Origin of the sequence: Streptomyces sp. NPDC026206 (assembly GCF_040638465.1) — a bacterium.
Classification (GTDB): Bacteria; Actinomycetota; Actinomycetes; order Streptomycetales; family Streptomycetaceae; genus Streptomyces.
Map to the genome: position 1 here is coordinate 401763 of NZ_JBEZYL010000002.1, position 114967 is coordinate 516729.

Sequence of the window (114967 nt, forward strand, 5' to 3'; positions counted from 1 at the left end):
AGGGTGGCCTCGGCGACCTCGCCGGGCTGCTCGCCCCGGGAGACGAACAGCACCTTGGGAGCCGCCATCCGGGCCATGGCCGTACGTGCGGTAGCGACCACCTCCTCGTGCGGCAGGCCGCTCAGCCGCTCCGGCACCTCGGCGAGGACGACGACCTGCCGCGAACCGACCCGCAGCCCATGCTCCTGACACGCTGCCACAGCAAGCGGCGGCACCTGCTCAGGCAGCCGCTCGCGCAACGGCGCAGGGCCCTGTGGGACACGGGTGGCCACCAGCAACAGGTCCACATCGCCGTGCGAGGTCTCGACCACGGTGTGGCCCTGCTCCTCGAAGGCGGCAACGAGCTGTCGTACGAAGGCCGCCAGAGTCGGGGCGGCGTGCTCGGCGCCGACGACCTGCACCAGGCAGGGGCGCCACCAGGGCAGCCCGGTCAGGTCGGGGAGGGCGGAGGCAAGGGGTGCGACGGTCATCGGTCTCCTCGGATCAGGGGCAGCACCCGGCGGGCGAGGTCGTCGAGCGATCCCGCGGAGATCAGCTCCAGTACGGCAATGTCGCAGCCGAGCCGCTTGCGTACCATGACGGAAAGCTCGACGACCATGAGGGAGTCCAGGCCCAGCCCGTCGAGTCGGCAGGTGCGGTCGACGCGTTCGACCGACGTCTGCAGAACCTTCGCCACCAGTTCGGCCAGCAGCTCTGCGACCGCCTCGGCGCCCTCCTCCGGGGAGAGAGCCTCCAATCGGGTCTGCACCTGCTCCGCGCTTTCCGCACCGGAGCCCGCCTCGCTCTCGTCACCCGCCTCGAACAGGCCGGCATCGAGAGCCGGGAACAGCTGCCGGATGCGCTGCCAGTCGAGACGGCCGACGATCGCCGACTCACTTTGGCGAACGACGAGCTCATTGAGGACACGCCAGCCTTCCCCAGGGTCCAGAGCGCCCACGCCGCCGCGTTCCATCTTGTCCAGCAGGCCCGTCCGCTGAACGTACCCGGTACCCCGGATGTTGCCCCACTCAACGGAGAGGCCCGGCAGTGCGGCGCGTCGACGCTCGCGCACCACCGCTTCGCCAAAGGCGTTGGCGGCGCAGTAGGGCCCCTGATGACGGTTACCGACCAGCGCACTGACCGACGAGCACACGACGAAGAAGTCCAGCTCCTGGTCCCGGGTGGCGCGGTCGAGGGCCAGGGTGCCGGCGACCTTGGGGCGCAGGACCTCGGCGAACCGTTCCGCAGACAGCTCCGCCAGCGGGGCGTCGTCGATGTGCATGGCCGCATGGAGTACCCCGCGCACTGGGTGCCCGATGTTCTGCGCTTCCGCCAGGATGCGTGCCACGGTGCCCGGTTCGGCGATGTCGGCGGCGTGGGCGCGTACCTCGACGCCCCGCGCGGCGAGCCGCTCGAGGAGGCCGGCGCCCTCGGGTGTGGCGGCGCCGCGGCGGCCGACGAGCACCAGATGGCGGGCGCCCCCCTCGGCCAGGAACTCGGCGAAGGCGGCGCCCAGGCCGGAGAACCCACCAGTGACGAGGTAGGAGGCATCGGGGCGCAGGGACAGGACACCGCCGTCCTCAGCCGTGATCGGCGGAGCCTGGGCAAGGTCGACAACGACCTTGCCGATGTGCTTGGAGTGCAGCAGGCTCTGGAAAGCCTCCGTGACTCGGTCGGCCGCGTAGACCTGGTGCAGCAGTGGCTCGTACCGTCCGTCGGTGATACGCCGGGTCAGCTGCGCGAACTGGCCGGCGGCCGTCTCCGGTGACTGCGCGGCCAGACTTCCCACGTCAACGCCGAAGTAGGCGATGTTGTTGCGGAACGGTCCCAGCAGCAGCGGGGAGTTGGCGTACAGGTCACGCTTGCCCAGCTCGATGAACCGGCCGCCGGGGCGCAGGCACTCCAGCCCGCGGGCAATACTTTCCCCGGCCAGTGAGTTGAGGACGACATCCACGCCCCGGCCCTCGGTGGCCGCGCGCACTTCCTCGGCGAAAGCGAGGTCGCGGGAGTCGAAGACGTGGCGCACCCCGAGGCTGCGCAGTAGCCGGCGCTTGGCGGGCGTTCCGGCAGTGGCGATCACCTCGGCGCCCAGGCCCAGGGCGTACTGGATCGCCGCGAGCCCCACTCCGCCCGCGCCGCTGTGAACCAGGACCACCTCCCCGGAGCGCAGCCGGGCCATTTCCTCCAGTGCGTACTGCACGGTGAGGAACACGGCAGGCAGGGTGGCCGCCTCGGTGAATCGCATGCCCTCGGGCACAGGGCCGGCCTGGTCGGCGCGAACCACCACATGGGAGGCGAGGCAGCCGTAACCGGATGCGTAGACCCGGTCGCCGGCGGAAAAGCCGTGCACGCCCGCCCCGGCCTCGGTGACGACACCGGCGCACTCCAGGCCAAGACGTGGTCCGCCGTGGTCCGGGGCGTGCTCGTCAGGCACCAGTCCGGTGGCGACCATGACATCGCGGTAGTTGAGGGCGGCGGCCGCGACCTCGATCAGCAGTTCTCCCTCGCCCGGTCGTCGCACGGCCTCCTCGACCCAGCTCAGCCGATGCCCGAGTCCGGGGTCGTGCAGCTGCAAGCGGTAGCCGCCTCCCCCCGTGAGAGTGGGCGGCCTCTCGGTGATCAACGTGGGGCGGAAGCGGCCCTCGGCGGTCAGGACACGCTCCGAGCCGTCTTCGCCGGCGCGCAGTTCCTCGGCCAGACGGTCCGCGTCGCGGTCCGGGTCGCCGGTGGGTTCGAGGGAGATCCTGCGGACCCGTACGCCCGGGTACTCGTTCCCGAGCACCCGCCCGAGACCCCACACGGGGGCGTCTGCCGGGCTGAGGGGACGCTCAGGGGCCGGGAAGAGCCCTGTGGGCGGCGTCACGAGCCACAGCTCGGATTGCGCAGCGGCCAGTTCGCCGGTCAGGTCGCGCAGCGCTCGAGCGCGGGCGACGGTCAACCGGTCCACGTCCTCAGGGCCGCCGGAGACCCGGGGACCCCCGGCACCCAGGGTCTCCAGGAGGGATCTGGCGTCCAAGAGGACGACGGCGCGCAGTGGCGCCCCGGGCTCGCCCAAGGGAAGCTCCGACAGGCGCACCCCCTCGGGCAGCTCGGTCACCGGTGCGGCCAGCCGTGCGGCTACGGCTTGCCCGAGCGCGCGCGATGCGGGTTCCGTGATGACGGCCCAGGCTCCCTCGGCCGGATCAGGCGCCGAAGCGGGCGGCGGGGCATTCGTGCGGGGCGCGCGACGGGCGACCAGGACGGTGTTGTCCGCACGCTCCGGATCCGGTACCACGCCCGTGTACCCCACCTCTGCGAAGCCCGAACTCGTCAGGCACTCCGTCCAGAGGTCCCTGGACAGCAACGGAGAGCCACCTCGGCGTTCGTCGGTGCAGGCCCAGTACTCGTCGAGCAGCCCGAACAGCGAGCCGACCAAGTCGTCTTCGAGGCTTTCCAGGCCGATCAGCAGACCGCCGTCGGCCAGCAGACGCCCCACCCGCTCGGCGGCGTCCTGGACGTCGGCGGTGGCGTGCAGCACGTTGGCCGCGAGGACGAGGTCGAACCGGCCGTCGGCGAATCCCTGCTCCTCAAGGTCCTTGTCCAGGTCGAGGACGCGGTACGTCATGAAGTCGTAGTCGCGGAAACGCGTTTTGGCGCGGGCGAAGAACGCAGAGCTGACGTCGGTGAAGATGTAACACGTGCGGTCGGCCGGGAGCGCTGACAGGACAGCTCCCGTCAGGCCGCCCGTACCGGCGCCCAGTTCGAGCACTCGCAGGGGACGGCCCTGGGGCCAGTGGCGGACGATCTCGCGCACCAGGTCGCGGGCGTAGAGGTTGTGCAGCCTCATCTGCGGCGAGTCGCTGTACAGCTGGGTCATCAAATGCTGGTCGGCGCCTGCGAAGAACATCTCGCGCGGGTCGGCTCTACCGCGGAGGATGTCAGCCAGGTGTGGCCGGCCCATGTTGAAGCCGACGCTTGCCGCCGCCCAGTCGGGCAGCTCCCGCAGCTGTGCGTGGACCTGTGCGTCGGGGTCGGGCAGGGTCTCGGTGAATCGCCAGCGGGCGGGCGTCTGTGGCCCGCTGGGCGTGAGCGTGCCGCTGTCGCATGCAGCGCGGAGGAGCAGCTTCAGCAGGGGCATGTACGCGGCGCGCACCCCCGCCTCTCGAAGCTCGAGCGTGCCGAACTCACCTTCTGCGGGCAGGAGCTCAGCAAAGGCGCGGGCTGCGTAGTGGCCGAGCGCAAGCCAGTTGCATGCGGCGAAACGCGCATAGCGGTCGTCCGCGATCTCGGTGAGACGCCGCCGTTCCTCACGCGTGGCGGCCAGCAGGGCGTCAGGGGAAGGAAGGTGCACCGCGGCCGGCAAGGCGGTGGCCGGAGCTGCGCGTAGGGCGATCTCGTATCGTCCGAGAGGGATCCCGACCTGGTCGAAACGGCGCAGACGACAGCCTGTGAGTTCCATGCTCACCTCGCCGCTCGCATCCAGCACACGCAAGTCCCACACTGCGTGGCGGTCGCCGAGGGTGCGGGCAGTGACGTGGACGAAGCCGCTGTCCGCGGGACGGCGCCAGAACCGGACGCCGTCGATGCCCGCGGGCAGGAAGAGGTGCCCGTCAGCGAGGGCAGCCAGCAGCGGCGCGCCGGTCTGGAGGGCGCCGTCCAGCAGCGCCGGGTGGGCCAGATAGCCGGAGGTGTCGGCCTGGAGGCGGTAGGCGGAAAGGGCTTCGCCGTCCCCGGCCCGCAACTCGGTGAGAACCTGGAACGCGGGCCCGTGCACCACCCCGGCCTGGGACAGCGCCGCGTAGTGCTTGGCCACGGCTCCCGGCCGGGCCTCCAGGCGGGCCATGACGTCGGCGATGTCCGTGCGCTCCGGAGCCGCCCGGTGCAGCCGCCGCACTCGGCCACGGGCGTGCGGCCGCCACGTGCCGGTCCGCCCGGTGCGACTGGCGATCTCGACTGCCCCCGTCTGCGGATCGAGGGAGGTCTGCAGCAGCAGTTCGTCGGTGCTGTCCTCGCCCGGCAGCACACAGGCCGCCGTGAAGAGCAAGTCCGTCACCTCCAACGCGTGGGTGCCGAGGGCCTCGCAGCCCGCCTCCAGTGCCGCCTCCGCGTAGGCGGTGCCCGGCAGCACAGGGGTGGCGCCCACTCGGTGGTCGTCCAGCCACGGAGTGCGGGCCGAGGTCAGCGGTCCGTGCCAGGTCGGTGCGGCCACCGCGGCGCGCTGGCCCAGCAGGGGACGGGACACTGTGCCGTCGCTCGTGACCCGGCCCCACCAGTCCGGTGCGCCGTTCCAGTGCCGCTCGCGTTGCCAGGGGTAGGCAGGCAGGTCCACCACGCGGCCCGGGCGCGGCAGGAGGGCATCCAGGTCGACATCGGCGCCCGCCGCCAGGGCGTGGGCCACCGCCGTACGGACCGCTGCGGGCGCGTCCCCGCGCCGGGTGCAGGTGCGGATCACGGCCACGGAGCGGTCGCGGCGGCGGAGCCCGAGGCGCTTGAGGTACGGGCTGAGTACCGCGTGCGGGCCCACATCCATCAGGATATCGGCGCCCAGATCAAGCAGAGTGTCCACGGCCGGAGCGAAGAGCACTGGGCGTCGTACGTTGTGCCACCAGTACGCCGCATCCAGTTGTTCGTCCTCCGCCAGCAGCGCGCCGGTGACTGTCGACGTGAACGGCAGTCGGGTCGGCTGGGAACGCACTGCGGCCAGGGAGGCGCGCAGGGGCTCCTCGATGACGTCCATCTCGCGGCTGTGGAAGGCGTGGTCGAGGTCGAGGGGACGGAAGAAGATGCCGCGCATGCTGAGTTCCTCGCCGAACGCGGTGAGAGCCTCGCTGTCCCCGGCGACCGTGGTGTCACAATGGGTGTTGACCCCGGCCAGCTCGAGGCGGCTGCCGTAGCGGAAGAGCTCCTTGAGGACGTCTTCCTCGGAAAGACCCACCGCGGCCATGGTGCCCTTGCCCGCGGTGAGCGCCTGGGCGCGACTGCGGTAGGCGACCACCCGCGCGGCGTCCTCCAGCGACAGTGCCCCGGCAGTGTACGCGGCGGCAATCTCGCCGACACTGTGCCCGGTGACCGCCGCGGGGCGAATACCGCGGGCCGCGAGCAGCTCCACAAGACCGAGTTGGAAGGCGAACAGCAGAGGTTGGGCCACTCTCGTGTCGCGGATCCGGGAATGTTCCGCGTCAGCGGTCATTTCCTCGGCAACGGACCAGTCGAGATGGCGGCCGAGCTCGGCGTCCACCGCTTCGATCGTCTCTCGGAACACCGGCTCGTCTGCGAGCAGGTCGGCCCCCATACCCGACCACTGCGATCCATTGCCTGCGAAGGCGAAGACGATCCTCCCGTCGCCGACCGCCTGCGCGGAGGACAACCCGGGCGCCGGGCGTTCCGCGCGGGCCGCACCGCGTAGCGCCTGCGCCGCCTCCTCCGCAGTGGAGGCCAGCAGCGCTGTGCGGTATGGATGATGGGTGCGCCGGCGGGTAGCGGTGTGGGCGACATCGTAGAACTCCCCGGCACCACAGGTCTCCAGCCGCTCCGCCATTCGAGTGCAGGAGTCGGCGAGCGCTTCGGGCGTACGCGCTGAGACGACCAGGGGCAGCGGCTCGGTGAAGGCTGTGGTGCACGGTGATGCAGGCAAGGGAGGGGGCGCCAGTACTACATGGGCGTTGGCACCGCCGAAGCCGAAAGAGTTCACGCCGACGACGGACTGGGCAGTCACCTCGACGGGTTCCGCGGTCACCGTCGGCCGGAGCTGCAGCTCGTCGAAGTCGGTCGCAGGGTTGAGCCGCTCGGCGTGGAGGGTAGCCGGCGCCGTGCGGTGCCGGAGCACCAGCAGGGCTTTGAGGAGCCCCGCCATACCCGCACCGGCCTCCGAGTGGCCGATGTTGGACTTGACCGAGCCAATCGGCAGCGGCCCCACTGTGCGATGCTGCGCGAGGGCCTCGCCGATGGCGGTGCACTCGATGGGGTCGCCTACCGGGGTGCCTGTCCCATGGGCCTCCAGGTACACGAGCCGGTCGGGCGAGATCCCGGCGTCGCCGTACACCTGCTCCAGCAGAAGCCGTTGGGCCTTGCCGTTGGGCAGGGCAAGCCCCGCAGTGCGGCCGTCGTTGTTGGTGCCGCTGGCCACGATCACCGCGTGCACGCGGTCGCCGTCCGCAAGAGCCTCGGCCAATGGCTTGAGTAGCAGCAGTCCGCCACCCTCAGCCCGCACGTAACCGTCGGCGTCGGCGGAGAAAGCTCGGCATCGCCCCGTCGGCGAGAGCATCGACGCGTCGGAGAACCCGCTGTAGACATGTGGATCGAGCAGCACGTTGACGCCGCCGGCCAAGGCCAGGGCGGACTTGCCCGTGCGGAGGTGCTCGCAGGCCTGGTGGAGGGCGGTCAGGGCCGAAGAGCAGGCGGTGTCGACGGTCACGCTCTGGCCGTGCCAGTCAAGCAGATGGGAGATCCGGTTGGCGGTGTTGCCGCCGGCTGTCCCGGACATGGTGTAGGCGTTGCCCGAGTCGGGGCGTGTGGCCTGCAGGGCTCCGAAGTCCTTGCTGGAGCAGCCGATGAACACGGCACCGCTCGTGCCCGCGAGACGTTCGGTGTCCACGGCCGCGTCGTCCAGGGCCTCCACGGCGAGTTCCAGCAGCAGTCGCTGCTGCGGGTCCATCCGGGACGCCTCGCGGGGAGAGACCCAGGAGAAGTACCCGCAGTCAAAACCCGTAACGTCGTCGAGGAACCCGCCCGCCACGGTGTAGGTACGACCGGGCCTGCGACGGCCGCCGTCCAGGAACTCGGCGACGTCGAACCGGTCCGGTGGAACGCTGGAAACGGCATCCTGCCCTGACATGAGGAGCGATGCGAGATCGTCGAGGCGTTGAACGCGGCCTGGAAGCCGACACGCCACGCCCACGACCGCAATAGCCGACGACGGCGCAGCGGATTGGCCCTCCTGCATTCAGCTCTCCTCACTGGAAGGGATAGACGAGCAAGCCGCAGGCGCGACCCGGCCGGCCCAGACGGACCAAGCAGGAGCATATGGGGACCTACAGGCACAAATGGGCCGCTCTCACCCGTGTGGCGGCAGGGAGTTTGCGCCCGCCAAGTCACCCTTTCCGCCAGCCTCGGGAAGCAGTGCACTGGGCCAGGACGACGCGACGAGCGGCTGGTGTTGCAGGAGTGGGCCAAACGCCGGACGACCGCGCAGGGTCCGGCCAAGCGGGCCCGGATTGTGGTGCCGTGGCGGTATCAGGGCGGGATTCGGGATGCGCCCACGGCAGACGAGAAAGAGGTCGTCGCGTCCGGATCTACGACGCTCGTGCGTCGTGCCTCACGTACCTGGCCAACAACGGCGTGCCGGACCACATCCTTGCAGGCGCGCGCCCGGAGGACCCACTGTCGACACGGTCACGAGTACACGCCGGAGAACACGTACCTGGACCTCCGGGGGTTCCGGCAGTGCCGGACCTGTCGCAGCGAGAGGAACAAGAGCCGCTAGGTTCGACCCGGCCATGTGAGATCCCGGTGAGACATGAGAGGGTCGGGCGGGTGAGTGAGACACCGGCGAACACCCTGCAATACCGCTTTGACGGGCCAGAAGACGCCCCCGTCCTGGTCGTGGGTCCCGCGTTGGGTACCACATGGCACAGGTCGTATAGACCGTCCACGGGCGTCCAGTGGGTCCAGGGTGAGCGCGTAAGTCCAGGTCAGGGCCTTGTGACGTGAGAGCGTCTACGGGGTTGGTGACACGCGCGTGACATGTGAGGACCCCGTTGGCTTACTCCGACGAGGGTCCTGTGTAGACGGGGACCTGATACGACGACGCTCCGCCGGCTTGCTCCGGCGGGGCTCGTCATGAAATTGGTCAAGGCGGATTTGAGCTTGTGCTGAAGGCTCCGTTGCACTCCGGCTCGTCGCTCTCGAGTACGCGGAGGAGCGAGGCGGTGACGACGCGGGCGGTGAGGCCTATCGGCCGCACGCGGCAGGGGAATTCCCCGCGGCGAACAAGGTCGTAGCCCTTCGATCTCGACAAGCCGAACGCCGGGGCGGCGCCCTCGACGCTCGCGGTCCCGCTCCAGATGGTGCGGATGCGCTCGGGGCTGAACGGGCCGTGATGCGTTTCGCTGCTCTGGCTGAGCATTCCTGCCAACAGTGCCTTTCGGTTCGGTTGCTTCCGGGGCAGTGGGGAAGCAGGGAGCTGCGGTGGACTGCCGATAGTCCGAGAAATCACCGTTTCGGCAACCGGCCATTGATGGATACCCTGCTCCGCTCAGCGTTGGGAGTGAGTTGCAAAGCGCCCAATCAGCGCCAGCGTTGCTGGTTGGGTCGTCGGCATTGTCTCCACGTGTTTCCGATGACTCATCATGTGGAGTGCGTGGCGATCCTTAAGCCTGCCACGAAGGTCTACTGACCTGCGGTTTTGTGCGTGCGCATGATGTGCGGTGTGGGCGCCTGCACCTGCATGTGAACGCCCTCCGCTATCGGGTGGCAGGATCGAGCAACTGACGGGGCGCGACTTGTTGCAGCTGGAGGACAAGCTGGACTTTTTCCTGGCGTTGCGGATGAGCTGACGGGAACCGTTCCCGGGGCCTCGACGCACTGAGGGGCAGGAGCCGTTCGACGGCTCCTGCCCCTCGTTTTCACCGGAATGCAGCAGAGCTACAGACCGAGCTTCCTCCGTGTCTCATCGTCCACTTCGACGGAGTAGAACCGCACCATTTTCGCGGCCTCTCCCCTCGTTCGCTCCCCCATGAACGGGAGCGCTGTCTCCAGGAGGCCATCCGCATCGAGGAGCGGCTCCAAGCACTGGAAGTGCGCAGCCGATCGAATCCCGTCCTCCGGGCTCTCCATCAGTTTCTCGACGAAGGCGAAGCAGCGCGCGACGAGATCATGATCTGGATCTTCCGCACGCAGCTGAGGCATCAGAAGAGGGTAGGACAGAACATTTCCGAGGAGATTGAAGTAGCCGAGCGCGAAGTCTTCGTCACGCACCGCCTCGTGGATGGGCATATCGGCCTCCTCCTCGATCAGACTGGCGGCCTCGGGCACGAAATCGATCAGGAGCGCCGGGATTTGACTGTAGGAAGTGACGATCATGGGGTTACTTCTCCTTCTAGCACGGACAGCCGGAACCTGATGGCGTGTTGGCTCTCTTCGCTATCCCGAACGGATCGGTCAAGCCCTTGATCAGGTCCTTCGTCGCCTGCTTGAAACCGTGCCGCTGCACGTCTCGCGCATATCCGGGTACTTGAGCCACCCCGCCCACGACACCAAAGGTACGCGCGAACCCCCGCATCTTCGTGGCCTCCCCTACCGGCTCCGGGCGGCCATTGTACTTATTGCGCTCGAACCCCTGGCCCGTGACATCCTGCATGGCAGCCGATTTGACCACCTTGTCACGATTCCCCTTCATCTCCTTCTCCAGCTGGGGCTTGTTCTTTATGCCCTTCGCCACATTCCCCGTGACGTCCCTGGAATTCAGCGCTTCCCACAGCTCCTGCGCTTCTCGCTTCGCTATCGCCAAATCCTCGTCCGAGAGCCGGACCGCGTTCTTACCCTTCGCTCCTTCGCGAGCCGCACGATCCCCATCGATCAACTCGGAAAGACCGGAGAGGACGGCCCACCCCTTCTGTACGTGCCATTGATCTTTCTCCAGTCCATCGGCCATGAGCCTGTGGCCGTTCCGGAGCTCGTACTTGATGGCAGGGCCGGCCTTACCGTTTCCATAGACTTTTTTGGCATTGTCCCGCGCATAGATGTTGCCGAGGTAGTTGTTGAGCTTCTGATTGGATGCACGAGGCCGGACAGCCCGCGGAGCGTGGTACTCCTTGTAGATGGCGACAGCATTGTTGACGAAATCGTCGACCTCGCCGAAAAACCAGTTGACGAGTTCCGAGCCCCACCACTTCCCGTCCGGGTCGCTGTACAGCAACGGGTTGTTGTTGCCGTAGCTGTACCCGTGCAGCTGCTGCGGGTCGGTGACGTCCATCAGCGGGTCGACGCTGATGAACCGGGCTGTCGCCGGATCGTATTCGCGGGCCCCGAGGTGGGTGAGTCCTGTGGAGTTGTCCTTCGTGCCGCCGATGAACCCGCGGTCACCGGGCCATGCCGTGGCCGCCGCGCCGCGCTGGGCGCCGAAGACGGTCAGCTTGCGGCGGTTCACCGCCTGGGTGGCGGCGTCGACGGCGGTGGTGGCGGTGTCGTGGTGGTCCGAGAAGAGGTAGCTGAGCTTGCCTCCCGTCCGTACGGCGGTGGTCTCGCCGCTGTGGGTGTAGTAGCGCGTCCCGACCTTGGTGGTGCCGTCGGGCTTCAGCAGGAGCTCGTTGCCGCCGGGCAGGTAGAGGGTGCTGCCTTCGGCGTCCTTGCGGATGAGCCGGGCACCGCCCGCGTCGTAGACGTAGCTGGTGGTCCGTCCGCTCTCCGTGACCTTGGCGAGGTGGCCTTCGGTATCCCAGTCGAGGACCTGCTCCTTGCCGTCGGTCCGGCGCAGGACGGTGTTGCCCACGGCGTCGTAGACGAAGTCGTCCGAGCGCTCCGGCGTGGTCCGTTCCCCTCGTGACGTCGTCACGGAGGTCAGGGCCCGGCGCTGCCGCGCGTCCTTCGCCGGGTAGGTGTAGGCCCGCTGCACGTCCTTCGCGACGTCGCCGCCGGCGTCGTGCAGCGTTTCGGTCTGCCGGCTGCCCACCGCGTCGTAGGTGTAGGAGTGCCAGTACGGATCGGACCCGCCGACCTTCGGACGGTTGCCGCCTTCCGGCTTGGCCGCGCAGTCGTCGGTCGCGGTCCACGCGTGGGTGATCCGCCGCAGGGAGTCGGTGACGAAGCACTGCGTGTCGGTGACCGCGGCCTCTCCCTGGCCGGTGACGGTGGTCAGGCGGGTCATGTTGCCCGCCGCGTCGTAGGTGTACCGGACGTCGTCCAGGCGCCCCGGGCCCGAGGGGCCGGATTCCTGCTCCGTCGTAGTGTGCGTCAGGTCACCGGTGTGCTCGTCGTACTCCTTGGCGTCCCACAGCCGCTTGCCCTGCGCGCCCATCTCCCTGCGGAGCGGACGGCTGAAGGCGTCGTACTTGGTGTCGGCGACCAGCGTGGCACCGCTCACCGTCGTGCGCAGGGGCAGGTCGTACGGCTTGGACCCGTCGTAGTTGGTGGTGACGCGCTCGGCGGCGAGTCCCCCGATGGCAGGGTGGCGCACCCATTCGGGGAGTCCGTTGTTGGCGTTGTAGCCGCGGGTCCACTCGTAGGTGCCCGCGAGGCCTCCTTCGCTGTCGGGGATGGTGACCTTGTCGGCGGTCGGGTTGTACCAGTCGTCGAAGGCGGTCGTCTCGAAGGTGTACTTCTTGCCGCCGACGATCCGGCTGGCCGACGTCAGCTTGCCCTTGGCGACGGTGTCGTAGACCCACTCGCTCAGGACCGCGTCGTTCTGCTTGAGATGTGTCTTGCGGCCCAGCACGTCGTACGCCGTGGTGAGCGTGGCCTTCTTGGCGTCCGTCAGTGACACGGGCCGGTCCAGGGCGTCGTACGCGGTGGTGCTCAGGCCCTTGTCGGGGTCGTCGACCTCCACCTCCCGGCCACGGGCGTCGTAACGGTAGGTCCACGTGCTGCCCGCGGGGTCGGTGACCTTCTCCCGCTGCCCCTTGGCGTTGTACGAGTAGCGCGTGGACTGCGAGGCCGTACGCTCGTCGTCGGTGTACTGGATCAGTTCCGTCTGGCGGCCCAGGGCGTCGGCGACGGTCGTGGTGGCCGTACCACCCTTGGGCGGGATCACCGTGGTGCGGTCGCCCTCGTGGATCGTCCGGGTGCGCTTCGTCTCGTCCCCGAACTTCCGGGAGACCACGTCGGTGACGCGCCCCGCCCCGTCGTAGAGGTTCTCCGTGACGTTCGGCACCTTGGAGTCGTCACTGGTGACCAGGGTGCCGGAGGGGTCGCCGTTGGCGTAGTAGGAGCCGTACGTCTTCCACGTGAGACCGCGCGTGTCGTAGATCGTCTCCGAGATGACCCTGCCGGTGCCCGTCGCGGACGCCGTCTGGGTCTGGCGGGAGCGCAGGAGCCCGTCGTAGAGCGCGTAGTCGGTCCGGTAGGAGCCGTTGTGCTCCAGCGTCTTCGAGGTGACGACGGTGGGGCCGTCGCGGCGGATCTGGTAGTCGTACTCGAACGTGGGGCTCTTGGGAAAGGCCGACTTGGGGTGCCCGGGCTGCCATACCTTGGTCAGACGGGCGAGGCCGTCGTATTCGGCTTCGACCCTCTTGCCGTTGGCGTCGGTCTGGGCTGTGACCACGCCGTGTCCGAGGGCGAATTCCGTACTGGACACGTGCCCCAGCGCGTTGGTGATGGCGATTTTGGTGGGATCCGCTCCTGTTGCCGGGGTATACGCGGTGGTGGACTTGTTGTTGAGCGCGTCGGTCATCGTCAGGACCCGACCGTACTGGTCGTAGGTGGCCGTGCCGGTCGTGATGAACCCCGTGCCCTTGGCGTCCTGCTCGTCCATCCGGGTCACGAGTCCCCGGCCCGAATCCGGCAGCTCACCCAGCACGCCCGAGCCGTCGTAGTAGGAGCGCTTCTCCGATATGAGGTCGCCGGGGAGACTCGCCTCCTTGCCGCAGGGCACCGAAAGGACGCGCTGCGTGGCGACGGCGTTGAGGATGGGGTTCTTGCCGTTGCGCGTGTACGTCGTCGTCGCGCACGTCTCGTCGCCCGTCTTCGCCGTGTCGCCGAAGTCGGTCTCCGTCAGGGGCATGCCGTAGTCGTCGAAGGTCCGCTCGGTCCTCGTGCGCCGCCAGCCGTCACCGACGGCCGTCCGGCTGCTCTCGGCCTGGACACCGGACACCTGAGCGATGAGGTCGGGAAGACCCTCGCGGGCGTGGGTGGCGGTCGGCCCCTTGCGCCAGGGCTCGTACACCTTGGCGGACAGCAGCTTGCCGCCGTCGCCGTCGTACGCGGCCGACTCGCGGACCATTCCGGCGAACGCCGGGTGGTCGTCGGTCTTGTTGCCCTCGCCGTCGGCGACCTGGGCGCCGCTCACACCCCGGAAATAGCGGGACTCGGTGAGCGTGCGCCGGTCCGCGCCGGCACCGGCGCGGGTCTGCACCCGGCCGTAGCCCCGGAACTCGCTGTAGGCGCGGTGCTCGGGCTTCGTCAGCTCGTCCTGGCTCTTCTCCCAGGCCGGACCGTCGAGGTAGGTGTACTCGATCTGCTTGTCCGGGGCGCCGCCGGTGTTGTCCGACTCGCGGACCTGCGTGACCACGTAGGTGTGGAACCAGTCCTTGACCGGCTTGTAGTCCGCGGCAGGGGATTCCTGGGGCACCCAGTAGACGGGGTGGCAGCGGCGCGCGTTGTGCGCCTCGTCCGGCAGGTCGCCCGCCTTGCACTCCGGTTCCGAGTAGGTGACGCCGATGGTGCCGCCGGTCTCCGTCTGCACGGCGGAGACCCGGTACCGCACGAGCGGCGGCACTGCGTCGACGGCCTTCTCCACGCGGTTGGGCAGCTGGATTCCCTTGAAGGTCACGTCGGGCAGCGTCGTTTCCTTGCCGCCGACGTGACCGGTGTGGGAGATCGCCGACAGCCACAGGGCCGGGCTGCTGCCGTCGCCGCTGCTCGGGAACTGGTGCTTGAGCTCCCAGGCGTCAGCCTTCTTGTAGGAGCCGTCGATCAGCGACTCCGTGGTGATCTTCGCGAGGCGCTTACGGGTCCAGAAGCTCGGCGAGTACTGTTCCTTGCACTCGTCGCCGGACTTGCAGTACCGGTCGAAGGGTACGTCGGGCCAGTACTTGGCGTTGTCCTTGGTGAACTTGTCCTCGGCACAGGCGAAGCCCGAGTCGGGCAGGCAGCGTTCCGCCTCGGTGAAGGTCACCCGCGCGGCCGCGGCGTTGGTGCCGTAGATGTTGTCCGCACGCAGGCCGTAGTCGATGCGGTTCAGGTATCCGCCGCGGATGTACTCGGTGACGGTCCCCCTGCCCGTGGTCGAGCTGGCGTTGCGCGCGTAGCGGTTCGTCTCGGCCGTGTAGTAGTACGCCATGGCGTCCGAACCGGGAGTCACGACGTAGTCGAGGTTCCACCGCCAGGCCCGGCTGCAGGACGAGTCCCCGAAGGCGTCCTTGTGGCACGGCTCGCGAGAACTTCAGCGGTGCCCTGATCACCCACCGCGGCGACTGGACCGGTGACGGCTACGAGGACCTCATCTCCGCACGGCCCCAGGGCGACGGAACCAAGAAGCTGTTCGTCCATCCCAACAACGGCCTCGGCTACGCCTGTACGAAGACCGTCGAGGCCGTCGACGGACAGCCGCAGGGCTGTCCGATGGGGAGCCAGGAGCTCCGCGTGTACGACCCGGCCCACAACCACTGGAACAACGCCCAGCAGATCGTGGCCATCGGCGACGTCGACGGCCCCACCGACCTCGACAACGACGGCAGGCCCGACATCCCCTCCTTCCCCGACCTGCTGGTCAAGGAGGGCGACCACCTCTGGCTCTACTACGGCTCCAGCAGCTGGTACCTCGACGAGACGGACCCCGTCCTCATCGGTGACGGCGGCTGGACCGACTTCGACGTGATCGCCCCCGGAGACGTCACCGGTGACGGGCGCGTCGACCTGGTGTCCCGTCGGCGCAGCTCGGGTGAGATGTATGTGTACCCGGGAAGCGGACCGGCCGGTGAGGGTCTGGGGGACGGGAGCACGCGCCGGCAGTTCGGCCAGCACTGGACCGCGGCCTACCGCCCCCTGATCGCCTCCGGAGGCGACGCCGACAACGACGGTGTCCCGGACCTGTGGGCCACCACTACCGATAACAACGCCGGACTCCTCTTCTATCCGAAGATCACCACTCGCGATCACGGTGATCCGTTCCCTGTGGGAACAGGCGGCTGGGGCGATTTCACGGCCCTCAGCTGAGCACAGGCGTGCCGGGGTAGGGGGCACTTCTTCCGGGTGCCTCCTACCCCGGCGCGTCCGGCCCGTCCGCCCTGCGTGTCAGCGGCACGAGCCAGGCCAGCCCCAGCAACGCCACCACGACCAGGCCGCCGTCGGAGACGAGGGTGTAAAGATGTCGCTGCTCCCCCGTCGGTGGGGGATGTAGCCCTTCTCGAAGAGGGTGCGTTGCTGGGAGCTCGCGGTCAGGGCGTAGACGACCCAGACGGCGATGCCGTTGACGGAGTCCCAGAGGGCGTGGAGCAAGGAGACGTCCACTGGCACTCTCAGCCTTGTGTTCTCGGGAGGTCCTGGTAGGCAAGTTGCAGTCCTGCGGCGACGTCGCCGCTGCCTCGGTCGCGTGCCAACGCGACCGATTGGTCGCCGAGCGCGGCGCGTGCCTTGCCTTCCGCCTCCTCACGTACCGGGGCGAGTTGGGGGGCCGTGCTGCGGATGGCCCACCGTGCTTCAGAGGGCGCGCCCGGCGGGCTAGTCGGCGGCGGAGCCTCTGCCGACGAGCAACCCCGCCCTCTGAACGGGCGGCTTGTCTTCGTGCGCTGTTGTGGTCGGCTGCGATCAAGTTTTGGGTGTTGAGTGAGGGGGATTGAGCATGTTCTGCGGCCCCTGAGCGGAGGGTGGTAAAGGGGCGGGAGGATGGGTGGGTGCTGTCCCGGGTCCGGGGTCTGACTCATGATTTCTCTGACCGAGGTGTCCTGGTGTCACAGTGTCGGCCGTTGGCCGGGGATGGCGCGTTGTCGGTGCCGGGCTGGCGGGGTGTGTCCCGATAGGGGCCTGTCGATTGTTGTGGCGTCCTCACGATTCTGACCGTCTGACGCGGCCTGGTACCGGCGACGCGACATGTCGTCGGACCGGAAGGAGAGGAACGGGCATGTCCAGTTCGACCGTGCCCAGTACGTCGTCTGCTCCCAAGACCCGCCGTCGTCGCCCGGCGGGGGAGGTGGTTCTGGGAGTGGATACGCACCGGGATGCCCACGTAGCCTCGGTGCTCTCCGTGACGGGGGCGGTCCTTGCCACCGGCGAGTTCCCGGCCACCGCGGCGGGATACCGAGCTCTGCTGAAGTGGGCCAGGAAGTCGGGAGCCGTGCGGCGGGCCGGGGTGGAGGGGACTGGCTCTTTTGGGGCGTCCTTGTCGCGCTATCTGCTGGCTCAGGGCGTGGACGTGTTTGACGTGAATTGGATGGACCGGGCGGATCGTCGGCGGCGTGGTAAATCGGATCCGCTCGATGCCCAGAATGCGGCGCGAGCCGTGTTGAGTGGGCGGGCCCGCGACCGGGCCAAAACGGGCGACGGGCCGGTGCAGATCGCGAGAATGTACAAACTCACGAAGGCGTCGGCCGTCAAAGCGCGCACCCAGGCAATCAATCAGCTCAAGTCCGTGCTTATTACCGCTGATCCCGCTTTACGGGAAGAAATGGCGGGAATGGGCAATGCTGAACTCTTCCGTACTTGTGCGCGGTTCGCGGACGCGAGTAGTTGTGAGGAGATCGGCGAGGAGTCGGTGCTGGAGGCCACTCGGATCACGTTGGGTTGGCTGGCTCGCAGGGTTGGCCAGCTCTCCGAGCAGATCCGGGACGTGGAGACTCGTCTTGCCCGGCTCGTGGAACCGGTATGCCCCGCAGCTGCTCGACGTGGTGGGGATCGGCCCTGACACGGCCGTCGCTTTGCTGATCACGGTGGGGGACAACCCGGAACGGCTGGACAGCGAGGCGTCGTTCGCTGCGCTGTGCGGGGTCAGCCCTGTCGAGCGTTCCTCGGGACGCCGGCAATTCCGTCGCCTCAACCGCGGCGGCGACCGGCAGGCCAACGCCGCACTCCACCGCATCGTGTTCACCCGCCTTCGGGTCGACCCGCGCACCCAGGACTACTACGAGCGCCGCATCAAAGAGGGTAAGACCCGTCGCGAAATCGTCCGATGCCTCAAACGCTACGCGGCCCGAGAGGTCTTCCACCTGGTCAGACAGTTACAGTCAGGACCCCGCTCATAGGGGCTGTCGTGACAGATGAGAGGGTCTGGCGGGTGAGTGAGACACCGGCGAACACCCTGCAATACCGCTCTGACGGGCCAGAAGACGCTCCGGTCCTGGTCCTGGGGCCCGCGCTGGGTACTACATGGCACATGTGGGACCGGCAGGTACCGGAGCTGACCCGGCACTGGCGCGTCGTGCGCTTCGACCTGCCCGGCCATGGCGGCGCCCCCGCCCGGCCCGCCGCCACCGTCGGCGAACTCACCGACCGGCTGCTGGCCACCCTGGACCGGCTCGGCATCGAGCGCTTCGGGTTCGTCGGCTGCTGCGTCTCCGGCGCCATCGGCACCGACCTCGCCCTGCGCCACCCGCACCGCCTCGCCTCGCTGGCCGTGGTCGGCTCCGCCGCGCACTTCGGCACCTCCGACGGCTGGGGCCCGCGTGCGGCCGAGGTCCGCGCCGACGGGCTCGAGCCGGTGGCCCGGTCGGCGCCCGAGCGCTGGTTCACCCCCGCCTTCGCGGGCGGCCAGCCCGCGATCGTGGACTGGGCCGTCCAGATGGTCCGTACGACCGACCTCCACTCCTACGCCGCCTCCTGCGAGGCCCTCGCCGCCTTCGACGCACGGGCCGAGCTGAGCCGGATCGGGGCCCCCACGCTGGTCATCGTCGGTGCGGAGGACCAGGTCACCCCCGCAGCCGAGGCCCGCGTGCTGGTCGCGGGGATCCACGACGCGCGGCTGGCCGTGGTGCCCGCCGCCCGGCACCTGACGCCCGTGGAGCAGCCGGCTGCCGTGACCGACCTGCTGGTCCGCCACTTCTCGGCCCCCTGGCAGCCCGCCCCCGCCCCGGGCCAGAGCGCGCCGCCCGCCCCCGCGCAGGTGGCGCCCCAGCCGCCCACAGCGGGCGGGAACGTACCGGGCGGGAACGTACCGGGCGGGCCGTTCGCGGCGCCGGGCTCCGCCGTCCCGCAGCCCGCCGCCGAGCCGGCGCTCACGCCGCAGCCGGCCCCGGCTCCCACCCCGGCGGCCAACGCCGCGCCCGCGCATCCGGACCATGGCGGAAACCCCTTCGCCGAGGCGCCGCAGGAGCCGTACGCCCCGGTGGCCGTAGCCGCGCCCGCCGTAGCCGCGCCTGCCGTGCCCGCCGCAGCCGGCCCGCCGCCGGGAACGGCAGCCCCCGAGGCCGCACACCTGCCGGCCCCCGAGCCCGGCAACCCCTACGCCACCACCGCGAGCACCGCAGGCACCACGAGCCCCGAAAGCACCGAAAGCGCCAACTCCTACGCGGCCCCCGCCCCGGACACGTACGCGACGGGCGTGCGCATCCGCCGCGAGGTGCTCGGCGAGGAGAGCCGGAGCGCCCCGCAGGGATTCGGTGCCGCGTACGAGGACGCCGTCACCCGCGTCGCGTGGGGCGGGACGTGGGCGCGGCCCGGCCTCGACCGGCGCACTCGCTTCCTCGTCGCCCTGAGCGCCCTCACCATGGGCGGTCATCTGGACGAACTGGCCGCGCACGTCCGCGCCGCCCTGCGCGGCGGCGTCACGGCGGACGAGATAGAGGAAACGTTGCTGCACGCGGCCCTCTACTGCGGTCTGCCGGCGGCTGACGCCGCCTTCGCGGTGGCCGGCCGCGTCGTCGCGCAGGAGAACGGCGTCGCGCAGGAGAACGGCGACGCAGGGTAGCGGGCGGACGCGGCACGGTGGCGCGTAGCAAGATGGGGTCATGAAGCTGACCAAGCACAGTCACGCCTGTGTCCGTCTGCAGAAGGACGGCCGCACCCTCGTCATCGATCCCGGAGCGTTCAGCGAGGAGGACGCGGCCGTGGGAGCGGACGCCGTCCTCATCACGCACGAACACCTCGACCACTTCGACGAGAACCGGCTGCGGGCCGGTCTGGAGGCCAACCCGGCCGCCGAGCTGTGGACCCTGCGCAGCGTCGCGGAACGGATCTCGGCGGCCTTCCCGGGCCGGGTGCACACGGTCGGCGAGGGGGACGCCTTCACGGCTGCGGGCTTCGACGTCCAGGTGCACGGGCAGCTGCACGCCGTGATCCACCCGGACATCCCGCGGATCACCAACGTCGGCTACCTCGTGGACGGTTCGGTCTTCCACCCCGGCGACGCGCTGACCCTGCCGGGACAGCCGGTCGAGACCCTGATGGTCCCGGTCATGGCGCCCTGGAACAAGGTCGCCGAGGTCATCGACTATGTCCGCGAGGTCAAGCCCCGCCGTGCCATCGACATCCACGACGCCCTGCTCACCGACCTCGCCCGGCCCGTCTACGACCGGATGCTGGGCCCGGACGGCCCCGGCGCCGGGGGAGCGGACCACTGCCGGATGGCGGCCGGTCAGAGCATCGACCTGTGAGGCACCGGTGACTGTCACACCCGGCCGTTAGGGTGGCTCCATGCGCATCGCCACCTGGAACGTGAACTCGATCACCGCCCGTCTCCCCCGGCTGCTGGCCTGGCTGGAGAGCAGCGGCACGGACGTGCTGTGCATACAGGAGACCAAGTGCACGGCCGAGCAGTTCCCCGTCGAGGCGCTCCGTGAGCTCGGTTACGAGTCCGCGGTGAACGCCGACGGCCGGTGGAACGGCGTGGCCCTGCTCTCCCGCGTCGGCCTGGAGGACGTCGTCATGGGCCTGCCGGGAGGCCCCGGCTACGACGGCGTGCAGGAGCCCCGCGCGATCTCGGCGACGTGCGGGGGCGTCCGCGTCTGGTCGGTCTACGTGCCCAACGGCCGCGAGGTCGGTCACGACCACTACACGTACAAGCTCCACTGGCTGGAGGCGCTGCGGGACGCGGTCTCCGCGGACGCGGCAGGGGAGCGGCCGTTCGCGGTCCTGGGCGACTTCAACATCGCCCCGGCCGACGAGGACGTCTACGACGCGTCGGCCTTCGAGGGCGCCACGCACGTCACGCCCGCCGAGCGCGCCGCCCTCGCCGCCCTGCGCGACGCGGGCCTGTCCGACGTCATGCCGCGCCCCCTGAAGTACGACCACCCGTACACCTACTGGGACTACCGCCAGCTGTGCTTCCCCAAGAACCGGGGCATGCGCATCGACCTGGTCTACGGCAACGCCCCCTTCGCCGAGGCGGCCAAGGACGCCTACGTCGACCGCGAGGAGCGCAAGGGCAAGGGCGCCTCCGACCACGCCCCGGTCGTCGTCGACCTGGACGTCTGAGCCCCGGGCACCCCCACCCACCGGCCCCCCGGGCGGCCGCGGACGCTAGCCGAATGCCGGGATGACGTGCTTGCCGTACGCCTCGATGGTGGCCTCCTTCGCGTCGTGCATGGCGTAGACCGCGAACTGGTCCACGCCCAGGTCCCTGAGGTGTTCCAGCCGCTCCCGGTGCGCCTCGACGGGGCCCAGGAGGCAGAAGCGGTCCACGATCGTGTCGGGCACGAAGTCCGCGGAGACGTTTCCCGCGCGCCCGTGGTGGCTGTAGTCGTAGCCGTGGCGCTGCTCGATGTACGAGGTGAGCGCCTCGGGGACGAGGCCGGAGTGCGCCCCGTAGCGGGCGACCAGGTCGGCGACGTGGTTGCCGACCATGCCGCCGAACCAGCGGCACTGCTCGCGCGCGTGCGCCAGGTCGTCGCCGACGTAGGCGGGCGCGGCGACGCAGATGGTGACCGAGGCCGGGTCGCGGCCCGCCTCGGCGGCGGCCGTGCGCACCCCCTTGATCATCCATTCCGTCAGGTACGGGTCGGCGAGCTGCAGGATGAAGCCGTCGGCCTCCCGGCCGGCGAGCGCCAGGGCCTTCGGCCCGTAGGCCGCCATCCAGACGGGCAGCCTGCCTTCGCTCACCCAGGGCAGCCGCACCGTCGTGCCGTCCATGTCCGTCTCCCGGCCCTCCGCCAGGTCGCGGACGATGCGCATGGTGTCCCTGAGCGTGGCGAGGGTGTTGGGCTTGCGCCCGGCGACCCGCATCGCGGAGTCGCCGCGCCCGATGCCGCACACGGTGCGGTTGCCGTACATGTCGTTGAGGGTGGCGAAGGTGGAGGCGGTGACCTCCGGGCTGCGGGTGGAGGGATTGGTGACCATGGGGCCGACGACGAGCCGTTCGGTGTGTTCCAGGATGCGGCTGAGGATGACGAAGGGCTCCTGCCACAGCACGCAGGAGTCGAAGGTCCAGCCGTAGCGGAAGCCGGCCTCTTCGGCGCGGCGCATAAGGCCGACGACGGCGGTGGCGGGCGGGTCGGTCTGGAGGACGAGGCCGAAGTCCACGTGCGGGGTGCTCCTTACGCGAGTTACGCGAGTCACGCCAGGTACTGACAGGTGGAGCGGGGCAGGTAGCGCCCGTGTCCGGCCCGGCCGGTGAACCGCCGCCGGTCGATGACGGTCTCGCCGCGGGAGAGCACGGTCTCGACCTGTCCGGTGATCTGTTTGCCCTCGTAGGCCGAGTAGTCGACGTTCATGTGGTGGGTCGCGGCGGAGAGGATCTGCCGGGCGTGGGGGTCGTAGACGACGATGTCGGCGTCGCAGCCCGGCGCGATGGTGCCCTTGTGCGGAGCGAGTCCGAACATCCGGGCGGGAGCGGCGCAGGCGATCTCGATCCAGCGGCGGCGGGAGATGTGGCCGTCGACGACGGCCTGATGGAGGAGGTCCATGCGGTTCTCGACGCCCGGCAGGCCGTTGGGGATCTTCGAGAAGTCGCCCCGGCCCAGCTCCTTCTGGCCGGAGAAGCAGAACGGGCAGTGGTCGGTGGAGACGACCTGGAGGTCGTCGGTGCGCAGGCCGCGCCAGAGCGCGGCCTGGTGCTCGCGGGGGCGCAGCGGCGTCGAGCACACGTATTTGGCGCCCTCGAAGCCCGGTTCGGCGAGGTTGTCGGTGGACAGGAACAGGTACTGCGGGCAGGTCTCGCCGAAGACGGGCAGGCCCATGTCGCGGGCGCGCGCCAGCTCGGCGACGGCCTCCTCGGCCGAGACGTGCACGACGTAGAGGGGGCTGCCGGCGACGCGGGCGAGCTGGATGGCGCGGTGGGTGGCCTCGGCCTCCAGCAGGGTCCTGCGGACCTCGCCGTGGTAGCGGGGGTCGGTCTTCCCGGCGGCGAGGGCCTGTTCGACCAGGACGTCGATGGCGATGCCGTTCTCGGCGTGCATCATGATCAGCCCGCCGTTCCCGGCGGATCGCTGCATGGCCCGCAGGATCTGCCCGTCGTCGCTGTAGAGCACGCCGGGGTAGGCCATGAACAGCTTGAACGACGTGACGCCTTCCCCCACCAGGAGATCCATCTCCTTGAGGGAACTCTCGTTCACATCGGAGAGGATCATGTGGAAGGCGTAGTCGACGGCGCACTGCCCGTCGGCCTTGGCGTGCCAGGTGTCCAGCCCCTCGCGGAGGGCCTGCCCGCGCTGTTGCACCGCGAAGTCGACGACCGTCGTGGTGCCGCCCCAGGCGGCCGCCCGCGTACCGGTCCCGAAGGTGTCGCAGGAGGACGTGCCGCCGAAGGGGAAGTCGAAGTGGGTGTGGGCGTCGACGCCGCCCGGGACGACGTACTTGCCCGTCGCGTCGATCGTGTGGCCGGCGCCGCTCCAGGCCCGGGCGCAGGAGCTGCCGGGCGCGGCCAGGGCGGCGACCTTGCCGTCCTCGATGAGGACGTCCGCGTGGATCTCCTCGGCTGCGGTGATGACCAGGCCGCCGCTGATGACCGTCGTGGTCATGACCGCTCCTTCTCGCCGATGGTGCGCTGCACCTGGCGCAGCGCACCATCGAGCGCGGCGGCGCCCTCCTCGGCCTCCGCGACGGTGAGCGTCATGGGCGGGGCGATGCGCAGGGTGTTGCCCTCGCGGCCGCCCCTGCCGACCAGCAGCCCCTGTTCGCGGGCGTGTTCGAGGGCGAGCGCGGCGGCACGCGGCGAGGGCGAGCCGTCGTGTTCGACCAGCTCGATGCCGATCATCAGGCCGCGGCCGCGCACCTCCCGGACGACGGGCAGGCCGGCGGTGACGGCGCGGAGCCGCTCGATGAGGAGGCCGCCGACGCGGCGCGCGTTGCCCTGGAGGTCGTGCTCCAGCAGGTAGGTGAGGTTGGCGAGGGCCGCCGCCATGGTGACCGGGCTGCCGCCGAAGGTGGAGATGGAGTTGGCGTCGAGGCAGTTCATGACCTCGGCCCGGGCGACGACACCGCCGACGGACATGCCGTTGCCGATGCCCTTGGCGAAGGTGAGCAGGTCCGGCGGGCCGCTCGCGGCGTGTGCCTGCCAGCCCCAGAAGTGCTCGCCCGTGCGGCCCCAGCCGGTCTGCACCTCGTCGCTGATCCACAGGATGCCGTGCCGGGCCAGCACGCGGCGGAAGGCGGCGTAGAGCCCGTCGGGCGGTGCGGTGAACCCGCCGACGCCCTGCACCGGCTCGGCGATCAGCGCGGCGACGTTGCCGTGCGTCTGGCCGAGCATGTCCTCGAGGTCGGCGACGCACGCCTCGGTGAACTGCTCGTCGGACAGCCGGGCGTACGGGCCCGGGGCGCGGAAGCCGCCGTGTACGTACAGCGTCTGCAGCGGGGAGAGGCTGGTGGGCGACCAGCTGGAGTTGCCGGTGACGCCGACCGCGGAGAAGGAGCGGCCGTGGTAGCTGTTGCGCATCGCCAGGATCTGGTTCGAGCGCCGGAAGGACGTGGCCAGTAGCAGCGCGGCGTCGTTGGCCTCGGTGCCGGAGGTGGTGAAGAAGACCCGGGCGTCGGGGATGCCGGACAGGGACGCGATGCGCTCGGCCAGCTCCACCATGTGCCGGCTGAGATAGAGGGTGGAGGTGTGCAGGATGCGCCCGGCCTGCCGGGCGACGGCCTCGGTGACCTCGGGCAGGGCGTGGGCGGTCATGGTGGTGAGGACGCCGCCGAAGAAGTCGAGGTAGCGCCGGCCGTCGGCGTCCCAGACGTGGCGTCCCTCGCCGTGGGTGAGCTCCAGCGGCTCGCGGTAGTAGACGGTGAGCCAGTCGGGCATCACGGCCCGGTGCCGGGCGTGCAGCGAGAGCTGCCCGGCGGTCACGGCCGTACCAGCCCGTCGTACGCGTCGGGCCTGCGGTCCCGGTAGAACGCCCACTGCCGGCGCACCTCGTCGATGACCGCGTAGTCCAGGTCGCGGACGACCAGCTCCTCCTTGGTGTCGCTGGCCAGGTCCCCGACGAACTGGCCGCGCGGGTCGACGAAGTACGACATGCCGTAGAAGTCGTTGTCGCCGTACTCCTCCTGGCCGACGCGGTTGATCGCGGCGATGAAGTACTCGTTTGCGACGGCGGCCGCCGGCTGCTCCAGCCGCCACAGGTGGGCGGAGAGGCCGCGGGAGGTGGCGGAGGGGTTGTAGACGAGCTGGGCACCGGCCAGGCCCAGTGAGCGCCAGCCCTCGGGGAAGTGGCGGTCGTAGCAGATGTAGACGCCGACCTTGCCGACGGCCGTGTCGAACACGGGCCAGCCGAGGTTGCCGGGCTTGAAGTAGTACTTCTCCCAGAAGCCCTTGATCTGCGGGATGTGGTGCTTGCGGTACTTGCCCAGGTAGCTGCCGTCGGCGTCGATGACGGCGGCGGTGTTGTAGTAGAAGCCGGACTGCTCGACCTCGAAGACCGGTACGACGATCACCATGCCGGTCTCGCGGGCCAGCTCCCGCATCCGGCGGACGGTGGGGCCGTCGGGGACGGGCTCGGCCCAGCGGTAGTGCTCGCTCTCCTGCACCTGGCAGAAGTAGGGGGCGTTGAAGACTTCCTGGAAACCGATCACCTTGGCGCCCTGCGCGGCGGCCGCGCGGGCGTGTTCCTCATGCTTGGCGATCATCGACTCGGTGTCGCCGGTCCAGGTCGCCTGGACCAGTGCGGCGCGGACAACGTTGGCCATGAGCTGCTCCTATGCCAGGGGCTTCCACCAGGCTGACACGCGAAGATCCGTGTGTGCCTGCGACCGTAGGTGCCGTCACTCCCCGTGGCAAGACCATCGCGCGACCTGTGGACAACGGGTCGCCGGTGCGGCGCGGCTCAGGCCCCTGGAGACCTCCGGAGGGCCTGAGCCGCTCGGTGCGGGGGCGGGGCGGTACGCCCGTGCGGGGGACGCCCGGCTGTCAGTGCGCCGGCCGCACCACCATGGCCGAGCCGCCGCCGCGCCGTGACGTCTCGGCCGCCGCCAGCCACCGCCCGTCCGGCAGCCGCTGGACGCCGGTGGCCGCGCCGATCTCCGCATTGAGCTTGAAGACGTGGCCCTTGGCCTCCAGCTGCCGGCGCAGCGGGCTCTCCCACAGCCCCGGTTCCAGCTCGGTGGTCACCGCGTTGCGCTGGCTGGCGCGCGGCGCGGCGATCGCGTCGACGAGCGGCATCCCGCGGTCGACGTGGTTGAGCAGGGTCTGCAGCACCGTGGTGATGATCGTGGCGCCGCCGGGGGAGCCCAGCGCGAAGGCGGGCCTGCCGTGGTCCAGGACGATCGTCGGCGACACCGACGAGCGCGGGCGCTTGCCCGGGCCGGGCAGGTTCGGGTCGTGCACGCCGGGGCTGACCGGGACGAAGGAGAAGTCGGTCAGCTCGTTGTTGAGCAGGAACCCGCGCCCCGGCACCGTGATGCCGCTGCCGCCGGTCTGCTCGATGGTCAGGGTGTACGCGACGACGTTGCCCCACTTGTCGGCGACCGTCAGGTGGGTGGTGTGCTCGCCCTCGTACGGGGTGGGGGCGGCCGCGCCGCGCGTCGTACAGGATGCCGCGGGCCGGCGCGGGTCGCCGGGCGCCAGCGGGCTGACCAGCACGGCATCGTCCTTGACCAGGCAGGCGCGCGAGTCGGCGAAGCGCTGCGAGGTCAGGCCCTGGACGGGCACCTTCTCGAACGCGGGGTCGCCGACCCAGCGGTTGCGGTCCGCGAAGGCGATCCGGCTCGCCTCGATGTAGCGGTGCAGATACGTCTGCCGGTCCAGCTTCCCGAGGTCGCCGCGCTCCAGGATGTTCAGCGCCTCGGCGACCGTCGTGCCGCCCGACGAGGAGGGGGCGATGCCGTAGACGTCCAGGCCGCGGTACTGCGTCCGGGTGGGGGCCTGCTGCTTCGCGCTGTACGCGCGCAGGTCCTTCTCGGTCAGGTCACCGGGGCGGGCCACGCGGTGCGAGGCGGGGTCGACGGGTGGCTTGCGCACGGTCCGCACGATGTCGCGCCCCACCGCGCCACGGTAGACGGCGTCCACGCCCTGCTTCGCCAGCAGGTCGTAGGTGCGCGCGAGGTCGGGGTTCTTCAGCGTCGAGCCCACCGCCGGGGGCTTCCCGCCCGGCAGGAACAGCTTGGCGCTGGCCGGGAAGTCCTTGAAGCGCGCCTGATTGTCGGCGGTCTGGCGGCGGAAGGTCTCGTCGACGGTGAAGCCGTCGCGCGCCAGCCGCTGAGCGGGCGCCAGCACCTGGGCGAGCGAGCGGCTGCCCCAGGAGCGCAGGGCCGTGTCCCAGGTCGCGGGGGTGCCGGGGGTGCCGACGCTGAGGCCGCTGGTGACCGCGTCGGCGAAGGGGAGGGGCCTGCCCTTCTCCAGGAAGAGGTCCTTCGTCGCGCTGAGGGGGGCCCGCTCGCGGCCGTCCAGGGTGGAGACCTTGCGCGTCCTGGCGTCGTAGTGGACGAAGTAGCCGCCTCCGCCGACGCCGGCGGAGTAGGGCTCGGTGACGCCGAGGGCGGCGGCGGTGGCGACCGCCGCGTCCACAGCGTTGCCGCCCTTGCGCAGCACCTCTGTGCCGGCCGCCGACGCGTCGGCGTCGACGCTGGCCACCACGCCGCCGTGACCGACGGCGAGGGGCGACTTGTGCGGTGTACGGGCCGGGCCCGGCCCGGCGGCCGCGGCGGGCGCCGTCAGCGCGCCGGCGACGAGCGCGGCCACCACGGCGAGGACGGGCAGGCTTCGGTGAGGGGTCGGTCTCGGGAGGGCCATCTGTGCCTCCATTCGGGCGAACGGGCCCCGGAGCCTACCCGCGGAGCCCGCCCGCCGACAGGGCACGCTCAGCGCTTGCGCAGCTCCCCGAGCACGGAACGCGCCATGGCCTGCTCGCCCTTGGCGTTGGGGTGGAAGGGCGCGGCCGGGTTCCCGGGCCGCACGCCCTCGACCCACCGGTCCGCGGTGGGCCTGCACACATCGTGGCCCACGGTCGGGCCGTAGGTGTCGGCGAAGCGGACGTGCGCCTTGGCGGCCTGCGCCTTGAGCATCGCGTTGAGCCGCTTCTCGGTGTCGCGCAGGTAGGGGGTGTCGCCGGCGGCGATCGGTACGGCCGGGAAGCAGCCCCGGCCGCTGTCCGGCATGATCGTCGGGTAGCCGACCAGCACCACCTTGGCCTGCGGTGCGCGCTGGTGCACGGCCTTGAGGACACGGGCGATCTTCGGCGCCGCGCCGTTGATGCGCGCGGTGAGCCGGTCCGAGCCGTCCGCGGCCGTGAACTGCTTCTTGCACGGGGTACCGGCCCGGTCGCCGGCGGACAGCTGGGCACAGGTGCCGATGATGGGGCCGAAGCCGATGTCGTTGCCGCCGATGCCGACGGTGACGAACCTGGTCCCCTTGCCGAGGGCGTCCAGCTGGGGTGCGTTCGCCCCCTGCGCGCGCCACATGTCGTCCGTGGTCGCACTGCTGCAGCTGACGTCCTTGAACGACTTCTGCTTCAGCTGCACGGCGGCCAGCGCAGGGTAGTTCACGCTGGAGCGTGCGCAGTCGCCGCCGGTCTGCCGGGGAATGCCGGCGCCGGAGGTGTACGAGTCGCCGAGGGCGACGTAGCGGGCTCCGCCGGCCTGCCCGGTGGTGGCGGCCGGCGGGGTCGCCGCCCCGGTCGTCAGTGCCGTCAGTGCCGTCGCCGAGCCGAGCGCCACCAGCGCCTTCCCGTACCGCCCGCCGCGTTCGCGCGCCTGTGCCACTACTGCCTCCGTAGCCAAGAAGAGTCGTCCGGCCCATGATCAACCGATCATGGCCAGGACAGACTCGCCTTGTGCTGACCCCCTGTCAATTTCGACACGACCGTCCCATTCTGCCCACTAATTGGACTCTTATAGTCCAATTAGCTAGGTTGGTGGAGTGCGACTGACCAAGAGCACCGATATCGCCCTGCGCATCGCGATGCGCCTGGCCGTGACCGCGCAGGACGCGGCGGCGCCGACCACCCGCGAGGTGGCCGGCGCGATCGGCGTGCCGTACACCCACGCCGCCAAGGTGGTCAGCCGGCTGCAGCACCTGGGGGTCGTCGAGGCCCGCCGGGGCCGCGGCGGCGGCCTCTCGCTGACCGCGGCCGGGCGCCTGAGCTCGGTCGGCCGCCTGGTGCGCGAGCTGGAAGGCGCCGGTGACGTCGTCGGCTGCGAGGACGACCCGCCTTGCCCGCTGCGCGGCGCGTGCCTGCTGCGCGGCGCACTGCGCGACGCGCAGGAGGCGTTCTTCGCCGCGCTCGATCCCATCACCGTCCAGGATCTGACCGGCCCGCCGACCGGCCCCGTCCTGCTGAGCCTGGGCCCGCCCCCCGGAAGCTGACGAGACCACCGCCCACGAGGGCGGTCATTCACACCCTTAAATGCGAATCCTGGATGCAAGTTTGATCGGCTGATCGCTTGCTCCGGGACCCGACCGTGAGGAGCCGCCGATGCTGTCCCCGAAGTCCACCGAGATCGTCCGAGCCACCCTGCCCGCGGTCGGCGGTGCGATCGCAGAGATCACACCGCTCTTCTACGACAAGCTGTTCGCCGCCCACCCGCGGCTGCTGCGCGACCTGTTCAACCGCGGCAACCAGGCGAGCGGCGCCCAGCAGCAGGCCCTCGCGGGCGCCATCGCCGCCTTCGCCACCGCACTCGTCGAGCACCCGGACGTACGGCCCGACGCGATGCTCTCCCGTATCGCCCACAAGCACGCCTCGCTGGGCATCAGCCGCGAGCAGTACCCGGTCGTCCAGGAGCACCTCTTCGCCGCCATCGCCGAAGTGCTGGGGGAGGCCGTCACGCCCGAGGTCGCGGCGGCCTGGGACGAGGTCTACTGGCTGATGGCCAACGCCCTCATCGCCCTGGAGGCGCGGCTGTACGAGCAGGCGGGCGCCCTGCACGGCGCCACCTGGCGCTCCTGTCGCGTGGTCGCCCGCCACCAGGAGACCGCGCAGGTGGCCACCTTCCTCGTCCGCCCGCTCGACGGCCGCCCGGTGCCGGCCGCCCGGCCCGGCCAGTACGTCTCCGTACAGGTCACCCTGCCCGACGGCGCTCGGCAGATCCGCCAGTACAGCCTGTCCGGCCACCCCGAGGACGCCCTCCAGTTCTCCGTCAAGCGCGCGTCCGGCGACCCGGCCGGCGAGGTCTCCGGCCACCTCCACGACCACGTCGCGGTGGGGGACACCCTGCTCGTCAGCCACCCCTTCGGCGACGTCGTCCTCGACGACGGGGACGCGCCCCTCCTGCTCGTCTCCGCCGGCATCGGCTGCACCCCCATGACCGGGATGCTCTCCCACCTCGCCGCCACCGGCTCGGACCGGCGCGTCATCTGTGTGCACGCCGACCGCAGCGAGGCCACGCACGCCTTCCGCGCCGAGCTCCAGCAGCTGACCGCCAAGCTCCCGAACGCCACCGCGCACGTCTTCTACGAGCACCCGGAAGGCCCCTGGCCCGCCGGGCGCACCGGCCGCGCCGACCTCTCCCGCCTCGGTATCCCGGCCGGCGCCACCGCCTACCTCTGCGGACCGCTGCCCTTCCTCCGTGCCGCCCGCGCCCAGCTCCTGGACGCGGGCGTGGCGGCCGCCTCGATCCACTACGAGGTCTTCGGCCCCGACCTGTGGCTGGGCCAGGACTGCTGAGCGGACGTCAGCACCGAGGGGCCGGCGATCGATCGTTACTCACGCGTAACATGCCGGCATGTTACCCACGGTAAGGCCGCGAGGTTACTTTCGGGTCACTTTGTATCGGCAGTGCCGCCGCCCCCCACGGAAGCGGCGGCACCGAGGTCAAGGAGTGACCTGTGCGACGACACTCCCGTCAGGCTCTGCACACCACAGTCATCGGTGCCGCCTGCGCCGCGCTGCTCGCGGGCGGCACCCTGGGACTGGCACCCGCCGCACAGGCGGCGCCGCCGGCCGCGGCTGCGGCGGCGTTCCCGGACGTCAGATTCACCGACATCCCCGGCTCCGGCGGCATCACCCTCAAGGGCAACGTCTTCACCCCCGCCGGCGCCGACGGCTCGCGCCGCTACCCCGTCGTCGTGCTGCCCGCCAGCTGGGCCATGCCGCAGCTCGAATACATCGTCCAGGCCAAACAGCTCGCCGACTCCGGCTATGTGGTGGTCAGTTACGCCGCGCGCGGGTTCTGGCTCTCCGGCGGGAAGATCGAGACGGCCGGTCCGCCGGACATCGCCGACGTCTCCCGCGTCATCGACTGGGCGCTCGCCAACACCCCGGCCGACCCGGACAGGATCGGCATGGCCGGGATCTCCTACGGGGCGGGCATCAGCCTGCTGGCCTCCGGCTTCGACAAGCGGATCAAGGCCGTGGTGGCGATGAGCGGCTGGGCCGACCTCATCGAGGCCATCTACGGCGAGCGCACCCAGCACCGCCAGGCCGCCGAACTGCTGGGCGGCCTCGGTGCGCTGACCGGGCGGCCGGGCGAGGAGCTGCAGGGGGTCCTCAAGGACTTCCTCGGCTCCGACCTGTCCCGGGAGAAGCAGATGCTGGAGTGGGGCGCCAAGCGCTCCCCGGCCACCTACCTCGACGGCATCAACGCGGGCGGCGCGGCCATCATGCTGGGCAACGCCTGGGGCGACACGGTCTTCCCGCCCGACCAGTACGTGAAGTTCTACGAGCGGCTCACCGGCCCCAAGCGCCTGGAGCTGCGGCCCGGCGACCACGCCACCGCCGAGGGCACCGGACTGCTCGGCCTGCCCAACGACGTCTGGACCAACGCCCGCCGCTGGTTCGACCACCATCTGGGGGGCGCCGCCAACGGCATCGACCACGAACAGCCCGTCCAGCTGAAGTCCCGTACCGGCGGCGGCTACGAGTCCTACCCCGACTGGGCGGCCGTGGAGCGCACCCGCAGCGACGTCCCGCTCCCCGGCTCCCGCACCATCCGCGCGGGCGCCGACTCGGGCGCGAACGGCGGCACCGCCCTGCTCTCCAACGTCCTCGACCAGTTCCTGAAGCTGCCGCCCATGGTCTCGGTCCCGCTGCTGCCGCGCACCCGTGCCGCCGTGTGGCAGTCCGGACCGTACGCCAGGGCGCAGCGCGTGCGCGGCAGCGCGCGGCTGCACACCACGCTCACCAGCGACAAGGAGAGCGGCACGGCCGTCGCCTACCTCTACGACGTGGGCCCGCTGGGTGTGGGCAGGCTGGTCAGCCACGCCCCCTACACCTTCCACGGCAGGGCGCCCGGCCGGTCCTTCGCCGTCGATCTGCGGCTCCAGTCGACCTCCTACGACGTCCCGGCCGGCCACCGGCTCGCGCTCGTCGTCGACACGGTGGACCCGCTGTACATCCAGCACAACCCGGCGGGCGCGCGCCTGACGTTCACCTCCCCCAAGGGCGATCCGTCCGTGCTCTCGGTCCCGGTCCGCGACTGAAGGGACTTTCAAGGATGCGTTCCCGCGCCCGGCATCAGCGTGCCGGGCTCGGCGGGGGCGACCTCGACGGCCTCCGTCTTCGGGCTGCGCTTCTGCCGCTTGGCCACCCAGGTGGCGAACCAGGACAGCAGCATGCACATCCCGATGTAGACGGGGGAGATGATCATGACGACGGGGATGAACGGCAGGTCGTAGTCGAGGTTGCTGGCGATCAGCTTTCCTGCGTGCAGGAACTCCTCATAGGTGATGAGGAAGCCGAGCGAGGTGTCCTTCAGCGCGACGACGAGCTGGCTGATGATGGTCGGCAGCATCGCGCGCAGCGCCTGCGGCACCAGGACGTAGGTCATCACCTGGGTCTTGAGCATGCCCAGCGAGTACGCCGCCTCCCGCTGGCCGCGCTCGACGGAGTTCACGCCCGTGCGGAAGACCTCCGCAAGCACCGAGCCGTTGTAGAGCGTGAGTCCGGTGACGAGGGCGGGCAGCGGCTGGACCTTGAGCGCGACGAAGACGAAGAAGATCATCACCAGGACGGGCATGGCCCGGAAGAACTCCACCACGAGCGTGGCGATCCAGCGCAGCGGCCGGTGCACGGACAGCCGCCCGCAGGCCAGCACCGCGCCCAGGGCGAGGGAGAGCACGGCGGCGCAGGCGAAGGCCTTGAGGGTGTTGCCGAGCCCGCGCAGCAGCATCTCCTGGATGCCCTTGTAGGCGAAGGGCCTCCACTTGGCGGCCGTGAACTGGTGTGTGTCGAAGAGGAGGTAGACGACCCAGGCGACGATCCCGAGGATCACCGCGGTGGCGAGGACGCCGTACAGGCGGTGGCGGCGCTGCGCGAGCGGGCCGGGGATGTCGTACAGGGCGGTGGTCATCGGGCGACTCCGCAGCGCTTCTCCAGCACGTTGAAGACCGCGCTGATGGTCAGGGTCACGATCAGGTAGCCGACGGCGATCCAGATGAAGGACCAGATGATGCTGTAACCCAGCTCGTTGAGGGTCTTGTACGTGCCCAGGAGCTCGGTGACGCTGAACGAACCGGCGATCGCCGAGTTCTTGGCGAGCGCGATCAGCGTCGAGCCGACCGGTGGGATGACGGAGCGGAAGGCCTGCGGGAGCACGACGCCGCCGAGCGTCTGGGTGAAGGTCATCCCTAGGCTGCGGGCCGCCTCCCCCTGGCCGCTGGGCACCGTGTTGATGCCCGAGCGCAGGGCCTCACAGATGAAGGCCGAGGTGTAGCAGCCCAGGGCGAGGACGGCGAAGAGCTGGAAGGGCAGCACGACCCCGAAGCGCGGCAGGCCGAGCAGCACCGCGAAGAACAGCAGGGTGAGCGGGGTGTTGCGCAGCACCGTCACCCATACCGTGCCGAAGGTGCGCAGGGAGCCGACGGGGGCGACCCGGAAGGAGGCCATGACGAAGCCGAGGGCGAGGGCGAGCAGCGAGGCGTAGACGGTGAGCTCCACGGTGCCGAGCAGGCCCTTGCCGTAGAGGGAGAGGTTGTCGAGGAGAACGTTCATCCGGGTCCTTGGGTCAGCTCGCCGGGTAGCGGTCGACGGGGGGCGGCTGCGGGGCCGGCACCCCGGACAGGCCGAGGGTCGCGTCGTACGCCTTCTTCCAGTCACCGTTCTTCTCGTGCGCCGCGACGGCGTCGTCGAGGGCGAAGCGCAGGGCGGAGTCACCCCGGGGCACGCCGATGCCGTAGGGCTCCTTGGAGAAGGGCCTGCCGGCCACCTTCAGCTCGTCGGGCGCCTTGGCGGCGAAGCCCATGAGGATGGTGTCGTCGGTGGTGACGGCGTCCACCTGGAGGCTGAGGAGGTTGTCCACGCAGATCGAGTACGTGTCGTAGGCGACGGCCCGGGCCTTGGGGTAGTCGCGCTGGATGCGCTGCAACGGGGTGGAGCCGGCCGCCGAGCAGACCCGCTTGCCGGCCAGGTCCTGGGGGCCTTCGATGCCCTTCTCGTCCGTGCGGACCAGCAGCGACTGGCCGGCGATGTAATAGGGCCCGGCGAAGCCGACCTGTCTCTTGCGCAGGTCATTGATGGTGTACGTGCCGACGTAGTAGTCGATCTGCCCGTTCTGCAGGGCGGTTTCGCGGTTGGCCGAGGCGACGGTGCGAAAGGCGATGGTCTTCGGGTCGAAGCCGAGGGAGGCCGACATCATCCGGGCGATCTCGATGTCGAAGCCGGAGTAGCCGCCGGTGGCCGGGTCCTTCTCGCCCAGATAGGGCTGGTCCTCCTTGGCCCCTACGACGACATGGCCGCGCTTCTTCGCGGCCCGCCAGGTGGCGGAGTCCTCCAGGTGGAAGCCGGTGGCGACGTGGTAGACGGGCAGCTGGCCGGGCTTGGGCCCCTTGACCGGCGGGCTGCCCTCCTTGCCGCAGGCGGCGGCCAGCAGGGCGAGGCCGGTGAGCGCCAGGGCGGCCACCCGGCCGGGCGTGCGCCCGGAGCGCGTTCGCCTCATGTGGATGCGTCTCGTGTGCACGACAGCCCGCTCAGTGCTTGAGGATCTTGGACAGGAAGTCCTTGGCCCGCTCGCTCTCCGGCGCGGTGAAGAACTCCTCGGGGGTGCGGTCCTCGACGATGCGGCCGTCCGCCATGAAGACGACGCGGTTGGCGGCGGAGCGGGCGAAGCCCATCTCGTGGGTGACGACGACCATCGTCATGCCGTCCCGGGCGAGCTGCTGCATGACCTCCAGCACCTCGTTGATCATCTCGGGGTCGAGGGCCGAGGTGGGCTCGTCGAAGAGGAGCGCCTTGGGGTTCATGGCCAGCGCGCGGGCGATGGCCACGCGCTGCTGCTGGCCGCCGGAGAGCTGGGCCGGGTACTTCTCGGCGTGGGCGAGCAGCCCGACCCGCTCCAGCAGCTCCCGTGAGTGCCGGTCGGCCTCGTCCTTGCCGCGCTTGCGGACCTTGATCTGGGCCAGGGAGACGTTGGCGAGCACGGTCCTGTGGGCGAAGAGGTTGAACGACTGGAAGACCATGCCGACCTCGGCACGGAGCTTGGCGAGCGCCCGGCCCTCCTCGGGCAGCGGCTGCCCGTCGAGGGTGATCGTGCCGGACTCCACCGGTTCGAGGCGGTTGATGGTCCGGCACAGCGTGGACTTGCCAGAGCCGGAGGGGCCGATGACCACCACCACCTCCCCGCGGCCGACGGTGAGGTTGATGTCCTGCAGCACGTGCAGCTTGCCGTAATGCTTGTTGACATCCCGCAGTTCGATCAACGGATCGACGGCCATACCAGCGCCCTACCCACTCTCAGCTGTCTCGCAGTCGCCGCAAACTATCCGCATCAATAGGGGACTTTGACGCTGACACGCGTACAGAGCGGGATTGGGCCGGATAGAGGGTGCAATGGCCGCCATTTGCCCTAGGTACACAGACTCAGCCTGGGTACCTAGCCTGTGAGGGCCGGACGGGGGAAGCAGAGGGGGAAGGAGCCCGGGGTGGCCGACAGCAGGCCCGTATACCTGCGCATCGCGGACGACCTGCGGCAACGCATCGACGAGGGCGGGCTGACGGTGGGCGACCGCATCCCCTCCCGCTCCGAGCTCAAACGCGCATACGAGGCCAGTGACCAGACCGTGGACCGCGCCGTCCGCGTCCTGAAGGCCGCCGGCTACGCGGAGGGCCAGTTCGGGCGCGGCGTCTTCGTCGCCGACCGGGCACCGCTCGGCACGCTGCTGCGCTCCACCGGCGCCGTCGACTCGCCCTTCGCCGCGAAGATCCGTGGATACGACGGCCCGGACCGTCCCGCGGCGGCGGGCGCCATGACCCGGGACACCGCGCTGACCTGGGAGGCGTCCTCCAGCGAGAGCCCCGCCCCGGTGTCCGTCGCCGAGCGGCTGGGCATCGGCGCGGGCCAACCGGTGCTGTGCACCCAGTACGAGTACCTGGCCAACCGCCACCCCGTGCAGCTCGCCACGAGCTGGGAACCGCTGACCATCACCGAGGGCACCGACGTCGCCCTGCCCGAGCGCGGGCCCTACGCGCGGCGCGGCGTACGCGGCAGACTGGCCGCCATCGGGATCCGCGTCGTACGGGCCCGGGAACTCGTCGGCTCACGCCCGGCCACCACACCGGAGGCCGAGGCGCTCGGCTGCGCGGCCGGCCAGTGCGTCACCGTCGTCGAGCGCACCCACTACGACGGCGACGACAGGGCCGTGGAGACCTCCGACATCGTCGTGCGCGCGGACCGCTGGCGGCTGGAGTACACCATCGCCTTCACGAGCTGACGGCGGCGGGAGCCCTGGCGGCGGTCAGTTCTCCGCGACCTCCGCGTAGAGCTGGGACAGTTCCGGGGCGCCGTCCGCCGCCCACGCCTGGCCCGCCTCGACCACATCGATCTCCCGGCCGCTGGCCAGCCGCACCACCGGCTGCCCGTCCGGCCAGATCCACCAGAGCGCACCCGAGACCGTACGCACGATGACCGTGCCCAGGTACAGGCCCGCGTCGTTGCCCAGCCACGGCAGCAGCTCCGGGTCCTCGCGCCAGCGCGGCTGCAGCTGGTCCAGCGCCTCCAGGGACGACGGCGAGTCGTCGAGCACGACCCCTGCCGACTGCGCGTGCGCGCGCAGCAGTTCGCACTCCGACAACAGCTCGGCCAGACCCTCCGGCCCCCGGTCGGACGCCCCGGGCAGCGCCGCCCCGTGCGCCGGGCCGTGCCGCTTGCGCCAGCTGTCCAAGAAGGGAATGTTCATACCGGACAGTCTGACGCATCGGGGCGCCGTCCGGACTCCAGGAGGAGCTGAGGAGAAATGGCGCCCCGTCGTCGTGGCCCGGCTGTCAGGGACCGACCGGAGCTGTACAGAAGCCTCTCCCGGACCACCTGAGGCGGTCCGGGAGAGGCTTCATGACGCGCTGCTCGCCGAAGCTCAGATCCCGGACTTCGCGCGACGCTTACGAGCCTGAGCCGGAACCTGCTGGGGTTCCCGGGAGGCGTCGGCGAAGGGCTTGACGACCTCCAGGTACTTCTCGAAGGACTCCTGGCCCAGATCCACCTCGCGGCGGGTGTAGGACACACAGGGCCGCAGGGCGATCTTCGGAGTGGTGCCGTCCTCGTGCACCTCGCCCGTCTCGTACTCCTCGGTGCCCATCTCCGGGACCAGGAGCTCGACCGAGAAGACACCCTCCGTGGTGTCAGGCATCAGGTCGTCATGCCGGATCAGACGCCCGTACGACGTGGTCGTGATCGTCTGACCGCCGATGGTCGTGGTGGTGACGGCCTCCTCCACCCCCGGCTCATCCTTCTGGTCCTCGCCCACCGGGACAAACTTGACTGCCACTCAACTGCTCCTTGCTGTCCGCGAGCCGGCTTGCATCTGGCCCGCCTGTACTTCCCGCCTGATCTTAATCGGGGCAGGCGGCCTCATGACGCTACCCGGGCGGCTCCTTGAGCGGCGCCTCGTCGCAGTCGTACTCGCCAGGCGTCCGGCAGATGCGGGTGATCCGGTGGCGGAGCGAGGCACTTGAGGGTGCGGCTCGTGGTACGACTGTGGCCCCTCGGCGGCCCATGTGAACGCCGGCCCGGCGAGGGGCCACCGCCTCATGTGCGGCACTTCCGTATGTCCGGACGCCAGTGCGACTTGGAATTCACATGCCACCTGACTGCCCCGGTCCCGACAGGGCCTCACTCGCACGGATGGCCCCACCACAGGCGCGCTGCGCCCGACATGGCCGGTCGGCCTTCTTGACGTTCCCCTGGCGTCTCCCTAACTTCATCCCGCCACGTGCAGAGCGGGGAACGCTGGGAGGCATGACGCGCATGCTCCGGACATCGAAGCTCACCGTGCCCGTCGGGCGACGGCACAGACCGGCGGCCTTCGCCCGGGCGGTCGCCACAGGCGCCGTCGCGGTGGGGGTGGTCTGCGCCCTCGGGCTCGCGAACACCCCGGCCCACGCCGACACCGCACCGACCCGAGAGCCGCTCCCTTTGGAGCGGCTCTTCGACAACCGGGCGGTCAGCGACGACGCCCACCCGGAAGCCGCCGATTTCGACGGCGGGGGCAGCTCCTTCTCCGCCCAGGACCTGAGGGCCGCCGGCTGGACCCCCGGCCGCCTCCTCCCCGTCGACGGCTCCCCGCTGCGCTGGCCCGCCCCGGCGCCCGGACGCCCCGACAACGTACGGGCCGACGGGCAGGCGGTGCGGCTCAGCGGACGCGGGGAGGCCCTCTCGTTCCTGGTGGCGGGCAGCTCCGCGGCGGGCGGCTCCGCGGCGGGGGCGAAGAGCGGAGCCGGCGGGCGGGGCCTGGTCCGCTACCGCGACGGCTCGCAGAGCCCCTACCTCCTGCAGGCGCCCGACTGGCGCCACGGCCCGCTCCCCACCAAGACCCTCGGCCTGCCCCACCGCAACACACGCGACGGCCAGCGGACCGAGACCACCCGCCTGTACGTGGTGACCGTGCCGGTCGAGCGCTCCCGGGAGGTCGCCTCCGTGGTGCTGCCCTCCGCCGGGTCCGCGAGCGACCTGCACGTCTTCTCCCTCGCCCTGCGCGCTCCCTCGAACGGGTGGACCGGCAGCTGGGCGGCGTCCACGTCCGGGTACGCGGCGGTGGGCCCGTGGACCGACCGGACGCTGCGGCTGATCGTGCACAGCAGCGCGGGCGGGCCGCGCACCCGCATCCGGCTGGAGAACACCTTCTCCCGGCAACCGGTCCGCATCGGGCACGCCACCGTGGCGCTGCAGAGCCGTGGCGCGGCGACGGACGGCCGCCCCCTGCCGCTGACCTTCGCCGGCCGCCCCGGGGCCGAAGTGCCCGCAGGGGCACAGCAGTTCAGCGACCCGGTGGGGTTCCGGGTGCCGCCGGACTCCAATCTGCTGGTGAGCATCCACCTGCCCGGGACCGTACGGGCGCTGCCCGTGCACAGCTACAGCAACCAGGTCTCCTACCTCAGCGCCGACGGCGCCGGTGACCGCACGGGCGACCGGGGTGCCGGCGCGTTCGGCGGGACACTGGACGGCTGGCCCCTACTGACCGGCGTGGACGTCGCCGGCGGACCCGGATCGGTGGTCGCCCTCGGCGACTCCATCACCGACGGCGAGCGCGCCACGCCGGGGGCGAACGGGCGCTGGCCGGACCTGCTGTCCCGGCGGCTGCTCGGGCAGCACGCGGTGCCGCGGCTCGGCGTCCTCAACCACGGCATCTCCGGCAACCGCGTGGTGACCGACCGCTACCCCGGCGAGGGGACCAGCACCATCAAGAGCGGGGTCAGCGCGGAACACCGGCTGGAGCGCGACGTCCTGGCACAGACCTCCGCCCGTACCGTCGTCATCTTCGAGGGCGTCAACGACATCCGCGCGGGCACCGGGGCCGACGAGGTCATCGACGCCCTCAAGAGGATGGCGGCCGTCGCCCACCAGCGGGGCGTGCGCGTCGTCGCGGCCACCATCGCGCCGTGCGGCGGCTTTTTCGACTGCACGGCGGAGGCCGATGCCGCTCGCGTCGCCATCAACCGGCACATCCGCGCCGCCACCTCGCTCTACGACGCCGTCTTCGACTTCGACGCGGCGATCCGCGACCCCCGCCACCCGGACCGGATGCTGCCGCGCTTCGACGGGGGCGACCACCTGCACCCCAACGACGCGGGCATGAAGGCGTTCAGCGACGTGATCGACCTGCGCGAGCTGGTCTGACGCCGGACGGGCTCCCTGCGGGGGCCCGTCCGGTCACGGCACCCGTGCCGTCCACTCCGGCGACGCGAACTTCGTCGCCGCCAGCTCCTCCGCCCGCGCCAGCTCCACGGCGGAGACCGAGCCCTCCGTCAGGCCGTACCGGTCCCGGAAGGAGTCGATCATCTTGTCGATGACGGCCGGGCGCGGCAGGCCGGTCTGGCGGCGCAGCGGGTCGACGCGCTTCTTGGCGCTCGTGGTGCCCTTGCCGGAGAGCTTCTCCTTGCCGATGCGCAGGACGTCGAGCATCTTCTCGGCGTCGATGTCGTAGGCCATGGTCACGTGGTGCAGGACGGCACCGTCACCGGCGACCATGCGCTTCTGCGCGGCGCCCGCCATCTTGCCGGCGTCGGTGGCGATGTCGTTCAGCGGCTGGTACCAGGCCTTGACGCCCATGCCCTCCAGGGCGCCCAGCACCCAGTCGTCCAGGTAGGCGTAGCTGTCGGCGAAGGACAGGCCCTGCACCAGGGCGTCCGGGACGCACAGGGAGTAGGTGATGGTGTTGCCGGGCTCGATGAACATGGCGCCGCCGCCGGAGATGCGCCGCACCACCGTCATGCCGTGGCGTGCCGCGCCCTCGGGGTCGACCTCGTTGCGCAGCGACTGGAAGCTGCCGATGACCACGGCCGGGGAGCCCCACTCCCACACCCGCAGCGTCGGCGGGCGCCGCCCGGCGGCGACCTCGGCGGTCAGGACCTCGTCCAGGGCCATGTGCAGGGCTGGGGACTGCGGGCCGTCGTGGATGAGCTGCCAGTCGTAGTCGGTCCAGTCGGTGGCTTGTGCCAGGGCGCGGCGCACGGCGATGCCCACCGCCTCGGACGTGAAGCCGAACATGATCGTGCCCTCGGGCAGTGCCGCGTCGATGCGGGCCGCGAGCTGCGGGGCCGGGGTGTCGGCGGGGGCGCCCTCCAGGGCGCGGTCGATGTCCAGGAGCGCCTCGTCGGGTTCGAGGAAGAAGTCCCCGGCCACCCGCACATCGCGCAGCACCCCGTCCGCGACCTCCACGTCGACGACGACGAGCTTGCCGCCCGGCACCTTGTATTCACCGTGCACGGCGCATCCTCCAGCATGCATTCTCCGCCCGCCCGCCCCAGCCGGCCGGCAGCACAAACAACCGTAACGCTGCGTTCTGGCGGGGTGGGGGGAGCCGTCGAGGGGTTCACCCCGGGGACATCGTGAGGCCACCACCCCACCACCGGTTGTCGGTGCGGCGTGGTTCGATGTCCATATGATCGATGAATTTCTCGCAGGTGACGTGACCGATGTCGAGGAAGTGGTCCGCAAGGCGGCCGCTGCCGAGATCCTGCCGCGCTTCCGGCAGCTCGCCGCGGACGAGATCGTCGAGAAGAACGGCCCGCACGACCTCGTGACCGTCGCGGACCGGCTCGCGGAGGAACACCTCACGCACGCGCTGACCGCCCTGCTGCCCGGCTCGGTCGTCGTCGGCGAGGAGGCCGTGCACGCGGACCCGCGCATCCTCGCCTCGCTGTGCGGCGAGGATCCGGTGTGGATCGTCGACCCGGTCGACGGCACCCGGCAGTTCGTCGCCGGTGACCCGGGCTTTGCCACCCTGGTGTGCCTGGCGCACCGCGGCGAGCTGCTCGCCTCGTGGACGTACGCGCCGGCGCTGGAGTTGATGGCGACAGCCCGCCGGGGCGGGGGTGCGCTGCTCAACGGCGCGCCGCTGAGCTGCGGCTCGCCCGTGCCCGGCAAGGACCTGGAAGTGGCCACCTCGCACTACGACTTCACCACCGACGAGCAGAAGCGCGTCCTGGCGGCGCTGTGCACGGACGGGGTCGCGCCGCGCCCCTGCGGCTCGGCCGGGCTCGAATACCTGCACGTGGCACAGGGTGTCCTCGACGCGGTGGCCTTCTCCTGGGAGAACGCCTGGGACCACGCGGCCGGCCTGCTGCTGGTCGCCGAGGCGGGCGGGGCGAGCGCGACCGTCGCGGGCGAGCCGTTCCGGATCGCGGGCGGCAACGCGCTGCCGTTCAGTGCGGCGCGGGACGAGCCGACCCTGCGGCATATCCTGGCCCTGCTGGCGTCCGCCGGCTGACAGGCAGGGACACGAGGGGAGCCCATCCGGTGGCCACCATGCTCGACGCGGTCGTCGTAGGAGCGGGGCCCAATGGGCTGACCGCGGCTGTCGAACTGGCCCGCCGCGGCCTGTCCGTCGAGGTGTTCGAGGCGGCCGACGCCATCGGCGGCGGCGCCCGCACCGAGGAGCTGACCCTCCCCGGGTTCCGCCACGACCCGTGCTCCGCCGTGCACCCGCTCGCGGTGCGCTCGCCCGCCTTCAGGGCGATGCCCCTCGACCGGCACGGGCTGGAGTGGATCCACCCCGACCTGCCGATGGCGCACCCCTTCCCCGACGGGACGGCCGCGGTCCTCTCCCGGCGCGTCGGCGAGACCGCCGCCTCCCTCGGGCCGCGTGACGCGGGCGCGTACCGGCGGCTGCTGGCGCCCTTCCACGGCCGCTGGGACACGCTCGCCGCCGACTTCCTGCGCACGCAGTGGGACGGGCTGCCGCGCGACCCGGTCACGTACGCCCGGTTCGGGCTGGTCGCCGGCCAGCCCGCCACGTTCCTGGCCAGGACCCGCTTCCGCGACGAGAAGGCCCGCGGCCTCTTCGCCGGGCTCGCCGCCCACGGCATCGCCCCGCTCGGCGGCCCGGGCACCGGCGGCCTGGCCCTGATGTTCGCCCTCGCCGCCCACGAGTGCGGCTGGCCCGTGCCGCGCGGGGGTTCGCAGTCCATCGCCGACGCACTCGGCTCCTACCTGCGGGAGCTGGGCGGCGCCATTCACACCGGCTTCGAGGTCAAACACCTCGACGACCTGCCGCCTGCCCGTGCCTTTCTCTTCGACACCTCGCCGACCGCCCTCGCCCGGATCGCCGGGCTCGGCGACGCCTACCGCCACTTCCGCTACGGCCCCAGCGTCTTCAAGCTCGACTACGCCCTGGACGGACCGGTGCCGTGGACGTCCGGGGCCGCCCGCCGGGCCGGCACGGTCCACATCGGCCCGACCATCGGCGAGATCGGCAGTGCCCTGCGGGCCGCCGTCCAGGGCGACGACCCCTCCGTCCCCTTCCTCATCACCGCCCAGCCCAGCATCGTCGACCCCACCCGCGCCCCGGAGGGCAAGCACACGTTCTGGGCGTACGGGCACGTGCCCAGCGGCTGGGAGGGCGACGCCACCGAGGTGATAGAGCGTCAGATCGAGCGCTTCGCACCGGGGTTCCGCGATCTCGTCCTGGCCCGCGCCACGGCCGGTCCGCCGGAGCTGGCCGGGCGCAACGCCAACTACGTCGGCGGTGACATCGCCACGGGGTCGGTGGCGGGGCTGCGCCTGCTGGTGCGGCCCAAGCTGGCGCGCGTGCCGTACGCCACGTCGCACCCCGCCGTCTTCCTCTGCTCGTCGGCGACCCCGCCGGGGCCGGGGGTGCACGGAATGTCCGGGCACCACGCGGCGAAGGCGGTATGGCGCAGCCTGCGGGCTACCACGTAACCGGGGGCTCCGCCCCCGGACCCCCGGTCCTCAAGCTCCCCCGGCTACCGCTGGGAGGTGCCCCCAGACGGGCTGGCTGTGCTGTGTCCTCAAGCGCCGGAAGGGCTGAAATTCGGCCCGTCGCGCTCTGTCAACCATCATTGACATGCGGCCCGCGCGGCCCGGGCCGCGCGCCGGACGCTGATGTCGGATTTCCGCGAGCCCCGGCGCCCCGGACGCCGGATCCTTGAACCCATGCACACCGACTTCGACCGTTGCGTACGGGCCGTGCGCTCCAAGGACGCGCGCTTCGACGGCTGGTTCTTCACCGCCGTGCTGACCACGCGCATCTACTGCCGCCCCAGCTGCCCGGCCGTGCCGCCGAAGGACCGGAACATGACCTTCTATCCCAGCGCGGCCGCCGCCCAGCAGGCCGGGTTCCGGGCCTGCAAGCGGTGCAGGCCCGATGCCAGCCCCGGCTCGCCGCGCTGGAACGAGCGTGCCGACCTCGTCGCCCGCGCCATGCGCCTCATCGGCGACGGAACGGTCGACCGCGAGGGCGTACGCGGCCTCGCCGACCGGCTCGGCTACAGCACCCGCCAGATCGAACGCCAGCTGCGCGCCGAGCTCGGCGCCGGGCCCCTCGCCCTCGCCCGCGCCCAGCGCGCACAGACCGCCCGCCTCCTGATCGAGACCAGCGCGCTGCCCCTGGCCGACGTCGCCTTCGCCGCCGGCTTCTCCTCCATCCGCACCTTCAACGAGACCGTCCGCGAGGTCTTCGCGCTCACTCCGACCGAGCTGCGCACCCGAGCGTCCGGCGGTCATCCTCCGGCCATCCCCGGCACGCTGACGCTGCGTCTGCCCTTCCGGGAGCCCCTGTGCCCCGACAATCTCTTCGGGCTGCTCGCCGCCACCGCCGTCCCCGGCGTGGAGGAGTGGCGCGACGGCGCGTACCACCGCACCCTGCGCCTGCCCTACGGCCACGGAACGGTCGCGCTGAGCCCCCGCCCCGACCACATCGACTGCCGGCTCGCCCTCACCGACCAGCGCGACCTGGCCGGCGCCATCAGCCGCTGCCGCCGGCTCCTCGACCTGGACGCCGACCCCGAGGCCGTCGACGGGCTCCTGCGCACCGATCCCCGCCTGGCGCCCCTCGTGGAGAAGAGTCCCGGCCGACGCGTACCGCGCACGGTGGACGCCCAGGAGCTGGCCGTACGCGCCGTGCTGGGACAGCAGGTCTCGGCGGCCGCCGCCCGGACCCTGGCCGCCCGGCTCGTCGCCGCACACGGCGAACCCCTGGCGATACCCGGCGCGGGCGGAGGCCTCACCCACCTCTTCCCCTCGGCCGAGGCGCTGGCCGCCCTGGACCCCGCGGCACTGGCCATGCCCGCCGGACGCCGCGCCACGCTCGTCCGTACGGTCGGCGCCCTCGCCACCGGCGAGCTGGCCCTCGGCGTCGGCAGCGACTGGGTGCAGGCCCGGGCGCGCCTGGCCGCCCTCCCGGGCATCGGGCCCTGGACGGCCGGGCTCATCGCCATGCGGGGCCTCGGCGACCCCGACGCCTTCCTCCCCACCGACCTCGGCGTCAGGCGGGCCGCGGCAGGCCTCGGCCTGCCCGCCACGCCCGCCGCGCTGACCCGGCACGCCACCGCCTGGCGGCCCTGGCGGGCGTACGCCGTCCAGTACCTGTGGTCGGCCGACGACAGGTACTGGACGGCCACCGCCCGCCCGTCCGTCACCTGCTGAAAGAAGAGACCATGTCCCGCGTCCACACCGTCGTCGACAGCCCGTACGGGCCGCTCACCCTCGTCGCCGCCGAGGGCGTCCTGTGCGGCCTCTACATGACCGGTCAGCGGCACCGGCCGCCCGAGGAGAGCTTCGGGGACCGCGCCGACGATGGCCCCTTCCCCGAGGCGGTGCGCCAGCTGGAGGCCTACTTCGCCGGCACGTCGACCCGCTTCGACCTGCCGCTGAGCCTGACGGGCACGCCCTTCCAGCGCCGCGTCTGGGAGGGCCTCCTGGAGATCCCCCACGGCCGGACGGTCTCCTACGGCGAACTCGCGGCCCGCATCGGCGCCCCCGGTGCCGCGCGCGCGGTCGGCCTCGCGAACGGCAAGAACCCCATCGGCATCATCGTTCCCTGCCACCGCGTCATCGGAGCCGGCGGAAGCCTCACCGGTTACGGGGGCGGGCTGGAGCGCAAGCGCCGGCTGCTGACCTTCGAGCGCGGCGGCCTGCTCTTCCCCTGACGGCGATCCCGCTCACGTGCCGTCCCCGTCGCGGTCGCGGCTGCTCTCCGCCACCCTCCGCAGGCGGGGGTGGCGCACCGGGCCCTGTTCCGAGACGGCCTCGCCGACCATCGTGCGCAGCGCGTCCCGCAGGCCGTGCATCGCGTGGTGGCGGGCCGGGCCCGCGCCGGGATCGGTGCGCAGCTCCCTGAGCAGGGACCAGCACAGGGCGAGCATCACCACGACGAACGGCAGCGCGACCAGGATCGTCGCCGACTGGAGCGACTTCAGCCCCCCGGCCACGAGCAGCACGGCGGCGACGGCCGCCATGAGCACGCCCCACGCCACGACCAGCCACGTCCGCGGATGGAGCGCGCCCCGGCTGGAGAGGGAGCCCATCACCAGGGACGCGGAGTCCGCGCTGGTGATGAAGTACGTCATCACCAGTGCCATCGCGATCCAGGAGGCCGGCGTGGCGAGCGGCAACGTCTCCAGCAGGGCGAACAGCGAGGCCTCAGCGCCCTCCTGGACCGTGCCCGCCATGTCGGCGGCGCCGGTCATGTCCAGGCGCAGGGCGCTGCCGCCCATCACGCAGAACCACACCACCGTCGCCCCGCTGGGCACCAGGAGCACCCCGACGAGGAACTCGCGGATCGTCCGCCCGTGGGAGATACGGGCGATGAACGTGCCGACGAAGGGTGCCCACGACAGCCACCACGCCCAGTAGAAGATCGTCCACGCGCCGAGCCACTTGGAGTCGGTGAACGCGCCCGTGCGGGTCGCCATGGGCAGCAGGTCGTGGAGGTAGCCGCCGGCGGCCGCCGGAATGGTGTTGAGGACGAAAACGGTCGGGCCGAGGAGGAAGACGAAGAGCATCAGGCATGCGGCGAGCGCGATGTTGAGCGTGCTCAGCCACTTCACGCCCTTGTGCAGCCCGGAGAAGGCCGAGAGGACGAAGGCCGCCGACAGCGAGCCGATGACGACGAGCTGCAGGGACGTGGAGTCCTTGACGCCCGTGGTGATGTCGAGGCCCTTGGAGACCTGCAGCGCACCGAGGCCCAGGCTGGTCGCCGTGCCGAAGACCGTCGCGAGGACGGCGAGGAGGTCGATGGCCCGCCCCGGCCAGCCGGCCGCCCGCTCCGCCCCGAGCAGGGGGACGAACGCCGAGCTGAGCCGGTTGCCGCGGCCCTTGCGGAAGCCCGCGTACGCCAGGGCGAGCCCGGCCATGCCGTAGATCGCCCAGGGGTGCAGGGTCCAGTGGAAGAACGAGTACTCCAGGGCCGTGCGGGCCGCGGCGGGGGAGCCGGCGGTGACACCGCTGCCCGGGGGCGGGGCGGTGAAGTGCTGCAGCGGCTCGCCGACGCCGTAGAACATCAGGCCGATGCCCATGCCGGCGCTGAACATCATCGCGATCCATGCGAGGTTGCCGAACTCCGGCTGGGAGTCGTCCGTACCGAGCCGGATCCGACCGTAGCGGCTGACGGCGATGCTCACGCACAGCACGAGGAACACATCGGCCGCGATCACGAACAGCCAGGCGAAATTGGACAGCACCCAGCCCAGAGCCGCCGTCGACACCCGGTCGAAGGAGTGCTTGCCCAGCGCCGCCCACGCCACCACCGCCAGGACCGCCAGGCCGCCGCCGACGACGAGAGTCATATCGGGGGGTTCGTCCTGCGGCGTGCGCACGTCGGTGCTCTCGGTGCTCATGACGCCCCACTATGGAGGGGAAAGCCCGGATTCAACCGCCTGGCACGCCGCCCACGAGGCATGGGCAGTGCCACGGTCCCCCGGGTAGGGTCACCGCGGCGCGACCGGGAAGCGAGGGGATGCACGGTGGCGGAATCGACACGCGTACTGATCGCCGCGGACAAGTTCAAGGGGTCACTGACGGCCGTCCAGGTCGCGGAGCACGTGCGGGCGGGGCTGCGCCGGGCCGTGCCGCGGCCGGCGGTGACCGTGCTGCCGGTCGCGGACGGCGGGGACGGCACGGTGGACGCCGCGGTGGCGGCCGGGTTCGAGCGGCGCGAGGCCCGGGTCACGGGGCCGGTGGGGGACCCCGTCACGGCCGCGTACGCCCTGGGCGGCGACGGCACCGCCGTGGTCGAGATGGCCGAGGCGTCAGGGCTGCGGCGGCTGCCGCACGGGGTCCTCGCCCCGCTCACCGCGACCACGTACGGCACGGGCGAGCTGGTGCGGGCCGCGCTCGACGCGGGGGCGCGCACGATCGTCCTGGGCGTCGGCGGCAGCGCCACGACGGACGGCGGGGCGGGGATGCTGGCCGCGCTCGGGGCACGGTTCCTCGCCGCGGACGGTCGGACGCCCGGCCCCGGAGGCGGAGCCCTGGCCGCCCTCGACCGCGCCGACCTGTCCGGGCTGGACGCGCGGCTGGCACGGACGCGGATCGTGCTGGCGAGCGATGTCGACAATCCGCTGACGGGCCCGCGCGGGGCGGCGGCGGTCTACGGGCCCCAGAAGGGGGCGAGCCCCGCCGACGTCATGGCACTGGACGCGGCGCTCGCGCACTACGCGCGCGTGCTGGACGGCGCGGAGCGCGCGGGCGCCCCGGGAGCCGGGGCGGCGGGCGGCATCGGCTACGGCGCCCTCGCCGGGCTGGACGCGGAGTTCCGGCCCGGCATCGAGGTGATGCTGGAGGTGCTGGGCTTTGAAGCAGCCCTGAAGGGCGCCGGCCTCGTGATCACCGGGGAGGGATCGCTCGACGAGCAGACGCTGCACGGCAAGGCGCCGGTGGGGGTGGCGGCTGCCGCGCGGGCGCACGGGGTGCGCGTGGTGGCCGTCTGCGGGCGGCTGGCACTGTCGCCACAGGCGCTCGCGGACGCCGGGATCGACCGCGCCTACGCCTTGACGGAGCTGGAACCGGACGCCGCGCGCTGCATGGCCGAAGCGGGTCCGCTTCTGGAGCGTCTCGCCGGGTTTGTCGCACGCGACTACCTCGCCTGAGGCCGGAGCCCCTTCCGGCCCGCTCACCCCGCGCGGCGGGGTCCGTGCCGCAACGGCGACGGCGTGGGGCCCGGGCGAATCGCCCGGGCCCCACGCCGTTGTCACCTCACCCCGCGCGGCAGCGCTACGGCAGCTGCGCCGCACGCGCCTCGCGGCGGTTGTCACGGAAGGTGTTCACCCGTCGCGCGGTCGCGAAGAGCGGGATCACCGCACCCAGGACGACCTGCAGGGCGCAGCCCGTCTGGAGCAGGAGCTCACCGCCCGGCGCGTCGAAGGCCCACGCGGCCAGCAGGCCCATGCTGAGCACGATCCAGCTGAGCATGGCCACCGCGAGCGGCCCGCGCGGCTTGGGGTACTCGACCCGGCTGACCATCAGCCACGCCACACCCATGATCGCGAGCAGCGTCGGCACGAAGGGCAGCTCCAGCAGCACGATCGAGACGACCGTCAGCGCGCCGAAGGGGCTCGGCATGCCCTGGAAGATGCCGTCCCGCAGCTGGACGCAGGAGAAGCGGGCGAGCCGCAGCACCACCGCGAGCAGCACCACGATCGCGGCGACAGCCGAGACCCGCTGGTGGGCGTCGTCGGCGACCATGCCCCAGACGACCACGAAGTACGCGGGCGCCAGGCCGAAGCTGATCAGGTCGGACAGGTTGTCCAGCTCCGCGCCCATCGCCGAGCTGCGCAGCTTGCGCGCCACGAGCCCGTCGAAGAGGTCGAAGACCGACGCGAGCAGCATCAGTATCACGGCCGTGGCCGCGCTGTGGCGCGCCATGCCGCCGTCCTCGTTGCCCGTGAGGTGCGGGATGAGGACGCCGGTGGTGGTGAAGTACACCGCCATGAAGCCGCAGATCGCGTTGCCCAGGGTGAGGGTGTCCGCTATTGACAGCCGCGTGGACAGCGGCATGTCGTCCGTGTCGTCGGCGACGTCGGCTTCGGGGACCCAGGCGGCCTGTGTGTCCGGCTCAATCACGGTCAAGGCGTGTCACCCCTGCCGTGGTGGCTTGACCGACCTCGACTGCGACCTCCACGCCTTCAGGGAGGTAGATGTCGACGCGCGAGCCGAAGCGGATGAGACCGATCCGGTCGCCCTGCTCGACCTTGGTGTCCGCGCCCAGGTACGGCACGATGCGACGGGCCACGGCGCCGGCGATCTGGACCATCTCGATGTCACCGAGCTCGGTGTCGAAGTGCCAGACGACGCGCTCGTTGTTCTCGCTCTCCTTGTTGAAGGCCGGAACGAAGCCGCCGGGGATGTGCTCGACCGAGGTCACCGTGCCGGCCAGCGGGGCCCGGTTGACGTGGACGTTGAGCGGGCTCATGAAGATCGCGACGCGGGTTCGTCCGTCCTTCCACGGCATGATGCTCTGCACCACGCCGTCGGCCGGGGAGATGACCCGGCCCTGGGCGATCTCACGATCGGGGTCGCGGAAGAACCACAGCATGCCCGCCGCGAGCGCGGTGGCGGGCACGGCCAGCGTCGCCCAGCGCCCGGAGCGGCGGGCCTGGGAGAGGCTGACCGCGGCGGTGGCGACGGTCGGGAGGAGCCACGGCGACGCTCCGCGCGCAAGGCGTACGCCAGCGAGGCTGCCGCGTGGTGCAGAGGAAGAGCTGTGGGGCATGGGTGACCTTCGTAGCGGAGGGTGCCGCGTAGCGATATGGGGGACGGCGGCTTTCCGGGGATGCTATCGGTTTCGGGCGGCAACTGGCTAAGCGCCAGAGCCAGTCGATGGCCTGACGCCGATGACAGGGTGTGATCTTCTTCTCTGTTAAAACACCCTTACATACCTCCAAAGCGGGCATTTACCCCTGGATCCGGTACTCCTCGAGTAGCCGGCGACCGATGATCATTTTCTGGATCTCGGCTGTTCCTTCACCGATCAGGAGCATCGGCGCCTCGCGGTAGAGCCGCTCGATCTCGTACTCCTTCGAGAAGCCGTAGCCGCCGTGGATGCGGAAGGCGTCCTCGACGACCTCCTTGCAGTATTCGGAGGCCAGATACTTGGCCATGCCCGCCTCGAGGTCGTTGCGCTGGCCCGAGTCCTTCTTCCGCGCGGCATTCACCATCATTGCATGGGCCGCCTCGACCTTTGTCCCCATTTCCGCCAGCTTGAACTGAATGGCCTGGTGCTGGGCGATGGCTTTTCCGAAGGTGTGGCGCTGCTGCGCGTAGGAGACACCCAGCTCGAACGCACGCTGAGCGACGCCGCAGCCACGCGCCGCGACATTGACGCGGCCGACCTCGACGCCGTCCATCATCTGATAGAAGCCCCGCCCGGTGGCCCCGCCCAGTACGCGGTCGGCCGGAACGCGGAGCCCATCCATGATCAACTCGGTGGTGTCGACGCCCTTGTAGCCCATCTTCTCGATCTTGCCGGGGATGGTCAGACCCGGCTTGACCTGGCCGAAGCCCGGTTCCTTCTCGATCAGGAAGGTGGTCATCGACTTGTGCGGGGCCGTGCCCTCGGGATGCCCCTCGTCCGTCCGGCACAGCACCGCCACCAGCGTCGACGAGCCGCCGTTGGTCAGCCACATCTTCTGGCCGTTCAGGACGTAGCTGTCGCCGTCGAGCACGCCCTTGGACGTGATCGCCGACACATCCGAGCCCAGCCCCGGCTCCGACATCGAGAACGCGCCCCGCACCTCGCCCGTCGCCATCCGCGGCAGGAAGTACTCGCGCTGCTCCTGGGTGCCGTGCTGCTTGAGCATGTAGGCGACGATGAAGTGCGTATTGATGATTCCCGACACGCTCATCCAGCCCCGGGCGATCTCCTCGACGCACAGCGCGTATGTGAGAAGGGACTCACCGAGCCCGCCGTACTCCTCGGGGATCATCAGGCCGAAGAGGCCGAGTTCCTTGAGGCCCTCGACTATCCGGGTCGGGTACTCGTCGCGGTGCTCCAGCTCGGTCGCGACCGGGATGATCTCCTTGTCGACGAATTCACGGACCGTGGCGAGAATGTCCCGCTGGATGTCCGTCAGCCCGTCGGTCTGCGCGAGGCGCCCCATCTCACTTCTCCCGGATGATCGGCTCGGGGCGGCCGGGCTGCTCCCCGCCGCGCTCCTTGATGTACGTGGCGGTGGGGACCATGACCTTGCGCCGGAAGGTGCACACGACGGTGCCGTCCTGCTTGTAGCCGATGGTCTCGACGTAGACGATTCCGCGGTCGGTCTTCGACTTCGACGGCGTCTTGTCCAGCACCCTCGTCTCGCCGTAGAGGGTGTCGCCGTGGAAGGTCGGCGCGATGTGCTTGAGCGACTCGATCTCCAGGTTGGCGATCGCCTTGCCCGAGACATCGGGGACGGACATGCCCAGCAGCAGCGAATAGACGTAATTGCCCACCACGACGTTCTTTCCGAAGTCCGTGGTCTTCTCGGCGTAATTGCCGTCCAGGTGCAGCGGATGGTGATTCATGGTGAGCAGGCAGAAGAGGTGGTCGTCGTATTCCGTGACCGTCTTGCCGGGCCAGTGCTTGTAGACGTCGCCGACGGTGAACTCTTCGTAGGTGCGGCCGAACTGCATCGTGCTCAGGCTCCCGGGATCTCGAAGACGGACTTGCGGACCATGCCCGCCGCGCGGCCCTTGCCGGCCATGACGAGCGCCATCTTGCGGCTGGCCTCGTCGATCATCTCGTCGCCGAGCATCGCCGAGCCCTTCCTGCCGCCCGCCTCGGACGTGCAGTAGTCGTACGCGTCGAGGATCAGCTCGGCGTGGTCGTAGTCCTCCTGCGAGGGCGAGAAGACCTCGTTGGCGGCCTCCACCTGGCCGGGGTGCAGCACCCACTTGCCGTCGAAGCCCAGCGCCGCCGCGCGCCCGGCGACCTCCTTGTACCCGTCCACGTTCTTGATCTGCAGATAGGGGCCGTCGATGGCCTGCAGGTCGTTGGCGCGGGCCGCCATCAGGATGCGCATGAGGATGTAGTGGTAGGCGTCCGCCGGGTAGCCGGGGGGCTGCTCGCCGACCACGAGGGACTTCATGTTGATGGAGGCCATGAAGTCGGCCGGGCCGAAGATGATCGTCTCCAGCCGGGGCGAGGCGGCCGCGATCTCGTCGACGTTGACCAGGCCCTTGGCGTTCTCGATCTGCGCCTCGATGCCGATGCGCCCGACCTCGAAGCCCATCGTCTTCTCGATCTGGGTCAGCAGCAGGTCCAGGGCGACGACCTGCTGGGCGTCCTGCACCTTCGGCAGCATGATGCAGTCGAGGCTGGGGCCGGCGCCCTCGACGACCGTGACCACGTCGCGGTACGTCCAGTGCGTGGTCCAGTCGTTGACCCGCACCACACGGGTCTTGCCCGTCCAGTCGCCGTTGTTCAGCGCGTCGACGATGGTGTGCCGGGCGCCTTCCTTGGCCAGCGGGGCGCAGGCGTCCTCCAGGTCGAGGAAGACCTGGTCGGCGGGGAGGCCCTGGGCCTTCTCCAGGAAGCGCGGATTGCTGCCGGGGACGGCGAGGCAGGAGCGGCGCGGGCGCAGCCGGTTGACGGCGGGGGTGGAGCCGGTCATGCGGAGACCTCCAGGGGGTCGAGCTGGTTCGCTTTGCGGATCTCGTCGACGATACGGCCGATGATCTCCGTGATCCCGAAGTCCTTCGGGGTGAAAACGGCCGCCACCCCTGCCGCCCGCAGGGCGGCGGCGTCGGCCGACGGGATGATGCCACCCACGATGACGGGCACCTCCTCCGCCCCCGTACGGCGCAGCCGGGCCAGTACGTCCGGTACCAGCTCGGCGTGCGAGCCGGAGAGGATCGACAGGCCCACGCAGTGGACGTCCTCGGCGACGGCGGCCGAGACGATCTGCTCCGGGGTGAGCCGGATGCCCTGGTAGACCACCTCGAAGCCGGCGTCCCGGGCCCGGACGGCGATCTGCTCGGCACCGTTGGAGTGCCCGTCCAGGCCGGGCTTGCCGACCAGCAGCCGCAGCTTGCCGCTGCCCAGCTCCTCCGCGGTGCGGGCGACCTTCTCACGGACGGCGGCGAGCGGGGTGCCGGTCTCGGCGGTCACGGCCAGCGGCGCCCCGCTGACGCCCGTCGGGGCGCGGAACTCGCCGAAGACGTCCCGCAGCGCCCAGGACCACTCGCCGGTGGTGACCCCGGCGCGCACGCACTCCAGCGTGGCGGCCATCAGGTTGTCCGGGCCGGCCGCCGCCTTCTTCAGCGCCGACAGGGACTCCTGGGCGCGGCCCTCGTCGCGGTTGTCGCGCCAGGAGTGCAGGGCCGCGACGACGCGGGCCTCATTGGCCGGGTCGACGGTCATGATGGCCGTGTCGAGATCGGCGGTCAGCGGGTTGGGCTCGGTGGACTCGTAGCAGTTGACGCCGATGATCTTTTCCTCGCCGGCCTCGATGCGGGCCCGGCGCTCGGCGTGCGAGGAGACCAGCTGCGACTTGAGGTAGCCGGACTCGACGGCCGCCATCGCGCCGCCCATGCCCTGGATGCGCTCGATCTCCTCCAGGCACTCGGTGACCAGGGCGGCCACCTTGGCCTCGATGACGTGCGATCCGGCGAAGATGTCCTCGTACTCCAGCAGGTCGCTCTCGTGCGCGAGGACCTGCTGGATGCGCAGGGACCACTGCTGGTCCCAGGGCCGGGGCAGGCCCAGGGCCTCGTTCCAGGCGGGCAGCTGCACGGCGCGGGCGCGGGCGTCCTTGGAGAGGGTGACGGCCAGCATCTCCAGCACGATGCGCTGGACGTTGTTCTCCGGCTGGGCCTCGGTCAGGCCGAGCGAGTTGACCTGGACGCCGTAGCGGAACCGGCGCTGCTTGGGGTTGTCGATGCCGTAGCGCTCGCGGGTGATGTGATCCCAGATGCGGCCGAAGGCCCGCATCTTGCACATCTCCTCGACGAAGCGGACGCCCGCGTTGACGAAGAAGGAGATGCGGGCGACCACATCGCCGAAGCGCTCGGCCGGCACCTGACCGGAGTCCCGTACCGCGTCGAGCACGGCGATGGCCGTGGACATCGCGTACGAGATCTCCTGCACCGGAGTGGCCCCGGCCTCCTGCAGGTGGTAGCTGCAGATGTTGATCGGGTTCCACTTGGGGATGTTGTTGACCGTGTACGTGATCATGTCGGTGGTCAGCCGCAGGGAGGGCACCGGCGGGAAGACGTGCGTCCCGCGCGAGAGGTACTCCTTGACGATGTCGTTCTGCGTCGTCCCCTGCAGCCTGGTGACGTCGGCGCCCTGCTCCTCTGCGACCACCTGGTACATGGCCAGCAGCCACATCGCGGTGGCGTTGATGGTCATGGAGGTGTTCATCTGCTCCAGCGGGATGTCCTGGAACAGCCGCCGCATGTCACCGAGATGGGCGACCGGGACCCCGACCCGCCCGACCTCGCCGCGGGCGAGGATGTGGTCGGGGTCGTAACCGGTCTGCGTCGGGAGGTCGAACGCGACCGAGAGGCCGGTCTGGCCCTTGGCGAGGTTGCGCCGGTACAGCTCATTGGACGCCTCGGCCGTGGAGTGCCCGGCGTAGGTCCGCATCAGCCACGGACGATCCTTCTGACGCTCAGTCATTGCAGGTTCTCACACGTTCCTGCTGTGTTTGATGGTCCGCTCCGCTGGCGCGTCACGGAACAGATTGATGGCGTCGATGTGCCGCGCCCGCATCTCCTCGTCGCGCACGCCCATGCCCTCCTCCGGGGCCAGGCACAGCACGCCGACCTTGCCCTGGTGGAGGTTGCGGTGCACGTCGTACGCCGCCTGGCCGGTCTCGGCGAGGGTGTACGTCTTCGACAGGGTGGGGTGGATCTTCCCCTTGGCGACGAGGCGGTTTGCCTCCCACGCCTCGCGGTAGTTGGCGAAGTGCGAGCCCACGATGCGCTTCAGCGACATCCACAGATAGCGGTTGTCGTACTCGTGGGTGAAGCCCGAGGTCGAGGCGCAGGTCACGATGGTGCCGCCCTTGCGGGTGACGTACACCGAGGCGCCGAAGGTCTCGCGGCCCGGGTGCTCGAAGACGATGTCCACGTCCTCGCCGCCGGTCAGCTCGCGGATGCGCTTGCCGAACCGCTTCCACTCGCGCGGGTCCTGGTTGTGCTCGTCCTTCCAGAACTTATAGCCCTCGGCGTTGCGGTCGATGATCGCCTCGGCGCCCATCCGACGGCAGATTTCCGCCTTCTGGTCGCTGGAGACCACACAGATCGGGTTCGCCCCGCCGGCGAGCGCGAACTGGGTGGCGTACGAGCCGAGCCCGCCACTCGCGCCCCAGATCAGGACGTTGTCGCCCTGCTTCATCCCGGCGCCGTTGCGGGAGACCAGCTGGCGGTAGGCGGTGGAGTTGACCAGCCCGGGCGCCGCGGCCTCCTCCCAGCTGAGGTGGGCCGGCTTGGGCATCAGCTGGTTGGACTTCACCAGCGCGATCTCCGCCAGGCCGCCGAAGTTGGTCTCGAAGCCCCAGATGCGCTGCTCGGGGTCGAGCATCGTGTCGTTGTGGCCGTCGGCCGACTCCAGCTCCACGGACAGGCAGTGCGCGACGACCTCGTCGCCGGGCCGCCAGGCGTTGACGCCGGGCCCGGTGCGCAGCACGACGCCCGCCAGGTCGGAGCCGATGACGTGGTACGGCAGGTCGTGCCGCTTGCCGAGCGGGGAGAGCTTTCCGTAGCGCTCCAGGAAGGCGAAGGTCGACACGGGCTCGAAGATCGAGGTCCACACCGAGTTGTAGTTCACGGAGCTGGCCATGACGGCCACGAGGGCCTCGCCGGGGCCCAGTTCGGGCACCGGCACCTCCTCGAGGTGCAGCGACTTGCGCGGGTCCTTCTCCCGGGTGTGGAGCCCGGCGAACATCTCCGCCTCGTCCTTGTGCACGGTCACCGCGCGGTAGGACTCGGGGATGGCCAGCGCGGCGAAGTCCTCGGCGCTGCTGTCGGGCGCGAGTATCGCGTCCAGTATCTGGTTCACGGTTTGCCTCCGGCGAAGCACGTCTGAACGGGCTTGAGGGAACGTCGGGGGTGGTGCAGAGGCGGTGCCGTCGGTTCGGCGGTGGTGCTCGGCTGCGCGGGTGAGCGCTTGGGGGCCTGGTGACGCAGGCGTCCGGGCGCACGTACTGGTGGGGTACTTGTGGGGACAGCCGGCGCGCGACTTGTGTCTGCGTGCCGGCCGCCCGGACACCCACAAGGTATGGCACCGCGTGCCACTCGACAAGACACTGGGTGCCAACAATTTCTCTCAGATGTCATCCGGATGGCACTTATGAGCAACAACGGCCGCCCCGATGGGGCGGCCGTTGTCCAAGTATGTCGGTCTTTGTCTTAGTTCTTCTTGAGTGCCTTCTCGATCGCGCGCATCACGTCGCCCAGCGGAGCGTCCGTACGGGCCACCGCCACCAGCACCTCGTCGTCGGCCCGTACCGACGCCGCCGGGGCCCCTCCCGGCCCGGTGCGGCCCGCGCCGATGCCCGTGCCGAAGGTCTCCCGCACGATGGCGAAGGCGTGGTCGAGCTGGGCCTCCATATCCCCCTCGCCACCGCTGCGCAGCCACCGGCGGAGCACGTGGTTGTGCGCCGTGACGACGGCCGAGGCGGCGACCTCGGCGAGCAACGGGTCGTCGTCGCCCACGTGATGGGCGCCCTCGTCGAAGTGGCCCAGCAGGTAGCGGGTGAACAGCCGCTCGTAGCGGGCCACCGAGGCGATCTCGCGCTCGCGCAGCGCGGGCACCTCGCGGGTCAGCCGGTACCGCTCGACGGAGACGGCGGGGGAGGCCGCGTACATCCGCATGACCTCCTTGATCCCCCGGCAGACGGTGTCCAGCGGGTTCTCGTGGGCAGGTGCGGCGTCCAGCACGCCCGCGGCGCGGACGAGTGTGTCGTCATGGTCGGGGAAGATCGCCTCTTCCTTGGAGCGGAAGTGGCGGAAGAACGTCCGGCGGGCGACCCCCGCCGCCGCGGCGATCTCGTCGACGGTCGTCGCCTCGTAGCCCTTGCGCGCGAACAACTCCATGGCAGCGGTGGCCAGTTTGCGGCGCATCGTGAGCCGCTGTGCGGCGGCGCGACGGGAACCGGCGGTCTCGGGGACGCTCTCGTGCGGGTCCTTGGCGGCCTTCGGGCCGTTGGCTCCCCTGGACTCGGTGGCGGCCCCGCGCGGGGCGCGGGCGGACTTGGCGGGCTGGGACATGTGGGGAACGTAACACGCGTCCGTATGGGTGTGCCGGGGCGGACTGTCACCGGGTCCGAGCAGTCCGCCCCACCCCACCGCTTGATCGAGCACAGCCCGGTCAGGCCTTCGCGTACTCGCGGAAGCCGCGTCCCGTCTTGCGCCCCAGGCAGCCGGCCGCCACCAGGTGCTCCAGCAGCGGCGCCGGCGCCAGGCCGGGGTCACGGAACTCGCGGTGCAGCACCTTCTCGATGGCCAGGGACACGTCGAGGCCGACGACGTCGAGGAGCTCGAAGGGCCCCATCGGGTAGCCGCCGCCCAGCTTCATCGCCGCGTCGACCTCGTCCAGGGTGGCGTAGTGCTCCTGGACCATCTTGACGGCGTTGTTGAGATAGGGGAACAGCAGTGCGTTGACGATGAACCCGGCCCGGTCCCCGCAGTCCACCGGGTGCTTGCGGACCTCGGTGCACACCGCACGGACGGTGGCGTGGGCGTCGTCCGCGGTCAGCACCGTACGGACCACCTCGACGAGCTTCATCGCCGGCGCCGGGTTGAAGAAGTGCATGCCGACGACGTCCTGCGGGCGCGAGGTGGCCCGGGCGACGGCGACGACGGGCAGCGAGGAGGTGGTGGTGGCCAGCACCGCACCCGGCCTGCACACCTTGTCGAGCGTGGCGAACAGCTGCCGCTTGACCTCCAGGTCCTCCGCCACCGCCTCGACGGCCAAGTCCACCTCCGCGAACGCGTCGAGGGAGCCGGCCGGGGTGACCGCCGCGAGCGCGGCGTCCCGCTGCCCGGCCGTGAGCCTGCCCTTGTCCACCGCGCGCGCGAGGGACTTCGCGATCCGGGCCTTCGCCGCCTCGGCCTTCTCCTGCGTGCGCGCGGCGAGCACCACCGGGTAGCCGGCCTTCGCGAACACCTCGGCGATCCCGCTCGCCATCGTCCCCGACCCCGCCACGCCGACGCTGCGCACCTCGCGCCCGGCCGCCGCCGGGGAGCCGCCCGCCGCGCCCGGGGTGTCCGCGTCCGCCACGACGACACCGGCGCCCGCGGCCTCGTACGTGTAGAAGCCGCGCCCCGACTTGCGGCCGGTCAGCCCGGCCGCCGCCAGCTGGCCGAGAATGGGCGCCGGCGCGTGCAGCCGGTCGTGCGAGGCGGCGTACATCGCCTCCAGGACCGTACGGGCGGTGTCGATGCCGATCAGGTCCAGCAGGGCGAGCGGCCCCATCGGCAGCCCGCAGCCCAGGCGCATGGCCGCGTCGATGTCCTCGCGGGTGGCGTAGCGGGACTCGTACATCGCGGCGGCCTGGTTGAGGTAGCCGAACAGCAGCCCGTCGGCCACGAAGCCGGGCCGGTCGCCCACCGCCACCGGTTCCTTGCCCAGCTCCCGCGCCAGCTCGGTGACCGCGGTCACCGCGCCCGGCGCGGTCAGCACCGAGGAGACGACCTCGACCAGCTTCATCGCCGGTGCCGGGTTGAAGAAGTGCAGGCCCAGGACGCGCTCGGGGCGGGCCGAGTCGGCGGCCAGCCGGGTCACCGACAGCGCGTTGGTGCCGGTCGCCAGGATGGCGGTGGGGCGCACCACGGCGTCGAGGGCGGTGAACACCTCGTGCTTGAGCTCGTAGTTCTCCGGCACCACCTCGATCACCAGGTCCGCGTCCGCGGCCGCGGCCAGCTCGCCCGAGGTGCGGAAGCGCCCGAGCGCGGCCCGGCGCTCCGCCTCGGTGATCCGCCCGCGTTCGACCGCGCGGGCGGTGGCGGCCTCCAGCGCGGCGCCGGCCCGCAGGGCGGCCGCGTCGCTGACGTCGATGCCGATGACGTCACGGCCGGCCAGGGTGAGGACTTCGGTGATGCCGGTGCCCATCGTGCCGAGACCGACCACGGCTATGGTCGGGAGGGACGTCGGTGGTGACGAGGGACGGAGAGGGGACGGCTCAGGGGTGGACGTACGGTCCATCGCGAGACTCCAGGGGATGTTCCCCGTACGCAGGGGAGACGGCGGTTGGCGGCGGCCGCGCACAGAGGGCGGCGACTTGAGGAATTCCGCGGACGGGTAGGGAGCGTCCACGGAAGCAGAGTTGTGCGACCGGCAGGCCCTGTCCCGGGGCCGTGCCGTACTCGAAATGCCGAACCGACGTCAACGCTGTGGCCGCTGCGTCACCAGCACGCCAGAGCGGGAATGCTGCTCTTGCCGGGAGATTAACTCACGGGTAACCAAGAGCGCCAGAGGCGTGCGGGCGACTTACGATGTGGCCCAGGCCACTCGGGGAGGAGAGCGGGAAATGGAAGAGGAATTCCGCGCGCTGCTGAAGCGGGTACGGGCCGAACTGGTCTCCCCGGCCGAATTCGCGGCACACGAAAAGCTGCTCGCGCTCGTACGGTCCGACAGCCGCGCGGCGCGCGACCGGCTCGCCCAGGTCCTGATCGCCCCGGAACAACCGCTGTGGGCCCGCGAGATCGCCGCCTTCGCGCTGGGCTCCAAGGGCGACCGCCGCGCGTTCGAGACGCTGGTCCTCCTGCTCAACTACCGCGAACCCGTGCGCTGCGCCACCGCCGCCCAAGTCCTCGCCCGCCTCCGCGACCCCCGCACCGCCCGCGCCGCGGCCGCCCTCGCCACCAACCCGCTGCGCACCGCCTACGCCCTTCACCCCGTCCGCCTGCTGACCGAGCTGCGCGCCCCCGAGTCCGTACCGGCCCTGCTGTCCACCCTGGAGCGGCTGCTGGCGGCCCGCGACCACTGCTGGCCGGTCGCCCGCGCCTGCGTCGAGGGCCTGGGCGTCCTCGGCGACCGGCGGGCCGAGGCCGCGCTGGTCGCCGCGCGCGAGCACGAACGGCTGCGCCCGGCCGCCGTCGTGGCGCTGGCCCGGCTGACCGGCCGGGGCGGCGGCGCTCACGGGGTCCGCAGCGGCTCCAGTACGTAGCGCACCTCCGGCACGGCGGCGCCGCCGACCTCGTCCGTCCGCTCGGCACCGTCGCGAGTGCAACCGGCGCGCTCGTAGAAGCGGCGGGCGTGCGCGTTTCCCCTGAGCACCCACAGCACCAGGCGCGCGTAGCCGTGCTGCCGCGCGCCCCCCAGCGCCGCCGTCCACAGGGCGCGGCCGACGCCCGTGCCGATCAGCTCGGGGAGCACGTAGATCGCGTACAACTCGCCGGTCCCCGGCGGCCGGCCGGCATCCCGGCACGGCCCGTAACAGGCCCAGCCCACGACGCTGCCCGCCTCCTCGGCCACCGCGTTCACCGACCGGTCGTCGCCCCCCGCCAGGCGCGCGCGGTGGGCCGCCGCGTTCGCCGTCGCATCCATGGCGTCCAGATGGTGCCGCGGCACCAGCCCCGCGTACGCGTGGCGCCAGCCGCTCACCCGGATCGCGGCCACCGCCTCGATATCGGCGTCGGTCATCTCCCGTATGTTCACCATGCGCGGAGGCTAACGCCCGGCGTCCAGGATTTGGGCGGTTGTGACGATGGTGGTTGGCTTTGCCCGCACACGCACAACGGCAAGAACAGCATTTTTCATCGTCCCGGAGGACTAGCCATGGGCCAGGTCGAGGCCACCACGGAGCGGATCATCGCGGCGGGCGCGGAGGACGTCTTCGACGCCCTCGCGGACTACAGCGGCACCCGCGCCAAGCTGCTGCCCGAGCACTTCAGCGAGTACGAGGTGCGCGAGGGCGGCGACGGCGAGGGCACCCTCGTGCACTGGAAGCTCCAGGCCACCAGCAAGCGCGTCCGCGACTGCCTGCTGGAGGTCTCCGAGCCGTCCACGGGGCAGCTGGTGGAGAAGGACCGCAACTCCTCCATGGTCACCACCTGGACCGTCACCCCGGCCGGCGAGGGCAGCTCCAAGGTGGTCGTCACCACCACCTGGACGGGTGCGACCGGCATCGGCGGCTTCTTCGAGCGCACCTTCGCCCCCAAGGGTCTCGGCCGCATCTACGATGCCGTGCTCGGCCGGCTCGCCGAAGAGGCCGAGGGCAGGCCCAGCGTCGGCTGAGCCCCGGGCCGCCCGGGCCGGACCGGTCCGGGCTCACCGGTTCGAGTGGTTTTCGCTGTACCGCACCGGTGCACCGAAACCCCCTCCGACCGGCTGAAAGCCCCTCGTTCGGCGCTCCCACGCAAATCGTCGCGCTTGCTGGCCGTTGTCGCGTAATGCGAGAAATGGGCGGCAACGCAGGCGCGACGAGGGGAGCAGTACGTGGGAGGGTCCGCCTTCGAGACCACCTTGGAGAAGAGCGACAGGACGCTCGACCCGCCCCCCTCCGCACCGACGCCGACCGACGCGCCACCACCGCCCGGCCCCGCCAGAGTGCGGCTGGTGTTCGCAGGCCTGATGCTCACGCTGCTGCTCGCGGCGCTCGACCAGACCATCGTGGCCACCGCCCTGCCGAAGATCGTCGGCGAACTGCACGGCCTCGACCGGATGTCCTGGGCGGTCACCGCCTACCTGCTGACGTCCACGGTCGTCCTGCCGCTCTACGGCAAGCTGGGCGACCTCTCCGGCCGCAAGGCCGCCTTCGTCCTCGCGATCGTCGTCTTCGTCGCCGGCTCCGGGCTCGCCGGCTGGTCGCACACGATGGACCAGCTCATCATCTTCCGCGCCGTCCAGGGCGTCGGCGCCGGAGGCCTGCTGATCGGCGTTCAGGCGATCATCGCCGACATCGTCCCGGCCCGCGAGCGCGGCCGCTACATGGGCGTCATCAGCGCCGCCTACGGACTGGCCTCCGTCGCCGGGCCGCTGCTCGGCGGATTCTTCACCGACCACGCCGGCTGGCGCTGGTGCTTCTACATCAACGTCCCCTTCGGCCTCGTCACGCTCGCCGTCGTCGCCGCCGCGCTCAAGCTGCCCAGGCCGCCGCGCCGGGCCCGCTTCGACGTCCTGGGCGCCCTGCTGCTCACGGCCTCCTCCACCTGCCTGGTGCTGCTGACCACCTGGGGCGGCACCGCGTACGAGTGGACGTCGCGGACCATCCTCGGGCTCGGCGCGGGCGCGATCGGCACGGCACTGCTCTTCCTCGTCGTCGAGCACTTCGCCGCAGAACCGATCATCCCACCGCACCTCTTCCGTGACTCCGTCTTCACCGTCACCGCGCTCGTCGGCGCCGTCGTCGGCGTCGCCCTCTTCGGCGCGGCCACCTACCTGCCCACCTTCCTGCAGATGGTCGACGGCGTCGACGCCACCGAGTCCGGACTGCTCATGCTGCCCATGATGGGGGGAATCGTCGCCGCCTCGCTCGTCGCCGGCCACCTCATCAGCCGTACGGGCCATTACAAGCTGCTGCCCATCCTCGGCGGCGCGCTCTCCGCCGAGGGCATGTACCTGCTCTCCCACCTCGACGCCCAGACCGGCCGGCTCGTCTACAGCCTCTGGATGGCCATCCTCGGCGTCGGCATCGGCCTGGCGCTGCCGGTCCTCGTCCTCGCGGTGCAGAACTCCGTGCACCCGTCCGACCTCGGCACCGCCACCAGCGCCAACAACTACTTCCGGCAGATCGGCGGCTCGCTCGGCGCGGCCGTCTTCGGCACGCTCTTCGCCCACCGCCTCTCCGCCGCCCTCGCCACCGAACTGCCGCCCCGCGCCGGCCTGCCGGCCCCCGACTCCATCACCCCGCAACTGGTGCACGCCCTGCCCGCACCGCTGCGGGACGGATACGTGCGGGCCTACGCGGAGGCGATGCCGCGGATCTTCCTCTACCTCGTACCGGTGCTCATCGTGGGCTTTTTGCTCGCCTTCCTGCTGAAAGAGAAACCACTGGTGTCCCACAACGCCCCCGAAGCCGTCATCCCGTCCGCGCGCACCACACCGCCGGCCGGCCCGGCGCCCTTCGTCGCGGGCATCCCCGTGACCGGCTCCGTCCAGCACCACGACGGCACCATCGTCCCGCGCGCCGCCCTCACCCTCATCGACATCCAGGGCCGCCAGATCGGCCGCGGCGCCAGCGGTGACGACGGGCGGTACGCGCTGAGCACGCCCGGCACCGGTTCCTACGTCCTCATCGCCGCCGCCGGCGGGCACCAGCCGCAGGCCGTCACCGTCACCGTGGGCGAGCGGCCCGTCGAGCTCGACGTCGTCCTCGGCGGCGCCGGGCGGCTGGCCGGCACCGTGCGCACCGCCGACGGCACCCCGGTGCGCGAGGCGCTGGTGACCCTGACCAACGTGCAGGGCGAGGTCGTCGCCACCACCCGGACCGGCCCCGAAGGCGGCTATGTGATCGACGAGTTGATCGCGGGCGAGTACACCCTCGCCTCCAGCGCACCCGCCTTCCGGCCGGCCGCGCTGCCCGTGACCGTCCAGTCCGCCCGCGAGACCCGCCAGGACGTCGAGCTCGCGGGCGGCGCGGTGCTGCGCGGCACGGTGCGGGCCAACGGCGGGCGGCCCGTCGAGGACGCCCGCGTCAGCCTGCTCGACGCCGCCGGCAACGTCGTCGACTCCACCATCACGGGCGCCGACGGAACATTCCGCTTCGTGGACCTCTCGGCCGGCGAGTACACCGTCGTCGCCGCCGGCTACCCGCCCGTCGCCACCGTCCTGCAGATCGCGGGCGGCGGAAGGACCGAACGGGACCTCCAACTGGGCCACGCGGACCAGTGATCCGGGCCCACCGCGCGCCCGGCGCCCGGCCCGGCGACCCGGCGCACGACATATTCCGCTAATGAGCCGCGCCCGGGCCCGCACGGGCTCTACGGTGGTAGTGGTGGGGAGATCTTGCGTACGCGTGCGAAGGAGCAACCGCCCATGGATCGTGGCAACGGCGAGTTCGTCCCCGCACAGCGGGAAGCCGTCCCCGGGCGCATTCCCCTCGCGGTGGTCGTGGCGGACGCCTGCGGGCTGGTGACCCACTGGAGCAGCGGTGCCCGCAGGCTCTTCGGTGCCGGGCGGGCCGAGGCGGTCGGCAGGCCCGTCGCGGATCTCCTGCCCGTCCACGGGGCGTTGCGGGCCTTCGGCGACCCGGGCGACCCGGACGCCTACGAACCCGGGCCCGACGCCGGCCTGGGCACCGAAGCGCCCGGCATCCCGGCCCTGCACGGCTATCCCCGCGCCGGCCGCGCCCGCACCACCGGTGGCGAGGGCGGCCCGCTCGACGTCCTGTGGTGGGCCTACCCGCTGGCCGGGCCCGGCCAGGGGCGGCTGCTCGTCCTGGCCGCCGACGCCGGGCGGCTGCCCGGGGACCGGCGGGTGTTCCCCGGCTTCGCCCCGCACACCGACTTCCCCGGCGCCGATGCCCTCGCCGGCCACCTGCCCGACATCCTGCCCAGCATGGGCCCCGCGGCCAGCGGCCGGATCGTCGCACAGGTCCTCGAACTGGGCTATCCCGTCCTGGAGATCAGCCAGAGCGAGCGGTTCCCCGTGACCCACGACTGGGGCATGCCCAAGTACCTGGAGCGGCGGGCCGGCAGGCAGCGCGCCGCGGCCGCCGCCCTGCGGGGCGCGCCCGGTGCCCCGCTCGCGGGCGCCGACGATCCCGACGACCTCGAATACGCCGCCGTGCGCGAGCGCCTGGAGTTCCTCAACGAGGTCAGCGGCGGCATCGGCACCTCCCTCGACCTGGAGCGGACCATCCGCGAGGTCACCAGCGCCGCCGTACCCCGCTTCACCGACTTCGCCGGCACCCACCTGCGGGCCGCGGTCCTGGCCGGCGAGGGCTTCCCCGACGGACCGCCCGACGTCACCACCGTCTGGCACCGCGTCTGGGTCGAGCACAACGACGAGCCGGGTCGCTGGGACGACACCGTGCCGGTCGGCGAGGCCATCGCCTTCCCCGAGCACACGCCGTTCTTCCAGTGCATGGTCACCGGAGAGCCCGTCCTCATCCCGCGCATCAGCGAGGAGCTGGGCGAGCGCATCTCCGGCCAGTTCGAGAAGCGCGACCTGCGGCCGCTGATCAACGGACGTTCGATGCTGGTCGTCCCCCTCAAGGCCCGCAACGTGGTGCTCGGCTTCATGGTCCTCATGCGCCGCGACGGGCGAGAGCCCTTCAACGGCATGGACCGCACCACCGGCGCCGAACTCGCCGCCCGCGCCGGGCTCGTCCTGGACAACGCCCGCATGTACACCTACCAGGAGAACGTCGCCGACACCCTCCAGGACAGCATGCTGCCGCAGTTCAGTCCGCGCATGGCCGGCTGCGACACCGCCACCCGCTACCTCCCCGGCACCCGCCTCGGCCGGGTGGGCGGCGACTGGTTCGACACCATCAAACTGCCCGGCTCCCGCACCGCCCTCGTCGTCGGCGACGTCATGGGCCACGGCCTGAACTCGGCCGCCATGATGGGCCAGATGCGTACCGCTGTGCAGACCATGGCAGCCCTCGACCTGCCGCCCGGGCAGCTCCTGCGCAACCTCGACGACATCGCGCAGCGGCTCGGCGAGCACTACCTGGCCACCTGCCTGTACGCCGTCTACGACCCCATCCGCTCGCGGCTGAGCATCGCCAACGCCGGTCACATCCCGCCCGTCCTCGTCCGGGCCGAGGACGGCCGCAGCCGCCTGCTGGACCTGCCCACCGGGGCACCCATAGGGGTCGGCGGCGTGCCCTTCGAAACGGCTACGGTGCCGGTGGCGCCGGGCGACCGCCTGGTGCTGTGCACCGACGGGCTGGTGGAGGTGCGCGGGCAGGACATCGGCACGGGCCTGGCCGCGCTCTGCGAGTCCGCGGCCCACCCTGCCGCGTCCATGGACGACGCCTGCGACACCATCATCCGCGCCCTCAACACCGGCGACAGCCGCAAGGACGACGTGGCCCTGCTGATGGCCCGGCTCAACGGCATCCCGCCCGAGCACGTGGCCGAGTGGGAGCTGGAACCGCAGGCCGGCGAGGTGCCGCGGGCACGGCGGCTGGTCCGCGACCGGCTGGCCGCGTGGGGCCTGGCGGCGGCCGCCCCGGTGGCGGAGCAGCTCGTGGGGGAGGTCCTCGGCAACACCGTGCGCCATGCGCACACCCGGCGGATGGGGCTGCGCCTGGTCCGCACCGACGTGCTGCTGTGCGAGGTCACCGACGACGACCACACGCTCCCGGGGCTGCTGAGCACCGCGCCGGACGATGAATACGGGCGAGGACTGCGGGTAGTGAGTGCACTGGCGCGGGAATGGGGCGCCAGTCATTCGGGACGGGGGAAGACGGTGTGGTTCGAGCAGACGCTGGTGCGCCCATGAGCGTGACCGACCGGTACCTGAACGCCTGGGAGGGGTTCTGGGGCGACACCTCCGACGAACAGGGCGACGCGATCTGGGACTCCGATCCCTCGCTGACCGCGGAGCCCCATCTGGCCTTCCTCGCCCCGCACGCCGACCGCACGCTTCCGGTCGTCGACCTCGGCTGCGGCAACGGCACCCAGACCCGCTTCCTGGCCGGCCACTTCGCCCGCGCGGTCGGAGTGGACCTCTCGCGGGCAGCGGTGGAGCGCGCACGGCGGGCCGACCAGCAGGCGCTGGCGGAGTACGAGCAGCTCGACCTGGTGGACGCGGCGGCGGTCCGTGCCCTGCACGAGCGGCTGGGAGACGGCAACGTCTACCTGCGCGCGGTGATCCACCAGAGCGATCCCCAGGACCGGGCGCCGGTGGCGGCGGCCGTCGCGCAGCTCCTCGGCACGCGGGGGAGAGCCTTCGTGGTGGAGCCGACGCAGGCGGCCAAGACGGTCCTGACAGGGGTCGCGGAGGCACCGGGCGGCCCGCCCGCCAAGCTGCAACGGGTCCTGGCGCACGGCCTGCGGCCCGCCCTGGCCGCCGACAGCGAGGTGCCCGAGCTGCTGCGCGCGGCCGGACTGGAGATCCTCGCCGAGGGACATACGGAACTGGCCATGACCGAGTTCCACCCCGACGGCCGGCGCATCGGCCTGCCCGCGCAGTGGTTCGTGGCCGCCCGCGGCTGACGCCGCGCCCCCGCGGGCCGCTCGGTGCGGCCGTCAGGCGGGGGCGTAGCCGCGGTCGTGGACGAGCTGCCGGGTGAGGCGGGCGAAGGCCCGGGCGGCGGCGCTCTCGTAGGCGTTCTCGCGGCGCAGCAGGGTGACCGTGCGCGCGGGCAGCGCCGGGTCGAGGGGGACGGTGGCGAGGTGGGGGTGGTCGTGGGTGAGGGCGTCGGGCAGGACGGTGGCCAGCGGGGTGCGCCGGACGATCTCGGTCAGTGCCTGGATGGAGTTGGCCTCCACGGCGATACGGGGCCGCACGCTGTGGGCGGCGAAGTAGCCGTCGATGTGGCCACGGGTGGCGAAATCGCCGCTGAGCAGGGCCAGCTGATGTCCCGTCAGCTCGCGGACGGACAACGGCTCGGCGCTGCCGGTGCCGGGTCGGTGGGCGCCGACGACGAGGCTGAGGGTCTCGGTGAACAGCGGGGTCGCCGCGACGCCGGGCAGGTGGGGGCCGTGGAAGGCGATGCCGAGGTCGAGTTCGTCGGCCAGCAGCCCTGATTCGATGCGGTCCTGCGCCATCTCCCGGACGTCCAGGGTGACGCCGGGATGGCTGCCGTGGAGCTCCGCGACGAGGGGGCCGACGAGGTAGGCGGTGAAGGTCGGGGTGACCGCCAGCCGCAGATGGCCGCGGGAGAGGTCGGCGACATCCAGCACGGCGCGTTCGGCCGCGGCCAGGTCGCGCAGGGCGCGGCGGGCGTAATGCGCGTATGTCGCACCGGCGTCGGTGAGTCGTACGGTGCGGCCGCTGCGGTCGAGCAGCTGGGCCCCGACCGTGCGTTCCAGCTGCTTGACCTGCTGGGACAGGGTGGGCTGGGAGATGTGCAGGTCTTCGGCGGCGCGGGTGAAGTTGCCGTGCTCCGCGACGGCGAGCAGATAGCGCAGGTGACGCAGTTCCAGGGCCATGGCCACGACTATAGATGCCATCGATAGCAGTCATGGGTAATGCCTCTTGGACGCTATAGGTCCAGGTCATGCATGGTGGATCCCGTCGGCCCCACGGGGCCGGCAGCCACCGAAGGGAGTGACCCATGCAGGACCTCACCGAGGGCGTCGCGCGGTTCCGGCGGGACGTCTACCCGGCCAGGGCGGAGCTCTTCGCCCGCCTGGCCGGCACTCACCGGCCGACGACGCTGTTCATCAGCTGCTCCGACGCCCGTGTGGTGCCGGAGCTGATCACCCAGAGCGAGCCGGGCGAGCTGTTCGTCATCCGCACCGCCGGCAACCTCGTCCCCGCCTACACCCCCGGCCCGGACGGTGTCGCGGCGAGCATCGAGTACGCCGTCGCCGTCCTGGGCGTGAGCGACATCGTGGTGTGCGGGCACTCCGCCTGCGGCGCGATGACCGCCCTCGCCGAGAACCACGACCTGAGCGGCGCGCCCGCGATCGCCGGCTGGCTGCGCCACGCGGACGCCTCCCGGGCCCGCACCACCGCCTCCGGCGCCGAGAAGGTGGGCGCCCTGGTGCGCGAGAACGTGCTCGCGCAGCTGGCGAACCTGGCCACCCACCCTTCGGTGGCCCGCGCGATGGCCGGGAACGCCGATAGCACGGTCACTCTGCACGGCTGGGTCTACGACATTCCCACCGGAACCGTCGAGGAACTCGACGCCACCGGCCGCCCGGTCCCCCTCGCGGCCTGATCCCCGGCCCCGAGCCCGGTCCCCTGCCGCCTCCCGGGATCACCACCACCCCTGAACCGCCGTTCCCGCCGCTTCCCGGCGGACGGCCTTTGTGAAAGGAAGCCCATCCCATGGTGCACGCCCAGTTCGACCCCGCAGCCCGTCAGGCCCTGTCCGCCGCTGCCGTCGAGGCCAAGGTGCGCAAGGACCTGTCCTGGCAGCAGATCGCCGACGTGACCGGCCTGTCGGTCGCCTTCGTCACCGCCGCCGTGCTCGGCCAGCACCCCCTGCCGGAGGCGGCCGCGCAGGCCGTCGCCGGGCTCCTGGGCCTGGACGACGACGCCGCGATGCTGCTGCAGACCATCCCCACCCGCGGTTCCGTCTCCGGCGGCATCCCGACGGACCCGACCATCTACCGCTTCCACGAGATGCTCCAGGTCTACGGCACCACGCTCAAGGCGCTGGTCCACGAGCAGTTCGGTGACGGCATCATCAGCGCGATCAACTTCAGGCTGGACGTGAAGAAGGTGGCCGACCCCGAGGGCGGCGAGCGCGCGGTGATCACCCTGGACGGCAAGTACCTGCCGACCAAGCCCTTCTGATCCGGCCCGGCCCCCGACGGCCCGGTGCGGGTCCGCGACGACGGCGTCACGGACCCGCACCGGCCCTGCGGTACACCTCCTCGGGCGGACGCCGTCCGCCCCGCCTGAAAGAGATCTCCATGGACTTCGCACAGCGCACCATCGACATCGCCCGCCGCAACGTCGAAGAGGGCGGCCGGCCGTTCGCGACCGTCATCGTCAAGGACGGCGAGATCCTGGCCGAGAGCCCCAACAAGGTCGCCCAGACCTGTGACCCCACCGCGCACGCGGAGATCCTCGCCATCCGCGAGGCGTGCGTGAAGCTGGGCACCGAGCACCTGACCGGCACCACCATCTACGTCCTGGCCCACCCCTGCCCCATGTGCCTGGGCTCGCTGTACTACTGCTCGCCGGACGAGGTCGTCTTCCTTACCACGCGCGACGCCTACGAACCCCACTACGTGGACGACCGCAAGTACTTCCAGCTCGACACCTTCTACGGCGAGTTCGCCAAGAGCTGGGACGAGCGTCGCCTGCCGATGCGCCACGAGGCGCGTGAGGCGGCCACCGGCGTCTACCGGTTCTGGCAGGAGCGCAACGGCGGCGAGCGCCGCGTGGCCGGCGTCCCCACCGCCTGACCCCCGCGGCGGTCGGTTTTCCGGGCCACTGATGCCAGGAGCCGAGCGCAGAGCCTCTCACCTGCGGTAGAACGGGTGCATGGTGAAGATCCTGATCTCCGCGGACATGGAAGGGGCCACCGGCGTCACCTGGCCCGCCGATGTGCTGCCCGGCACGCCGCAGTGGGAGCGGTGCCGGCACATGTTCACCTCGGACGTGAACGCGGCGATCGCCGGGTTCTTCGACGGGGGCGCCGACGCCGTCCTCGTCAACGAGGCGCACTGGAGCATGCGCAATCTGCTGCTGGAGAAGCTGGACGAGCGAGCGGAAATGCTCACCGGAAAGCACAAGAGCCTGAGCATGGTCGAGGGGGTCCAGCACGGCGACGTCGACGGCATCGCGTTCGTGGGCTATCACGCGGCGGCCGGAGCCGAGGGAGTGCTGGCCCATACCTATCTGGCCAACTCCATCACCGGCGTACGGGTGAGCGGCGCGCGGGCCAGCGAAGGGTTGCTGAACTCCCTGGTCGTCGCCGAATACGGTGTTCCGGTGGTGCTGGTGACCGGTGACGACCGTACGTGCGAGGACGCCAAGGGTTATGCGCCCGAGGCCCGTTCGGTCGCGGTCAAGGACTACGTGTCGCGGTACGCGGCCGTGTGCCGCACCCCGGCCCGTACGGCCGGGGACATCCGGGCCGCCGCGAAGGCCGCCACCGCGCTCGCGGTGCGGCACGAGCCGGTGCGGGGCGGGCCCTTCACGGTGGAGCTGGAGTTCGACGCCGAGCACCTCGCCGGGGCGGCCACGGCCGTGCCGGGCGTCGAGCAGAGCGGCGAGCGCCGCGTCGCCTACACCATGCCGACCATGTACGAGGCAATCCGCTGCTTCAAGGCGGTCACCACCGTCGTGTCGGCGGCGGTGGAGGACCAATATGGCTGATGCGATCAACGGGGGCAACGGGGGCAACGGGGGCGGCGCCACCACCGGCGGCGCCGGAGCGATCGACGAGCAGGCGCTGGAGGAGGTGGTGCGCTTCACCTCCGACCTGATCCGGATCGACACCACCAACCGGGGCGGCGGCGACTGCCGGGAGCGCCCCGCCGCCGAGTACGTCGCCGAGCGGCTCGCCGACGCCGGCATCGAACCGGTCCTGCTGGAGAAGGAACCGGGGCGCACGAACGTCGTCGCCCGGATCCACGGCACCGACCCCGGCGCGGACGCCCTGCTCGTCCACGGCCACCTCGACGTGGTGCCGGCTCAGGCCGCGGACTGGAGCGTCCACCCCTTCTCGGGCGAGGTGCGCGACGGCGTGGTGTGGGGCCGGGGCGCGCTCGACATGAAGAACATGGACGCGATGGTCCTGGCCACCGTCCGGGCCTGGGCCCGCGCCGGGGTGCGCCCGCCCCGCGACATCGTGCTCGCCTTCACCGCCGACGAGGAGGACACCGCCGTCCCGGGCGCCGGGTTCCTCGCCGCCGAGCACGCCGCGCTGTTCGAGGGCTGCACCGTGGGCATCAGCGAGTCCGGTGCGTACACCTTCCACGCCGACGGCGGGATGCGGCTCTACCCGGTGGGGGCGGGGGAGCGCGGCTCGGCCTGGCTCAAGCTGACCGCGCACGGCACGGCCGGGCACGGCTCGAAGGTCAACCACCGCAACGCCGTGGTCAAACTGGCCGCCGCGGTCGCCCGGATCGGCGAGCACCAGTGGCCGGTGCGGCTCACCCCGACCGTGCGGGCCGCGCTGCGCGAGATCGCCGCGGCGCAGGGCATCGACGTCGATCCGGGCGCACCCGGTCTCGACATGGACGAACTGCTGGGCAAACTGGGCAGGGCAGCCGCCCTGGTGGCCGCCAGCGTCCGCAACAGCGCCAACCCCACCGTGCTGGACGCCGGGTACAAGATCAATGTCATTCCGGGGGCCGCCGTCGGGTTCGTGGACGGGCGGACCGTGCCGGGCGGGGAGGAGGAGTTCCGTACGACCATGGACCGGCTGACCGGCCCCGATGTGGACTGGGAGGTGTACCACGGCGAGCCCGGACTGCAGGCCCCGGTCGACGGCCCCGTCTTCGCGCGGATGCGCGCGGCCCTGGAGCGCTTCGACCCGGAGGGACGGGTGGTGCCGTTCTGCATGTCCGGCGGCACGGACGCCAAGCAGTTCGCGCGCCTGGGCATCGTCGGCTACGGCTTCTCACCGCTCGAGCTGCCCACCGGCTTCGACTATCAGGCGCTCTTCCACGGCGTCGACGAGCGGGTGCCCGTCCGGGCGTTGCACTTCGGCGTCCGAGTGCTCGACCATTTCCTGATGGACCGTTTTGAGGAGGCGTAGCAATCATGGTGTCCACGACGCCCTACGGAGCCTGGCAGTCCCCCATCGACGCGGAGCTCGCCGCGGCGCACGACGGCCGGCCCGATTTCGTGGGCACCGTAGGTGACGAGGTGTGGTGGGTGGCCTGCCGCCCGGCGGAGGACGGCCGCAGGACACTGGTCCGGCGGCGGCCCGACGGGGCGGAGGTCACGGCGCTGGCCGCGCCGTGGGACGTGCGCAGCCGGGTGCTGGAGTACGGCGGCACCCCCTGGGCGGCGGTGCCGCGGGCGGCCGGCGGGCCGCTGGTGCTCTTCGTCCACTTCGCGGACCAGCGGCTGTACGCGTGGGAGCCGGACGACCCGGCGGGCGGCGCGCCCCGGCCGCTGACCCCGTTGTCGGCGGTGGGCGGCGGGCTGCGCTGGGCCGACCCGGTGCTGCTGCCGGAGCGCGGCGAAGCGTGGTGCGTGCTGGAGGAGTTCACCGGCGACGGCCCGCGCGACGTGCGGCGCGTGCTCGCGGCCGTGCCGCTGGACGGCTCCGCCGCCGGTGACCGCGGCGCGGTGCGCGAGCTGAGCGACGACCGGCACCGCTTCGTCACCGGGCCCCGGCTCTCCCCGGACGGCCGGCGGGCGGCGTGGATCGCCTGGGACCACCCGCGCATGCCCTGGGACGGCTCGGAGCTGAAGCTCGCCGACGTCACGGCCGAGGGGCCCGGCGCCCTTCTCTCGGGCGCCCGGACCGTCATGGGCGGGGCCGGGGAGGCGGTCGCGCAGGTGGAGTGGGCCCCGGACGGCAGGCTGCTCGCCGTCACCGACCGCACCGGATGGTGGAATCTGCACCGCCTCGATGCGGTGACCGGCGAGAGCGTCAACCTCTGCCGCCGCGAGGAGGAGTTCGCGGGCCCGCTGTGGAAGGTCGGCCAGCGCTGGTTCGTGCCGCTGGCCGCCGGACCGGTCGCCGTGGTGCACGGCCGCGGCGCCCAGGCGCTGGGGATACTCGACCCCGAGACGGGCGAGCTGGTGGACGCCGCCGGGCCGTGGACGGAGTGGGCGCCGACGCTGGTGGCCGGCGGCACCCGCGTCATCGGCGTCGCGGCGAGCCCGCGCACCGCCTACGAGGTGGTCGAGCTCGACACCTGTACGGGCAGGGCCCGGGCGATCGGCGCCCGGCACACGGACGCGGTCGACCCGGCGTACTACCCGGAGCCGCTCATCCGCACCTTCACCGGGCCGGACGGCAGGGACATCCACGCCCACGTCTATCCGCCGCACAGCCCCGACCACACGGCGCCCGCCGACGAGCAGCCGCCGTTCGTGGTGTGGGCGCACGGCGGCCCCACGAGCCGCTCGCCGCTCGTGCTGGACCTGGAGATCGCCTACTTCACCTCGCGCGGCATAGGCGTGGCCCAGGTCAACTACGGCGGCTCCACCGGCTACGGGCGCGAGTACCGCGACCGGCTGCGGGAGCGGTGGGGCATCGTGGACGTGGAGGACTGTGCGGCCGTCGCCGAGGCGCTCGCCGAGGAGGGCACCGCCGACCGGGACCGGCTGGCGATCCGGGGCGGCAGCGCGGGCGGCTGGACCACGGCCGCCTCGCTGGTCTCCACCGGCCTCTACGCCTGCGGTGCCATCAGCTACCCCGTTCTGGACCTGACGACCTGGGCGAACGGCGGCACCCACGACTTCGAGTCGCGCTATCTGGAGAGCCTGGTCGGCCCGTCCGCCGAGGTCCCCGGCCGCTATCGCGACCGGTCGCCGCTCAGCCGCGTGGACCGGGTGTCCGCCCCCTTCGTGCTCCTGCAGGGGCTGGAGGACCCGATCTGCCCGGCCGCGCAGAGCGAGCGGTTCGTGGAGGCGATGGCCGGGCGGGGCGTGCCGCACGCCTATCTCGCCTTCGAGGGCGAGGGCCACGGCTTCCGGCGGGCCACGAGCATGGTCCGCGCGCTGCACGCGGAGCTCTCCCTCTACGCCCAGGCCTTCGGCATCGAGGTGCCGGGCGTACCGGTCCTGGAGCTCGTCAAATGACGGGCGGACGCCAACTGTCCTGAGGCGGGGTCAGCCGGCGGCGGTGGCGGCCGCGGGCACGGGCACCGCGGCGGTGCCCGTGCGGGCGGCGGGGACGACGACGGGGGAGCCGTCGCCGGGGGCGGCCAGGACGTCGGCCTCGATTCCGTACAGCTCACGGACGAGGGCGGCGTCGACGACCTCGCGGGAGGGGCCGTGCGCGACGATCCGGCCGTCGCGCATGGCGACGATCGTGTCGGCGTAGCGGGCCGCGCTCGCCAGGTCGTGCAGGACCATCACCACGGTGCGGCCCGCGGCCGCGACCTCGCGGACGAGTTCGAGGACGTCCACGGCGTGCCCGAGGTCGAGGGCGCTCGTCGGCTCGTCCAGCAGCACGACGGGGGTCTCCTGGGCCAGGACCATGGCCAGCCAGCAGCGTTGGCGCTGGCCGCCGGAGAGCTGGTCGAGGCGGCGGGAGGCCAGTGCGGCGGTGCCGGTGGCCTCCAGTGCGGCCCGGACCGCCCGTTCGTCCTCGCGCGACCACTGGCGGAAGAGACCCTGGTGCGGATGGCGCCCGTAGCGGACGAGCCCGGCGACCGTCACGGCCTCGGGCGCCTGCGGCGACTGGGGGAGGAGGGCGATGCGGTGCGCGGCCCTGCGGGGGGTGAGCGCCCAGATGTCGGCGTCGCCGATCCGGACCGTGCCGGAGCCGGGCCGGTGCAGCCGGGCGATGGAGCGCAACAGGGTGGACTTGCCGCAGCCGTTGGGCCCTACGACGGCGACGACCTGTCCCTCGGGAACGGTGAGGTCCACGCCGTGCACGACCGGGTGGCCGGGGTAGCCGGCGGTGAGCTGTTCGACGACGAGTCGCATGAGGTTAGCCTAACCTAATGGTCGCTTTGCGTTTCTGCCGCGACATTCCCTGCCCTCTTGGATCCTGAGGACTCGCTTGGATTCTGACGACCCGCCCACATGTTCACTCGCGCGTCAATTCCCTTCGAGTGGGTCTGTCGTGTAAGGTTAGCCTTACCTTAATTCGAATGGAATGGGGGGAAACCGCCGTGGAGCAGTCCGAACTCGCCGGCCGTACCGCGCTGGTCACCGGCGCGGGGCAAGGCATAGGCGAGGCCGTGACCCGCGCCCTTGTCGCAGCAGGGGCCAAGGTCGCGGCCCTCGACGCGACGCCGGACGGCATCAAGGAGCTCGAAGCGGAATACGGCACCTCGGTGGTGACTCCCTATACCGCCGACGTCTCCGACAGCAACGCCGTCGAATCCGTCGTCGAGGACGTGGAAAGCCGGCTGGGGCCGCTGGACATCCTCGTCAACGTCGCCGGAGTGCTGCGCACTTCACCCGTCGTCGAGATCACCGACGAGGCGTGGCAGCGCACCTTCGCCGTCAACTCCACCGGCGTCTTCAACGCCTCCCGCGCCGCGGCCCGCCGCATGGACGGGCGCCGCCGCGGATGCATCGTCACCGTCGGCTCCAACGCCGCCGGAGTGCCGCGCACCAGCATGGCCGCGTACGCCGCCTCCAAGGCGGCCGCCACCATGTTCACCAAGTGCCTCGGGCTCGAACTCGCCCGCAGCGGCATCCGCTGCAACGTCGTCTCGCCCGGCTCCACCGACACCGCCATGCAGCGCTCCCTGTGGGCCGACGAGCAGGCCCCCGCCCGCGTCATCGACGGTGACCCCGCCTCGTACCGCGTCGGCATCCCCCTCGGCCGCATCGCCGACCCCGCCGACGTCGCCGACGCCGTGCTCTTCCTCGTCTCCGACCGGGCCCGGCACATCACCATGCACGACCTCTACGTCGACGGCGGTGCCACGCTGCGCGCCTGACGGTACTTCGGATGCCCGGGGCCGGCACCGTGCCGGTCCCGGCCACCGGCCCGTCCGGCGCCACCCGCCGCCCCGGGCGGTCGCCCAGGATCCGGCCGCCCGCCCGGCCGCCCGGCGCCCCGCGTCGCCCAGGGCGGCCGTGCCCCACCGGGTTCCGGTCGTCCGACTCGCCATCAGGCGAAGGGCGGTCGCGCCCCCACCGGGGCGCCCTGCCCGAACCGCCGTCAGGCGGGGAGCCTCCGGGCGGACCGCCCGAACGCCACCTCACGGCAGATGGCGGGCCGCCCACGCCACCACTTCACACCCACACCCGGTGCGATCCACCGGGGGAACGGAGCAGCAGGTGACCACCGCTCACCACGTCGCCGACCGGCCGAGCGAGCCCGGCGCCCCCGCACGGGGCGACACCGTCGGCGCGGCGACCTCGCTGCTCGACGCCTACGAACCCGGCCGCGCCCGCTTCTTCGCCTCACCCACCCGCACCCTCCTGGCCCACGGCGTACGGGCCGGGGTACCGCACGGCGACGCCCCCCTCGCCCGCCGCGTGGCCGAGACCCTCGAAGCCGAGCTGCTCGCCGGCAACCCCGCGCCGGTCGTCGTCGGGGCCGTGCCCTTCGACCACACCGCCCCCGCCGCGCTCGCCGTGCCGGAGGCCGTCCGCTGGGCGCCGCCGCTGGCCGAGGACCCGCTCATCGCCCTGCCCGCCGCCGCGCCCGCCGCCGCCGACTGGGACATCCGGCCCGTCCCCGGGCCCGCCGTCTACGGCAGCGCCGTCGCCGAGGCCGTACGCCGCATGAAGCGCGGCGACCTCAGCAAGGTCGTGCTCGCCCGCACCCTCGAACTGCGCTCCTCCCGCGACCTCGACCTGCCCGGACTGCTGCAGCGCCTGGCCCGCCGCGACCCGGCCGGCTACACCTTCGCCCTGCCCTCCGGCCCCGGCCGCACCCTCCTCGGCGCCAGCCCCGAACTGCTGCTCTCCAGACGCGGCGCACGCCTCGTCGCCAACCCGCTCGCCGGCTCCACGCCCCGCAGCGCCGACCTCGCCGAGGACGTACGGCGGGCGGCCGCGCTCCTGGAGTCGGAGAAGGACCTGCACGAGCACGCCGTCGTCGTGGACGCCGTCCGCGAGGCCCTCGCCCCCTACTGCCGCACCCTCGACGTACCCGCACGCCCCACGCTCGTACGCACCGCAGCCATGTGGCACCTGTCCACGACCGTCACCGGCGAACCGGCCGACCCGGGCGTCTCCGCCCTGGAGCTGGCCCTGGCCCTGCACCCCACCCCGGCCGTGTGCGGCACCCCCACCGCCACCGCCCGCCGCGTCATCGACCAACTCGAACCCTTCGACCGGGGCGCCTACACCGGAATGGTGGGATGGGGCGATGCGAGCGGTGACGGCGAATGGGTCGTCACCATCCGCTGCGCCGAGGCCGAGGAGCGCACGCTGCGGCTCTTCGCGGGCGCGGGCGTCGTCGACCGGTCCTCGCCGGAGGCCGAGACCGCCGAGACCGGCGCGAAGTTCCAGACGTTCCTGCAGGCAGTGGGGGTCGACCAGTGACACGGTTCAACCGGACGGTGACACCGTCCGACGCGGGCGCGGAGCAGGACGCCCCGGGCTACCCGGCGGAGTTCGCCGAGCGCTACCGTGCCGCGGGCTACTGGCGCGGCGAGACGTTCGGGCAGATGCTGCGCGAGAGGGCCGCCGCACACCCCGGCCGGGTCGCGATCGTGGACCCCGCCGGCGAGGGGCGGCGCTGGACGTACGGCGAACTCGACGAACGCGCCGACCGGCTGGCCGCGGGCCTGCTCGCCCGGGGCATCGGCAAGGGTGACCGCGTCGTCGTCCAACTCCCCAACATCGCCGAGTTCTTCGAGGTCGTCTTCGCCCTGTTCCGCATCGGCGCCCTCCCGGTCTTCGCCCTGCCCGCGCACCGCGAGACCGAGATCGGCCACTTCTGCTCCTTCACCGAGGCCACCGCCTACGTCATCGCCGACGTCGCCGAGGGCTACGACTACCGGGCGCTGGCGGACCGGGTCCGCGCCGAGGTCCCCACGCTCAAGCACGTGCTGGTCGCCGGCGAGCCCGGCGGGCACACCGCCCTCAGCGAGGTCCGCGCGGCCGGCCCCGTCACCGTCGAGAACGCGCCCCGGCCGCACGAGCTGGCCTTCCTCCAGCTCTCCGGCGGCTCCACCGGCGTGCCCAAGCTCATCCCGCGCACCCACGACGACTACCTGTACTCGCTGTGGGGCTCCAACGAGATCTGCGGCGTCGACGAGAACAGCGTCTACCTGTGCGCGCTGCCCGCCGCCCACAACTTCCCCCTCAGCTCGCCCGGCACCCTCGGCGCCCTCTACGCCGGCGCCCGCGTCGTCCTGGCCCCGCGCCCGAGCCCGGACGTCGCGTTCCCGCTCATCGAGCGCGAACGCGTCACCCTCACCGGCCTCGTACCGCCGCTGGCCCTGGTATGGACCGAGGCCGCGACGGCGGGGGAGTACGACCTCTCCAGCCTGGAGGTCCTCCTGGTGGGCGGCGCGAAGTTCAGCGAGGAGGCCGCCCGCCGGGTGCGGCCGGCCCTCGGCTGCACGCTGCAGCAGGTTTTCGGCATGGCGGAGGGCCTGGTGAACTACACCCGGCTCGACGACCCCGAGGAGACCGTCGTCACCACCCAGGGCCGCCCCATCTCGCCCGACGACGAGATCCGCGTCGTGGACGACGAGGACAACGACCTGCCCGCCGGTGCGACCGGACACCTCCTCACCCGCGGCCCCTACACCATCCGCGGCTACTGGCGGGCGCCCGAGCACAACGCGGTGTCCTTCACCGCCGACGGCTTCTACCGCACCGGCGACGTCGTACGGCTCACCGCGACCGGCCACCTCGTGGTCGAGGGCCGGGCGAAGGACCAGATCAACCGGGGCGGCGAGAAGGTCGCCGCCGAGGAGATCGAGAACCACATCCTCGCCCACCCCTGCGTCCACGACGTCGCCGTCGTCTCGATGCCCGACGACTACCTGGGCGAACGCACCTGCGCCTATGTCGTGCTGCGCGAGGGCGCGCCGCCGGTGAAGTCCGTCGCCGTCAAGAAGTTCGTCCGCGAACGCGGGCTCGCCGCCTTCAAGGTCCCCGACCGCGTCGAGTTCGTCGACGCCTTCCCACAGACCGGCATCGGGAAGGTCTCCAAGAAGGACCTCCGCGCCGCCATCGCCGCCCGGCTCCGCGCCGGCGCCCCACAGCTTTAGAGAAAGGCCCCCACCACCATGGCGCTCCCCGCCATCGCCCCCTACCCCATGCCCACCGCGGCCGACCTGCCCGCGAACAAGGTCGGCTGGACGGCCGACCCCGCCCGTGCCGTGCTGCTCGTGCACGACCTGCAGAACTACTTCCTGGACGCCTTCACCGCCGGCGCCTCGCCCGTCACCGAACTGCTGGCCAACACCGGGCGGCTGAAGAAGGACTGCGCCCGGCTCGGCATCCCGGTCGTCTACTCCGCCCAGCCCGGCGGCCAGAGCGCCGCCGAGCGCGGCCTCCAGCAGGACTTCTGGGGCCCCGGCCTGCCCGCCGACGCCCGGGCCCGGGCCATCGCCGACGCCGTCGCCCCGGACGAGGGCGACACGGTCCTGACGAAGTGGAAGTACAGCGCGTTCGTCCGCACCGACCTCGCCGGGCGCATGGCGGCACAGGGCCGCGACCAACTGATCATCGTCGGCGTCTACGCCCACATCGGTGTGATGATGAGCGCCTGCGACGCCTGGATGCGCGACATCCAGCCCTTCCTCGTCGCCGACGCCGTCGCCGACTTCTCCGCCGAGGACCACGCCACGGCGCTGCGCTGGGCAGCAGCCAAGTGCGCGGTCGTCACCACCACCGACCGCGTCCTCGAAGGGAAGTGACCCCCATGGCACTCACTCTCGAACAGATCCGTGCCGACGTCGCCGACGTACTGGGCGAGGACCCCGCCGACATCCCCGACGACGAGAACCTCGTCGACTACGGGCTCGACTCCGTCCGCATCATGACCCTCGTCGAGCGCTGGCGCCGCGACCACGGCACCGAGGTCACCTTCGTCGACCTCGCCGAGCAACCGGCCATCGAGCAGTGGGCACCCCTGCTGGGGGCCCTGGCATGACCTCGACCGCACTGAACCGGCCCGTCAGCGGCACCCCCTCCCGGCGCCCGGCGCCGCGGGGCCTGCCGCTGACGGCCGCTCAGTCGGGCATGTGGAACGCCCAGGCCCTCGACCCGGGCAGCCCCGCTCTCAACACCGCCGAGTACCTCGACATCCACGGCGACCTGGACCCGGTCCTCTACGACGACGCCGCGGTCGCCGCCCACCAGCGGCGCTTCCTGGACCTGCTCACCCGCATCGCCGGCAGCGACCCCCATCGGCCGCTGTCCGCCCTCGGCCTCGCCACGGACGAGGAGCGCGAGCGCGTCCTGACCGAGTTCAACGACACCGCGGTCACCCTGCCCCCGACGACCCTCATCGGCCCCGTCGAGGCCCAGGCGGCACGCACGCCGGACGCCGTCGCACTGATCGCGGGCGAGATCGGCCTGACGTACGCGCAGCTGAGCGCCCGTGCCAACCGGCTCGCCCGCCACCTCGCCGGACTGGGCCTGCGCCCCGGCACACGGGCGGCCCTTGCGCTGCCACGCTCCCCCGAGCTGGTCGTGGCACTGCTCGCCGTCCTCAAGGCGGGCGGCGCGTACGTCCTGGCGGACCCCGGAGCCCCCCGCGCCCGCCTCGGCCGGCTGCTGAGGGACACCGCGCCGGTGTGCGTCCTGACCGACACTGCCGCGCGGGCGGCGTTCGAGGGGGCCACGCCCCCGGTCGTGGTGGTGGACGACCCCGCGCTGACGGCCCCGCTCGCCCGGCACCTGCCCACCGACCCGGGCCGCGCGCTCACCCCCCAGCACCCCGCGCACGTCATCCACACCCCGGACCCCACCGGCCGCCCCACAGCCGTCGAGGTCCCCCACTCCGCTGTCGACGGCCGGCTGCGCTGGCTGCAGGACCGCTACCGGCTCGCGCCCGGGGAACGGGTGCTGCACAGGACCGGCGCCGCCCTCGACGCGTCGGTGTGGGAGATGCTCTGGCCGCTTCGCGAGGGAGCCACCCTGGTCCTCGCCGGACCCGACGCGCACCGCGACCCGGCGGCCCTGGCCCGTACGATCCGCGAACACGGTGTGAGCACCGCCCACTTCACGCCGTCCGCGCTCGCCCTGTTCCTGCGCGAGGCCCGGGCAGCGCACCGCACCGGGCTGCGCCGGGTCCTGTGCGGCGGGGAGGACCTGCCGCGCGGGACGGCGGACCTCTTCCACCGGCTGCTGCCGGGCACCGAACTCCACCACCTCTACCGCCCGGCCGGAGCGGTCGGCGACGTAGCCCACCACCTGTGCGAACCGGGCGCGCCCGGGACAGCCGTACCGATCGGGCGGCCCGTCTGGAACACCCGGCTGTACGTCCTCGACACCGCGGGGCAGCCCTGTCCCCCCGGCGTCACCGGCGAGCTGTACGTCGCCGGTGACCGGCAGGCCCTCGCCGAGTGGTGCGTGGCCGACCCGTTCGGCCCGCCTGGCGCGCGCATGTACCCCACGGGCGACCTGGCCCGATGGAGCGAGGCCGGCACCGTCGAGCACGCGGGCCGAGCCGCTGCGTGCGCCCCGGCGGGCGGGGACCGGCCCGGCGATCTGGGCGCGGTCGCCCATGGGACTCCGGCCTCGGCGGATGCCGCCGCCGAGGCCGGGCCGGACGCTCCCGGGTTCCCGGGGGAGCGGGGCCGGTGCGCCTGAGGGTGCCCGGCCGCGATCCGCTGCCCGGCCCCGGACCCTGGCGGCCGGGCGGCGGATCGCCGCACGTCCCCGCGTGACGAGCGGCCCGGGCCGGGATACGCGGAGGCGGTGGCGGTCGCCGTGCCGTAACCGCCCGCCCCGGCGGAAATTCACTGGCCGCGCCCGCGCGCACTGTGATGGTGTGGCCCGGGTTTGACCGTAGACGACAACGAACGAGGGTGGGCGCGGATCATGCGGATCGGCGGGTGGGCCGGCGAGGGCTTCGGGGCGGTGGCGGACGCGTTCGCCGCCGTCCTCCCCGAGGACGGACGGGGCGGCGGGGCCGTCGCACTGTACGTGGACGGCGAGCCGGTGGTCGACCTGTGGGGTGGTACCGCCGACGTCCGCACCGGGCGGGCGTGGGAGCCGGAGACGGCCGCCCTGGTCTTCTCCTGCGCGAAGGGCATCACCAGCCTCTTGGTCCACCACCTCGTCCAGGAGGGACGCGTCGACCTGGACGCACCCGTCGCCCGGTACTGGCCGGAGTTCGCGGCCGCCGGCAAGGAAGACGTGACCGTCCGTCATGTCCTGACGCACCGGGCCGGACTGCCCGTGGTGGACGCGGCGTTGACCTTCGAGGACGTGCTCGCCTGGACCCCCGTGGTCGAGACGCTGGAGAAGCAGGCCCCACTGTGGGAGCCGGGCAGCGCCCACGCGTACCACGGGCTCACCTTCGGCTGGCTGGCCGGAGAGGTGATCCGGCGCGTCACCGGCAGCACGCCCGGCGCCTACTTCCGGGAACTCCTCGGCGACCCGCTGGGCCTGGACACCTGGATCGGGCTGCCGGCCGCCGAATTCGCCCGCCTGGCGCCGCTGGAGGAACCCACGGACCCGGTGCCGATGCCCGGCCCCGAGCACCTGCTCGTGCGCGCCCTCACCATGAACGGCGCGCTCGAATTCCCCGGTGCCGACAGTACGCACGGCTACGGCACTCCCGCCTTCCTGGCCGCCGAGGTGCCCGCCGGCAACGCGGTCTCCACCGCCCGGGGCCTGGCGGGCGCGTACGCGGCGGCCGCCACCGGCCTGCACGGGCTGCCCCGGCTGCTCACGCGGGAAACGGTGACCGAAGCCGTCCGGGAGCAGACCTCGGGTCCCTCCTGGCCGGACGGGATGGATTTCGGCGGGCGTTGGGGCAGCGGCTTCCACATCGACGCCCCGCCGGCCTGGAGCGCGCTCGGCCCGCGGAGCTTCGGGCACGACGGGGCGGGCGGCAACACGGCCTTCGGTGACGACGAGTTCGGGGTGGGCTTCGCGTTCGTCACCAGCCGAATGGTGGGCCTGGGCGACGACCGGGCCGAGCGGCTGGTCGCCGCGGTGCGGGGGTGCCTGGGCTAGGGCGGGATTCCTTCCCCTACCCGCCCCTTCCCGATTCTTGTCCTCAAGCGCCGGACGGGCTGGGTGTGCCGTGTCCTCAAGCGCCGGACGGGCTGGGTGTGGACCGGGGTACGGGGCGGAGCCCCGGTCGTCAGGGCAGGGAGCCCAGCAGGCCCGGCACGTCCGCGATCGAGTCGACCGTGTGCGCGGCTCCCACGGCGAGGCCCGCGGCGGCCTGGCCGGCGTACTTGCCGGTGCGGACCTGGATCGTGGTCGCGCCGATGCTGTTGCCGCCGGCATTGTCCGTGGTGGCGTCGTCGCCGATGACCGCTGTCTGTCGCGGGGCGAAGCCCGTCGACGTCGCGGCGAGGCCGAAATACTCGCTGGAGGGCTTGCCCAGCAGCCGGGCGGAACAGCCCGTGCCGTACTCCAGGGCGGCGACGATCGCCCCGGTGTCGATGAACTCCGCGCCGTCCGGGGTACGGTAGAGCGCCCCGCGCTGCAGGGCGATGAGCTCCGCACCCGCGCGGACCGCGCGGAAGGCCCGGTTCAGCAGGGGGTAGTCCAATACCTCCTGACAGTCGCCGACCACCACATGCGTGTGCCCGGCGTCCTCTGGGTGGTGTGGGTGTTCCGGGTGCAACGATCTCCGCAGGTCGTCGGACATCAGCGACAAGACGCGTGCGGCCGGGTGCTGCGCCAGCAGCGTCCGCGCGGCGACGACGGGGGTGAAGAGCTCCTCCGGCTCGATGTCCAGGCCGCAGGCGAGCAGGCTCTCCAGCGTCTCCCCGACCGTCTTGGATTCGGTATTCGTCAGAAAACGCAGCGCATAGCCACGGTCCCGTAGATGATTGACCGCCTCCGGTGCGCCTTCGATGGCGATGCCATGATCGAAGACCGTCCCATTGATGTCGATCAACAGTGCCCGAACCTGAGAGTCCACAGCCGTCTCCCGCTCATACGATGGAGATCGGGAATCGATCCTAACCCGACGGGCACAAAGCCACGAGCCCTGCCATCCTGAGATCGGCCGGCCGCCTTCCCGGTCGGCCGGCGGTGCCGCACGGAAGGAGCCTCGAAATGACTGCAGGCTTTGACCCGGCAAGGACGATGCGACCGTTCCGGCGAATAGGGCTCGCGGCGGAGCATGAATCACCGGAGAATCCCTGCGGCTCTGAGGTCCGGGTCGCACTGACGCCGGACGGCGTGAAAGCACTGGTCAGGCACGGTTGTGCGGTGGCCGTGGAGCGTGCGGCCGGGGCGGCCACAGGGTATCCCGACGCCGCCTACATCGCCGCCGGGGCGACGATCGAATCGCGGGGCGACCTCTATCGGTCGAAGGATCTGGTGATCAAGCTCAAAGGGCCGGCGCATCACGACCTGGCGCATATGGATCCCGGGTCCAGCCTGCTTTGCATGGCCCATGTGCAGTCGATACCAAAAAGGGTGGCCGTCGCCAACCGGAGCGCGGTGAATGTCATAGCGATGGAATTGATCCGCGAAAGCCCGGAGCTCCTCGCGGATACGTACATCCGCAGTCGGCTGGCAATGGAGCAGATATTCGACAGCTGTACCGACCCGAACTCCGCGCTGCACGCGGTCGACGCCCGCTCCCTCGCCTTCGTCGGTTTCTCCGCGGATGCCTTCGGGGCGGTGCAGTACGCCGCCCGGTGCTGTCCGCGCTCGCTCCAGGTGCTCCAGGCGCGGCCCCCGCGGCACGCGGACCCGACCGCCCTCACCGTCGGTTTCGAGGAGCTGGCGGAGATCGCCGCCGGCATCCCGGCGTCCCGCGTGGAGGAGCACCGGGCCGCCCGGCCCCTCAAGGCGTACGGCAGGAGAAGGATCCACTGCCTGCACGAGACCGGCCGGGCCGGCGCCCTCTTCGGCATCAACCTCGCGCTCGAACGAAACAGGCACATCGCCGGCCCCGCCGGCGTCAGGACCGCCATCCTCGGCTACGGCAACGTCGCCTTCGGCGCCCTCGACGAGTGCGTCCGGCGCGGCGTCGCCACCGTCGACATCCTCACCAGGCGGGCCACCGCCAGACCTTTCGTGCGCCGCTACCTGCAGTCCAGCGACCTCATCATCAACGGGGTCGAGCAGCCGCCGCAGTTCCGCGGCAGGACCTACATCGTCACCGAGGACGACCTCGGGTCCGTGCTGCGCCCCGGCACGGTCGTCGTCGACCTCGTCGGCGGCTGCGCCACCAATCGCACGGCCGTCGAGCCCATCGTCGAGTGCACCCACCCCTCGGACCCCTACACCGTCAGGAACGGCGTCTGCCTGGCCTCCGTCTGGGGCTGGCCGCTCCTGGGGTTCCAGAAGGAATCCGTGGAGCGCTACAGCGGGCAGATCGTCCAGGTCCTCCTCGGCGACGAGCAGTTGATCACCGGGCTGGCCTCCGCGCCCCCCGGCATCCGGCGCGCCCTGGTGGCCGGTCCGGTGCTGGCGCGCGGGCCCTCTTCCCAGCAGATGGCACTCAGTGCCACACTCGGGGAATGATCAAGCGATCGACCGACGCGACGGACCGTGCCTGGGCGCTGCTCGGCGGGGACCCCGCCCTCACGGCGGCCGTCGACACCGGCGGGCCGGGCGGGGCGCTCCAGGCGCGCCTGCCCGTACGGGAGATGGCCCGGTCGACCGTCGCCGTCTGCGCGCTGGCCGCGGCCGAACTGTCCACCGCGCGGCGCGGCGGCGGCTCGCTGCCGGCCGTACGCGTCGACGACGGTGCCGTGGCGGCCGCGTTCGTCAGCGAACGCCACCTGCGCGTCGACGGCCGGGCGGCCGCCACCTTCGCGCCGCTGTCCCGCTTCTGGCGCACCGCCGACGGCTGGCTGCGCACCCACGCCAACTACCCGCACCACCGCGCCCGCCTCCTGGCCGCGCTCGGCCTGCCGTCGTCGGACACGGCCGGCGACGAGGCCCTCGCCGCCCGCGTCGCCGGTCTCCTCGCCACGCGCGAAGCGGCCCAGGTGGAGGAGGAGGTCCACGCGGCGGGCGGGCTCGCCGTCGCCGTGCGCACCCCGCACGAGTGGACCGTCCACCCGCAGGGTGCCGCCGTCGCCCAGCGCCCCCTGCTCAGCCTCGAACGCATCGCGGAAGCGCCCGTGCGCAAGCTGGACGGCGGGTCCGGCCGGCTGCCCGCCGAGGGGCTGCGCGTCCTCGACCTGACCCGGGTCCTCGCCGGGCCCGTCGCCACGCGCACGCTCGCCCTGCTCGGCGCGGACGTGCTGCGCGTCGACTCCCCGTCCCTGCCGGAGAGCCGGGACACCCACGCCGACACCGGCTTCGGCAAGCGTTCCGCCGTGCTCGACCTCGCACGATCCTCCGACCGCGCCACGTTCGAGTCGCTGCTCGCCACCGCCGACGTCGTCGTGACCGGCTACCGGCCGGGCGCCCTGGACCGGCACGGCCTGTCGCCCATGGCCCTGGCCGAGCGCCGGCCCGGCCTGGTCATCGGCCAGTTGAGCGCCTGGGGCACGTACGGGCCGTGGGGCGGCCGGCGCGGCTTCGACAGCCTGGTGCAGGCCGCCTGCGGCATCGCCGCGACGGAGGCCGGACCCGGTGGCGGCCCTGGTGTGCTGCCCGCACAGGCCCTGGACCACGGCACCGGTTATCTGCTGGCCGCCGCCGTTCTGCGTGCCGTCACTGATCAGCGCACGGCGGGTGGTACGCACCTGGCGCGGCTCGCGCTCGCCCAGACGGCGGCGTGGCTGGCGCGTGATGTGGGGCGTGACGAGGGTGAGGGGACGGGGGAGCGCGAGGAGTACGAACCTGGTCCGTGGCTGAGTGAAAGAGAAGGTCCCCTGGGGTTGTTGCGGTACGCGTTGTCACCCGTGGCGTACGAGGGTGGGCCCCGTGACTGGGCCCGTTCGCCGGGGCGTTGGGGTGCGGACGCGCCCGTGTGGGGCGGGGCCGCCGGTTTCCGGGGCGCCGCGCCTGTTTTCGGCCCCTTCTCCGCAAACCCCGGGCCGGGAAGCGTCCAGGTCAGCCGCGCGGGGAACCGATTCACACCATGAGGGGACGCCGGGCACACGGCGGCCCGTACGAGAAGCCGAGGTTGCCGTGGCCACAACCGTCCGACGAGCCGTTCTGACCCTGCCTGCTGCGCCTTTGGGGCCCGAGAATCCGCTGCCGCCGCTCACTGCGCCGCGTGATGTCCACAGTGGTCTGCGCGCCGTCGAACGCAGCCTTCCCCCCGACATGGCCCGGCAGATGCGGTACGCGCCCCTGCGTTCCCTGTTGCCCGTGCGTCGCCGCGACGACTACGGCCGTGAGCGCGTCCCCACCGACATCGACGCGATCGTCATCGAGAACGACCGGCTGCGCGCCACCGTCCTGCCCTCGCTCGGCGGCCGTGTGCACTCCCTCGTCCACAAGCCGACCGGGCGCTCGCTGCTGTACACCAACCCCGTTCTGCAGCCCGCGGGCTTCGCCCTCAACGGTGCCTGGTTCTCCGGCGGCATCGAGTGGAACATCGGCGCGACCGGCCACAGCACCCTCTCCGTCGCCCCGCTGCACGCCGCCCGTGTGCCTGCCCCCGACGGCGGCGAGATGCTGCGCCTGTGGGAGTGGGAACGGCTGCGCGACCTGCCGTTCCAGGTCGACCTCTGGCTGCCCGAGGGCTCCGACTTCCTCCATGCCGGGGTGCGTGTACGCAACCCGCACGACCGCCCCGCGCCCGTCTACTGGTGGTCCAACACCGCCGTCCCCGAGGCTGCGGGCACCCGTGTCCTCGCCCCGGCGGGGCACGCCTGGCACTTCGGCTACGAGCGCTCGCTGCGCCGCGTGCCCGTCCCGCACCGGGAGGGAGCCGACCGGACGTACCCGGCGGGCGCGGAGCGTCCTGCCGACTACTTCTACGACCTCCCCGACGGCGAACGGCGCTGGATCGCCGCGCTGGACGAGGACGGCCGGGGCCTGGTCCAGACCTCAACGGACCTCCTGCGCGGCCGCAAGCTCTTCCTGTGGGGCGCGGGGGAGTCCGGCAGGCGCTGGCAGCAGTGGCTCACCGAGCCGGGCACGGGCGGCTACGCCGAGATCCAGGCGGGGCTCGCGCGCACGCAGCTGGAGCACGTACGGCTGGAGGCGGGCGGCGAGTTCGCCTGGCTGGAGGCGTACGGCCCGCTCGCCGCCGACCCCGGCCACGTACACGGACCCGACTGGCAGGCGGCGCGCGCGGAGGTCGCCGGCCGGCTCGAAGCGGCGCTGCCGCGGGCCACGGTGGACGCCGCGTACGCCGCCTGGCGCCCGTGCGCCGACCACGAACCCAAGGAGTCGCTGGCCACCGGCTCCGGCTGGGGTGCCCTGGAGGTCGAACGCGGCGGATTCGACCTGCCCGGTACGCCCTTCCCCGCGGCGGCGCTGGGGGACCAACAGTGGCCCTGGCTGGAGCTTTTGCGCACCGGCGCCTTCGACGAGGACGGCCCGGAGCCCGGCCCCTCCCTGGTCTCCCCGCCCTGGCGGGAACTGCTGGAGGCTTCCGAACCCGGCCCGTACACCGCCTACCACCTGGGCGTCGCCCAGTGGCACGCAGGCGACCGCTCGCAGGCCGTCCGCAGCTGGGAGGGCGCCCTCCGGCACGGCCTGGCCTGGCCCGCGCTGCGCGCCCTCGCCGCCGCCGACCTCGTGGACGGCCACCCGGAGCGGGCCGCCGACCGCTATGCCGCCGCCGTGGCCGGGGCGGCCGACGCCGGGGTCTCGCGCGCGGCCGCGGCCGCACTGGCGCGCGAGGCGGTCACCGCGCTGCTGGACGCGGGCCGGGCCGACGACGCGGCCGCCGTGCTGGCCGGCCTGCACCCGGCGACCCGTGCCCGCGGTCGCTTCCGGCTCCTCCACGCCCGGGTCCTGCTCGCCCAGGGGGACGAGGCGGCGGCCCGTGCGGTGTTCGACGAGGGCTTCGAAGTGGCGGATCTCTGCGAGGGCGAGGACTTTCCCCGGTGACCGGGCCCCGTCAGCCGCCCCTTCGGTCGACGTACTCGAAGACCGAACCGTCCGGATGGCGCGCCACCAGGTTCCGGCCGATCGGCGTCGGCACCGGGCCCGCGATGATGTCGGCGCCCACCGCCTGCAGGTCGGCGAGCGCCTCGTCGACGTCCGTGACGGCGACGGTCGCCGTGATCCTGCGCAGGACGGACAGCTCCGCTTCCGGTCCGCTCATCAGGAAGAAGCAGCCGACGGCCGCGACCGAGACCCCTCCGCGCCGGAAGCGCAGCGCCTCGGCCCCGGTCAGCCGTTCGTACACCGCGATCGCCGCTTCCAGATCGGCGACGCACACCCGTAGCGAAGTCCCCAGAATGTTCATGGAAGCAAGGCTAGTTGGCGGGCACCGGCACGGGTGGGCGGTCGCGGAGGATCAGACCCGGCAGAGGAGTTCGCCGTTCAGTACGGCGAACCACCCGTCCTCGTGACGCCCCCACTCGTGCCACGCCCGCGCTATCGCCTCCAGCCCCGCCCGGTCCGTGTGGCCGCCGTCCACCGCGCGCGCGGCGAAGGCGGAGGAGGTCGTGCGGTCCGCCCACAGCCCGCTCCACCAGGCGCGTTTCTCCGCGTCCGCGTAGCACCAGGTGCCCACGGTGGCGGTGACGTCGCTCAGGCCCGCCTGCCGGGCCCAGGACAACAGCCGGCTCCCGGCGTCCGGCTCCCCGCCCCCGGCACGGGCGACCCGTACGTAAAGGCGCTGCCAGGCGTCCAGGCCGGGGACGCGCGGGTACCAGGTCATGGCCGTGTAGACCACGTCGCGGACGGCGACGACCCCGCCGGGCCGGCACACCCGGCGCATCTCGCGCAGTGCCGCCACCGGGTCGTCGAGGTACTGGAGCACCTGGTGGGCGTGCACGACGTCGAAGGAGCCGTCGGGGAAGTCCAGGGCGCGCACGTCGCCGGTGGCGAAGCGGACGTTGTCCAGGCCGCGTTCGCGGACGGCCGCGCGGGCCTGCTCCAGGATTCCCGCGGCCGCGTCCAGGCCGGTCACCTCGCCCCGCGGGACCAGGGCCGCCAGATCGGCGGTGATGCTGCCGGGGCCGCAGCCGATGTCGAGGATCCGGTGCTGCGGCCTCAGCTCGGGCAGCAGATAGGCGGCGGAGTCGGCGGCCGTGCGCCTGCCGTGGGAGCGCAGCACCGACTCGTGGTGGCCGTGGATGTAGACGGCTCCCCCCTGGTCCGGCCCTTTCCGTATGTTCCGTTCCTCGGCCATCGGCGGTCCCTTCGCTGCTCCTGCAGTGACACTTTCACCGTACGCGCCCATCTCGCATGGCGAGAGTGGTGTCTTGCAATGCGGGACGGGCCGTCACCCGCCCGCCCGTGTCGGACCGCCGCGCACCCCACGATCTGCCAAGGTGGACGGGAGACCGGGTGAGCGGCCGGGTGAGGTACGGAGGTACGGATGCAGCAGGGCTCTCCGGCACCCCCCGCCCTCCCGGCGCCCGAGCGCGGACTGCCAGTCCTGCCGGAGCTCGCCGCGCGGCTGGCGGAAGCGGCGGGTCGCTCCGAACCGGAGCCCGTCGGCGGCGGCCCGGAGCTGCGCACCGCGGCCTGCGCCTACTGGGCCCGCCGCGGGCTGCCCACCGCGCCCGAGCACGTCGTCGCGGCCCCCGGCGCCCAGCCCCTGCTGCTGGCCCTGTTCGCCTCGGCGGGCGGCGAGGTCCTGCTGACGCGGCCCTGCGCCGCCTGGTACGGGCCGCTCGCCCGCCTCGCCGGGCGGCTCGCCTACCACGTGCCCGTACCGGCCGAGTGCGGCGGCGTGCCCGACCCGTTCGCGCTGCTGGAGACCGTGGGGCGGATCCGCGCGGAGGGCGGGCGGCCGCGCTTCCTCGTGCTGTCCGTCGCCGACGACACCACCGGCACCGTCGCACCGCCGGAGATCCTGCACGAGGTCTGCGAGGCCGCGGCCGCCGAGGAGCTGACCGTCATCAGCGACGAGACCTGGCGCGACGTCCTGCACGACCCGCACGCCACCGTCTTCGTCGGGCCCGCCGAGATGTACCCCGACCGCGTCGTCGTCCTCACCGACCTCTCCGGCCCCCTCACCCCCGCCGCCTGGCCCGCGGCCGTGGCCCGTTTCCCCGTCGGCGGCGCCGGGCCCGCCCTGCGCGCCCGGGCCGGCTCGGTCCTGACGGCCGTACGGGCCGAACTGCCGCCCCCCGTGGCCGAGGCCGCCCGCTGGGCGCTGGCCGAACCCGGGCCCGTACGCGAACGCGTCGCCGCCACCGCGCGGCTCTACGGGGCCCTGGGCGCCGCGGCCCGCGAGCGGCTGGACGCCGCCGGAGTGCTCTGCCGGCCACCACAGACCGGCCCCCACCTCTACGCCGACCTCGGCGAGCTGCGCGACGCCCTCGCCGCCCGCCGCATCACCGACTCCGTCGAACTGGAGGGCTACCTCAGCGCGGTGCTCGGCCACCCCGTGCCCGGCGGGCACCGCTTCGGCGACGCCCCCGACGCCCTGCGCGTCCGGCTGTCCACGCCGCCGCTGCTCGGCGCCTGCGACGACCGGATCCGACGCGCCCTGGAGGCCACCGACCCGGCGGCGGAGCCGGATGTCGCGGAGGCGTTGTCCACTTTTGGATCGGCGTTCAGTGAACTCGCCGGTATCTGATCTACCGTCGACCGGTGGGCATCCCCCGGCGCCGGCGCGCGGGCCGGCCCGCAGCACCGCCCAGGTTCCGGTTCCCCACGAATGGAGCCCCAGATGACCGAACAGACCGAGCGTCCCCTCGCGGAGCCGCGTCCCCTCGGCGAGGTCCGCTCCTGGCCCCGGTCGTTCGCCGACCGCCTGACCGCGCCGCTGCCGGGCGTCCGCGCCATGGCCCGCCTCGCCCGCGAGGGCCGGCTGCGCCCGTGCGCGCAGGCGCTCCTGGAGATCCCCGACCTGCCCTACGAGCCGGGCCCGCTGCCGTCCGTCGACGCCGGTTCGCTCGCCCTGACGTGGGCCGGGCACGCCAGCTGGGTGCTGCGCGTCGGCGGGCTCACGGTCCTGACCGACCCGGTCTGGTCCCGCAGGATCCTGGGCACCCCGGCCCGGGTCACACCGGTCGGGGTGCCCTGGGAGGACCTGCCGAGGATCGACGCCGTCGTCATCAGTCACAACCATTACGACCACCTCGACCTGCCCACCCTCAAGCGGCTGCCCCGCGACACCCACCTGCTGCTGCCGGCCGGCCTGGCCTCCTGGGCGCGCCGCCGCCGCTTCACCCGCGTCACCGAACTCGACTGGTGGGAGGCCGTGGAGCTGCCCGGCCCCGCCGGGCCCGTACGCTTCGACTTCGTCCCGGCCCACCACTGGAGCAAGCGCACCCTCATCGACACCTGCCGCTCGCTGTGGGGCGGCTGGGTGCTCACCGCGCCGGGCGGGCGGCGCGTGTACTTCGCGGGGGACACCGGGTACGGCTTCTGGTTCGAGCGGATCGGCGGGCGCTATCCCGGCATCGACGTGGCACTGCTGCCCATCGGCGCCTACGACCCGCGCTGGATGCTGGGACCGGTGCACACCGACCCCGAGGAGGCCGTACGCGCCTGCCAGGACCTCGGGGCCCGGGCGATGGCCGCGATGCACTGGTCGACCTTCCTGCTCTCCGCCGAGCCGCCGATGGAGCCCCTGCGCCGGGTGCGGGCGGCCTGGGAGGTGGCGGGGCGGCCGCGCGAGGACCTGTGGGACCTGCCCGTGGGGGCGTCGCGGGTGCTGACGGCCCTGTGAGGGGGGCCGCCGCTACGCGCTCCAGGTGAAGGTGAAGCGGTTGGCGCCGTGGCCGGTGCAGGTCAGGTACGAGGGGAAGCGGCTGGCCCGGGTGTCGACGCCGACGACGCCGGTCGGCTCGTCGAAGGTGAAGTACACCGAGCCGTTGCCCAGCGCCTCCCCGCCGCCCGCACCGCTCCGCCGCACGACGAGCTGCACGGGCACGCCCTCCCTGATGGCGAAGTCCTGGGCGGGACCGCCGGATTCCGGACGGACGTCGAGCCCGTCCTGCTGCCGGAGGAACTGCAGGGTGAGGGACCCGGCCGGGCCCCGGGCGGCGAAGTCCACGCGGACCGCCCGGCCCTTGGGCCCGTCCGGTGCGGCCACCGCCAGGCTGTGGAAGCCGCCGGCGGCCACCAGGGTGACCTGGCGGCCCTTCACCTCCGCGAGGATGCCCGACACCTGGGCGTCCCCGTCCTTGCCGGCGCCGAGCAGCGCACCGTCCCACGTCACCGCCAGGCTGTGCAGATCGCCCGCGGCGATCGCGGCGATCCTGCGGCCCTGCGCGGCCCTGACGATGCCGGAGACCTGGTGGTTGCCGTCCCGGCCCGCGGCCAGCAGCCGGCCGTCGTCGGTCAGCGCCAGGCTCTGCAGGGCGGCGGCGGAGACGGCGACGACCTTCGTGCCCTCGGCCGCCGCCAGGATGCCGGAGACCTGCCGGTCCTCGTCCCGGCCGGCCGCCAGCAGCCGGCCGTCGCGGGTGACGGCCAGGCTGTGGAAGTCACCGGCGGCGACCGAGGCGACCTGCTCGCCCCTGGCCGCCGCCACGATGCCCGACACCTGACGGTCGCCGTCGTGGCCGGCGGCGAGGAGCCCCCCGTCGTCGGCCACCGCCAGGCTGTGCACGGAACCGGCCGCCATGGCGGTGACCTTCCCGTCCCCGGCGGCCGCACGGATGCCCGAGACCTGCTGGTTGTGGTCCTTGCCCGCGGCCAGCAGCCGGCCGTCGCGGGTGACGGCCAGGCTGTGGAAACCGCCGGCGGCCACGGCGGCCACCGCCTCGCCGCGCGCCGCCGCGAGGATGCCCGACACCTGCTCCTCGTCGTCGAGCCCGGCGGCCAGCAGCCGCCCCTCCTCGCACACCGCCAGGCTGTGATAGCCGCCCGCCGCGACGGCGGTGACCCTCCTGCCCCGCGCGTCCCGCAGGATGCCCGGCACCTGCCCCTGAAGGCTCAGCCCCGCGGCGAACAGCTGCCCGCCGGTGCGGGTCGGTACGACCGCCATGAGCCCTCCTGAGGATTGCGGCACGGTGAGGTCCACGCTGGTCGCTCGCACAGGTGGCGGCACCTGCGGCACGGCCGAACAGGTGAGCGCCGCAACGGGCGCTCGGCGCAGCCACCGCCGCAGCGCCGGCACCGCGCCCACCGCCAGGGTAAGGGCCACGGCCGCCGCCACGCCCTCCCACGGCCGGGCGAACAGCCGGGTGGCGGTCGGCTCGTAGGTGGCCGCCCACGCCAGGGCATGCGGGAAGGTCCCCCGCGCGTGAAGCGGGGCGCGGCTGCCCGTCCTCGGCCCCACCACGCGCTACGGAAGGCCCCCGCGCGTGAAGCGGGGCGCGGGCACGCGCGCGAGCAGGCAGGCCGGCATCACCGGGACGCGCCCGGCGGGCATCGGCTGGGACAGCACGAGCACGCTCCCCCGTTGCTCCTCCAGCCGCGTCCGCGTCCGCGCCTGCGTCGGCCGCTTCGGCGCGGCCTGCTCGCGCAGCCGCGGCAGCAGGCGTGAATCGCCGCGGGAGGCGACACCGCTCGGCCGCCGGCCTGCGCGGTCCGCGGACGGCACCGGCTGCGCCGCGCGGCACGACCAGGCCGGTGCCGGGGGGCGGACGGGCCGGCGAGGGCAGGTGCAGATGGCCGGCGCGCAGATGCGACACCGGCTCGACGTCCGCGACGGCGGCCTCGGGCGGCGGCACGGCACCCCTGCGGTGGCGCAGGCGGTCAGGTGCCGCACGAAGAGCGGATCGGTCGGGACCCGGACGCCGGAGTCATGGAGATCAGCTGGTGGGGAGGAACGGGCGCGTCCGGAACGTCAGGAGCGCGCCTCGAGCACATGCACACGCAATGGCACCCCGTACGCCGGGTGCGTCGTCTCGCGCTCCCGGCGCATGCCCAGCTTGCGCACGACCCCCTCGGCGGCGGTGTTGCCGACGGCGTGCACGCTGACGACTCTGGCCAGGCCGCGGTCCCGCAGAGCGAAGTCCAGCACCGCCCGTGCCGCCTCGGTGGCCAGCCCCTGCCCCCAGAACGGCCGCCCGAGCCGCCAGCCGATCTCCACGGCCGGCAGGATCTCGGGCAGGAACGCGGGCTCGGACAGCCCCGCGAACCCGGCCAGTCGGCGGCTGTGCCGGCACTCCACGGCGAACAGCCCCACGCCGCGCTCCTCCCACTCCCGCTCCCACGAGGCGATCCGGTCCTCGGTCTGCCGCCGGTCGCACACCGACCCGTCCCCGATCCAGCGCATCACCTCCGGATCGGCGTTGATGGCCGCCATGGGGGCGATGTCGTCCTCGCGCCAGCGGCGCAGCGTCAGTCGGGGCGTGCGGAGGCAGGTCATGCCGCCATCCTGCCCACCCACCGCACGGAAGCCACCCCGGGCGCATGATCCGGTCATCCCGGCCGGAACGTCCGCGAGGGGTCTACGCTTTGACACGCCAACGGTCATCGCGCGCAAGGGCTGGTCGGTCCCGGTGAGTGAACACAAGTCCCCGCCCGAACCTGAGCCGCAGGTCAGGGCGTGCCCGTGGTGCCACGGCTCCGGATTCCTCACGCACGCGCTGGCCTACTGCCCGGGCACCGACCCGTTCAAGGGGCCGACCGAGACCGTCCACCGCGCGGGCCAGTGCCCGCACTGCCGGGGGAGCGGCGCGTACGACTCGGCCCTGGACACCACCCTGGACCAGGCGCGCGGCGAGGAGCCGCCTCCCCCATGAGGGGGCGGGCTGGGCGGCGAGCAGAGCCGGCCGTTCCTGCTGTGGCCGCGGGAGCCGAGCCCGCCGGTGGCGGAGGGACAGGAGCCGGTCGGTGCGGAAGCGATGCACCGCGGGCTCCGGCGCCGGCAGTGCGAGGCACGTGGGCGACCGCAAATTCCGGCGGGACCGTTGCGGCAGCGCGGATTCCGCTTGATCGCCCCCCGCTGGACGAATCACGGCCCGCGGCCCCGATCGCAGTACCTTTTGCGGCCGGCCCAGGGGAAGCGCGGGACAAAAAATTCTAATTTGGCGCCCCGGAGAGCGCCGGTCAATATGTGCTGTCGCACATACATCTGCTCTTGCACTGGTGTGCGCTGTCGCCCCAGAATCAGCGACCTGCCCGCAGCACGAGAGGCGCACCTCCCATGCACGACACCGACGGCACCCCCGCACGCCGTTTCGGCCTCCCCACCGCGACCGCACTGGTCATGGGGAACATCATCGGCGGAGGCATCTTCCTGCTGCCCGCCTCGGTCGCGCCTTTCGGCACGGTCAGCCTGCTCGCCTTCGGCGTGCTCACCATCGGCGCGATCGCGCTCGCGCTCGTCTTCGGGCGGCTGGCCGAGCGTGACCCGCGTACCGGTGGCCCGTATGTCTATGCACGGGAGGCGTTCGGTGACTTCGCCGGGTTCCTGTCGGCATGGTCGTACTGGACCATGACCTGGGTGAGCAACGCCGCTCTCGCCGTCGCCGGTGTCGGCTACCTCCACGTGCTGACCGGGGGCGGGGAGTCCAAGGGCCTCGACCTGGCCCTGGCCCTGGCGCTGCTGTGGCTGCCGGCGCTGGCGAACTTCGCCGGTACGCGCTGGGTGGGCGTGGTGCAGATGGTCTCCACGGTGCTGAAGTTCGTGCCGCTGCTGTTCGTTGCCGTCGTCGGTGTCTTCTTCTTCGACCCGGCCAACCTGGGCTCCTTCACCGAGGGCGGCGGCAGCTGGACCGGCAGCCTGTCGGCGTCGGCCGCGATCCTGCTCTACAGCTACGTGGGCGTGGAGTCGGCGGCGATGAGCGCGGGCGAGGTCCGCGACCCCGAGCGCAACGTCGGGCGCGCCAGCGTGCTCGGCACCATCGGCGCGGCCGTGGTCTACCTGCTGGGCACCCTGTCCGTCTTCGGCACGGTCGCGCACGACAAGCTCGTCGACTCCACCGCCCCGTTCTCCGACGCGGTCGACGCGATGTTCGGCGGCCACTGGGGCGGCACGCTGATCGCGGCAGCCGCCGTGATCTCCATCCTGGGCGCCCTCAACGGCTGGACGCTCATGAGCGCCCAGGCGCCCTACGCGGCCGCCAAGGACGGGCTGTTCCCGGCCGCATTCGCCAAGAAGCGGCGCGGGGTGCCGACGGCCGGTGTGCTCGCCGCGGCCGTGCTCGCCTCGGTGCTGACGATCGTCAACTACACGGCCGGTGTGGGCGGGGTCTTCGAGATCCTGGTCCTGATCACGACCTTCTCCGCGACCGTCCCCTACCTGCTGGCCACCGCCGCGCAGGTGTACTTCCTGCTGACCGGGCGGCGCGAGAAGGTCCGCACCGGACGGATGACGCGCGACATGGTGCTGGCCGTCGGCGGGTTCGCCTTCTCCTTCTGGCTGGTGGCGGGCGCCGGGTACGCGGCGGTCTACCAGGGCGTGCTCTTCCTCTTCGCCGGAATTCTCGTCTACGTGTGGATGGTGGCCCGCCGCCCGGCGGCGGACCCCGAGGCGTCGGCCGCCGCCACCGGCGCGGCGCCCGCCGGGGCCGGGCCCAGGGCCGAGGCCGCCGAGCCGGAGCTGGTGGGCTGAGACCGGCGGCCGCGCGGCCCGTCAGGCGGTGACGCCGCCGTCGAGTACGAGCTCGGTGCCGACCGTGTATCCGGCCTCGTCGGAGGCCAGATGGAGCACGGCGGCGGCGACCTCCTCGGGGGTGCCCGCGCGGCCGGCCGGGACCTCGCGGCTCATCCGCTCGGCCTTGGCCGAGGAGGACTCGCCGGGGCGGGAGGACATCGGGGTGTCGACGGGCCCGGGGCTGACGGCGTTGATCCGGACACCGTCCCCGATGTGGTCCAGGGCGGCGGTGCGCGTGAGCACGGAGACGGCGGCCTTGCCGGCGGCGTACGCGCCCAGGCCGGGCAGGCGCTTGTGGGCGCCGAGGTTGGACGAGATGTTCACGACGGCGCCGCCGCCGTGAGCCCGCATGTGGTCGATCTCGTGCTTCATCGACAGCCACAGGCCCGTGAGGTTGGTGGCCATGATGGCGTGCCAGCCGTCCTCGGGGATGTCCGCGACCTTGGTGGGCGGTATGAAGGTGCCGACGTTGTTCACGGCCACGTCGAGGCCGCCGTAACGCGCCACCGTCTGCCCGACGAGGGCGCGTACGTCCTCGGAACGGGTCACGTCGGCGGTGACGGCGGCTGCCTCGCCGCCCTCGGCCTCGATGGCCGAGACGGTCTCCTCCAGCGGCTCCGGGCGGCGGCCCGCCACCACGACCCTGGCGCCCTCACGGGCGAAGGCGAGCGCGATGGCGCGGCCGATGCCCGTGCCGCCGCCGGTGACGAGAACGGTCCTGCCGGTGAAGCGTGCGGTCATGGCGACTACTCCTCAACGAGATAAGAACGATCGGTCCAGAATTCGGGCATGCCGATGCCGATGCCGATGTCGGCCCGGACGGCGGGGAGTGCGGCGGTCAGTCCAGCAGGGCCAGCGCCTGGGCGGCGGCATCCCGCAGCAGGCCCGGGGACGGGTCCACCTTGCCGACCACCCGCATGCCCTGTATGAGCACCAGCAGCATCCGGGCGAGCGCCACCGGGTCGCGGCCCACGGGGAGTTCCCCCTGCGCCCCGGCCCGCATGAGTGCCGAGGTCAGCGCCGTCTCCACGGAGTGCCAGCTCTCCTCGACGCGGCGCGCCGCGTCCGGGTCGTGCGCGGCGAGCTCGACGGCCGTGTTCGTCACGAAGCAACCGCGCCGCTGCGTGTCGCGGGCGGCCTCCCGCGCGAAGCGCTGGATCAGTGCGCGCACCGCCGGCAGGGCCGGGCCCGGCTGGGACAGCTCCGCCACGATGCCCGGGCCGTGCTGCTCGCCGTAGCGCTCCAGGGCCTTGAAGTAGAGCTCGCGCTTGCTGCCGAACGTGGCGTACAGGCTCGCCCGGGCGATGTCGAGGTGCTCCACGAGGTCCGCCATCGACGTCGCCTCGTAACCGCGCCGCCAGAACAGCTCCAGGGCTGACTGCAGGGCGGCGTCCGGATCGAATTCCTTGGTCCTGGCCACGTCGAGAACGCTAGTCCTATCTGGAACGATCGGTCAATAAAGCTCGCGGGAGAGGAGGTGAGGTACCGTAATCCCGCGGTTCCTGCCCACCGGAGCCGCGCGGCGGTGGGGCCCGCCGTACTCCAACCGCGGTGAACACGCCGCCAACGGTCCCTACTTGCGATGAGGTGCGCCCGCGTGCGCCCGGCGAGTAGGAGACGTGAGTGGAAGTGCCCCGTACACCGGTGGTCGTGTGGACGGTGTCGCTCGGCGGCGGCCTCGGCGCCGCGGCCCGCTACGGAGCCTGTCGGCTCTGGCCGGACGCGCCCGGCTCCTTCCCCTGGACGACCGTGACGGTCAACGTCGTGGGGTGCGCGGCCATGGGCGTCCTGATGGTGGCGGTCGCCGGCGCACGGGCCACGCACGCGCTCGTACGCCCCTTCTTCGCCACCGGCGTGCTGGGCGGCTTCACGACCTTCTCCACCTACGTCGCCGACGCCCAGACCCTGATGAGCGGTGGCCGCCCCGCCGCCGGCCTGGCCTGCACGGCGGGCACCCCTCTCGTCGCCCTGGCCGCGGCCTGGTCGGCGGCGCGGGCCGCGCGCCGGCTGCGGGTCCCCGGGCGGGAGCGGGTGCGCGCATGACGTGGGCACTGGTGATCACCGGAGGCATGGTCGGCGCGCCGCTGCGCTACCTCATCGACCGTGCCGTCGGGCGGTGGCACGACGGGGCTTTCCCCTGGGGGACGTTCACGGCCAATGCGCTGGGGTGCCTGGTGCTGGGCCTGCTGACCGGGGCCGCGGAGGCGGACGCCGCACCGCCGGACCTCCAGCTCCTGCTCGGGACCGGCCTGGCCGGGGCGCTGACCACCTACTCGACGTTTTCGTACGAGACGCTGCGCCTCGCCGAAGGGGGCGCGGGCTTCCTCGCAGCGGCCAACGTGGCCTCGGGCGTCGTGGCCGGTCTCGGCGCGGCATCCCTGGGGGCGGCGCTGGCCCAGGGGCTGTGGGGGTGACGCGATGACACCCCGGTGGAGTTCCCTGCCGACCCTCACGCCGGACGGCGGGCCGGCCTCACGTCATGGCCTTCGACGGGTGGTCCAGACGCAGCTGGGCCGCCGCCAGGGCGACCTCGGTCCGGTTCGAGCAGTCGAACTTCAGCAGCAGGTTGGAGACATGGCGCTTCACCCCGTGGATGGAGATCCCCAGGGCCCGGGCGATCTGCTGGTTGCTCTGCCCCTGCGCCAGCAGCCTCAGGACGGAACGCTCACGATCGGTGACCCTGCTCAGGCCCCGCGCCGCACGGCCGGCCGCCGCCGCGTCCGGCCCCACCGCGCCCCGGGGAGCGGAAGCGGGCCACACCAGCTGGGTGAACGTCTCCCACAGGGAGTTGAGCGTGATGTGCTGCTCCAGGAGCCAGGCGTCCACGGTCTTGCCGTAGGCCAGGTGGCCGGGAAACGGGGGCGCGGCGTCGGACAGGCTCAGCACGAGGCGGGTGCGGCTCATGGAGAGCAGCGAGTCCAGGGTGTGGCTGTATGCCGTCAACGGCAGCACGCACACGTCGAAGGGCTCTTCCTGCAGCAGCCGCTGCGCGGTGCCGGTCTCCTGGCACACCCGGTGCGCCCCGATGACCGGGACCCGGTCGAGGAGGGCGGGCAGGCCGTAGAAGGCGATCTCGTCGTGCGCCAGCCACAGCACGCGCAGCCGGGTGGCCGGATCGCCCGGCCCCGCACCGTCCGCCGGAACGCCCGGCGACGGCGCCCACGACTCCCGCACCCCGACAGCCTGCTGCTCGTCCATACCCGGCCCCCCATGGTCCTGGTCGTCCCGCCGCGTGATCCCCGGGCTGAAGGTATGCAGCGGAGCGGGATGTGAATAGTCATTTTCGGCCAATGAGGAGCTTCTTGACGCGAACCGATCACGGGAGGCCGGTGATTCCCACCGGGCGGGCGGGCCCCGGAGCGCGGCGGCCGCGCTCCCGGACCGGCTCATGCGCGCGTCGTATCCGTCACGACGGAATTCCGCTCGAGCTCAGTTCCTTGTTCGCATACCGGCCGTCGTCGGTCACCTCGGTCCCGAACCAGGCCGGCGGCACAAAGGCGAGGGCCTCCTCCCGGTCTTCGAACTCGACCTCCACCGTGACCAGTCCCGCGAGCCGGCCCTCGAAGACGTCGACGTGGGCGGTTCGGCCCGCCGGAAGCGGAACGAGCCTACGCGATTTACTCACCCGGCAGCCCTCCGTGGCCGGCCATAGAGCATCGAATTGCGCGGCGTCAATGCTTGTCTCGAATTCTTGCCGCTCGAGCCCGCTGCCCTTCTTCACCGTCAGCGAATATTCGTCCCCCACGCGCCGGACGCGTACTTCTTCGCGCTCGCCGCGCGCCAGGTACCCCTGTCGTACGGGCACCGCGGGCTGCCCCTTGAAAGGCGCGTCGTCGCGGACTGTGAACTTGCGCTCGATCTCCATCGGCATGGTGCAACTCCCTCGATCCTGGGCGGCGTTGTGAAACGCAGGCTGAACGCTCGCCGCCGCGCTTACGACGCCCCCGTTTCGTCGCGGGACGCGTCGTGGCCGGGCCGTCACCCGGCGTCGACCGGGGGTCGATCGTCGGTTCTGACCAGAGCGTTCAGACAGATGAACTTCGGTGCTGCTCTTCGGAGGTAGCCGAACGGCTACCTCCGAAGAGCAGCACTTTAGGGCACTTGTCCGGATGCGGACCACTGAGTAGAAATGCCAGGACGCATAGCTGTTCGACTGCTCGTGAATTATGTCCGATGCGTACGCCAGCGTATGTGCTGAAGTGGGGGAAGCGATGACCGTTCAAGCCGTTTCGGAAAACCTGTTGACGGGACTGCGTCCACAAGATCTGGAGACCTTGCTCAACGGGTTGCCGGTGGCGGCGAGCGACCGTCAGAAGGACTACAACCTCAGCCTGGTGAAGCGCCTGGGCGCCGCCCCCTGCATGACGGACCTGCTGAATCAATACCTGGCCGACGACGACCTGCTCGACGAAATCGCCGCGCGTTCGTACCGGCACGTCAACCATTTCGACAAGATTGTGCTCGTCGACTCCGGTGACCGGCTGGGTTACCGGCTCACCCTCCATGCGTGGTGCCCGCCGTACACCGAGAAAGAGCTGCACGACGAGCTGATCCACGACCACCGGTTCAGTTTCTGGTCGACCATTCTCACCGGACGGCTGGTCTCCCAGAACTTCTACCGCACGGATTCCCCGGAGGCCGCCGCGGCGCCCGGTGATCCGACGACCCTGTTCCGGCAGTACCGGTACAGCCCCGAGAAGCAGGGTGTGTCCACGCACTCGAACTTCTACGAGTTCGTCGGTGAGACCGAACTGAGAATGACCGGCGAATCGGCCGAGTCGCAGGGGAACGCCTACCACCTGCAGTACCACCGCATTCACCGGGTGGCGCTGCCGATGGAGGCGATGACCTGCACGATGGTGCTCCGCGGGCCGCGGGAGCGCGACTTCTCCAACGTCTACAACACGGCGTACCCGTCGACCGACACCCAGTCGGGCAACACCATGTTCACCCGCGACGAACTGGCCGGGAAGCTCCGTAACATCCTCGCCAACATCAACGCCACGGCGCATGCGGCTTCCTGACCCACCGCAGGGCGCGCCGGGCACGCCGTCCGTCCGGCTCGAAACCGTCGAGACGGTGGCGGACGACTGGTTCACCCTGCGCAGATTCCGCCTCGCGGCCACGCGGCGGGACGGCACGGTCCAGCACCTCACCCGCCTCAGCTTCGACCGGGGCGACCGTGCGGCCGTGCTCCTGTACTCCCGCGCGTCGGGAACGGTGGTCCTCACCGGCCAGTTCCGGCTGCCACTCCTGCTGCACGACGTGCCCGGCGGGGAACTCCTCGAGGTTCCGGGCGGGCTGCTGGACGACGCGGACGCCTGCGAAGCGGTCCGGCGCGAGGCCGAGGAGGAGACCGGCTACCGCGTCCGCGAGCTGCGCAGAGCGTTCACCGCCTACATGGCGCCCCAGCTGAGCGCGGAACGCACCCACCTCTTCACCGGGGAGTACGACCCGGCCCTGCGGACCGGCCCGGGTGGCGGCGTGGCCGAGGAGGGCGAGGACATCCGCGTACGGGAACTGCCGCTGCAGCAGGCGATCGACGCGGTCTCACGGCAGCCGGCCGCGGACGCCAAGACGCTCCTGCTCCTCCTGCACGCCCACAACCAGGGTCTCTGCGCCCCACAAGGGCCCGCACACCACGCAGCACACGACGCAGCACACGACGCAGCACACCACGCAGCACACCACGCAGCACACGATGCCGCCCACGATGCGGCACACGACGAGAAAGGCCGTCCCACATGACGGAGCAGTCGCTTCCGGCGAGCCGGGCAGAAGTGATCGACCTGTCCGACGACACCCTCCGGTCCCTGCGCGAGAGCCGCACCCCGGACATCGAAGGACGCAGCAAGCGCCTGTGGCTGCTGCCCGCAGGACTGTGCATGGTGGAGCTGATCCCCAGCCTGCGCAGCTTCACCTTCGACCGCGACGAGCTGTTCCAGGACACCGGACCGCTGCGCCTGGACTTCTACGAGCGTGCCGCGCCCCAGCTGGAGAAGGCCGGGATCCGCACCGCGTTCATCCGCAGGCTCTCGCCCATCGCGTACCTCGCCGAGTATCACGAGGCGCCGCCGTTCGAGGTGATCGTCAAGAACCGGGCCATCGGCTCCACGCTGGTGAAGTACCCCGGACTGTTCGAGGAGAACGCGGTCCTGCCGCGGCCGGTGGTGAAGTTCGACTACCGCGTGGACCCCGAGGACCAGCCGATCGGCGAGGACTACCTGCGCGCGCTGGGCGTGCCCGTCGAGGAGTTCCGGGACCGGGCCCTGGCCGTCAACGCCTCGCTCATCTCCTGGCTCGCGCCCGTCGAGGTCTGGGACTTCTGCCTCATTTTCGGTCAGGACGAGGCGAACGAGCCCGTGCTGATCTCCGAGGTCTCGCCCGACTGCATGAGGCTGCGGCACCCCGACGGCTCCTCGCTGGACAAGGACCTCTTCCGGAACGGGGCGTCGGAGGGGGAGCTCGTGACGGAGTGGAAGAGGCTGCTCGATGGCATCGCCTGACCGCGGCTGCGGCCCCGTCGCCCTGGTGACCGGCGCCAACCGAGGCACCGGCCTGGCCATCGCCCGGGAGCTGCACGGGCGTGGCTACCGGGTGGCCGCCCTGAACCGGACCCCTTCGGGCGAGCCGTGGCTGCACGAGACGATCTGCGACCTGTCGGACCCGGCGGGCGTGGACGCCGCCGTCGAGGCCGTGGTGCGCGGGTTCGGACGGCTGGACGCCTGCGTCACCAATGCCGTCGCGCGTGCCTTCGCACCCATCGCCGAGCTGGACACGGCGGCGTGGGACGAGTCGGTGGCGGTGAACCTCACCTCCGTCTTCCGGGTCGTGCGCGCCACGCTCCCCGCGATGCGCCGCAGCGGCGGCACGTACGTGATCATGGGCAGCCACGCGGGCACCCGGTTCTTCGAGGGCGGCGCCGCCTACAGCGCGACCAAGGCGGCCCTGAAGGCCTTCGTCGAGACGCTGCTGCTGGAGGAGCGGGCCCACGGCGTGCGGGCCACGCTCGTCAGCCCCGGCGCCATCGCCAACCTGGACGGCGACGACACCCCGTACAAGATGGCCACCAAATCCGTCGCGCGGTGTGTGGGCGCCCTGGTGCAGGACCAGCCCGCCGACCTGGTCGTCGGTGACGTCGAGGTCCGGCCCGCCCGCCTGCCCGAACCGCTGGTCTCGGGTATCGCCCGCCTGCAGCACGTGTAGGACCGCCCACGCCGTCCGCCGCCGGCCGCCGCTGTGCGTCCGAGCCCGGAGTCACTCCGAGCAACAAGGTGCAGAACCAAGGACACCACCGTGATCCAAAGCCCCACCGCGCATACGGCTCTCTACCTCGGTCGCTCCGGTCCCCCCGGGAACGCCCCGATGGCCCGCGAGCCATCCGTCCCGGCACGGGCCACCGCCCGGCCGGCCCTGTCCCTGTCCGCCGCGGCCCCGCCCAGGCTGCCCGTGCTGCGTGAGGTGGTCCGCCGCTTCCCCGTACCCGAGACCCGCCTCGTCGTGGCGGGCGAGCTCAGTGCGGGCGCCGTCGAGTACCTCCGCGTCCTGGCGGGCGCCCTGGACGTGGGCGCGGTGATCACCACCCGGTGGACGACGACCGCGGCACGTGAAGAGGGCCTCGGTGACGTACAGGTCCTCGTGCCCGACCGGCCGGAGGACCTGTGGCGCACGGCCGCCGAGTACGCGGGCCGGGTGTCCCGCCGGACGTCGGCCGCCGTGGTCCTGCAGGCCCCGGGCCGGCTGTGGGGCGCCTGCGACCAGTCGCTGCTGGACGCACACGCGGTGCGCGGTGTGGTCAGGAGCACGGACTGGAACGACCCGGTGGACCCGGTCCCCGCCGGCCCCGCGCACCTGCCGGTCTTCACGACGGCGGGCAGCCCGCTCCACCCCCTCCTGCAGGGACCGGCCGGACACGCGCTCGCCTACGGCCTGGAGTCGGTGCTGCGCGACGGGCTCAGCCGCTCGGTCACCGACGCCAATGTCGGGCTCCTCGGCTTCGGCCCGGGCGACACCGCCGTCGCCACCGCCCTGCGCGTGGCGGGCGCACAGGTCGGCGTCCACGACGCGGACCCCATCCGGATGTGCGCGGCGGTCCTGGCCGGACACCGGGCGACCAGGCGCGACGAACTGCTCGGGTGGGCCGACATCATGGTCGACCCGAGCGGCGAACTCCTGCGGGACGGCGATGCGCTGGCCCTCCTGCGGGACGAGACGGTCGTGCTCACGGACGGCCCCCCGGGGCGGCCGGTGAACGGCCCTGTCGCGGGCGGGCTGTCCGTCCTGGAAGAGCAGGAGGGCATCGCCGTATGCCGCTTCAAGGGCACCAGGCTGTACGTCGTGGCCAGTGCGGCACCCAGGCATGTGGACGAGCAGATCGTCGGCCGGCTGCATGACCTTCTGTGCTGCGAGATGTACTTGTGCATCCGGGAACTGGCCACCCGGCAGTACCGCCCCGGTGCCCATCACCTCTCAGTGGAGCAATGCGAGGAGATCGCGTGGCTGTGGTGTCAGACGTACGGGCGGTCGCGATGAGCATGATCGCGCCGACGCAGGTGGACTGGCGGCAGGAGACCGGCCGGCTCCACATCCGCTACGAGCATACGGACGGCCGGCATATCCATACCGAGCGCGTGCAGGCGCGTGCGGTACTCGACCTGGACGACCGGGGCCAGGTCCTCGACGTCGACATCAAGGGCCTGCCCCGGCCCGTGGTCCAGCGGCTCGCGCCGTTCGCCGGCTCCCGTGTGACGGAGAACTCCGGGCCGGGCGTCTCGCTCGACGCCGACGCCGCGTGGCTGTGGCTGCACCTGCGACGGGGACCACGGGCAGAGCAGCTCCGCGGCGACGCGCAGGTCGATCTCACCTTCCTCGAGGGCGCGCTGGCGGAGATCGCCCTGACCCTCCTCCCGACGCAGGGCCACGCTGCCGAAATGAGTTCCTGAATGCTCGCCCCGTACAAGGACTGCCTCAGCCGGCCCCACGTCACCTACCTCTTCGCGACCAACCTGCTGGGACGGCTGCCCAACGGCATGGCGCCGCTGGGAATAGCCCTCTTCCTGCGGTCGCACGGCATGAGCTTCGCAGTCGTCGGAGGCATCACGGCCCTCTACGGGCTGTCCACCGCCGTCGGGGGGCCGCTGCTCGGGCGGGCGGTCGACCGCCTCGGACAGCCCAGGGTGCTGTGGGTCAGCGCCCTCGTCTCGGCGGCTGGCTTCCTCGCCCTGATCTGGGCCGGTGGCAGACACACAGGGGCGGCCGCCGCCGCTGCCGCCGTGGCGGGACTGTCCTCGCCCCCGCTCGAACCGTGCCTGCGCACGCTCTGGCCGAGCGTGCTCGACGACAAACGCGCCATCGCCTCCGCCTACGCGCTCGACGCCTCGCTGCAGGAGGTGGTGTTCGCGGCGGGACCGCTGTTCGTCGTGCTGATCGGGTGGCTGGCCGGAGCCGGCCCCGCGCTCGCCTTCACCACCCTCGCCATGATCGTCGGCACGCTGGCGTACGTGACCCCGGAGCCGGTCCGGCTGTGGCGCGCCGAACCCCGGCAGCCCGACTGGGCCGGGCCGCTCCGGTCGAGGATGCTGCGCCGGCTGCTGCTCGCCCTGGCCTGCGTCGGCGTGGGCCTGGGCGCTCTCAACATCGACACCGTCGCCTACCAGGAGCACATCGGCCACGCCGGACTCTCCGGAATCCTGCTCGGCGTGAACGCCGCGGGCGCACTGGTCGGCGGGCTCTACTACGGGGCCCGGCAGTGGAAGGCGACGACCATGCGCCAACTGCAGGTGCTCCTCGCGGGGATGGCCTGCTGCTACCTCCTGCTCGCGCTCGTCCCGCCGCCCGCCGTGGCCATCGCGCTGGTCTTCCTCGCGGGACTGTTCCTGTCCCCGGTCCTGGCCTGCGGCTTCGGGATCATCGGGGACGTCGCCCCGCCGGGCACCGCCACCGAGGCGTTCGCATGGATGGTCACCGCCGTGCTCACCGGCAACGCCGTGGGTTCGTCGGCGGCCGGCGTGGCCGAACAGCACGCCGGGCTGTGGGCCTCCTTCCTCGTCCCCGGAGCGGCCGCGGCCGTCGCCGCACTGGTCGCCGTCGTCCTCCTGCGCGATGCCGCGCAGCCACCACAGAACAGCTCCATGAAGGCCATGCACCCGTGAACCCTCTCCTGATCGTCTCCGACCTGGACGGCACCCTCCTCGACTCCCGGACCCGGGTCTCCGAGCGCACCCGTGCGGCGGTGCGCGCCGTACAGCAGGCCGGGCACACCTTCGTCATCGCCACCGCACGGCCCGTCCGCGACGTGCGGCCGATAGCCGAGGCCCTGGGCCGCACGGTCATCGCCGTGTGCGGCAACGGATCCATCGCCTACGACTTCGGCCGCGAGGAAGTCCTGGACCACCGGCCCATCGGCCAGGCCGAGGCCCGCATCGCCCTCAAGGCGTTGAGCGGCGGTCTGCCGGGGGTCCGGCTCGGCGCCGAACGGTGGCCGGACCTCCTCCTGGAGGAAGGGTTCGCCCTCGACCCCGTCTACTGCCGCGAAGCCCTCCGGGTCGCCTCGCTGGGGACGGAGCTCGACGAGCGTGGCTTCGGCAAGCTCATCGTCCAGGCGGACGGCACCGCGCACGACTACCACGGCGCCGTCGCCGCCCTGTTGCCCACCGGCTACGAAGTCACCCTCTCCTCCGGCCAGTTCTGCGAGGTGACCCGGGCCGGCGTGGACAAGGCCACGGGCCTGGAGCGGCTCGCCGGCCGGCTCGGCCTGGGCGACGCGGACACCGTGGCCTTCGGGGACATGCCCAACGACCTGCCCATGTTCGCCTGGGCCGGCCGCTCGGTGGCGGTGGCCAACGCCCACGCGGACGTCCTGCGCGCCGCGGACGAGGTCACCGGCTCCAACGACGAGGACGGCGTCGCCCGTTACCTGGAACGACTGGCGCGCACGCGCAGCTGACCGGCACGAACAGCGTGAGCACAGCAATGACCGCAACATTTGGAGAGGAACCGCACGTGGACATAGCGCTGATAGGTTCCGGGCGGGGTGCCCGGCACGCGGACTGGTTGGCGGCGTGTCCCGGCTTCGCCGTGGCCCAACCGGGCGCCGACGCACTGACGCTGATCCGGCAGGGCGGCCTGGAAGCGGTCGTCGTGGCCACGCCGACGCACACCCACGCCACGCTGGTGACCGAAGCACTGCAGCGGGAGATGCTGGTGGTGTGCGAGACACCGCTGGCGCAGAACGCCCCGGCCGCGCTCAAGCTCGCCGAGCTCGCCGCGTCGCTCGGGAGCCGGGCCCATGTCCCCTTCCAGTGGCGGGAGAACACCGCGCTGCGTTCGGCCCGCACCTCCCTCCTGCAAGGTGCGATCGGTGAGCTGATCGCCCTGGACATCGACATCAGCGACGACTCCCACGCAGGCCCCGCCACACCGTCGCCGTGGCGGGAGCAGCGCGAGTCGGCCGGCGGCGGGGCCCTGGCCCACCTGGGCTGCCACGCCTTCGACCTGCTGCTGTGGTCGACGGGAATGAACACCTGGGAGGTCGAGTCGGCATGGACCCACCGGGTGCACGACACCCGTCGCGGCCCGGCGGGCCCGGTGGACGTCGACGTGGACGACGTCGCCCAGGTGGAACTGCGCCCGCTCGGCCACCCGGCCCGGGCACGGGTGGCGGTGTCCCGCGTCACTCCCGGGCGGCGGAAGCTGGAGTTCGCGGCACTGGGCACCCGGGGCACCGTCCGGGTGGCCGCCGACACCACCGACGGATCGGCCGTGCTGACCCTGGCCACGGGCGCCCGGACCCGGCAGGAGCTGACCGGCCCCGACCCGATGAACCCCTACCGGCGCCTGGCCGACGACCTGGCGACGGGCACCGTCACCCTCGCGACGTTCGACGACGGCCTCGCGGCCGTCAACCTCATGGACGCCGCACTCCGCAAGAGCACCGAGGGGAGCCGGGCCGGGCGTGTCACTGAAGACTGCTGAGGTAGCCCACGTACTCATCGCCCTGGTCGCCCTGCTCGGGCTCGCGCACCTCGGCGGGTACCTGTTCCACCTCATGCGCCAGCCCCAGGTGATCGGGGAGATCGTCGGCGGACTCGTGGCAGGACCCACGGTCCTCGGCCAACTCGCGCCCGCGGCGCAGCACTGGTTGCTGCCGACCACCGGTCCGGCCGCCGCCGTGCTCGGCGCCTTCTACCAGATCGGCCTGCTGCTGCTGGTCTACCTGACCGGTACGGAGCTGCGCCACCGGGGCGGCGACCCGCAGCGGCGGACGATCGGCCTCATCGCGGTCTCGGGGCTGGCGCTGCCCTTCCTGTGCGGACTGGGCGTCGCCGAGGCGGTCGACCTCGGCGACCTCGCCGGGCCCGACGGCTCACCCACCACGATCGCCCTCGTCTTCGGCATGGCCATCGCGGTGACCAGTGTGCCGGTCATCTCCCGGATCATGCTCGATCTCGGCATCCTGCGCACGGCGTTCGCGCGCATCGTCCTCGCAGTCGCCGTCCTCGAGGACGTAGTGCTCTATGTCGTCCTCGCGGTCGTCCTGGGCGTCGCACAGGCGCACGCGAGCGATTCCTACGGGCTGTGGGCGCTCTACGGCACCGACTCCGTCGCCATGGCCACCGTCTATTTCACGGCGGTGCCCCTGGTCTTTCTGACGGTGTTCCTGCGCTGGGGGCCACGGGCCTTCACCCGGATATCGGCAAGTCCGCTGAATTTCCTGGCGGTACGCAGTCCGATCGCCTTCCGGCTCGTCTTCGTGTTCCTGTCGTGCGCGGCCTGCACGGGCCTCGGCATCGACCCGGTCTTCGGGGCGCTGGTCGCCGGCATGTGCGGCGCGGAGGCGGCGACGCCGCAGACCCGGACGTCGGACGACGCCCTGCGGTCCATCTCGCTGGGATTCTTCGTCCCCGCCTACTTCGCCGTCGTCGGCGTCAAGCTGGACCTCGCACGCCACTTCAGCCTATTCTTCTTCCTCTGGTTCCTCCTACTGGCCTGCTTCGCCAAGTCGTTGAGCGTATGGCTGGGCGCGCGCATGGCCGGGGAGACGAACAGGTCGGCCATCAACCTCGCCGTGGCGATGAACGCGCGCGGCGGTCCCGGCATCGTCCTCGCCTCGGTGGCCTTCGGGGCCCACATCATCAACGAGGACTTCTTCACCTCCCTCGTGCTGCTGTCCATCATCACCTCACAGATGGCCGGCGTATGGCTCGGCAGAGCCGTGCGAAAAGGCGAGTTGCCGGCCCCGGCGCCCTCGGCGCCGGAAGAAAAGCACCAGGAAATCACCGAACGCGGTCTCCAAATATCAGGAGTGGAAAAATGACACAGGTATCGGACGTGGAAATCGGCGTCATCGGAGGCTCCGGCTTCTACTCGTTCCTCGACGACATCACCGAGGTGGCGGTCGAGACCCCCTACGGCGCTCCCAGCGACTCCCTCCTCATCGGGGAGATCGCCGGGCGCAAGGTGGCCTTCCTGCCCCGCCACGGACGCAAGCACTCGGTGCCGCCGCACCGCATCAACTACCGCGCCAACCTCTGGGCGTTGCGCTCGGTCGGCGTGCGCCAGGTGCTGGCACCGTGCGCCGTCGGCGGCCTGCAGGCACACCTCGGCCCCGGCACCCTCGTGGTCCCCGACCAGTTCGTCGACCGCACCTACGGCCGTGAGCAGACCTACTACGACGGCTACGAGCGCACGGACGGCCTGACCCCGAACGTCGTGCACATGTCGATGGCCGACCCGTACTGCCCCACGGGCCGGGAGACCGCCCTGGCCGCCGCGCGCGCCCGCGACTGGGAGCCCACGGACGGCGGCACGCTCGCGGTCATCCAGGGCCCGCGGTTCTCCACCCGGGCGGAGTCGCGCTGGTACGGGGCGCAGGGCTGGTCGGTCGTCGGCATGACGGGCTTCCCCGAGGCGCCGCTCGCCCGCGAGCTCGGCCTCTGCTACACCTCCATCGCCCTGGTCACCGACCTCGACGCCGGCGTCGAGGTCGGCGAGGGCGTCACCCACGAGGACGTCCTGAAGGTCTTCGGCCAGAACATCGACCGCCTGCGGCCCGTGCTCTTCGACGCCGTCAAGTCCCTGCCGGCCGAGCGCACGTGCCTGTGCAGCCACGCCCTCGACGGTCAGGACACCGGGCTCCAGCTCTCCTGAACCGGGCCGCCCCGCCCACCCCCTGCCCCAAGCCGTTCCGCATCGCACCGGCGCAGCCGGATCCCGAAGGGAAGAGCGCATGATCAGCCCGAAGATGCCCGAGGCCGAGGCCGTCTACAGCAGGTCCGGTGACTTCGTCGTCTTCAACCAGCTGGCCGTCAAGATCGAGATGGACGACGTCTCGAACGAGGACTACTACAGCTGGCTCGACGACATGAAGGCCACGATCGGTGACCGGGTGGCCGGCGCGGAGATCGCCGAGAAGGACCAGGCCCGCACCACACCCCCGCTGAACACGGCCATCTACTACGACACCGAGGACTTCCGCATCCTGGAGACCGGCGCGCTGCTGCGGACCTCCTGCAACAAGATCACGCACGCCTTCTGCGCCTTCAAGGCGGCCCAGGACGAGAACCACGTCCGCCGTGATCACCGCTACGTCTTCGACGGCGAGGAGAAGGCCGCCATCCAGGCCGCCCCCGACTCCCCGGAGGCGGTGGCCGTCGTCAAGCGACTGCTCGCCCGCACGGACATCGAGCACCCCGGACGGCACCTGGAGGAGGAGTACGGCATCCCCAGGACGGAACTGATACCCACCGTGCGCCTCGACGACTACCGCTACACCTTCTTCGTCTGGCTCGACAAGCGGGACGCGCTGCGCTGCAGCATCGACCGCGCGTTCGTGCAGAACCTGCGGCTGCCCGCGGAGCAGCGCGAGGAGCGGCCGGTCAGCGAGGTGGAGCTGGCCATCTACCCGCGGATCGACGAGGAGATCGCCGGCGACCCGCGCGTCGTCGAGCTCATCAAGGTGCTCTCGCAGGACCTGTGCGACCGCTTCGGGGTGCGCATCACCTCGGACATCAAGTACCAGCGCGCCGCCACGGCCCTGGGCATGGGCGGACGCTGACCAGGCCGGCACGCCGCAGGCAGGACTCGACGAAGGACTCCGTGTGAAGATCTTCCTGGCGCGTCACGGCCAGTCGCAGTGGCAACTGAATCCCAGCCAGGACTGGGACACCCGGCTCAGCGAGCTGGGCCACGTACAGGCGCGGCGCCTGGGGGAGTGGTGCGCCGGGCACCACCTTCTGGACGCGGAGTCCCGGCTCGAAGTCGGCAGTCTGCGGGCCAGCCCGCTCAAGCGGGCCCGGGAGACGGCCGGTTACCTCGCCGAGTCGCTCGGGCTGCCGGTCGAGGTGCAGCCCTCCCTCACCGAGGCGGCCTTCCATGTGGCCTCGGAGCTCCCCAAGGCTCCGGCACCCTTCGCCCCCCGGCCCGAGGGCGCGCTTCCGGAACGCTACACCGCGTTCCGGAAGCAGGCCGGGGCGGCGCTGGCCGAACTGACGCGGGTGGCCGAGGAGACCGGCCGGCCGGTGCTCGCGGTCACCCACGGCGGCCTGGTCAAGACGCTGCTGCGGAGCATCGCGGAGACCGACGCGTTCTGCTTCAAGCTCTACAACTGCGGCATCAACGCCATCGAGTGGAAGGGCGGCAGATGGAGGATCGTCCACGTCAACCTGTGGGACCACCTGCCGCCACGGCTGCGCACCACATGACCTCGCGCCGGCTGGTGCCCGCGTGCAGGCTCACCCTCACCGTCCTCAGCGGCACCCTGTGGCGCCGCAAGCCCCTGTACAGCGAGATCGTGCGAAGAGCGCACCACTACGGCCTCGGGGGCGCGGGCGTGTTCCAGGGCATCGAGGGCTTCGGATCCGACGGGGTCATCAACACCACGCGCCTGCTCAGCATGAGCGACCGCCTGCCGCTCCTGATCGTCGCGACGGACGAGGAACCGAAGATCTACGGATTTCTCGACGAACTCGACCCCGCGATGGACATCGAATCCGCCGCGATCGACCACGTCCGGCTGGCCGTACGCGATTCCCCTAAGGAGCCCGGCCCATGAGCGATCACCGGCAGGACACCGGCACGGGCCCGGGCGTGCGAGGCCCGGACCTCACGGCGAAGGCACTCGTCGACCACTACGGCCTGGAGCCCATGCCCCTGGAGGGCGGGCTCTTCCGGCGCACCTGGGCCGGCCCGCAAGGACCGGACGGCCGCCCGGCGGGTTCGTCCATCGTGGTGTTGCTGTCCCCCGAGGACGGGCAGTTCTCCGCGATGCACCGGCTGCCGGCCGACGAGGTCTGGCACTTCTACCTCGGTGACCCCGTCGAACTCCTGCTGCTCGGCCCGGACGGCGACCACCGGGTGGAGACGCTCGGGCACGACGTACTGGGCGGTCAGCACGTGCAGTTCACCGTGCCCGGCGGCACGTGGATGGGGGGCCGGGTCGTGCCGGGCGGCCAGTGGTCCCTGTTCGGCTGCACCATGGCCCCGGGCTTTCTCTCGTCCGACTACGAGGGCGCGGACGCCGGGACGCTCCGTGAGCAGTACCCCGGCGCCGCCGAGCTGATCACCGAACTCTGCAGGCCCGGGGTCCCGTTGCGGCACCCCGACCGTTCGGAGGGGACCGTCACCTCACCGGAGGTGTGAGATCAGCGGTGGCTATGGTGAGGTGTCCCGGGGCGGCCGGGCGACGCGAGGGGAAGCGGAGCACGGTGACGAGCGGC

General features: G+C 72.0%; 98 protein-coding genes and 4 pseudogenes (2 of these 102 only partly in view). 62 read left to right on the top strand and 40 right to left on the bottom strand.

Annotation, left to right across the window (positions count from 1 at the left end; all coding sequences use genetic code 11):
- Together AB0F13_RS05275 and AB0F13_RS05280 are read right to left on the bottom strand one after the other, a co-directional pair.
- Window positions 1-470 carry the 5' end (the start) of a hypothetical protein gene (locus tag AB0F13_RS05275; protein ID WP_362075437.1) on the bottom strand. 919 nt of this gene lie to the left of the window's left edge, so 470 of the gene's 1389 nt are visible here — the first part of the coding sequence; the start codon lies at window positions 468-470; its stop codon lies off the left edge, out of view.
- A complete protein-coding gene (locus tag AB0F13_RS05280; RefSeq protein WP_362075440.1) occupies window positions 467-7900 on the bottom strand; it encodes an SDR family NAD(P)-dependent oxidoreductase in 7434 nt (2477 codons plus the stop codon). The genes AB0F13_RS05275 and AB0F13_RS05280 overlap by 4 nt, the downstream gene beginning before the upstream one ends.
- 590 nt (window positions 7901-8490) lie before the next feature.
- On the opposite strand from AB0F13_RS05280, the pseudogene AB0F13_RS05285 reads away from it, so the two are divergent.
- Together AB0F13_RS05285 and AB0F13_RS05290 are read left to right on the top strand one after the other, a co-directional pair.
- Window positions 8491-8589: pseudogene (locus AB0F13_RS05285) on the top strand (3-oxoadipate enol-lactone hydrolase); the annotation flags it as partial.
- Between the two features lie 792 nt (window positions 8590-9381).
- A pseudogene (locus AB0F13_RS05290) lies at window positions 9382-9512 on the top strand (helix-turn-helix domain-containing protein); the annotation flags it as partial.
- Between the two features lie 88 nt (window positions 9513-9600).
- Here AB0F13_RS05290 and AB0F13_RS05295 read toward each other — a convergent pair.
- Both AB0F13_RS05295 and AB0F13_RS05300 read right to left on the bottom strand, forming a co-directional pair.
- The gene (locus AB0F13_RS05295; RefSeq protein ID WP_362075443.1) at window positions 9601-10038 is read right to left on the bottom strand and encodes a hypothetical protein; all 438 of its coding nucleotides are present in this window, start codon (window positions 10036-10038) and stop codon (window positions 9601-9603) included.
- Between the two features lie 16 nt (window positions 10039-10054).
- The gene (locus tag AB0F13_RS05300) at window positions 10055-14971 is read right to left on the bottom strand and encodes an RHS repeat-associated core domain-containing protein (RefSeq protein WP_362075446.1); all 4917 of its coding nucleotides are present in this window, start codon (window positions 14969-14971) and stop codon (window positions 10055-10057) included.
- 281 nt (window positions 14972-15252) lie between these two features.
- Between AB0F13_RS05300 and AB0F13_RS05305 the strand changes: the two genes are divergently transcribed.
- Window positions 15253-15825 (top strand): VCBS repeat-containing protein, encoded by a 573-nt coding sequence (locus tag AB0F13_RS05305; protein ID WP_362075449.1) that lies wholly within the window; start codon window positions 15253-15255, stop codon window positions 15823-15825.
- Window positions 15826-15903: 78 nt separating this feature from the next.
- Here AB0F13_RS05305 and AB0F13_RS05310 read toward each other — a convergent pair whose 3' ends face one another.
- Window positions 15904-16125: a hypothetical protein gene (locus AB0F13_RS05310; RefSeq protein ID WP_362075452.1), complete on the bottom strand. Its 222-nt coding sequence runs from the start codon at window positions 16123-16125 to the stop codon at window positions 15904-15906.
- A gap of 604 nt (window positions 16126-16729) precedes the next feature.
- Between AB0F13_RS05310 and AB0F13_RS05315 the strand changes: the two genes are divergently transcribed.
- From AB0F13_RS05315 to AB0F13_RS05340, 6 genes and pseudogenes are all read left to right on the top strand, one after another.
- Window positions 16730-17509 (top strand): transposase, encoded by a 780-nt coding sequence (locus tag AB0F13_RS05315; RefSeq protein WP_362075455.1) that lies wholly within the window; start codon window positions 16730-16732, stop codon window positions 17507-17509.
- Window positions 17510-17522: 13 nt separating this feature from the next.
- Window positions 17523-17846 (top strand): IS110 family transposase, encoded by a 324-nt coding sequence (locus AB0F13_RS05320; RefSeq protein WP_362075458.1) that lies wholly within the window; start codon window positions 17523-17525, stop codon window positions 17844-17846.
- Between the two features lie 32 nt (window positions 17847-17878).
- Window positions 17879-18664, top strand: a pseudogene (locus AB0F13_RS05325) (alpha/beta fold hydrolase); the annotation flags it as partial.
- Between the two features lie 555 nt (window positions 18665-19219).
- Window positions 19220-19507 (top strand): annotated as a pseudogene (locus AB0F13_RS05330) (carboxymuconolactone decarboxylase family protein); the annotation flags it as partial.
- Window positions 19508-19547: 40 nt separating this feature from the next.
- Window positions 19548-20192, top strand: coding sequence for an MBL fold metallo-hydrolase (locus AB0F13_RS05335; RefSeq protein WP_362075461.1), 645 nt, complete (start codon window positions 19548-19550; stop codon window positions 20190-20192).
- Between the two features lie 40 nt (window positions 20193-20232).
- Window positions 20233-21012 carry an exodeoxyribonuclease III gene (locus tag AB0F13_RS05340; RefSeq protein WP_362075464.1) on the top strand — a complete coding sequence of 260 codons (780 nt, stop codon included), beginning with the start codon at window positions 20233-20235 and terminating at the stop codon, window positions 21010-21012.
- Window positions 21013-21057: 45 nt separating this feature from the next.
- On the opposite strand, the gene AB0F13_RS05345 is transcribed toward AB0F13_RS05340, so the two are convergent.
- The 6 genes from AB0F13_RS05345 to AB0F13_RS05370 all read right to left on the bottom strand — a co-directional run bounded on the left by AB0F13_RS05345 (window position 21058) and on the right by AB0F13_RS05370 (window position 28656).
- Window positions 21058-22056 (bottom strand): TIGR03842 family LLM class F420-dependent oxidoreductase, encoded by a 999-nt coding sequence (locus AB0F13_RS05345; protein ID WP_362075467.1) that lies wholly within the window; start codon window positions 22054-22056, stop codon window positions 21058-21060.
- Between the two features lie 32 nt (window positions 22057-22088).
- A complete protein-coding gene (gene hydA / locus AB0F13_RS05350; RefSeq protein ID WP_362075470.1) occupies window positions 22089-23492 on the bottom strand; it encodes a dihydropyrimidinase in 1404 nt (467 codons plus the stop codon).
- A complete protein-coding gene (locus AB0F13_RS05355) occupies window positions 23489-24763 on the bottom strand; it encodes an aspartate aminotransferase family protein (protein ID WP_362076053.1) in 1275 nt (424 codons plus the stop codon). Before AB0F13_RS05355 ends, hydA begins: the two co-directional genes overlap by 4 nt.
- A gap of 41 nt (window positions 24764-24804) precedes the next feature.
- Window positions 24805-25647 carry a nitrilase-related carbon-nitrogen hydrolase gene (locus AB0F13_RS05360; protein ID WP_362075473.1) on the bottom strand — a complete coding sequence of 281 codons (843 nt, stop codon included), beginning with the start codon at window positions 25645-25647 and terminating at the stop codon, window positions 24805-24807.
- 220 nt (window positions 25648-25867) lie between these two features.
- Window positions 25868-27688 (bottom strand): gamma-glutamyltransferase, encoded by a 1821-nt coding sequence (ggt, locus tag AB0F13_RS05365; protein WP_362075476.1) that lies wholly within the window; start codon window positions 27686-27688, stop codon window positions 25868-25870.
- Window positions 27689-27756: 68 nt separating this feature from the next.
- On the bottom strand, window positions 27757-28656 hold the full coding sequence (locus tag AB0F13_RS05370; protein WP_362075479.1) for an SGNH/GDSL hydrolase family protein: 900 nt from the start codon (window positions 28654-28656) through the stop codon (window positions 27757-27759).
- Between the two features lie 157 nt (window positions 28657-28813).
- Between AB0F13_RS05370 and AB0F13_RS05375 the strand changes: the two genes are divergently transcribed.
- The 3 genes from AB0F13_RS05375 to AB0F13_RS05385 all read left to right on the top strand — a co-directional run bounded on the left by AB0F13_RS05375 (window position 28814) and on the right by AB0F13_RS05385 (window position 32314).
- Window positions 28814-29260, top strand: coding sequence for an Rrf2 family transcriptional regulator (locus tag AB0F13_RS05375; protein ID WP_362075481.1), 447 nt, complete (start codon window positions 28814-28816; stop codon window positions 29258-29260).
- A 109-nt stretch (window positions 29261-29369) separates the two neighbouring features.
- Window positions 29370-30560, top strand: coding sequence for a globin domain-containing protein (locus tag AB0F13_RS05380; protein ID WP_362075484.1), 1191 nt, complete (start codon window positions 29370-29372; stop codon window positions 30558-30560).
- A 161-nt stretch (window positions 30561-30721) separates the two neighbouring features.
- Window positions 30722-32314, top strand: coding sequence for a CocE/NonD family hydrolase (locus AB0F13_RS05385; RefSeq protein WP_362075486.1), 1593 nt, complete (start codon window positions 30722-30724; stop codon window positions 32312-32314).
- A gap of 8 nt (window positions 32315-32322) precedes the next feature.
- Here the strand turns inward: AB0F13_RS05385 and AB0F13_RS05390 are convergent, their stop codons facing one another.
- Genes AB0F13_RS05390 through AB0F13_RS05405 form a run of 4 tightly spaced genes read right to left on the bottom strand, consistent with a single transcriptional unit; the run spans window position 32323 to window position 35542 of the window.
- Entirely contained in the window at window positions 32323-33183 is an 861-nt protein-coding gene (locus tag AB0F13_RS05390) for an amino acid ABC transporter permease (RefSeq protein WP_362075489.1), read from the bottom strand.
- Window positions 33180-33824, bottom strand: a complete 645-nt coding sequence (locus AB0F13_RS05395) for an amino acid ABC transporter permease (RefSeq protein ID WP_362075492.1) — start codon at window positions 33822-33824, stop codon at window positions 33180-33182. The genes AB0F13_RS05390 and AB0F13_RS05395 overlap by 4 nt, the downstream gene beginning before the upstream one ends.
- Window positions 33825-33837: 13 nt before the next feature.
- Window positions 33838-34767, bottom strand: coding sequence for a glutamate ABC transporter substrate-binding protein (locus tag AB0F13_RS05400; protein WP_362075495.1), 930 nt, complete (start codon window positions 34765-34767; stop codon window positions 33838-33840).
- A gap of 31 nt (window positions 34768-34798) precedes the next feature.
- Window positions 34799-35542, bottom strand: a complete 744-nt coding sequence (locus tag AB0F13_RS05405; RefSeq protein ID WP_362075498.1) for an amino acid ABC transporter ATP-binding protein — start codon at window positions 35540-35542, stop codon at window positions 34799-34801.
- Between the two features lie 207 nt (window positions 35543-35749).
- On the opposite strand from AB0F13_RS05405, the gene AB0F13_RS05410 reads away from it, so the two are divergent.
- Window positions 35750-36538, top strand: coding sequence for a GntR family transcriptional regulator (locus tag AB0F13_RS05410; RefSeq protein WP_362075501.1), 789 nt, complete (start codon window positions 35750-35752; stop codon window positions 36536-36538).
- Window positions 36539-36562: 24 nt separating this feature from the next.
- Here AB0F13_RS05410 and AB0F13_RS05415 read toward each other — a convergent pair whose 3' ends face one another.
- Both AB0F13_RS05415 and AB0F13_RS05420 read right to left on the bottom strand, forming a co-directional pair.
- Window positions 36563-37003 carry a DUF6278 family protein gene (locus AB0F13_RS05415; protein ID WP_362075504.1) on the bottom strand — a complete coding sequence of 147 codons (441 nt, stop codon included), beginning with the start codon at window positions 37001-37003 and terminating at the stop codon, window positions 36563-36565.
- Window positions 37004-37177: 174 nt separating this feature from the next.
- Complete coding sequence (locus AB0F13_RS05420; RefSeq protein WP_362075507.1) at window positions 37178-37588, bottom strand: hypothetical protein; 411 nt, start codon at window positions 37586-37588, stop codon at window positions 37178-37180.
- 479 nt (window positions 37589-38067) lie between these two features.
- Here AB0F13_RS05420 and AB0F13_RS05425 point away from each other — a divergent pair, with 479 nt between their 5' ends.
- Window positions 38068-39936, top strand: coding sequence for an SGNH/GDSL hydrolase family protein (locus tag AB0F13_RS05425; RefSeq protein WP_362076056.1), 1869 nt, complete (start codon window positions 38068-38070; stop codon window positions 39934-39936).
- Between the two features lie 33 nt (window positions 39937-39969).
- Here the strand turns inward: AB0F13_RS05425 and AB0F13_RS05430 are convergent, their stop codons facing one another.
- Window positions 39970-41025, bottom strand: a complete 1056-nt coding sequence (locus tag AB0F13_RS05430; protein ID WP_362075510.1) for a biotin/lipoate A/B protein ligase family protein — start codon at window positions 41023-41025, stop codon at window positions 39970-39972.
- 175 nt (window positions 41026-41200) lie between these two features.
- On the opposite strand from AB0F13_RS05430, the gene AB0F13_RS05435 reads away from it, so the two are divergent.
- From AB0F13_RS05435 to AB0F13_RS05450, 4 genes are all read left to right on the top strand, one after another.
- The gene (locus AB0F13_RS05435) at window positions 41201-42028 is read left to right on the top strand and encodes an inositol monophosphatase family protein (protein WP_362075513.1); all 828 of its coding nucleotides are present in this window, start codon (window positions 41201-41203) and stop codon (window positions 42026-42028) included.
- A 38-nt stretch (window positions 42029-42066) separates the two neighbouring features.
- Window positions 42067-43479 carry an NAD(P)/FAD-dependent oxidoreductase gene (locus AB0F13_RS05440; RefSeq protein ID WP_362076059.1) on the top strand — a complete coding sequence of 471 codons (1413 nt, stop codon included), beginning with the start codon at window positions 42067-42069 and terminating at the stop codon, window positions 43477-43479.
- Between the two features lie 234 nt (window positions 43480-43713).
- Window positions 43714-45204 (top strand): AlkA N-terminal domain-containing protein, encoded by a 1491-nt coding sequence (locus tag AB0F13_RS05445; protein WP_362075516.1) that lies wholly within the window; start codon window positions 43714-43716, stop codon window positions 45202-45204.
- Window positions 45205-45215: 11 nt separating this feature from the next.
- The gene (locus AB0F13_RS05450) at window positions 45216-45707 is read left to right on the top strand and encodes a methylated-DNA--[protein]-cysteine S-methyltransferase (RefSeq protein WP_362075519.1); all 492 of its coding nucleotides are present in this window, start codon (window positions 45216-45218) and stop codon (window positions 45705-45707) included.
- A 12-nt stretch (window positions 45708-45719) separates the two neighbouring features.
- Here the strand turns inward: AB0F13_RS05450 and AB0F13_RS05455 are convergent, their stop codons facing one another.
- A complete protein-coding gene (locus tag AB0F13_RS05455; RefSeq protein WP_362075521.1) occupies window positions 45720-47396 on the bottom strand; it encodes a BCCT family transporter in 1677 nt (558 codons plus the stop codon).
- Between the two features lie 126 nt (window positions 47397-47522).
- On the opposite strand from AB0F13_RS05455, the gene AB0F13_RS05460 reads away from it, so the two are divergent.
- A complete protein-coding gene (locus tag AB0F13_RS05460) occupies window positions 47523-48647 on the top strand; it encodes a glycerate kinase (RefSeq protein ID WP_362075524.1) in 1125 nt (374 codons plus the stop codon).
- Window positions 48648-48771: 124 nt separating this feature from the next.
- Here the strand turns inward: AB0F13_RS05460 and pssA are convergent, their stop codons facing one another.
- From pssA to AB0F13_RS05505, 9 genes are all read right to left on the bottom strand, one after another.
- Window positions 48772-49626 (bottom strand): CDP-diacylglycerol--serine O-phosphatidyltransferase, encoded by an 855-nt coding sequence (pssA, locus tag AB0F13_RS05465; RefSeq protein WP_362075527.1) that lies wholly within the window; start codon window positions 49624-49626, stop codon window positions 48772-48774.
- Window positions 49613-50269 carry a phosphatidylserine decarboxylase gene (locus AB0F13_RS05470; RefSeq protein ID WP_362075530.1) on the bottom strand — a complete coding sequence of 219 codons (657 nt, stop codon included), beginning with the start codon at window positions 50267-50269 and terminating at the stop codon, window positions 49613-49615. The genes pssA and AB0F13_RS05470 overlap by 14 nt, the downstream gene beginning before the upstream one ends.
- 181 nt (window positions 50270-50450) lie before the next feature.
- Entirely contained in the window at window positions 50451-51656 is a 1206-nt protein-coding gene (locus tag AB0F13_RS05475) for an acyl-CoA dehydrogenase family protein (RefSeq protein ID WP_362075533.1), read from the bottom strand.
- Window position 51657: 1 nt separating this feature from the next.
- Window positions 51658-52170: a MaoC family dehydratase gene (locus AB0F13_RS05480; protein ID WP_362075536.1), complete on the bottom strand. Its 513-nt coding sequence runs from the start codon at window positions 52168-52170 to the stop codon at window positions 51658-51660.
- A gap of 5 nt (window positions 52171-52175) precedes the next feature.
- Window positions 52176-53150 (bottom strand): CoA ester lyase, encoded by a 975-nt coding sequence (locus tag AB0F13_RS05485; RefSeq protein WP_362075539.1) that lies wholly within the window; start codon window positions 53148-53150, stop codon window positions 52176-52178.
- Entirely contained in the window at window positions 53147-55159 is a 2013-nt protein-coding gene (locus tag AB0F13_RS05490) for a protein meaA (RefSeq protein ID WP_362075542.1), read from the bottom strand. The genes AB0F13_RS05485 and AB0F13_RS05490 overlap by 4 nt, the downstream gene beginning before the upstream one ends.
- Window positions 55160-55168: 9 nt before the next feature.
- On the bottom strand, window positions 55169-56542 hold the full coding sequence (gene ccrA / locus AB0F13_RS05495; protein ID WP_362075545.1) for a crotonyl-CoA carboxylase/reductase: 1374 nt from the start codon (window positions 56540-56542) through the stop codon (window positions 55169-55171).
- Between the two features lie 350 nt (window positions 56543-56892).
- Window positions 56893-57753 (bottom strand): TetR family transcriptional regulator, encoded by an 861-nt coding sequence (locus AB0F13_RS05500; RefSeq protein ID WP_362075548.1) that lies wholly within the window; start codon window positions 57751-57753, stop codon window positions 56893-56895.
- Window positions 57754-57853: 100 nt separating this feature from the next.
- The gene (locus tag AB0F13_RS05505) at window positions 57854-59689 is read right to left on the bottom strand and encodes a 3-hydroxybutyryl-CoA dehydrogenase (protein ID WP_362075550.1); all 1836 of its coding nucleotides are present in this window, start codon (window positions 59687-59689) and stop codon (window positions 57854-57856) included.
- A 325-nt stretch (window positions 59690-60014) separates the two neighbouring features.
- Here AB0F13_RS05505 and AB0F13_RS05510 point away from each other — a divergent pair, with 325 nt between their 5' ends.
- Window positions 60015-60653 carry a HEAT repeat domain-containing protein gene (locus tag AB0F13_RS05510; protein WP_362075553.1) on the top strand — a complete coding sequence of 213 codons (639 nt, stop codon included), beginning with the start codon at window positions 60015-60017 and terminating at the stop codon, window positions 60651-60653.
- On the opposite strand, the gene AB0F13_RS05515 is transcribed toward AB0F13_RS05510, so the two are convergent.
- Window positions 60623-61147: a GNAT family N-acetyltransferase gene (locus tag AB0F13_RS05515; RefSeq protein WP_362075556.1), complete on the bottom strand. Its 525-nt coding sequence runs from the start codon at window positions 61145-61147 to the stop codon at window positions 60623-60625. The two genes, AB0F13_RS05510 and AB0F13_RS05515, sit on opposite strands and share 31 nt — an antisense overlap.
- Window positions 61148-61264: 117 nt before the next feature.
- On the opposite strand from AB0F13_RS05515, the gene AB0F13_RS05520 reads away from it, so the two are divergent.
- The 4 genes from AB0F13_RS05520 (at window position 61265) to AB0F13_RS05535 (ending at window position 67596) form a co-directional block, all read left to right on the top strand.
- Window positions 61265-61723 carry an SRPBCC family protein gene (locus AB0F13_RS05520; protein ID WP_362075559.1) on the top strand — a complete coding sequence of 153 codons (459 nt, stop codon included), beginning with the start codon at window positions 61265-61267 and terminating at the stop codon, window positions 61721-61723.
- A gap of 201 nt (window positions 61724-61924) precedes the next feature.
- Window positions 61925-64318 (top strand): MFS transporter, encoded by a 2394-nt coding sequence (locus AB0F13_RS05525; protein WP_362075562.1) that lies wholly within the window; start codon window positions 61925-61927, stop codon window positions 64316-64318.
- 144 nt (window positions 64319-64462) lie between these two features.
- The gene (locus AB0F13_RS05530; protein WP_362075565.1) at window positions 64463-66880 is read left to right on the top strand and encodes a SpoIIE family protein phosphatase; all 2418 of its coding nucleotides are present in this window, start codon (window positions 64463-64465) and stop codon (window positions 66878-66880) included.
- Window positions 66877-67596, top strand: coding sequence for a class I SAM-dependent methyltransferase (locus AB0F13_RS05535; protein ID WP_362075568.1), 720 nt, complete (start codon window positions 66877-66879; stop codon window positions 67594-67596). The genes AB0F13_RS05530 and AB0F13_RS05535 overlap by 4 nt, the downstream gene beginning before the upstream one ends.
- 33 nt (window positions 67597-67629) lie before the next feature.
- Here AB0F13_RS05535 and cynR read toward each other — a convergent pair whose 3' ends face one another.
- A complete protein-coding gene (gene cynR, locus AB0F13_RS05540; protein ID WP_362076062.1) occupies window positions 67630-68535 on the bottom strand; it encodes a transcriptional regulator CynR in 906 nt (301 codons plus the stop codon).
- A gap of 125 nt (window positions 68536-68660) precedes the next feature.
- On the opposite strand from cynR, the gene AB0F13_RS05545 reads away from it, so the two are divergent.
- The 6 genes from AB0F13_RS05545 to AB0F13_RS05570 all read left to right on the top strand — a co-directional run bounded on the left by AB0F13_RS05545 (window position 68661) and on the right by AB0F13_RS05570 (window position 74773).
- Complete coding sequence (locus tag AB0F13_RS05545) at window positions 68661-69269, top strand: carbonic anhydrase (RefSeq protein WP_362075571.1); 609 nt, start codon at window positions 68661-68663, stop codon at window positions 69267-69269.
- 110 nt (window positions 69270-69379) lie between these two features.
- A complete protein-coding gene (gene cynS, locus AB0F13_RS05550; RefSeq protein ID WP_362075574.1) occupies window positions 69380-69850 on the top strand; it encodes a cyanase in 471 nt (156 codons plus the stop codon).
- A 119-nt stretch (window positions 69851-69969) separates the two neighbouring features.
- Window positions 69970-70467 carry a nucleoside deaminase gene (locus AB0F13_RS05555; RefSeq protein WP_362075577.1) on the top strand — a complete coding sequence of 166 codons (498 nt, stop codon included), beginning with the start codon at window positions 69970-69972 and terminating at the stop codon, window positions 70465-70467.
- Between the two features lie 82 nt (window positions 70468-70549).
- A complete protein-coding gene (locus tag AB0F13_RS05560; protein ID WP_362076065.1) occupies window positions 70550-71383 on the top strand; it encodes a M55 family metallopeptidase in 834 nt (277 codons plus the stop codon).
- Window positions 71376-72770 (top strand): M20/M25/M40 family metallo-hydrolase, encoded by a 1395-nt coding sequence (locus AB0F13_RS05565; RefSeq protein ID WP_362075580.1) that lies wholly within the window; start codon window positions 71376-71378, stop codon window positions 72768-72770. The genes AB0F13_RS05560 and AB0F13_RS05565 overlap by 8 nt, the downstream gene beginning before the upstream one ends.
- Window positions 72771-72775: 5 nt before the next feature.
- Entirely contained in the window at window positions 72776-74773 is a 1998-nt protein-coding gene (locus AB0F13_RS05570; RefSeq protein WP_362075583.1) for a prolyl oligopeptidase family serine peptidase, read from the top strand.
- 30 nt (window positions 74774-74803) lie between these two features.
- On the opposite strand, the gene AB0F13_RS05575 is transcribed toward AB0F13_RS05570, so the two are convergent.
- Window positions 74804-75625, bottom strand: a complete 822-nt coding sequence (locus AB0F13_RS05575) for an ABC transporter ATP-binding protein (RefSeq protein WP_362075586.1) — start codon at window positions 75623-75625, stop codon at window positions 74804-74806.
- A 167-nt stretch (window positions 75626-75792) separates the two neighbouring features.
- Here AB0F13_RS05575 and AB0F13_RS05580 point away from each other — a divergent pair, with 167 nt between their 5' ends.
- From AB0F13_RS05580 to AB0F13_RS05610, 7 genes are all read left to right on the top strand, one after another.
- The gene (locus tag AB0F13_RS05580; RefSeq protein ID WP_362075589.1) at window positions 75793-76593 is read left to right on the top strand and encodes a 2,3-dihydro-2,3-dihydroxybenzoate dehydrogenase; all 801 of its coding nucleotides are present in this window, start codon (window positions 75793-75795) and stop codon (window positions 76591-76593) included.
- A 343-nt stretch (window positions 76594-76936) separates the two neighbouring features.
- Window positions 76937-78151: an isochorismate synthase DhbC gene (gene dhbC, locus AB0F13_RS05585; protein ID WP_362075592.1), complete on the top strand. Its 1215-nt coding sequence runs from the start codon at window positions 76937-76939 to the stop codon at window positions 78149-78151.
- A 17-nt stretch (window positions 78152-78168) separates the two neighbouring features.
- Entirely contained in the window at window positions 78169-79833 is a 1665-nt protein-coding gene (locus AB0F13_RS05590; protein ID WP_362075595.1) for a (2,3-dihydroxybenzoyl)adenylate synthase, read from the top strand.
- A gap of 18 nt (window positions 79834-79851) precedes the next feature.
- Window positions 79852-80484: an isochorismatase family protein gene (locus AB0F13_RS05595; protein WP_362075598.1), complete on the top strand. Its 633-nt coding sequence runs from the start codon at window positions 79852-79854 to the stop codon at window positions 80482-80484.
- Between the two features lie 5 nt (window positions 80485-80489).
- A complete protein-coding gene (locus tag AB0F13_RS05600; protein ID WP_362075601.1) occupies window positions 80490-80720 on the top strand; it encodes a phosphopantetheine-binding protein in 231 nt (76 codons plus the stop codon).
- Window positions 80717-82384, top strand: a complete 1668-nt coding sequence (locus AB0F13_RS05605) for an AMP-binding protein (RefSeq protein WP_362075604.1) — start codon at window positions 80717-80719, stop codon at window positions 82382-82384. Before AB0F13_RS05600 ends, AB0F13_RS05605 begins: the two co-directional genes overlap by 4 nt.
- Before the next feature lie 192 nt (window positions 82385-82576).
- Entirely contained in the window at window positions 82577-83758 is a 1182-nt protein-coding gene (locus AB0F13_RS05610) for a serine hydrolase domain-containing protein (RefSeq protein WP_362075606.1), read from the top strand.
- Between the two features lie 130 nt (window positions 83759-83888).
- Here AB0F13_RS05610 and AB0F13_RS05615 read toward each other — a convergent pair whose 3' ends face one another.
- Window positions 83889-84680, bottom strand: a complete 792-nt coding sequence (locus AB0F13_RS05615) for an HAD hydrolase-like protein (RefSeq protein ID WP_362075609.1) — start codon at window positions 84678-84680, stop codon at window positions 83889-83891.
- A 167-nt stretch (window positions 84681-84847) separates the two neighbouring features.
- On the opposite strand from AB0F13_RS05615, the gene AB0F13_RS05620 reads away from it, so the two are divergent.
- The 3 genes from AB0F13_RS05620 to AB0F13_RS05630 are packed head-to-tail and all read left to right on the top strand — an operon-like array spanning window position 84848 to window position 89680.
- Window positions 84848-86239, top strand: a complete 1392-nt coding sequence (locus AB0F13_RS05620) for a hypothetical protein (protein ID WP_362076068.1) — start codon at window positions 84848-84850, stop codon at window positions 86237-86239.
- A complete protein-coding gene (locus AB0F13_RS05625; protein ID WP_362075612.1) occupies window positions 86236-87756 on the top strand; it encodes a CoA transferase in 1521 nt (506 codons plus the stop codon). The genes AB0F13_RS05620 and AB0F13_RS05625 overlap by 4 nt, the downstream gene beginning before the upstream one ends.
- Before the next feature lie 46 nt (window positions 87757-87802).
- Window positions 87803-89680 carry a DUF5107 domain-containing protein gene (locus tag AB0F13_RS05630; RefSeq protein WP_362075615.1) on the top strand — a complete coding sequence of 626 codons (1878 nt, stop codon included), beginning with the start codon at window positions 87803-87805 and terminating at the stop codon, window positions 89678-89680.
- Between the two features lie 10 nt (window positions 89681-89690).
- On the opposite strand, the gene AB0F13_RS05635 is transcribed toward AB0F13_RS05630, so the two are convergent.
- Window positions 89691-90041: a VOC family protein gene (locus tag AB0F13_RS05635; protein WP_362075618.1), complete on the bottom strand. Its 351-nt coding sequence runs from the start codon at window positions 90039-90041 to the stop codon at window positions 89691-89693.
- A gap of 51 nt (window positions 90042-90092) precedes the next feature.
- Window positions 90093-90932 (bottom strand): class I SAM-dependent methyltransferase, encoded by an 840-nt coding sequence (locus tag AB0F13_RS05640; protein WP_362075620.1) that lies wholly within the window; start codon window positions 90930-90932, stop codon window positions 90093-90095.
- A 189-nt stretch (window positions 90933-91121) separates the two neighbouring features.
- On the opposite strand from AB0F13_RS05640, the gene AB0F13_RS05645 reads away from it, so the two are divergent.
- Together AB0F13_RS05645 and AB0F13_RS05650 are read left to right on the top strand one after the other, a co-directional pair.
- Window positions 91122-92330, top strand: a complete 1209-nt coding sequence (locus AB0F13_RS05645; protein WP_362075623.1) for a pyridoxal phosphate-dependent aminotransferase — start codon at window positions 91122-91124, stop codon at window positions 92328-92330.
- A gap of 93 nt (window positions 92331-92423) precedes the next feature.
- Entirely contained in the window at window positions 92424-93428 is a 1005-nt protein-coding gene (locus AB0F13_RS05650) for an MBL fold metallo-hydrolase (RefSeq protein ID WP_362075626.1), read from the top strand.
- A gap of 12 nt (window positions 93429-93440) precedes the next feature.
- On the opposite strand, the gene AB0F13_RS05655 is transcribed toward AB0F13_RS05650, so the two are convergent.
- A complete protein-coding gene (locus tag AB0F13_RS05655; RefSeq protein ID WP_362075629.1) occupies window positions 93441-94985 on the bottom strand; it encodes a hypothetical protein in 1545 nt (514 codons plus the stop codon).
- A 510-nt stretch (window positions 94986-95495) separates the two neighbouring features.
- Window positions 95496-96020: a GNAT family N-acetyltransferase gene (locus AB0F13_RS05660; protein WP_362075632.1), complete on the bottom strand. Its 525-nt coding sequence runs from the start codon at window positions 96018-96020 to the stop codon at window positions 95496-95498.
- A 133-nt stretch (window positions 96021-96153) separates the two neighbouring features.
- On the opposite strand from AB0F13_RS05660, the gene AB0F13_RS05665 reads away from it, so the two are divergent.
- Both AB0F13_RS05665 and AB0F13_RS05670 read left to right on the top strand, forming a co-directional pair.
- Window positions 96154-96396, top strand: a complete 243-nt coding sequence (locus tag AB0F13_RS05665; RefSeq protein ID WP_362075635.1) for a hypothetical protein — start codon at window positions 96154-96156, stop codon at window positions 96394-96396.
- Window positions 96397-96800: 404 nt separating this feature from the next.
- A complete protein-coding gene (locus AB0F13_RS05670) occupies window positions 96801-98210 on the top strand; it encodes an amino acid permease (protein ID WP_362075638.1) in 1410 nt (469 codons plus the stop codon).
- 21 nt (window positions 98211-98231) lie between these two features.
- Here the strand turns inward: AB0F13_RS05670 and AB0F13_RS05675 are convergent, their stop codons facing one another.
- A complete protein-coding gene (locus tag AB0F13_RS05675; RefSeq protein ID WP_362075641.1) occupies window positions 98232-98993 on the bottom strand; it encodes a glucose 1-dehydrogenase in 762 nt (253 codons plus the stop codon).
- 97 nt (window positions 98994-99090) lie between these two features.
- Window positions 99091-99672, bottom strand: coding sequence for a TetR/AcrR family transcriptional regulator (locus AB0F13_RS05680; RefSeq protein WP_362075644.1), 582 nt, complete (start codon window positions 99670-99672; stop codon window positions 99091-99093).
- Window positions 99673-99875: 203 nt separating this feature from the next.
- On the opposite strand from AB0F13_RS05680, the gene AB0F13_RS05685 reads away from it, so the two are divergent.
- Together AB0F13_RS05685 and crcB are read left to right on the top strand one after the other, a co-directional pair.
- Window positions 99876-100295, top strand: a complete 420-nt coding sequence (locus tag AB0F13_RS05685; protein WP_362075647.1) for a CrcB family protein — start codon at window positions 99876-99878, stop codon at window positions 100293-100295.
- Entirely contained in the window at window positions 100292-100666 is a 375-nt protein-coding gene (gene crcB, locus AB0F13_RS05690) for a fluoride efflux transporter CrcB (protein WP_362075650.1), read from the top strand. Before AB0F13_RS05685 ends, crcB begins: the two co-directional genes overlap by 4 nt.
- 58 nt (window positions 100667-100724) lie before the next feature.
- Here the strand turns inward: crcB and AB0F13_RS05695 are convergent, their stop codons facing one another.
- Both AB0F13_RS05695 and AB0F13_RS05700 read right to left on the bottom strand, forming a co-directional pair.
- Window positions 100725-101450: a LuxR C-terminal-related transcriptional regulator gene (locus AB0F13_RS05695; RefSeq protein WP_362075653.1), complete on the bottom strand. Its 726-nt coding sequence runs from the start codon at window positions 101448-101450 to the stop codon at window positions 100725-100727.
- A 208-nt stretch (window positions 101451-101658) separates the two neighbouring features.
- Window positions 101659-102123 carry a CYTH domain-containing protein gene (locus tag AB0F13_RS05700; RefSeq protein ID WP_362075655.1) on the bottom strand — a complete coding sequence of 155 codons (465 nt, stop codon included), beginning with the start codon at window positions 102121-102123 and terminating at the stop codon, window positions 101659-101661.
- Between the two features lie 370 nt (window positions 102124-102493).
- Between AB0F13_RS05700 and AB0F13_RS05705 the strand changes: the two genes are divergently transcribed.
- The 16 genes from AB0F13_RS05705 to AB0F13_RS05780 all read left to right on the top strand — a co-directional run.
- Window positions 102494-103276: a hypothetical protein gene (locus AB0F13_RS05705; RefSeq protein WP_362075658.1), complete on the top strand. Its 783-nt coding sequence runs from the start codon at window positions 102494-102496 to the stop codon at window positions 103274-103276.
- The gene (locus tag AB0F13_RS05710; RefSeq protein WP_362075661.1) at window positions 103263-104000 is read left to right on the top strand and encodes an NUDIX domain-containing protein; all 738 of its coding nucleotides are present in this window, start codon (window positions 103263-103265) and stop codon (window positions 103998-104000) included. Before AB0F13_RS05705 ends, AB0F13_RS05710 begins: the two co-directional genes overlap by 14 nt.
- Window positions 103997-104758: a phosphoribosylaminoimidazolesuccinocarboxamide synthase gene (locus AB0F13_RS05715; RefSeq protein ID WP_362075664.1), complete on the top strand. Its 762-nt coding sequence runs from the start codon at window positions 103997-103999 to the stop codon at window positions 104756-104758. Before AB0F13_RS05710 ends, AB0F13_RS05715 begins: the two co-directional genes overlap by 4 nt.
- Window positions 104745-105458 (top strand): SDR family NAD(P)-dependent oxidoreductase, encoded by a 714-nt coding sequence (locus AB0F13_RS05720; RefSeq protein WP_362075667.1) that lies wholly within the window; start codon window positions 104745-104747, stop codon window positions 105456-105458. Before AB0F13_RS05715 ends, AB0F13_RS05720 begins: the two co-directional genes overlap by 14 nt.
- 159 nt (window positions 105459-105617) lie before the next feature.
- Complete coding sequence (locus AB0F13_RS05725; protein ID WP_362075669.1) at window positions 105618-106784, top strand: hypothetical protein; 1167 nt, start codon at window positions 105618-105620, stop codon at window positions 106782-106784.
- The gene (locus AB0F13_RS05730) at window positions 106748-107194 is read left to right on the top strand and encodes a hypothetical protein (protein WP_362075672.1); all 447 of its coding nucleotides are present in this window, start codon (window positions 106748-106750) and stop codon (window positions 107192-107194) included. Before AB0F13_RS05725 ends, AB0F13_RS05730 begins: the two co-directional genes overlap by 37 nt.
- Window positions 107195-108403, top strand: coding sequence for an MFS transporter (locus tag AB0F13_RS05735; RefSeq protein ID WP_362075675.1), 1209 nt, complete (start codon window positions 107195-107197; stop codon window positions 108401-108403).
- Window positions 108400-109197, top strand: a complete 798-nt coding sequence (locus AB0F13_RS05740; protein WP_362075678.1) for an HAD family hydrolase — start codon at window positions 108400-108402, stop codon at window positions 109195-109197. Before AB0F13_RS05735 ends, AB0F13_RS05740 begins: the two co-directional genes overlap by 4 nt.
- A gap of 56 nt (window positions 109198-109253) precedes the next feature.
- Window positions 109254-110225: a Gfo/Idh/MocA family oxidoreductase gene (locus AB0F13_RS05745; RefSeq protein ID WP_362075681.1), complete on the top strand. Its 972-nt coding sequence runs from the start codon at window positions 109254-109256 to the stop codon at window positions 110223-110225.
- On the top strand, window positions 110206-111567 hold the full coding sequence (locus AB0F13_RS05750; RefSeq protein ID WP_362075684.1) for a cation:proton antiporter: 1362 nt from the start codon (window positions 110206-110208) through the stop codon (window positions 111565-111567). Before AB0F13_RS05745 ends, AB0F13_RS05750 begins: the two co-directional genes overlap by 20 nt.
- Window positions 111564-112400, top strand: coding sequence for an S-methyl-5'-thioadenosine phosphorylase (locus tag AB0F13_RS05755; RefSeq protein WP_362075687.1), 837 nt, complete (start codon window positions 111564-111566; stop codon window positions 112398-112400). Before AB0F13_RS05750 ends, AB0F13_RS05755 begins: the two co-directional genes overlap by 4 nt.
- A 79-nt stretch (window positions 112401-112479) precedes the next feature.
- Window positions 112480-113307 (top strand): hypothetical protein, encoded by an 828-nt coding sequence (locus AB0F13_RS05760; RefSeq protein ID WP_362075690.1) that lies wholly within the window; start codon window positions 112480-112482, stop codon window positions 113305-113307.
- 43 nt (window positions 113308-113350) lie between these two features.
- Complete coding sequence (locus AB0F13_RS05765; RefSeq protein ID WP_362075692.1) at window positions 113351-113953, top strand: histidine phosphatase family protein; 603 nt, start codon at window positions 113351-113353, stop codon at window positions 113951-113953.
- Window positions 113950-114303, top strand: a complete 354-nt coding sequence (locus AB0F13_RS05770; RefSeq protein WP_362075695.1) for a DUF190 domain-containing protein — start codon at window positions 113950-113952, stop codon at window positions 114301-114303. The genes AB0F13_RS05765 and AB0F13_RS05770 overlap by 4 nt, the downstream gene beginning before the upstream one ends.
- Window positions 114300-114890 carry a cupin domain-containing protein gene (locus AB0F13_RS05775; protein ID WP_362075698.1) on the top strand — a complete coding sequence of 197 codons (591 nt, stop codon included), beginning with the start codon at window positions 114300-114302 and terminating at the stop codon, window positions 114888-114890. The genes AB0F13_RS05770 and AB0F13_RS05775 overlap by 4 nt, the downstream gene beginning before the upstream one ends.
- Window positions 114891-114955: 65 nt before the next feature.
- On the top strand, window positions 114956-114967 hold the beginning of the coding sequence (locus AB0F13_RS05780) for a leucine-rich repeat domain-containing protein (protein WP_362075701.1). It continues 984 nt past the right edge of the window; 12 of the gene's 996 nt are visible here — the first part of the coding sequence; it begins with the start codon at window positions 114956-114958; its stop codon lies beyond the right edge, outside the window.

Coding starts and splice junctions, on each gene's coding strand:
- AB0F13_RS05280 (WP_362075440.1), bottom strand. CDS start 7,900: ATGCAGGAGGGCCAATCCGCTGCGCCGTCGTCGGCTATTGCGGTCGTG.
- AB0F13_RS05295 (WP_362075443.1), bottom strand. CDS start 10,038: ATGATCGTCACTTCCTACAGTCAAATCCCGGCGCTCCTGATCGATTTC.
- AB0F13_RS05315 (WP_362075455.1), top strand. CDS start 16,730: ATGTCCAGTTCGACCGTGCCCAGTACGTCGTCTGCTCCCAAGACCCGC.
- AB0F13_RS05335 (WP_362075461.1), top strand. CDS start 19,548: ATGAAGCTGACCAAGCACAGTCACGCCTGTGTCCGTCTGCAGAAGGAC.
- AB0F13_RS05340 (WP_362075464.1), top strand. CDS start 20,233: ATGCGCATCGCCACCTGGAACGTGAACTCGATCACCGCCCGTCTCCCC.
- hydA (WP_362075470.1), bottom strand. CDS start 23,492: ATGACCACGACGGTCATCAGCGGCGGCCTGGTCATCACCGCAGCCGAG.
- AB0F13_RS05355 (WP_362076053.1), bottom strand. CDS start 24,763: ATGCCCGACTGGCTCACCGTCTACTACCGCGAGCCGCTGGAGCTCACC.
- AB0F13_RS05360 (WP_362075473.1), bottom strand. CDS start 25,647: ATGGCCAACGTTGTCCGCGCCGCACTGGTCCAGGCGACCTGGACCGGC.
- ggt (WP_362075476.1), bottom strand. CDS start 27,688: ATGGCCCTCCCGAGACCGACCCCTCACCGAAGCCTGCCCGTCCTCGCC.
- AB0F13_RS05380 (WP_362075484.1), top strand. CDS start 29,370: ATGCTGTCCCCGAAGTCCACCGAGATCGTCCGAGCCACCCTGCCCGCG.
- AB0F13_RS05390 (WP_362075489.1), bottom strand. CDS start 33,183: ATGACCACCGCCCTGTACGACATCCCCGGCCCGCTCGCGCAGCGCCGC.
- AB0F13_RS05395 (WP_362075492.1), bottom strand. CDS start 33,824: ATGAACGTTCTCCTCGACAACCTCTCCCTCTACGGCAAGGGCCTGCTC.
- AB0F13_RS05400 (WP_362075495.1), bottom strand. CDS start 34,767: ATGAGGCGAACGCGCTCCGGGCGCACGCCCGGCCGGGTGGCCGCCCTG.
- AB0F13_RS05405 (WP_362075498.1), bottom strand. CDS start 35,542: ATGGCCGTCGATCCGTTGATCGAACTGCGGGATGTCAACAAGCATTAC.
- AB0F13_RS05415 (WP_362075504.1), bottom strand. CDS start 37,003: ATGAACATTCCCTTCTTGGACAGCTGGCGCAAGCGGCACGGCCCGGCG.
- AB0F13_RS05425 (WP_362076056.1), top strand. CDS start 38,068: ATGCTCCGGACATCGAAGCTCACCGTGCCCGTCGGGCGACGGCACAGA.
- AB0F13_RS05435 (WP_362075513.1), top strand. CDS start 41,201: ATGATCGATGAATTTCTCGCAGGTGACGTGACCGATGTCGAGGAAGTG.
- AB0F13_RS05440 (WP_362076059.1), top strand. CDS start 42,067: ATGCTCGACGCGGTCGTCGTAGGAGCGGGGCCCAATGGGCTGACCGCG.
- AB0F13_RS05445 (WP_362075516.1), top strand. CDS start 43,714: ATGCACACCGACTTCGACCGTTGCGTACGGGCCGTGCGCTCCAAGGAC.
- AB0F13_RS05450 (WP_362075519.1), top strand. CDS start 45,216: ATGTCCCGCGTCCACACCGTCGTCGACAGCCCGTACGGGCCGCTCACC.
- AB0F13_RS05455 (WP_362075521.1), bottom strand. CDS start 47,396: ATGAGCACCGAGAGCACCGACGTGCGCACGCCGCAGGACGAACCCCCC.
- AB0F13_RS05470 (WP_362075530.1), bottom strand. CDS start 50,269: ATGCCCCACAGCTCTTCCTCTGCACCACGCGGCAGCCTCGCTGGCGTA.
- AB0F13_RS05475 (WP_362075533.1), bottom strand. CDS start 51,656: ATGGGGCGCCTCGCGCAGACCGACGGGCTGACGGACATCCAGCGGGAC.
- AB0F13_RS05480 (WP_362075536.1), bottom strand. CDS start 52,170: ATGCAGTTCGGCCGCACCTACGAAGAGTTCACCGTCGGCGACGTCTAC.
- AB0F13_RS05485 (WP_362075539.1), bottom strand. CDS start 53,150: ATGACCGGCTCCACCCCCGCCGTCAACCGGCTGCGCCCGCGCCGCTCC.
- AB0F13_RS05490 (WP_362075542.1), bottom strand. CDS start 55,159: ATGACTGAGCGTCAGAAGGATCGTCCGTGGCTGATGCGGACCTACGCC.
- AB0F13_RS05500 (WP_362075548.1), bottom strand. CDS start 57,753: ATGTCCCAGCCCGCCAAGTCCGCCCGCGCCCCGCGCGGGGCCGCCACC.
- AB0F13_RS05505 (WP_362075550.1), bottom strand. CDS start 59,689: ATGGACCGTACGTCCACCCCTGAGCCGTCCCCTCTCCGTCCCTCGTCA.
- AB0F13_RS05510 (WP_362075553.1), top strand. CDS start 60,015: ATGGAAGAGGAATTCCGCGCGCTGCTGAAGCGGGTACGGGCCGAACTG.
- AB0F13_RS05515 (WP_362075556.1), bottom strand. CDS start 61,147: ATGGTGAACATACGGGAGATGACCGACGCCGATATCGAGGCGGTGGCC.
- AB0F13_RS05520 (WP_362075559.1), top strand. CDS start 61,265: ATGGGCCAGGTCGAGGCCACCACGGAGCGGATCATCGCGGCGGGCGCG.
- AB0F13_RS05530 (WP_362075565.1), top strand. CDS start 64,463: ATGGATCGTGGCAACGGCGAGTTCGTCCCCGCACAGCGGGAAGCCGTC.
- AB0F13_RS05535 (WP_362075568.1), top strand. CDS start 66,877: ATGAGCGTGACCGACCGGTACCTGAACGCCTGGGAGGGGTTCTGGGGC.
- cynR (WP_362076062.1), bottom strand. CDS start 68,535: ATGGCCCTGGAACTGCGTCACCTGCGCTATCTGCTCGCCGTCGCGGAG.
- AB0F13_RS05545 (WP_362075571.1), top strand. CDS start 68,661: ATGCAGGACCTCACCGAGGGCGTCGCGCGGTTCCGGCGGGACGTCTAC.
- cynS (WP_362075574.1), top strand. CDS start 69,380: ATGGTGCACGCCCAGTTCGACCCCGCAGCCCGTCAGGCCCTGTCCGCC.
- AB0F13_RS05555 (WP_362075577.1), top strand. CDS start 69,970: ATGGACTTCGCACAGCGCACCATCGACATCGCCCGCCGCAACGTCGAA.
- AB0F13_RS05565 (WP_362075580.1), top strand. CDS start 71,376: ATGGCTGATGCGATCAACGGGGGCAACGGGGGCAACGGGGGCGGCGCC.
- AB0F13_RS05570 (WP_362075583.1), top strand. CDS start 72,776: ATGGTGTCCACGACGCCCTACGGAGCCTGGCAGTCCCCCATCGACGCG.
- AB0F13_RS05575 (WP_362075586.1), bottom strand. CDS start 75,625: ATGCGACTCGTCGTCGAACAGCTCACCGCCGGCTACCCCGGCCACCCG.
- AB0F13_RS05580 (WP_362075589.1), top strand. CDS start 75,793: ATGGAATGGGGGGAAACCGCCGTGGAGCAGTCCGAACTCGCCGGCCGT.
- AB0F13_RS05595 (WP_362075598.1), top strand. CDS start 79,852: ATGGCGCTCCCCGCCATCGCCCCCTACCCCATGCCCACCGCGGCCGAC.
- AB0F13_RS05600 (WP_362075601.1), top strand. CDS start 80,490: ATGGCACTCACTCTCGAACAGATCCGTGCCGACGTCGCCGACGTACTG.
- AB0F13_RS05605 (WP_362075604.1), top strand. CDS start 80,717: ATGACCTCGACCGCACTGAACCGGCCCGTCAGCGGCACCCCCTCCCGG.
- AB0F13_RS05620 (WP_362076068.1), top strand. CDS start 84,848: ATGCGACCGTTCCGGCGAATAGGGCTCGCGGCGGAGCATGAATCACCG.
- AB0F13_RS05625 (WP_362075612.1), top strand. CDS start 86,236: ATGATCAAGCGATCGACCGACGCGACGGACCGTGCCTGGGCGCTGCTC.
- AB0F13_RS05635 (WP_362075618.1), bottom strand. CDS start 90,041: ATGAACATTCTGGGGACTTCGCTACGGGTGTGCGTCGCCGATCTGGAA.
- AB0F13_RS05640 (WP_362075620.1), bottom strand. CDS start 90,932: ATGGCCGAGGAACGGAACATACGGAAAGGGCCGGACCAGGGGGGAGCC.
- AB0F13_RS05645 (WP_362075623.1), top strand. CDS start 91,122: ATGCAGCAGGGCTCTCCGGCACCCCCCGCCCTCCCGGCGCCCGAGCGC.
- AB0F13_RS05650 (WP_362075626.1), top strand. CDS start 92,424: ATGACCGAACAGACCGAGCGTCCCCTCGCGGAGCCGCGTCCCCTCGGC.
- AB0F13_RS05660 (WP_362075632.1), bottom strand. CDS start 96,020: ATGACCTGCCTCCGCACGCCCCGACTGACGCTGCGCCGCTGGCGCGAG.
- AB0F13_RS05670 (WP_362075638.1), top strand. CDS start 96,801: ATGCACGACACCGACGGCACCCCCGCACGCCGTTTCGGCCTCCCCACC.
- AB0F13_RS05675 (WP_362075641.1), bottom strand. CDS start 98,993: ATGACCGCACGCTTCACCGGCAGGACCGTTCTCGTCACCGGCGGCGGC.
- crcB (WP_362075650.1), top strand. CDS start 100,292: ATGACGTGGGCACTGGTGATCACCGGAGGCATGGTCGGCGCGCCGCTG.
- AB0F13_RS05695 (WP_362075653.1), bottom strand. CDS start 101,450: ATGGACGAGCAGCAGGCTGTCGGGGTGCGGGAGTCGTGGGCGCCGTCG.
- AB0F13_RS05700 (WP_362075655.1), bottom strand. CDS start 102,123: ATGCCGATGGAGATCGAGCGCAAGTTCACAGTCCGCGACGACGCGCCT.
- AB0F13_RS05710 (WP_362075661.1), top strand. CDS start 103,263: ATGCGGCTTCCTGACCCACCGCAGGGCGCGCCGGGCACGCCGTCCGTC.
- AB0F13_RS05715 (WP_362075664.1), top strand. CDS start 103,997: ATGACGGAGCAGTCGCTTCCGGCGAGCCGGGCAGAAGTGATCGACCTG.
- AB0F13_RS05720 (WP_362075667.1), top strand. CDS start 104,745: ATGGCATCGCCTGACCGCGGCTGCGGCCCCGTCGCCCTGGTGACCGGC.
- AB0F13_RS05725 (WP_362075669.1), top strand. CDS start 105,618: ATGGCCCGCGAGCCATCCGTCCCGGCACGGGCCACCGCCCGGCCGGCC.
- AB0F13_RS05735 (WP_362075675.1), top strand. CDS start 107,195: ATGCTCGCCCCGTACAAGGACTGCCTCAGCCGGCCCCACGTCACCTAC.
- AB0F13_RS05755 (WP_362075687.1), top strand. CDS start 111,564: ATGACACAGGTATCGGACGTGGAAATCGGCGTCATCGGAGGCTCCGGC.
- AB0F13_RS05760 (WP_362075690.1), top strand. CDS start 112,480: ATGATCAGCCCGAAGATGCCCGAGGCCGAGGCCGTCTACAGCAGGTCC.
- AB0F13_RS05770 (WP_362075695.1), top strand. CDS start 113,950: ATGACCTCGCGCCGGCTGGTGCCCGCGTGCAGGCTCACCCTCACCGTC.
- AB0F13_RS05775 (WP_362075698.1), top strand. CDS start 114,300: ATGAGCGATCACCGGCAGGACACCGGCACGGGCCCGGGCGTGCGAGGC.